The organism is Pseudonocardia sp. DR1-2, from assembly GCF_023717215.1.
Classification (GTDB): Bacteria; Actinomycetota; Actinomycetes; order Mycobacteriales; family Pseudonocardiaceae; genus Pseudonocardia; species Pseudonocardia alni.
The window spans coordinates 1-110,186 of the sequence record NZ_JAMQOF010000005.1 but is presented as its reverse complement, the minus strand read 5'-3'; the positions used below and the strand labels follow the sequence as shown (position 1 = coordinate 110,186).

The window sequence follows — 110,186 nt, the reverse complement described above, 5'->3', positions numbered from 1 at the left end:
CGGAGCCGGGCGCGCCTGCTCCCGCGGCGTCGAGCCCGGAGCCGGGGCCCGCCACGACGGGACCGGCGGGTGGTCCCGCGGCCGACGCCGTGGGGACGGGTGTCGGGGCGACACCGGTCCCCGGCTCGGTGACGGCGGGAGCGGGCAGGGTGAGCGCCCGCCCCGCCACCACCAGCACGACGTCGTCGCACACCCGCGCGACGGCGGCGTTCAGCTCACCCAGCCGGTCCCGGAACAGCCGCCCGGCGCGGGTGTCCGGCACGACCCCCAGCCCGGTCTCGGCGGAAACCAGCACCAGCGGTCCCGGTGCGGCGGCGACCGCGGCGACCAGGCCGTCGACGGCGGCGTCGACCGTGGCGGGCACGACCGGGGCGTCCCAGGCACCGGCGTCGTCGAGGACCCCGGTCAGCCAGGTCGCCAGGTCGTCGACCAGCACCGGGCCGGGCCGGGCGAGGGCGGCGGACAGCTCGGTGCCGCCGACCTCCTCGGTGGTCCAGTGGGCGGGACGCCGGGCGGTGTGCGCGGCGATGCGCGCGTCCCAGTCGGTGTCGCCGGGGATCCGCCGGCCGGTCGCGAGGTAGCGGACCGCCGCGTCGTCGCCGAGCAGTTCCTCGGCGTGCCGCGACTTGCCGGAACGCGTGCCCCCGAGCACGAGCGTCCGCAGTTCGACGGGAGGAGTCACGCCGCACATCGTGTCCTACCGGTCCCCGGTAGCGTCGCGAAGGTGCTCGATCATCTGGTCCTGGCCACCCCCGACGTCGACGACACCGCCGCTGACCTGGCCGGACGTCATCTCCACACGCTCGAGGGCGGGCCGCACGTCGGTGTCGGCACCCGCAACCGGCTGGCCGGGATCGGGCCGGGCCGGTACCTGGAGGTGGTCGGCCCCGACCCCGCGCAGGACGAGCCGGACGCACCGCGCCCGTTCCGGATCGACACCCTGACCGCACCCGCGCTGGTGACCTGGGCGGTGCGTGTCGACGACCTCGACGCCGCGCTCGACGCGGCCCGCGCCGCCGGGCACGACCCGGGACCCGCCCGGGACATGTCCCGCAGGCGCCCGGACGGCACGCTGCTCGCGTGGCGGCTCGCGTTCCCGCCCGACGACGGGGGCGGGGTGCTGCCGTTCCTCATCGACTGGGGCGCCACCCGGCACCCGTCGTCGGACCTGCCGGTCCCGGCGAGCCTGCGCACGCTGCGCCTGACCCACCCCGATCCGGAGCGGGTGACCGCACTGCTCGACGCGGTCGGTGCGGGTGGGGAGGCCGAGGTCGTCGCGGGGGAGTCGCCGTCGCTGCAGGCCGTGCTGGACCTGCCCGGCGGGCCGCTCGTGCTCTGAGAGCAGGGGCCCGCCGGGACGGTGTCAGACCGTGTCGCCGCGCTTGACGCGCGGCTTGGGCACCCGCATGCGGCGCGGCTGGGTGGCGCGGGAGAACGCGTACCACCCGGTGCCGAGGCCCTTGATCTCCTCGTCGGGGAACTTCGCGCGGGCCTTCTTCAGGACCTGCATGCCCAGCAGCGTGCCCTCGACGACCATCACGATCAGCATCAGGAACGTGAACAGCGTGACGTACTGCTGGATCACCGGGTTCTGGATGAGCGCGGCGACCAGCACGAGCGCGGCCAGCGGCAGGAACAGGCCGATGACGTGCGGGCGCGAGTCGACGATGTCGCGCACGTACGCCCGCACCTTGCCGCGGTCGCGGGGGAGCAGCACGCGGTCGTCGCCGGCGTCCATCCGCTTGCGGCGCTCCAGCGCCTTCGCCCGGCGCTCGTCCTTCGACGGCCGGGTGGCGCGGGCCAGCTTCGCGGCCTCCCGCTGGGTACGCGGCGGGGGCGGCGCGGGACCGCGCCGCCTGCCCTCGGCGTCACGGCGCTTCGGTGTCGCCCGGCCCTTGCCGGGGGTGGTGTGGGGACGCGAGCGGGTCGCGCCCTCGTCCTCCGTCTCCGCAGCGTCCGTGCCCGCCGGGGACTCGACGGCCGTCTGACCGGCCTGGTCGGAGCTCTCGGAGCGGCGCAGGAACCTCACAGGTGTCCACAATACGGGCCGCCGCTAGCCTGCCCCGCATGCGCATCGTGGTGGCTCCCGACTCCTTCGGCGGAACCCTCAGCGCACGGGAGGCGGCCGAGGCGATCGCCGCGGGCTGGCGGCGCGGCGTGCCCGGAGCCGACGTCGCGATCGTCCCCCTCGCCGACGGCGGCACCGGCTTCGCGGAGGTGCTGCACACCGCGCTCGGCGGGACCGTGCACGAGCTGGAGGTCACCGGCCCGCTCGGTGACCCGGTGACCGGGTCCTGGCTGCGCGTCGGCGACACGGCCTACCTGGAGTGCGCCTCGGCGTGCGGGCTGCACCACGTCCCGCGCGAGGACCGGGTCCCCGGGGTCGCCCGCACCGCGACGACGTCCGGGGTGGGGGAGCTGCTCGCCGCCGCCCGCGACGCCGGCGTCACCACCGCCGTCGTGGGGCTCGGCGGGTCCGCCACCACCGACGGCGGCGCCGGTCTGCTGGCCGCGCTCGGCGCCGTCCCCGTCGACGACGACGGCCTCCCGCTCCCGCCCGGCGGCGCGGCCCTGGACTGCTGCGCCCGTCTCGACGGGACCCCCGACCTGGGCGGGATGACGCTGGTCGCGGCGAGCGACGTCGACAACCCGCTGCTCGGACCGCACGGCGCCGCCGCCGTGTTCGGCCCGCAGAAGGGCGCCGACGACGCCGCCGTCACCGAGCTGGACGCCGCGCTGACCGTGTTCGCCGGGGTCCTCGCCGACCTGGCCGGGCGTGAGGTGCGCGACCTGCACTCGGCCGGCGCCGCGGGTGGTCTCGGCGCCGCGCTGCTCGCCCTCGGGGCGCGGGTCGAGTCCGGTGCCGGGCTGGTCCGCGGCCTGGTCGGGCTCGACGCCGAGCTGGACGCCGCCGACGTCGCCGTCACCGGGGAGGGCAGCTTCGACTGGCAGTCGCTGCGCGGGAAGCTCGTCACCGCCGTCGCCCGGGGCGCGGCCGACCGCGGGACGCCGTGCGTGGTGCTGGCCGGTCAGGTCAGCGTGGGCCGCCGGGAGGCCGCGGCGGCCGGGGTCGACGCGGCGTTCGGGGTCGCGGAGGAGTTCGGCCTGGAGGCCTCGATGGCGGACCCGGCCGGGAAACTCGCCGACCTGGCGGAACGTGTCGCACCGCGCTGGAGCCGGTGAGCCCCGTCACCCGCCCGTCGGCGATTCGCACGGTCTCCGCACGGATGCGGACCGGCCCGACGTCGTACTATGGATTCCGACGCCCGGTGGGAACAGGGCGGACCACGCACGTTGTTGGGAGAGTCATGACCGTTGACAACACCTTGGACGCGGGCGCGACCACGGAGCAGACGCACGGCGTGGAGCTGACCGACTCCGCTGCCGTCAAGGCGCGCACCCTGCTCGAGCAGGAGGGCCGCGACGACATGCACCTGCGCATCGCCGTGCAGCCCGGTGGCTGTGCCGGCCTGCGCTACCAGCTCTTCTTCGACGACCGGTCGCTCGACGGTGACCTCTTCCGTGACTTCCACGGTCTCAAGGTCGGCGTCGACCGGATGAGCGCCCCGTACCTGCAGGGCGCCACGATCGACTTCGTCGACACCATCGAGAAGCAGGGCTTCACGATCGACAACCCGAACGCGGGCGGCTCCTGCGCCTGTGGCGACAGCTTCAACTGACGTCGCACAGCAGCACCTCCGAAGGGCCCCGCCGGTGATCTCCGGCGGGGCCCTTCGCCGTCGGTGACGTAGGGTCCCCGGTGTGCCTATTGCCGTGACGGGGTCGATCGCCTCCGACAACCTCATGCATTTCCCGGGGAAGTTCTCCGAGCAGATCCTCGCCGACCAGCTGGACCGGATCTCGGTCAGCTTCCTGGTCGACGACCTGACGGTCCGCCGGGGCGGCGTGGCCGGCAACATCGCCTTCGCGCTCGGTGTGCTCGGCCAGAACCCGGTGCTGATCGGCGCCGTCGGTGCCGACTTCGCCGAGTACAAGCAGGTCCTCGACGACCTGGGTGTCGACACCTCCGGGGTGCACACCCACGACGACGTCCACACCGCCCGCTTCGTCTGCACCACCGACGACGACATGCGCCAGATCGCGTCCTTCTACACCGGCGCCATGGCCAAGTCGAAGGAGATCGAGCTCGCCCCGATCGCCGAGCGCGTCGGCGGGTTCGACCTGGTGCTCATCGGTGCCAGCGACCCCGAGGCCATGCTGCGCCACACCGACGAGTGCCGCACCCAGGGCTACCCCTTCCTCGCCGACCCCTCCCAGCAGCTCGCCCGGATGGAGGGCCCCGAGGTCCGCCGCCTCATCGAGGGCGCGACCTACCTGGTCACCAACGACTACGAGTTCGAGCTGCTGCTCAAGAAGACCGGCTGGACCGCCGAGGAGATCGGCGCCAAGGTCGGCACCCGCATCACCACCTTCGGCGAGAAGGGCGCGCTGATCGTCGAGGCCGACGGCACCGAGACCCGGATCGACGTCGTCCCGCCGACCGAGCTGGTCGACCCGACCGGCGTCGGCGACGCCTGGCGCGCCGGATTCCTGACCGCGCTCGGTGCCGGGCTGTCGCTGGAGCGTTCGGCCCAGCTGGGTGCGCTCATCGCGACCTACGTCCTGGAGTCCGACGGCCCGCAGGAGTGGACCTGGGACCGCGACGCCGCGCTGACCCGCCTGGCCGACGCGTTCGGCGAGGCCGCGGCCGACGAGCTGCGCGCCGTCCTGCCCGCCTGACCCCCTCCGGACGCCGACGGGCCGGCACCCCTCAGGGGTGCCGGCCCGTCCGTCGTGCGGGGACCGCTCAGATCTTGACCGGGTAGGTCGGGGTCGGGACCTCCGGCACGATCCGCTTCTCGACGAAGATCCCGTGCCACAGCAGGAAGACCAGCACCGCCCAGATCCGGCGGGAGTGGTCGACCGGGCCCTCGCGGTGCGCGTCGAGCATGCGGTGCACGGCCTGCAGGTCGATCAGGTGCCCGGCACCGGAGTTCTGCAGGATGTCGCGCGCCCAGGCGTACATCTCGTCGCGCAGCCAGTGCCGGATCGGCACCGGGAAGCCGAGCTTCGGCCGGTTGAGCACGTGCGGCGGGATGATGCCCTCGCAGGCCCGGCGCAGCGCGTACTTCGTGGTGCCGTTCGAGCCGTGGGTGATCTTCTGCGACTGCGGCAGCGACGAGGCGATGTCGAAGACCTCGGGGTCGAGGAACGGCACCCGCAGCTCCAGCGAGTGCGCCATCGTCATCTTGTCGGCCTTGACCAGGATGTCGCCGCGCAGCCAGGTGAACAGGTCCACGTGCTGCATCCGGGCGACCGGGTCCCAGTCGTGGCTGGCGAAGTAGTGCGGCGCCGTCACGTCCTGGTGCGACACCCGCGGGTCGTAGCCGCGCAGGACCTCGTGGAGCTGGTCGTCGCGGAAGATGCGGGCGTTGCCGTAGTAGCGCTGCTCCATCGACAGCGACCCGCGGCGCAGCAGGTCCTTGCCCCGCATGCCCTCGGGCATCTTGCGCGACGCCCGGCGCATGAGCGGCTTGAGCGTGCCGGGGACCTTCTCGAACGGCGACAGCGACAGCGGCTCGCGGTAGATCGAGTACCCGCCGAACAGCTCGTCGGCACCCTCGCCGGACAGCACGACCTTGACGTGCTGGCGGGCCTCGCGGGCGATGAACCACAGCGGGACCAGCGCCGGGTCGGCGACCGGGTCGTCGAGGTACCAGATGATGAGCGGCAGGGCCTCCATCATCTCGTCCGGCTTGACGGTGCGGACCACGTGCCGCACGCCGATCGCGGCGGCGGACTCCGCGGCCACGTCGACCTCGGAGTAGCCCTCGCGCTCGAACCCGGTGGTGAAGGTGATCAGGTTCGGGTTGTGCTCCTTGGCGAGCGCCGCGATCGCGGTGGAGTCGATCCCGCCAGACAGGAACGCACCGACGGTGACGTCGGCCCGCATGTGCTTGGCGACCGAGTCGCGCAGCACGTCGGCGATCTCGCCGTGCACGATCGCCTCCGCCTCGGCGCTGGCCGGGGCGTGGCTGGGCAGCGAGATGAACTTCGGCGCGAAGTAGCGCTGGTGCAGCGGCTCCTCGCCGGGGCGCACGGTGACGTGCGTGCCGGACTCGACGCGCGAGATCATCCGGTGCAGCGACATCGGCTCGGGCACGTACTGCAGGGTCAGGTAGTGCTGCAGCGCGGCCGGCTCCAGGTCCAGCCCGATCTCCAGCTCACCGGCCAGCGACAGCAGCGACTTCTTCTCGCTGGCGAACGCGGTGCCGACCGGGGTGGTGGCCAGGAACAGCGGCTTGATGCCGAACGGGTCGCGGGCCAGGAACAGCTCGCGCTCCACGACGTCCCAGATGGCGAAGGCGAACATGCCGCGCAGGCGCTGCACGGCGTCGGGGCCCCAGTAGTGGAACGCCGCGACGATGACCTCGCCGTCGCCGTCGGTGGCGAACGCCGCGTCGTAGGTCTCGATCAGCTCCTCACGGAGCTCGAGGTAGTTGTAGATCTCGCCGTTGAAGACGATGGTGTAGCGGGTGTCCTCGCCCGGCACCGGCCCCCAGTGCAGGGGTTGGTGGGAATGGTCCACGTCGATGATCGACAACCGGTTGAACCCGAGGACGAGGTCGTGGTCGTTCCACGTCTCGCTCTCGTCGGGTCCCCGATGCCGCGCACAGCGCAGCCCGTCGGCGATCGGGTCGACCCGGGTCGCGGCGTCCGCCCCGGCGGTCAGCAATCCCAGCAGTCCGCACACACCGGTCAGTATGCCGAGTCAGCCGGACGGGTCTCGCGCGCCCCGGTGCGAAACGGTCTTCCCGCTGCGAGACTGCCTGTTTCCCCTGCGGCGGTGACGACGTTCACGCCCTGTCCGGGAACCCCCGGGGGGCGCGGCCCGACCGGGGTTCGTCTAGGCTCTACGCGAGGTCGAAGACGGTGCTCCATACGGGTGGCACATGATCCCCTTCGACCGCGGTGTCGTGACGGCGGAGCAAGGAAGAACGTGCTGGCAGTGCGGCGTACGCAGGAGACGACAGGAAGGCGGCGTGCAGTGGCCCGAACCGAAGGCCGCTCCCGGATCGCCCGGGCGGCGAAGGTGGCCGTGGTCGGCCTGCTGGCGGCTCCGGCTCTGGCCGGTTGCTCGGTCCAGGAGGTCATCCGGTTCGGGTGGCCCGAGGGGGTGACCCCCGAGGCCGAGTCGATGCGCAACCTGTGGACCTGGTCCGCGATCGCGGCGCTGGTCGTCGGTGTCATCACCTGGGGCGCCATGTTCTGGGCGATGATCCTGCACCGGAAGCGCAAGGACGACGACGGCTCGCTGCCGCGCCAGACGCAGTACAACCTGCCGGTCGAGCTCGTCTTCACGGCGATCCCCACCGTCATCGTCGCCGTGCTCTTCGGCTTCACGGTGAACGTGCAGAACTACATCGACAAGGAGAACCCGACCGCGGGCGGCCCGGCCGACCTGCGGGTCGACATCGTCGGGTTCCAGTGGAACTGGGAGTTCTCCTACCCCGACGAGGCCGGCCAGGGCGGACGCCCGGTGAGCACGCTGGGGACGAGCGACACGATCCCGATCATGGTCCTCCCGACCGACCGGTCGATCCAGTTCACGCAGCGCTCGCCCGACGTGATCCACTCGTTCTACGTGCCGGAGTTCCTCTTCAAGCGCGACGTCTTCCCGTTCCCGGAGCGGAACGAGCAGGACAACACCTACATCATCGACCGGATCGACCGTGAGGGTGCGTTCGTCGGTCGCTGCGCCGAGCTGTGCGGCACGTACCACTCGCAGATGAACTTCGAGGTGCGTGCCCTGGAGCCCGCGCTGTTCGACCGGTACATCCAGCTCCGCAAGGAGACCAACCCGCAGACCGGGCAGGCCTACTCGACCGGCGAGGCGCTGCAGGCGCTGAACTGCGGCGAGTGGTGCGCGCCGGAGGCGATCAGCACGCAGCCGTTCTCGACCGACCGCGGCCAGCTGGCCGCGCAGGTCACGGGCTGAGGGAGGACGCGCACCCATGAAGATCGAGTCCCGGCTCTTCGAGATCGTCACCGGCTTCTTCATCCTGGCCGCGCTGGCGTACATGTTCATCGCCGGTGAGGTCGTCGGCGTGACCGCGCTGTGGCTGACCGCCGGTCTGTCGCTGATCGTCGGCACGTACTTCCGGTTCGTCTCCCGCCGCCTCGAGGAGCGCCCCGAGGACAACCCCGAGGCCGAGGTCTCCGACGGTGCCGGCGAGGTGGGCTTCTTCTCCGCCGGCAGCTACTGGCCGCTCGGCCTGGCCGCCGCGGCCGCCTTCGCCGCCCTGGGTGTGGCCTTCTGGTACGCCTGGATGATCGTCATCGGCATGACGCTGGTGCTGATCGCCGTCGGCGGCCTGGTGTTCGAGTACCACCGGGGCCCCGCCGCCCACTGATCGACCGCAGCCCACGACGGCCCCGCCCGGGATCCCCGGGCGGGGCCGTTCGTCGTCCCAGCTGCTGCCTCTCACGTCCGCGGCTCCCCCGGCCTGCCCCCAGGGGAACTCTCGTGGCTTAGAGCGCTACGAGAGTTCCCCTGGGGGCACCCCGGGGTCGCCCCTCGGCTCAGGCGGCGTCGTCGAGGTGGACGACGTCGGGACGGGGCTGGGCGAGAGCGCGGGCGTGACATCGGCGTAGCTCGTCGACGATCTCGGCCGGTCGTCGTCGCAGGTCCGAGGGCAGCGTCTGCACCACGACGACACCGTGCCTGCTGAGGGCGGCCCGCCTGCGCACGGTGCGGGCGTAGTCCTCCGGGGAGAGATGGAACTCGATTGAGTCGATCTCCCAGGCGAGACCCGCGTCCGGCCACCAGAAGTCGACGACGGCGATCAGGACGCCACGCCGGTCGGTCAGCCGGACGTTGGACCGCGGCACCGGCAGACCGCTGCGGAGCACCAGCTTCCGCGCCCTGGCCTCGGCCACGGAGCGCACTCCCGCGGTCATCTCGCCGAGGACCGCCCGGGGCAGGGCGACTCCCCGGCTGCTGCAGACAGCCAGCTCCTCCCGGAGCTCGTCGATCGTGCCGTGCCCGTGTTGCAGGAGATCGGCGAACAGGTCCCGGACGAAGTCGCGATCGCGGGAGCACCGAGCCGCGTCGACTGCCGCGCGCACCACCGGTGCGACCGGGTGCCGGCGTGCTCCCGGGACCGGCAGACGCCGCGTCCGTTCCGTCCGCACCACCGACCACCTTCCGCGCCGACGGTCGTGCGGGACGAGCACGTGCACCGGGCCGTGGGGCGACGGCGCGGTGCGCACACCGTGCAGGTGCAAGGCGTCGAGCCCGGTCAGCATCGCGTCCGGCCCGGCGACGATCAGGGCTGCCCGCTGCCGGTCGTCTCGGACCACGGAGCCGTTGGACAGCTTGACGACCCCGGGACAGAGACTGCGCCACGGCCCGCCCGGCCGGCAGCGGCGGGCGATCGTCCTGCGGTCCAGGCCCAGCCTCTCGAGCTCACGGACCGGGACGACGGGTTCGCGGAGCTCGGACAGGACCTCAGCGGGTGAGGGGGCGCTGCGTCGGGGCACCCGACCAGCGTGCCCCCGTCCGGCCCCGCAACCGGGACGACTTCCTCCCCTGTGGACAACCATCCTTCCGCCGCTCCCGCCCGGACTGCCCCGAGTGTCACTTTCGTGGCTTAGAGCGCTACGAGAGTGACCCTGGGAGCTACCCGGAGGGCGGGGCGGGGGCGGTCTGGGGCGCGGGGCGCGGTCAGCTCCGGGCGGCGCGGCCGAGCGCGTCGCGGGCGATGATGACCTGCTGGATCTGGCTGGTGCCCTCGTAGATCCGGAAGAGCCGGGCGTCGCGGTAGAACCGCTCGACGGCGACGCCGCGCATGTAGCCGGCCCCGCCGTGCACCTGCACCGCGCGGTCGGCGACCCGGCCCACCATCTCCGAGCAGAAGTACTTCGCGGCGGCGGGCCCGGAGACCATGTCGGTGCCGTCGTCGAAGCTGCGGGCGGCGTCGAGGACCAGGCCGCGGCCCGCGCGGGCGTCGGTCACCGAGTCCGCGACCAGGCCCTGGACCAGCTGGAACCGGGCGATCGGCTTGCCGCCCTGCTCGCGGGTGCGGGCGAACTCGACGGTCTCGTGGACCAGCCGGTCGGCCATCCCGACGCAGACCGCGCCGATGTGCAGCCGGCCGTGGGCGAGGCACTTCGCGGCGACGAGGAAGCCCTTGTCGATGCCCTCCTCGCCGCCGACGACGTTCTCGAACGGGACGCGGACGTCGTCGAGGTACACGTCGGCGGTCCAGGCGCCGAACTGGCCCATCTTGTGGTCCTTCGGCCCGACCGAGAGGCCGGGGGTGCCCTTCGGGACGAGGAAGGTGGAGATGCCGCGGTTGCCGGGGGCGTCCGGGTCGGTCCGCGCGAACACCATGATCACGTCGGCGACGGGGGAGTTGGTGATGTAGCGCTTGGAGCCGTTGAGGACCCAGCCGTCGCCGTCGCGGACGGCCCGGGTGGTGAGCGAGGAGGGGTCGGAGCCGGCGTCGGCCTCCGTCAGCCCGAACGAGGCGGTGACCTCGCCGGAGGCGAGCCGGGGCAGCCACTGCTTCTTCTGCTCCTCGGTGCCGCCCTCCAGCAGCACGTGCCCGGCGATGCCGTTGTTGGTGCCGAACAGCGAGCGCAGCGCGGGGGTCGTCCAGCCGAGCTCGAACGCGAGGCGGACCTCCTGCGAGGCGGTCAGGCCGAGGCCGCCGTACTGCTCGGGGATGGTGAAGCCGTAGAGGCCCATCTCCTTGCACTGGGCGACGATGCGCTCGGGGACGGCGTCCTCGGCGTCGATCCGCTCCTCCTGCGGCACCACCTCGGTGCGGATGAAGTCACGGACGGAGTCCAGGACGTCGGTGAGGTCGGCGGGGTCCACGGGCACACCTTCTCGCGTCGTCGCGTCTGTTACCGAGGGGTAGCTCACCATGTCGCCCCCGTCCCACGCGACCCCGGCGGGGTGTTCGTCACCGCCTATCCTCGGGGTGCACCCGTGCCGCGCCGAGCAGGAGGACCGCATGTCCGAGGAGCCGGCCGACCGCGACCTCGCCACCCGCCCCCGCCCCGCCCCCGACGAGCCGGGCGGCAGCCACCTGGACCCGCACCTGGTCCGCGCGCTGGAGGGCTGGGGCAACGGCGCGCTGCGCGAGTACCTGCTGCGCGACGGCGGCCTGCACCTGCCGCACCCGCCGGGCTGGCCGTCGTCGTGGCCGGGGCGCACCCGGCTCGGCGCCCAGATGGCCTACCTGCTGACCGGGCTGCCGCTGGCGGTCGTCAGCGGGGTCGTGGTCCTGGTCGGGCTGGTGCTGGGCGCGGGGACGTTCGTGATCTGGATCGGGCTGCCGATCACCGTCGGGCTGCTGGCCGCGGCGCGCGGGTTCGCCGAGCTGGAGCGCCGGGCCACCGAGGCCGCGACCGGCGGCCCGCTCCCGCCGCACCACTACCGGCCCAACCGCGGGCGCTCGCTGATGGGGCGGCTGTTCCGGGCCCTGGCCGACCCGCAGAGCTGGCGCGACGTCGCGCACGCCGTCACCGCGCTGCCGGTGCGGACGGTGACCGCGGCGATCGCGCTGGTGTGGTCGGTCACCGGCCTGGGCGGCCTGTTCTACGTGTTCTGGCAGTGGTCGCTGCCGCGCGGGCCGAACAACTGGACGCTGTTCGGCTCGATCACCGGCATCGACTCCACCCTCGGCGACGTCGCGCTCAACACCGGGCTCGGCGTCCTGCTGCTGATGACCCTGCCGACGGTCGTGCGCTGGCTGACCGACGTGCGCGCGCTGCTCGCCCGCGGTCTGCTCACCAACCAGACCGCCGCGCTGCGGGCCCGCGCGCTGGCGCTGGCCGCCGGTCGGCGGGCGGCCGTCGCGGCCGAGGCGCAGACCCTGCGCCGGCTCGAACGCGACATCCACGACGGGCCGCAGCAGCGCCTGGTGCGGCTCGGCATGGACCTGGAGTCCGCCGTCCGGCGCCTCGACGACGACCCGGAGCGCGCCCGCCCGCTGCTGCACGAGGCCCTGGAGCAGAGCCGCGAGGCGCTCTCGGAGCTGCGCGCGCTGTCCCGGGGCATCGCGCCGCCGATCCTGGCCGACCGCGGGCTCGGACCGGCGCTGCGGGCCGCCGCGGGGCGCTGCCCGGTCCCGGTCGACCTCGACGTGGGCCTCGACGACGGCGCCCGGCTGCCCGCCCTGGTCGAGAACACCGCGTACTTCGTGGTGACCGAGGCGCTCACCAACATCGCCAAGCACGCCGGCGCGACCGCGGTGACGGTCACCGTGACCGTCGACGAGACCCTGCTGCGGGTCAGTGTCCGCGACGACGGCCGCGGCGGCGCCCACCCGGGCAAGGGGCACGGTCTGGCGGGGCTCGCCGACCGGCTGGAGATCGTCGAGGGACGCCTGGAGGTCGACAGCCCGCCCGGTGGCCCGACCGTCCTGACCGCGGAGGTCCCGGTCGCCGGCCTGGGGGACGCGTGACCCAGGATGGGTCCATGACGATGCGGGTGGTCCTCGCCGAGGACTCGGTGCTGCTGCGCGAGGGCCTGGTCCGGCTGCTGGAGGAGGCGGACGCGACGGTGCTCGCCGCCGTCGGGGACGGCACCGCGCTCGTCGCCGCGGTGGAGGAGCACCAGCCCGAGGTGGCCGTCGTCGACGTCCGGATGCCGCCCTCGTTCACCGACGAGGGGCTGCGGGCCGCGCTGGAGATCCGCAGGCGGTTCCCGTCGGTCGGCATCCTGGTGCTGTCGCAGTACGTCGAGGAGTCCTACGCCACCGACCTGCTGGAGGCCGGCGGCGGGGTCGGGTACCTGCTCAAGGACCGTGTGTCCAAGCTCGCCGACCTCTCCGACGCACTCGGCCGGGTCGCCGCGGGCGGCACCGTGCTGGACCCCGAGGTCGTCTCCGCGCTGCTCACCAAGCGCCGCCGGCGCGACCCCCTGGCCGAGCTGTCCCCGCGCGAGCGCGAGGTGCTGGAGCTCATGGCCCAGGGCCGCACCAACATCGCCATCGGGCGGCTCATGGTGATCACCCAGGGCGCGGTGGAGAAGCACATCTCCTCGATCTTCACCAAGCTCGGGCTGCCGCCGTCGTCGGACGACCACCGCCGCGTGATGGCGGTCCTGGCCTGGCTGGGCTAGACCGAGCGCAGGTCCAGCGCCAGCTCGGCGGGCCCGCCGTCGTCGACGGTCACCGGGATGCCCCAGTCCTGCTGGTAGCGGTGGCAGGCGGCGAACCCGTCCGACGGGTCGTCGCAGGCCGCCGCGGTCACCGCGACCTGCAGCACCCCGGCGCCGACGCCCGGGTCCAGGCGCAGCTCGCGGGTCAGCCCGGTCGCGGTGCCCCCGCCGGACAGCAGCAGCGACGGCGGGTCGGCCGCCACGGTCAGCGACGTCGGGTCGCCGTACCGGTCGTCCAGGTGCTGCCCGGTCGGCGGGGCGAACCCGATCCGCAGCGCCACGCCCGGGGCGAGGGCCGTCGGGGTCCGCCGGACGACGTGGGCGTCGCCGGACACCAGCGACCCGGCCGGGACGGGCAGCCGCACCAGCCGGTGCGCCGCGGACTCGACGACGACCAGCGTCTCGCCGTCGACGAGCAGGTCCGACGGTTCGGCGAGCCCCTCGGCCAGCGTCGAGACCAGGTTCGTCGCGGGGTCGAACCGGCGCACCGCGCCGTTGTAGGTGTCGGCGACGGCGACCGAGCCGTCGGGCAGCACGGAGACCCCGAGCGGGTGCTGCAGCAGCGCCTGCGCGGCCGGGCCGTCGCGGTGCCCGAACTCGAACAGCCCCTGCCCGACGGCCGTCGCGACCGCGGCCCCGGGGCCGTCGCCGACCCGGCGCAGCGCGGAGATCTCGGAGTCGGCGACCCACAGCGTCCCGTCGGGGCCGGCGGCCAGCCCGGACGGCTGGGCGAAGAACGCCTCGTCGAACGCGCCGTCGCGCAGTCCCTCGTTGGTGGTCCCGGCCAGGACCCGGGCCTCGCCGGTGCCGGGGTCGAGCGTCCACAGCTGGTGCGGTCCCGCCATCGCGACGACGACCGTCCCGCCCCACCACGCCAGGTCCCACGGCGAGGACAGCAGCGACGACGCGCCACCGACGGCGACCCGCTCGCGCAGCTGCTCACCGGTCCCGGCCAGGGTGGACACGGTGCCGTCGGCCAGGTCGACCCGCCGGACCGCGTGGTTGACGGTGTCGGCGACCAGCACGGCGTCGCCGGAGGGGAGGACCAGCAACCCCTGCGGCTCGGAGAACCGGGCCTCCGCCGTCGCGCCGTCGGTGAGCCCGCGCTCCCCGGACCCGATCCGCCGCACCTCGGTCTCCAGGTCGGGCTCCAGCTCGACGAGCTGGTGGTGGGCGGTGTCGGACACGAGGAACGTGCCGCCGGGCAGCGCGACGACCTTCCCGGGGAACCGCAGCGCGGTGTCCGGCGCGGGCGGCGGGACGTACGGGTCGTCCCCGCGGCGCAGCCGGTCGCCGTGTGTGCCGACCAGCTCCCGGACCAGCGCGGCCAGCCCGGGGCCGTGGCCCTCGCCCGCCATCCGGGCGACGACGAACCCGTCCGGGTCGATGACGGCCAGGGTCGGCCAGGCGCGGGCGGCGTAGGCGTCCCAGGTGGTGAGCTCGGGGTCGTCGAGGACGGGGTGGGTGACGTCGTAGCGCTCCACCGCGGCCTCGACGGCGGCCGGGTCCGCCTCGTGCAGGAACTTCGGCGAGTGCACCCCGATGATCGTCAGGACGTCACCGAACTCGGCCTCCAGGGGCCGCAGCTCGTCGAGTGCGTGCAGGCAGTTGACGCAGCAGAACGTCCAGAAGTCGAGCACCACGATCCGCCCGCGCAGCCCGGCGAGGGTCACGTCCTCGCCGCCGGTGTTGAGCCACCGCCGTCCGCGCAGCTCGGGCGCCCGCACCTTCATCCGTTCACCAGCAGTCACACCGGCCCCAACGACGGACCGGCGCGCGGGTGTTCCCCGACCACGCCACACTGATCGTCATGCCCGAGCTGCCCGAGGTGGAGAACGCACGCACGGTCCTCGCCGAGGCCGTCGGCCGCACGATCACCGCTGTCGACGACCGCGACGACTGGGTCTGCCGCCCGCACCGGCCCGGTGACATCGCCTCGGCGCTGAAGGGCGGGCGGCTCACCCGGGCGAACCGGATCGGCAAGACCATGTGGTGCGACACCGAGACCGCCGACGGTGAGGCCGGGCCCGCGCTCGGCGTGCACCTCGGGATGGGCGGACGGATCGTCGTCACCGACTCCGACGGTGAGCGCATCGGTGGCGGCCCCGCCCGCCCCGACCGGCAGCCGCGCAAGGCCGAGTGGGACCGGTTCACCATGACCTTCGACGACGGCGGGCAGTTCCGGCTGTTCGACAAGCGCCGTCTCGGCCGGGTCCGGCTCGACCCCGACCTGTCCGGTCTCGGCCCCGACGCGGAGGGTATGAAGCCCGCCGAGTTCCGCGACCGGCTGCTGCGCGGCACGTCGGCGGTGAAGGCGCGGCTGCTCGACCAGTCCGTGCTGGCCGGCGTCGGGAACCTGCTGGCCGACGAGACGCTGTGGCAGGCGCGGATCTCGCCGAAGGTCCCGGTGCGCGACCTGACCCGCACCGACCTGGACCGGCTGCACCGCAACCTCGACCGCGCGCTGGAGCGGGCCATCGCGAACGGTGGTGTGCACACCGGTGAGGTCATCGAGCACCGGCACCCGGGCGGGCACTGCCCGCGCTGCGGGGCGGAGATGGTGCACGGGACCGTCGGCGGGCGGTCGACCTGGTGGTGCCCGCAGGAGCAGGTCTGACCGGGGGCCGTGCACAATCGCCCCATGCCGGACACGTCCGACACCGCTCTGCTCTTCCTCGACCGCGGCCTCGTGCGCGCCGACGACACCCCACCCGACCCCGCGGCCCAGCGCCGCGCCCACACCCTGGTGCGGACCGCCCGCGGTGCCCGGTGGGTCGTCCCCGTGCTGCTGCTCGTCGTAGTGGTGCTCGCGCTCACCCCGGTGGCGGGCGCGGCGTTCTGGGTGGCGGCGGTCGTCGTGCTGGTCGGGGTCGTGGCCGTGGTGCTGCTGCTGACCCGCGCGGCCGCCGTCGCGCACGCCACGGCGGGGCTCCCGGTGCCGATCGAGATCACCGGGAAGGTCGCGACCGCGATGCGTGCCGTGCTCGCGATGACCGGCGCGCTGCGCACCCACCGGAGGGCCGGCGGCGCCGCCGAGGGGGTCGCGCTGCTGCGGCAGTGGACGACGGCGACCGAGGCGTTGCGCGCGGCGTGGCTGCGCGACGACATCGGTGCCTGGCACGACCACGCCCGCACCCTCGCCGCGGCGGGGGAGCGGGCCACGCGCATCACCGGCGGCCTGACCGGCGCCGCGACGCCGGACGGGGACGCCGCGGGCTGACCGGCGCCCTGGAGAGGCCGCGCCGGGTCAGGCCGCGGCGGTGTCCGGTCGCCGGGTCCGCCGGGCGAGCACCAGCGACAGCACCGTCACCCCGGTGAACGCCAGTGCCACCCCGAGCGTCCACCCGGCGAGCACGTCGGAGAGCCAGTGCACACCCAGATAGATGCGGGTGAACCCGACGGCCCCCGCCCACAGCACCGCGAACGCGGTGAGCAGCACCCGGCCGCGTGACCGCAGCACCGGCCACAGCACGAGCACCAGCGTCGTCCACGCGGCGGCGACCATCGTCGCGTGCCCGGACGGCAGCGACTCGTTCGCCACGGCCATCACCTGCAGGTCCGCCGGCGGACGGGCCCGGTCGAGGATCCGCTTGACCACCGTGAACACCACGCTGGCGACGAGCGGGACCGCGGCCAGGCAGAGGCCCTCCGCGACCCGGCCGCGCACCGCGAGCACGGCCCCGCCGACGAGCGCGACCGCCGTGCTCCCGACGGTGTTGCCGAGCTCGGTGACGACCAGCGCGGCCACGGTGACGCCGGGGATCCGGTCCGCGGCCAGCCCGACGGCGGTCTCGGTGTCACCGCCCTGCAGCACGCCCGTCCACGCCAGGGCGATGAGCACCCCGGCGAGGACGAGCAGGGCCGCAGCGACCGGACCGGAGACGCGGGCCCGCAGCGGGGCCGACGGTTGATCGTTCACCGGCCGATTCTCTCCCGGTCGATGCTCGTCCGCCGGGAGAGGTGCCTCAACGGCCGCGCCAGGCGCGGTAGCGACCGATCAGCGCGGCGGTGGACGCGTCGAGACCGGCGTCCGTCGGGTTCGGGTCGTGGAGCGCGGGGCCGAACTGCTTGGCCATGACCTTGCCGAGCTCCACGCCCCACTGGTCGAAGGAGTCGATGCCCCAGATCGTGCCCTCGACGAAGGTGACGTGCTCGTAGAAGGCGATGATCTGCCCCAGCACCGACGGGGTCAGCTTCTCGGCCAGGATCGTCGACGACGGCCGGTTGCCCGGCATCACCTTGTGCGGCACGACGTCGGCCGGGGTTCCCTCGGCCTCGATCTCCGCGGCGGTCTTGCCGAACGCCAGCGCCGCGGACTGGGCGAACAGGTTCGCCATGAACAGGTCGTGGGAGTCGGCGGCGTCCTCGCCGGGCAGGTCGTGGTGCGGGCGGGCGAATCCGATGAAGTCGCACGGCACGAGCCGGGTGCCCTGGTGCAGCAGCTGGTAGAACGCGTGCTGGCCGTTGGTGCCCGGCTCGCCCCAGAAGATCTCGCCGGTGGTCGTGGTGACCGGGGTGCCGTCGCCGCGCACGGACTTGCCGTTGGACTCCATGGTCAGCTGCTGCAGATAGGCGGGCAGCCGGTGCAGGTACTGGGAGTACGGCAGCACCGCGCGGGTGTCGGCGCCGAAGAAGTTCGCATACCAGACGCCGAGCAGCCCGGAGATCACCGGCAGGTTCTGCTCGAGCGGGGTGTGCCGGAAGTGCTCGTCCATGGCGTGCATGCCGGCGAGGAACTCCGCGAAGTGCTCGCGGCCGATCGCGCACATCAGCGACAGCCCGATCGCGGAGTCCAGCGAGTAGCGGCCGCCGACCCAGTCCCAGAACCCGAACATGTTGTCGGTGGAGATGCCGAACTCCGACACCTTCTCCGCGTTCGTGGAGACCGCGGCGAAGTGTTTCGCGACGACCCCGGTGTCGTCCGTCCCGAGCCCGGACAGCAGCCAGGACCGCGCGTTGCGGGCGTTGGTCAGCGTCTCCTGCGTGGTGAACGTCTTCGACGAGACGACGAACAGCGTGGTCGCCGGGTCGAGGTCACGGGTCTTCTCGTACAGGTCGGTCGGGTCGATGTTGGACACGAACCGGCACTCGAGGTCGCGCTGGGCGTAGTCGCGCAGCGCCTCGTAGGCCATGACCGGTCCCAGGTCGGAGCCCCCGATGCCGATGTTGACCACCGTGCGGATCCGCTGCCCGGTGGACCCGGTCCACGCCCCGGAGCGCACCGCGTCGGTGAACTCGCCCATCCGGTCCAGGACGGCGTGCACGTCGGCGACGACGTCCTGGCCGTCGACGGTGAGCGACGCGTCACGCGGCAGCCGCAGCGCCGTGTGCAGCACGGCCCGGTCCTCGGAGGTGTTCACGTGCTCACCGGTGAACATCGCCTCGGTGCGGGCGGGCAGCCCGGCCGCCCGCGCCAGGTCCGTCAGCAACCCGACGGTGTCGCGGGTGATGCGGTGCTTGGAGTAGTCGAGCACCAGGTCGGCCCCGGTGGCGGTGAGCGCACCGGCGCGGTCGGGGTCGTCGTCGAACAGCGACCGCAGGTGCCGCGGCTCGACCTCCGCCGCGTGCTCGGTCAGCGCCGTCCATTCCGTGGTCGCCGTGATGTCGTGGCTGTTCGTGTCGGACACGACGGCCATCATGGCGCAGCGCCGGGGCCCGAGCGCGACGGCACGACCCGGCGGCGCGTCACTGGGCCGCTCGGGCGTACCGCCCGGCGCGCGCAGGGTCGTGCGGGACGAGCGGTCTGTCCGGATCGACGGGCTGCACGTGGCTCCGACGGTCGGTGACCCCCGGGTGGGTGAGTCGCCGGTCACTGCGACGTCCGGGTGATCTGCGCTCCGACAGGGACACGCTGCGTGCCCGCGACCTGCGACGACGTCGGATCGGGGCGACCGCTCGACCGGTCGTGCCGTGTGGGCCACCGGCCACAGTGCTCCCCGGTCGGGTGACACGCGGTGGCGTACATCTCGTCGCGTGCTGCGGCCGTCTCGTCGCGCAGGGTGGCTGAACCGGGCGGCGTAGCGCGTTCGTGCCTCTAGGGTCTTGTGCAGTCCGTGGTGACGAGCTCACCCGCGGTGATCATCTCGTACCTGGAGGAACCGTGTACCGCTCCCTGACCGGAACCCCGCGCGACGTCGCGCTGCTCGTCGCCCGCCTGCTGCTGGCCTACATCATGGTCATGCACTCGTGGAAGAAGATCGACGCCGGTCTGTTCGACACCGCCGCCGTGTTCGCGAAGTTCGGCATCCCGCTGGCGATCGGCGCGGCGTCGTTCACGATCGTGGTCGAGCTCGTGTTCTCGGTCTCGGTCGCCCTCGGTGTCCGCATGGTCCTGCCCGGCGCGATGATGACCTTCGTGATGGCCGGCGCGATCTGGTTCGTCCACGGCAAGAACGGCCTGTTCATGGCCGACAACGGCTGGGCGCTCGTCGGCACCATCATCTGCGCCACGCTGATCCTCATGTCCACCGGCCCGGGCCGGTTCAGCGTCGACGAGCTCCTGTCCCGCCAGGCGGCCCGCCGGATGGAGCAGACCCAGGCGATCCCGCGCCAGACCGTCTCGGTCTGACCCGCACCTCCCGGTCCGCCCGCGTGCCCCGGAGCCGGGCGGGCCGGTGACCCTCCTCCCGGACCGCCCGCGAGCGCGACCACGGCCCGCACCCCGACGCCACGGGGTGCGGGCCGCATCCGTGCCGGCGCTAACCTCCGCGGGTGAGCCACGAGCGGACGACCGAGGGGCGGGCGCTGCCCCGGCTGACCGCGATCCGGTACGTGACCCCGCTGCGCGAGGGCGGGTCGCTGCCCGGGCTGATGGAGGCCGACGACCTCGGCACCTACGCGGTCAAGTTCACCGGCGCCGGGCAGGGCCGCGCGGTGCTGGTCAACGAGATCGTGTCCGGGGAGCTCGCCCGCGCGCTGGGTCTGCCCGTCCCGCGGATCGCGACGATCGTCGTCGACGGGACGCTCGGGCGCACCGAGCCGGACGAGGAGGTCCAGGAGCTGCTCCGGAACTCCCACGGGCTCAACCTGGCCGTCGACTTCCTGCCCGGGGCGCTCGACCTGGACCCGGTCGCGTTCGACGTCGGGCCCGGGTTCGCCGGTCGGGTGCTCTGGTTCGACGCGCTCGTCGGCAACGTCGACCGCTCCTGGCGCAACTCGAACATGCTGCTCTGGCACCGCAGGCCCTACCTGATCGACCACGGAGCGACGCTCACCTTCGCCCACGACTGGTCGGCCGCGCCGCGGTTCGCCCACCGCCCGTTCGACGCCGGCGACCACGTGCTGCTCGGTGCCCGTCCCGACCTCGACGCCGCGGACGGCGCACTGGCCCCGCTGGTCACCCCGGACCTGCTCGAGGGGGTGCTGGCGCTGGTGCCCGACGAGTGGATCGCCGACGTCGACGGCGTCGGGGGCCCCGACGCCGTGCGCGCCGCCTACGTCCAGGCGCTCGCGGCCCGGGTCGCGGCGCGCGGGGAGTGGCTGCCGGGCGTCGCCGCGACGGTGGCGGCGGGCAGACCGCGGCCGGTCGACCGTGCCCCACGCCGTCCGCCGTGGCTCCGGATCGGCGGCGTCGGCGGCGGTGAGGGCCGGTGAGCGGCCTCGTCGCCTACGAGTACGCGCTGCTGCGGGTCGTGCCCCGGGTGGAACGCGGCGAGTCGATGAACGCCGGGGTGCTCCTGCACTGCCGGGCCCGCGACGTCCTCGCGGTGCGGGTCCACCTCGACCGCGCCCGGCTGGCCGCGCTCGACCCGACCGCCGACGCCGACGCCGTCGACGAGCTGCTGGCGACCGTGGCCGCGGTGGCCGCGGTGCCCGAGCCACCGCGCTCGGACCGGCACGCCACCGGCGCGCTGGCCGCCCGCGGGCCCGGCGCGGGGGAGGACATCGGACGCCGCTTCCGGCGTCTCACCACCGCACGCAGCACCATCGTGTGCCCCGGCCCGGTCCACACAGGACTCACCGAGGACCCGGCCGCGGAGGCCGAGCGGCTGCTCGCCCGCCTCGTCCTGCCGCTGTCCTAGGGCGACCCCGGCCGGAACGCACGACGGCGCCGCCCGGTGACCGGTGCGGCGCCGTCGGGTGTGGACGGTCTCAGGAGGAGGCGGCCCGTCCGGCCTTCTCGATCGAGTCCGCGAGCTGGTCCTCGCTGAGCATCGGGAAGAAGCCGCGGAAGCCCTGGTCCTGCACGCCGCTCCAGTCGTAGACCTGGGTGACCGTCGTGCCGTCGCCCTCGGGCGCGAGGTGCCAGGTGTAGGTGTGGCCCTCGGCGCGCACGTCGCCGATCGTGTCCTTCTTCGCGTCGATCGGGTGCATCGACGGCGCCCAGCCGATCACGCGGTCCTGCTCGAAGGACGTGACGGTGTTCTTCATCTGGTAGTCGCCGAGGTCGCCGTTGTGCATGTTCATCACGAACTCGTCGCCGACACCGCTGATCTCCGTCGAGCCCTCGACGCCCCGCAGCATCCCGGCGCCGTCGATCTCCTGGTGCCGGGTGGGGGTGGACAGCAGCGCGAACAGCTGCTGCGGGGTGGCGGACACGGTGCGGGTGACGGTGATCTGGTCGCTCACGGGTTCCTCTCCCACCGGTCGTCGTCGACGGCGCCGGGGTGCGCCGGACGCGACCGGTCATGATCAGGGGAGAGGTGCCCGCAATCGTCGCGCCCGAAACGGGGTGGTCGGCGCGGGGGCGATCATGTTGCATCGGGGGATGACCGACGCACACGACGGGGTGGACCCGGTCGCCCTGACCCGCTGGCTGGCCGCCGAGGTGCCGCGGGTCGAGCTCGGCGACGGCCCGGTGGCCGTGGAGCGGATCTCCGGCGGGCACTCCAACCTGACCTTCCGGGTCACCGACGCCCGCGGCACGCCGTACGCGCTGCGTCGCCCGCCGACCGGGGGCGTGCTCGCCACCGCGCACGACATGGGCCGGGAGTGGCGCTTCCTGACCGCGCTGGCCGGTACCGCGGTCCCGGTGCCGGAGCCGGTCGCCCTGTGCTCGGACACCGCGGTGCTGGGCGCCGGCTTCTACCTGATGGGCTGGGTGGACGGCGTGGTCCCGGGGGACCGCGCCGCGGGCGAGGCCGTCCCCGAACCGGAGCGGCGGGCCTGCGGTCTCGACACCGCCGAGGTGCTCGCGGCGCTGCACGCCGTCGACCCGGCCGAGGTGGGGCTCGGCGACCTGGAGCGGCCCGGCCGCTACCTGGAACGGCAGCTGCGCCGCTGGCACCGGCAGGCGCACGCGGGCGCGTTCACCGACCTCGCCGCGCTCGACGCCGCGCACGCCGCGCTGGTCGAGGCGATGCCGCCGGAGCCGGCCGGCGGGCCGCGGATCGCCCACGGCGACTTCCGGCCGGGGAACCTGTCGTTCCGCGGCGGCCGGATCACCGGCGTCTTCGACTGGGAGCTCGCGGCCCTGGGGGAGCCGCTGGCCGACCTGGGGTGGCTGCTGGCGTCCTGGGAGCGTCCGGGCGACACGCTGCCCGCGATCACCAGCGGCCCGACCGCGGCGCCCGGCTGGCCCGACCGCGACCTCGTCGCCACCCGCTACGCCGAGCGCTCCGGGCGCGCGCTGGACCAGCTGCCGTACTGGGTGGCGTTCGCGCACTGGCGCTGTGCCTGCATCGGGACCGGGGTCTGGACGCGCTACGCCCAGGGCAACATGGGCTCGGGCGCCGAGTCCGGGGAGGCCCTGGAGCGCCGTCGCGAGCGCGTGGTCGCCGATGCGGAGGCCGCGCTCGCCGCGTTGCGGCGCGGGCCGACGGGGCGTCCTCGCGGGGCGTAGTCTGCTGCCCACCACAGGTGATCACCCGGGCCCGGGTGGTCCCCGTCGCGCCGCGCCACACCGACGCCGCGCACGGCCCGTCCGCGACCGGGGGAGTACGACGATGTCCGAGGCCGACGACCGCACCCGAGAGATGAGCCGGGAGACCGCCCGGCCGCGTCCCCGCAGCGGGGTGAACCCCGGTCGGTTGTGGGCCGGCGGTGTGGCGACGGCGGTGATCGCCGCGTTGATCGCCCTGGTGGGGCTGCTGATCCTGCAGGTCCTGCTGCAGATCCCGTACCTGGCCCCGGCCGTCTCCGAGCCGCTCGACGGCTGGGCCGCGGCGCAGAGCCTGGCGATCTGGGCCGCGGTCGCCGGGCTGGCGGCGACCGGGCTCGCGCACCTGCTGCTGGTCGCGGTGCCGAGCCCGATGTCCTACTTCGGCTGGATCGCCGGGCTGCTCACCGCGCTGGCCGCGGTGTCCCCGCTGATCCTCACCGAGCAGCCCTGGACCGTCCGCATCGCCACCGCGGTGATTCACCTCGTGATCGGGATGTCGATCATCAGCCTGGTGACGACGACGGTCACCAGCGCCACCGACCGGGCCTGAGCTCAGGCGTCGACGGGGACCCGGGCGTCGCCCAGGCGGACCGGCAGCGTCCGGTAGCCGCGCAGCACCCGGGTCCCGCGCAGCTCGGCCGGGCCGTCGGCGCGCAGGTCGGGGTAGCGGTCGAACAGCGCCCGCAGCCCCACCTCGCCCTCCATCTTCGCCAGCGCCGCGCCCAGGCAGTAGTGGATCCCCTGGCTGAACGCCACGTGCCGGTCCGCGCCCGCGCGCCCGACGTCGAACCGGGCGGGGTCGGGGAACACGTCCGGGTCGCGGTTCGCGCCCCCGAGGTGGGTGAGCACCAGCGCGCCCCGCTTGACCGGGAACCCGCACACCTCGGTGTCGCGGGCGGCGACGCGCCCGGTCCGCTGGACGGGGGAGTCGTAGCGCAGGACCTCGTCGACGGCGTTCGGCCACAGCGCCGGGTCGGCCTGCAGCCGGGCGAGCTCGTCGGGGTGGGTCAGCAGCAGCCGGGTGCCGTTGCCGATGAGGTTGACCGTCGTCTCGAACCCGGCGGCGAGCAGCAGCATCGCCAGCGACAGCAGCTCGTCGTGGGTGAGCCGGCCCTCCTCCTCGTCGTAGGCGGCGACCAGCGAGGACAGGATGGAGTCGTTGGGCTCGCGGCGCAGCCGCTCGAAGTGCCCGGCCATCCAGTCGGTGAGCGCGTCGATGTCGCGCTCGGAGCGGTGGAACGTCGCGTAGTCCAGGCCCATGTCGAGGGAGTAGGCGCCGCCCTCGCCCCACTCCAGGAACTTCTCCCGCATCTCCACCGGGGCACCGAGCATCTCGGTGATGACGGTGGCCGGCAGCAGGGAGGCGTAGCCGGAGATGACGTCGGTGCGCCGGTCGGCGCCGGCCCGGGTCTCCAGGTCCGCGAGCAGCTGCGCCGCGATCTCCTCGGTGCGCCCGCGCAGCGAGGAGATCGCCTTGGCGCTGAACGAGCGGGTGACCAGCTTGCGGATCCGGTTGTGGTCCGGCGGGTCGATCGACAGCAGCGACGGCGGCTCGGCCGGCCCGAGCGGCCAGGTGCCGCCCGCGGCGAGCAGCGCGCGCAGCAGGCCCGGCGCGTTCTCCGGCATGCGCAGCCCGACGCAGAAGTCGGGGCTGCGCAGCACCTCGGTGGTGATCTCGTGGTCGACCGTGGTCCAGGTCAGCGCGGAACGCACCATCCGGCCCTGTCCACGGATCTGCTCGTAGGCCGGGTACGGGTCCCGGACCGCGTCCGGGTTGATGATCATGTGCGCGCCCAGGTCACCCTTGGCCGCCTGACGGGTCACCTCCCGCCGCATCGCCCCGTGCCGCAGCACCCACCGGATCCACCGTCGTACTCCCCGCGATGCCGCCATCCCGGCCTCCCCGCCTCGTCGTCGAGCTCGGTTCCGAAGCTACCAGGAGTAAGTTACCGCGGGTAGGTACGTTTCCGGCCCCGGCGGACGGTGGGCCGGACCCCACCGGGTACCAATGGCGGGTGACCGCCGTCGGGGAGCCGCGCCTGCTCGCGGTCAGTGACCTGCACGTGCGGCACGCGGAGAACGCCGACATCGCCGCGGGGCTGCACCCGGGACACCCGGGGGACTGGCTGATCGTCGCGGGTGACGTCGACGAGCGGATCGAGAGCGTCGTCGCCACGCTCGCCGTGCTGCGGGAGCGTTTCGCGCAGGTGCTGTGGACCCCGGGCAACCACGAGCTCTGGACCCGCGCCAAGAACGCCCGGGCCGACGCGGTCGAGCAGCTCGCCGGCGTCGCCCGCTACGACGAGCTGGTCCGTCGCTGCCGGGACGTCGGGGTGCTGACCCCGGAGGACGCGTGGCCGGTGTGGGACGGCCCGGGTGGACCGGCCGTCGTCGCGTCGCTGTTCGTGCCCTACGACTACTCGTTCCTGCCCGCCGGCACCACGACGTCGGAGGAGGGGCTGGCCGCGGCGTACGCCGCCGGTGTCGTCTGCACCGACGAGTACCTGCTCCATCCGGCCCCGTACGCCACGCGGGCCGAGTGGTCCGCGGCCCGGGTCGCGTCGACGGCGGCCCGCCTGGACGCGCTCGATCCGGACCTGCCGACGGTGCTGGTCAACCACTGGCCGCTGGTCCGCGAGCCCTGCGATGTCCTCTGGTACCCGGAGTTCGCGCTCTGGTGCGGCACGACGGCGACGGCGGACTGGCACCGCCGCTACCGGGCGCGGGTGGTCGTGCACGGCCACCTGCACATCCCGCGGACGGTCACGGTCGACGGCGTCCCGTTCGTCGAGGTGTCGCTGGGCTACCCGCGGGAGTGGCGACGCCACTCCGAGCGGGTCGGCGGCCACTTCCCGGATCTGTTGCCGCGCACGGTGTTGCCTGCGTCATAGTTAGGTAAGGCTTACCTTGCTATAGCCTCGGGGTCCGTCGACACCCGAGGAGAACGATGACTGCGCTGCGCGTCGCCGTGATCGGCGCCGGTCCGGCTGCCGTCTACGCCGCCGACACCCTGCTGAAGTCCGATGCCGCCGTCGCCGTGGACCTGTTCGAGAAGCTGCCCGCCCCGTTCGGGCTGGTCCGCTACGGCGTCGCCCCGGACCACCCGCGGATCAAGCAGATCGTGCACGCCCTGCACCGCGTGCTGGACCGCCCCGGCGTGCGGCTGTTCGGCAACGTCCACTTCGGGACCGACATCACCCTGTCCGACCTGCGCGACCACTACGACGCGGTCATCGCGGCCACCGGCTGCGAGCGGGACCGGGACCTCGACGTCCCCGGCGTCGACCTTCCGGGCAGCCACGGCGCCGCCCGCTTCGTGCAGTGGTACGACGGCCACCCCGACGTGCCCCGCGACTGGACGCTCGACGCGTCGTCGGTCGCGGTGATCGGCGCCGGGAACGTGGCCCTGGACGTCGCCCGGATCCTGGCGAGCACCGCCGAGGGCCTGTCGGGCACCGAGATCCCGGACTCGGTCCACGCCGGGCTCGCGGTCAACCAGGCCACGGACGTGCACGTGTTCGCCCGCCGCGGGATCGCGCACGCCCGGTTCAGCCCGATGGAGCTGCGCGAGCTCGACCACGTGCCGGGCGTCGAGGTGGTCGTCGACCCGGCCGACGTCGAGTTCGACGAGGTCGCCGCCGCCGAGGTCCGCTCGGCCAAGCACGTCGAGATGGTGGTGCGGACACTGCAGGGATGGGCGCTGCGGGACCGGCGCGGCGACCCGCGCCGGGTGCACCTGCACTTCCTCGCGCGCCCCGAGCGGATCCTCGGCACCGACCGCGTCGAGGGCATCCGGATCGAGCGCACCGAGTACACCGGCCACGGCGACGTCCGCGACACCGGTGAGTTCACCGACATCCCGGTCGGTGCGGTCTACCGGGCGATCGGCTACACCGGCTCGCACCTGGCCGGGTTGCCCTTCGACCACGAGCACGGCGTGCTGCCGCACCGCGAGGGGAGGGTGCACGACATCGACGGCCAGGAGCTGCCCGGCGTCTACGCCGTCGGCTGGATCAAGCGCGGCCCGGTCGGGCTGATCGGGCACACCAAGGGCTGCGCCTCGGAGACCGTCGCGAGCCTGCTGGCCGACGCGCCGCAGCTGCCCCGGGCGCCCCGCCGCGACCCGGCCGAGGTCGATGCGCTGCTGGAGCGCCGGGGTGTGGCGTACACGACCTGGACCGGCTGGCTCGCGCTCGACAAGCACGAGCGCGGCCTCGGCGAGGCACGCGGCCGCGAGCGGACGAAGGTCGTGCCGCGCGAGGACATGGTGGAGATCAGCAGGACGGGATGACCCTCCGGCCCACGACGCCGGATGCCGGGGTGGGTGGTCGCGGAACCCCGCGGCCGCCCACCCGATCACTCCCGCGGGTCCCGGGGCCCGGGCAGTGCCCGTGGGGGCCGGCGCCCGACCGGCTCGCGCCGTCCCCGCTTCCGGGGCGGGACGAACAGCCACCACAGGATCCACAGCCCCGGGCCGCTGGTCAGCAGGATCGCGGTGGCCAGCCAGCCGTCGCGCCACAGGGCGCCGGCGACGATCCAGCCCGCGATCCACACCACCATCGCGACGAGCCGGATCCGGATGCGACGACCGTGCTCGACCGTCAGCGGCTCGGTCAGGTCGGTGACGACCTGGACCCGTTCGCGACGGCGGCGGCGCATGCCTCCCGACGCTACGCGGGCCTAGCCGCGCGTGCGCTCCCCGAAGCGGCGGCGGAACTTCTCGACCTGGCCCGCGGCGTCGAGCACCCGGGCGTTGCCCGTCCAGAACGGGTGCGACGCCGAGGTCGTGTCCACCTTGATCAGGGGATAGGTGTTCCCGTCCGACCACTCGACGGTCTCGCGCGAGGTCTCGGTCGACCGGGTCAGGAACTCGTCGCCGGTGGACGTGTCGCGGTAGACGACCGGACCGTACGGGGGGTGGATGCCGGGCTTCACGGTGTTCCTCCTGCGTCGCGGGTGTTACCGTCGACTGTAATCGACAACGATTACTGTTTGCAGGAAGGGGTGCCGGTGGACGGGTTCACGGTGGTCCGGTGCGGGGCCTGCGCCCACGCGCCGTCGGGGTTCGACGAGGACGCGCACGGCACCGTCGCGGCCCTGCCCGGCGTCGACGAGGTGCTGGTCGAGGGCCTGCGCGCGGTGGTGCAGGACAGCACCCAGGGGGTGCTCGTGACCGCGGGGTGCCGGCTCGGGCCGGGGGTCTGCGCGGCGCGGCGGCCCGGGCTGATGGTGCTGGTGCAGGCGTGCGACGCCGCCCGCACGCGTCCCGAGTCGCCGGTGGTCGCGGTCGGCCTGGTCCGCAGCACCGACGACGTCCGTGCGGTGACCCGCTGGCTGCAGGACGGCGGCGCCCCCGACCCGCAGGCACTGCCCGCACGGCTGCGCTGCGCGATCACCCCGGAGACCGCCCGCGGCTGACGCACGCGGAGCGCCTCCCCGGGCCGCCGGCCGGTGACGTCGGCGCGGGGCGACAACTCCCTCGCGCGGGCGCGCCCCGGTCGGGCAGGGTCGGGGGAGTGAGCACGCTGCGCCGGGACCCGATGCCGTTGCGCGGCCGGACCGCGCTCGTGACCGGAGGCGGCCGGCGCGGCGGGATCGGACACGCGACCGCCTGCCGGCTCGCCGCCTACGGCGCGGCCGTCGTCGTGCACCACTTCGCCCCGCACGACGCGACGCAGGAGTGGGGCGCCGACGACGTCGACGCCGCTCTCGCGGAGGTCCGGGGACACGCGACGGCACCGGTCGCCGGGGTGCACGCCGACCTCGCCGACCCGGCCGCGCCGCAGCGTCTGCTCGACGCCGCCCGCGAGCTCACCGGGCCGGTCGACCTGCTCGTCGCCAACCAGGCCCTGTCGGGCTCCGACGGTCCGCTGGGGGAGCTGTCCGAGGAGCTGGACCGGCACTGGGCGGTCGACGCCCGCGCGTCGATCCTGCTGGTCCAGGCGTGGGCGAACGCGCACGACGACACCCGCCCCGGCGGCGCGGCCGTCCTGCTCACCTCGGGGCAGGCACGCGGGCCGATGCCGGGCGAGGTGGCCTACGCCGCGGCGAAGGCGGCCGTCGCGGGCATCACCTCGACGCTGGCCGACCAGCTCGCGGACCGGCGGCTGCGGGTCAACACGGTGAACCCGGGGCCGGTCGACACCGGCTACCTCGGCGCGCAGGCGTTCCGGGCGATGGCCCCGATGTTCCCGTTCGGCCGATTCGGCGAGCCCGACGACCCGGCCCGGCTGATCGCGTGGCTGTGCACCGACGAGGCGGCCTGGATCACCGGACAGGTGATCGACTCGGAGGGTGGGTTCGCCCGGCATCGCAACGGGTGGCGACCGTGGTGACGTGGAGCGGACGACGGGATTCGAACCCGCGACCCTCACCTTGGCAAGGTGATGCGCTACCAGCTGCGCTACGTCCGCAGTCGCACCGTCTCCGGCGCGTGCCGCCCCACGATAACGCACCCGCTCTCGGGAGCTGCGCCGCACCCCGGCGATGATCACTACGTCGCCGGGTCCGCGGGTACACCGCTGTCATGAGCGGACGGTTGGACGGGACGACGGTGATCGTGACGGGCGCGTCGAGCGGTATCGGCGAGGCGACCGCCCGGGCGCTGGCCGCCGAGGGGGCGACGGTGGCGCTGCTGGCCCGGCGCCGGGAGCGCCTCGAGGCGCTGGCGACGGAGCTGCCGAGGGCGTCGGTGCACCCGGTGGACGTCACCGACGACGACGCGCTGCACGCCGCCGTCGCGGCGGTGGTCGAGCAGCACGGCGGGCTGGACGTCCTCGTCAACAACGCCGGCTTCGGGTCCTGGGGCCCGGCGGCCGAGTCCGACGTCGCGGACTGGCGCACGATGATCGACGTCAATCTCACGGGCGTCCTGTCGACGACGCACGCGGCCCTGCCGCACCTGGCGACGGCGGCCGGTGGGCCGCGCGGCGTCGCCGACGTGGTCACGATCAGCTCGGTGGCCGGGCGGCGGGTCCCGTCGCCGGAGAGCAACGTCTACGCGGCCACCAAGCACGGGGTCGGCGCGTTCTGCGAGGCGCTGCGCCAGGAGTACGCCGAGCGCCACGTATGGGTCGGCCTCGTGGAGCCCGGCCTGGTCGCCTCGGAGATGACGACCTCGGGTGCGGAGTACGCACCGGATGCGACCTCGAAGGGCGAGCGCGGGGTGCTGAAGCCCGCCGACATCGCCGACGCCGTCGTCTACATCGTGACCCGCCCGCGGCACGCGGCGGTCAACGAGATGCTTGTGCGCCCGGTGGAACAGGTGCGCTGAACCGCGGCGGGGAGGCCCGGAAAGCAGAATCCCCGGGGCCGGACTTCCGGCCCCGGGGATCCGGGAATGGTGCGCGATACTGGGATTGAACCAGTGACCCCTACCGTGTCAAGGTAGTGCTCTCCCGCTGAGCTAATCGCGCGAGGCGGCGGCGGGAATCGAACCCGCGTACAGGGCTTTGCAGGCCCTTGCCTAAGCCACTCGGCCACGCCGCCGGAAACCGGCCTGCTGTCGGGGCCCGGCAGAGCGGACGACGGGATTCGAACCCGCGACCCTCACCTTGGCAAGGTGATGCGCTACCAGCTGCGCTACGTCCGCATGTCGCACCGTTCCCGAGGTGTTTCCGCAAGTTCCCGGTGCGTTGGGAGAACAGTAGCGCACCGTCCGTGGCCGCTGTCGAGGGGGTACCCGATGATCGTCCGTCCAGGTCAGCGGGGCCACGACCGCCGGATGAGCGCCGGGGAGGGCGCCGTGGGGGTCGGCGGTGCGCGTCGCCGTACCCGGAAATGCGAAATCCCCGGGGCCGATGTGCGGCCCCGGGGATCCGGGAAATGGTGCGCGATACTGGGATTGAACCAGTGACCCCTACCGTGTCAAGGTAGTGCTCTCCCGCTGAGCTAATCGCGCGTGGGAAGAGAAGTCTCCGAGCGGACGACGGGATTCGAACCCGCGACCCTCACCTTGGCAAGGTGATGCGCTACCAGCTGCGCTACGTCCGCACCGTGCACCGCGTCCCGGGCCGTGAGGCCCGTCCGCGGTGCGGTGAGAGAACACTAGCACCCGCCCCGAGGGGGGTCCGACCGCCCCCTCTCTCCACCACCGGATGTCCTCTCACGTGCGGAGACGGGCTCCGCCCGGTGGTGGGGTACGTCGGGTCAGTCCCGGGCGGTGGTGTCGAGCAGGTCGGCGAGGGCGGCGTCGAAGTCGAGCCACGAGTACTCGGCGGCGGCCGGCACGGCGTCGTAGGTCGCCTGCAGGAACTCCGACAGGGTCGCCGCGGAGGTGGTGAACAGGGCGTGGCCCGACGGAGAGGTGAGCTCGAGCTCGATCCGGGTCGGGTCGTCGCTCATCGGCTGCACCCGGACGTCGCCGGTGCCGGCGGAGTCGACCAGCCCGTCGCCGAGCAGGTCGCGGGCGAAGACCCAGTCGACCGTGGTGTCGTGACCGGTCTTGAACGAGGCCTGCACGGCGTAGGGGTCGCGGCTGGTGTAGGACAGCTCGACCTTCACGGGAACGACAGGCGCGTCCGGAGCGATGAGCTCGAACATGGCCGTCGCCCGGATCGTCTTGGACTCGTCGCGCATCGGTGATCCTCTTTCGTGGGGGCGTTGCGTGGGGCGTCAGTGTGGGAACGAGACAGAAGGCCTCGGGGTGACGGGTTCGATGCGCAAGAACGTGGATCACCGTGGGATGACCCCCGATCGAGTCACAACGGTGTAACTCGCTGCGTGTGGCGACAGGGCTGAACGGGCTCCGCGCCGTCCTGGCGTGTGAGCCGTGTGACCGAGAACGACTACTCTCGTCGGAGTTCGAACCGGAACGGGTACGGACACCGAACACAGCAATCGTGAGGACAACGCTGGTGGCAGGCATCGCCGATCCGCCGGACCGCCCCGAGCACGGGCGGGCCGCCGGGCCTGCCGCGCGCCGTGACCCGTCGCGTCGTGACGACGCGGGGGACACGCGACTCGTGCAACGGATCGTGTCGGGCGACTCGACCGCACTGGGTGAGCTGTACGACCGCTTCGGGCGTCAGGCCTACTCCCTCGCGCGACGTATCTGTGCCGACGAGGGGCTGGCCGAGGACGTCGTGCAGGAGGTCTTCCTGGCCTTCTGGCGCGACCCGTCGCGCTTCGACCCGGCCAAGGGCCGCTTCGGTACCTGGCTGCTGACCCTGGTGCACCACAAGTCCGTCGACGCCGTCCGCCGGGAGAGCGCCATCCGGCGCCGCACCGTCCCGGCGTCGGACGACGGCGCGGAGTGGAACGCCCCGCCCGGCCCGGGCGCCGACGAGGGGGCCATCGGCGCACTCGTCGCCGGCCAGGTGCGCGACGCGCTCGGTCAGCTGCCCGCGGACCAGCGGAAGGTCCTCGCGCTGGCGTACTACGGCGGCTACACACAACGCGAGGTGGCCGCGATGACCGGGGTGCCGCTGGGCACCGTGAAGTCCCGCATGTTCACCGGGGTGGCCAAGCTCCGGAACCTGCTGGGCCCGGCGCTCGGGGAGGCCGGGGGAGACCTGGCGGGAGGGCTGTCGTGAACGGCAACGAGGGGAGGCCCTGTCCGATGAACGAACAGACGGTCGGGTGGGCGCTGCACGCCCTCGAGCCCGACGAGGAGATCGAGGTGGTGCAGCACCTCGAGGGTTGCGACGAGTGCCGACGGCTCGCCGCGGACGTCGCCGGGACGACGACCGTGCTCGGTGGTGCGGTGCCGCAGGTCGAGCCGCCGCCGTCGCTGCGTGAGTCGATCCTGGGACAGGCTCGGCAGACCCCGCAGGTCGGACGCGAGTCCGACCGCCCGGTGCCGCGGCACGCCCTCCGTGACGAGACGTCCTCCACCGGCGCCGCGTCCGACGGGGGGTCGCGCGCCCGCCCGTCGCGATCCGAGCGGTCCCCCGGGCCCGCGACACGCCCGTCGGGAGGTGCCGGACGCGGTCCGGCCCGGAACGGGTGGTCGCGCCGCCCCGGACGGGTCCTGGTCGCGGCGGCCCTCGCACTCGCGGTGATCGTCGGCGGGGGAGCGGCGATCGGTCAGGTGCAGTCGCTGCAGGCCGAGCGGGACGCGAGCCTCGCGCAGGCCCAGGAGCTGCGCGACGTGCTCTCCGCCATCGCGCAGCCCGGGACACCGCACGCGTTCCTCTCCGCGGAGCCGGGGGCGCCGATGGTGGCCGCGGTCGTCGTGAAGGACGGACAGCGCCAGGTCATGCCCATGGGGCTGGACCCCAACGAGACCGCGGACCAGACCTACGTCCTGTGGGGACTCGACGGTGACGGAACTCCGCGCGCGGTCGGCACGTTCGACGTGCGAGCGGGGCAGTCGGGACCGGTGTCCGTAGAATCGCCCGACAGCGGGAGCTACGGGACATACGCCGTCTCGCTCGAGCGCGGAAGGGAGGCTCCTCCCGCGCCGACCAAGGTAGTCGCGGCCGGGCAGGTGGAGACCTGAGTACGACGGAGAAGAACGACGTCGGTGTGCCGGCGTCCGGGAGAACCACGTCCGGGCGCCGGTACACCGGTATCCGCAAGAAGTACCGGCGGGCGAAGGTCCGCTACCGGGTGTTCCGGGCCCGCGTGGCCCGCAACCCGGTGCTGGACCTGACCTACCGCATCACCATGGGGGTCCTCGGCACCGCGATCGTGATCATCGGGATCATCGCGCTGCCCGCGCCGGGCCCCGGCTGGGCGATCATCTTCCTCGGCCTGGGCGTGCTCGCCGCCGAGTTCGGCTGGGCGCAGCGGCTCCTGCACTGGGTCCGTGTCCGCTACGACGGCTGGGTGGCCTGGATGGGCCGCCAGAACCGCGTCGTGCAGCTGCTGGTGATGACGCTGATCCTCGGCACGGTCGCGGTGTGCGCGTGGCTGTTCGGGATCTTCGAGACGGCCGGCGGCTGGGTGGGGATCCACTGGGAGTGGCTGCGCTCACCGCTGCTGCCGCTGATCCAGCCGCCGCCCCCGCCGGTGCCCGTGCCGGGATCAGAGCTGGTCACGGGCCCGCAGTGATCCACGGGTGACCCCCCGTGAACGGCGGTGGGACCGGCTGTGTAGAGTCGGTGTCACCGCTGAGGGCGATTAGCTCAGGGGGAGAGCGCTTCGTTCACACCGAAGAGGTCACTGGTTCGATCCCAGTATCGCCCACAGTCAAAACCCCTGGTCACAGGCTCAGAGAGCCGGATGTGACCAGGGGTTTCGTCGTTCCCGGAGCATCTGCCCCGTCACCGCCCTCACCCGCACCGGCTCGTGGAGCAGCCCCTCCGTCCGCCCCGACGGCGCCGCCGAGGCCCCGGGCCGTTCGACCCTGCCGAGGGCTCCACGACGTGCGGATGCTCGTGCACGACGACGACCACACGTGGGGGAGGCGATCGTGCGCGCACGAGACGTCATGAGCAGTCCGGTGATCACCGTCCGGGAGGGCACGCCGGTCCACGTCGCGGCGGCCCTGCTCGTGTCCTACGGGTTCACGGCCGTCCCGGTGGTCGACGGGGACCGTCGCGTCGTCGGCATCGCGACCGAGGCCGACCTGATGCGGGGGCGGATCCGTCCGGAGGGATGGCAGATCGAGGACCTCCCGGAGCCACTGGTCTCCGCCGTCATGACCCGGTCGCCGACGACCATGCGCCCCGACGACGACCTGGCCGACGTCGTGGAGATGATGCTGGTCCAACGCACCCGTTCGGTCCCGATATCGGACGACGGGACGCTCGTCGGCATCGTCAGCCGCCGCGATGTGCTGCGTGCCGTCGCGCGCCGCGCGCTGGACGCCGAACAGGCCCGCCGTCAGCCCGCCGGCGGCGACGCCCGGCCGCGCTGAGCCCGGGGCCGCCGCCGGGGGCCGGACCCGATCAGTTGTCGGGGACGATCAGCAGCGGGCAGGACACCGTCCGTGCCAGCCGGACCAGCGGCGCGGCGGGGGAGCGTCCACCACCCCGGTGCCCGACGACGAGCACGCACGCGCCGGCGGCGAACAGCGCGAGGGACTCCGGGGCGTCGTCGCGCACCACGAGCACCTCGGGGTCCGGGTCGCCCGCCGGCCGCCACGGGGCGAGCGTGCGCAGGGCCGCGTCGCGCAGGCCGGCGTCGTGGACGTCCCAGCGCCGGAGCGTGGCGTCCCCGACGAGCCCCGGGTCGACGGCGGGGTCGGACCAGACCTGCAGCACTCGCAGCCCGGCCCTGCGTGCGCGGGCCTGGCGCACGGCTGCTGCGGCGACCGCACCCCCGGTCCATGGCGCGAGGCCGAGCACGACGGGACCGTCCGTCCCGCCGCCCGGCGGGACGAGGAGCAGCGTGGACCGGCCGTCGTCGACGATCGCCGCCGTGACGTCCGCGGTGTCCAGCACGAGCACGTCGGGCGGCCGGACGCACGCGGGCGGGCAGGCGTTGCCGCGCACCGGCGTGACGCGCAGTCCGGGCGACCGGGTGTGACAACGGCGCAGGGCCCGGGCGAGCAGCGGGACCGGTGTGCCGGGCGGCACGAGCAGGACCAGCCGGGCGTCGCGTCGCGTCGCCTCGTCGACCGCGGCGTCGATCGTGAGCTCCCCCGGGACCGCGGCCACGACGGTCGGCTCGGTGCGGTCGGCGCGCGACGGCGTCACCCGGCCGGGCACCGTCGTACTCATGCCGGGACCTCGTCACCGGTTGCCGCGGAGGGCCTCCCGGCCGGACCGGTCGCTACGACGACCGGGTGTGAGACGGCATGCGCGAGCGTCACAGGGACGACGGGCCCGCCGCGTCCGCCGGGCCGGGCGCGACGGTCCGCCCGGCGCCGGACCTGCTCGGGTCGCGCCACCGTCGTCACGACCTGCCGGGCAGCATCTCGACCTGCCGGTCGAGCGACCGTCGTGGGGTGGGGGCGGGTCCCGGACCGGGGGTCCGTGCGATGCCCACCCGGACGAGGAGCTGCGGGCACAGGCTGCCGCCGAGGACCTCGTCGGCGACCAGGGTGCGGGCCGTGGCGCACTCGAGCGGCTCGGTCAACGGCGCCGTCGACAGCGACCGCCGGGTGGCCTCCAGCAGGACGGCACTCATCGCCTCCCCGGCGCGGATCCGGGACAGCCGGTCGTCGGAGGAGGTCCCCACGGCGAGGAGGGTCGCCGCATCGGGCCGGTCACCGTGCTCGTCGTGCATCGCGGCGTGCGGGAACGGCCGCCGGGGAAGGCCGGCGTGGTCCGGGGCCGTGACCGGGATCGCGCTCGCGGGTACGCCGGCGTCGGCGGTTCGGCCGACGGTCCAGTCGTGGAGCTCGTCGCGGTAGCCGGCATCGGCGAGATGGTCCGAGGCGGCGGCGCGCCCGGCCAGCTCCAGTGTGCGGAGCAGGTCGGGGGCGTCGATGCGGCGCAGCTGCGCACCGTGCGTCGCTGCCTGCCGGGCCAGTGCGGCGACGTGCCGGCCCGGGACCGGGTCGAGTCCGCGCCGGTCGGTGCGCCGGAGCGGGATGCCCGCGGCGTGCCCGCGGGCCACGGCGGCGTCGGCGGGGCCGCCGCGGTGCGGGCGCAGGCCCAGCACGGCCAGCAGGTCCGGGTCGTCGGGGTCGGGCAACCGTCGCACCGAGGCGCCGACGCCCGCGGCCGCCAGCGCGACCCGCAGGTGGTGCAGCGCGGCACCGCAGGAGACGATCAGTCCGAGCCCGTCCGGGTCGGTGGCCGGGAGCCAGCGGTCCAGGTCGGCGTGCAGATGCACCACACCGTCGCCCAGATGCCACCACCACGGCTGGCTGTTGTGCAGCGACGGCGCGAGGCGGGCCAGGTCGAGCGCGGCGAGCACGACGCCGTGGTCGACCGTGTCCGCGTCGGTCACCCGGGCGTCGAGGTCCATCACCCGAGCATCGGCGGCACCCGGGACCGCAGCCAGTGACCACCGGCCCGCACGCGCCCCGGCGTTCGGCCCTGCCCGGGCGACGCGGCGTCGGCGGGAGCCTCGCCCGGCGGTCGACGGGGCCGCGGCGCTCCCACCCCCGGACCGGCGCGAGGGTGACGGTCCGCGGGCGTGCCGGGCCTCGCGACGCCCGCCGTCGAGCCGGTGACCTTCGGCCGTGCCGGGGCGGACCGTATGGCCGCTGCGCGCACTCGGCCCGGAGCCGACGCTGGCCCGCACACCGACGTCCGGGAGGCCACGATGATGTACGGGTTCGGTATGCACGGGGGAGGGCTGCTCGCTGCCCTCGGAGTGCTCCTGCTCCTGGCGGCGGTGATCGCCGGAGGCGTGGTGCTGCTGCGGCGCAGTACGGGCGACCGCGCCGACCGCGCCGACGACGCGCCGGAGGACCTCCTCGCCGAGCGGTTCGCCCGCGGTGCGATCGACGAGCAGGAGTACCGCCGGCGCCTCGAGATCCTCGAGCAGCGCGAGCACCGCCGTCGGGGGGCGTGAGGCCGGATCGAGCGCGCCGCCGAGCACCTCGACGCTGCCCGCGTCACCGCCGAGCGGACCCTGCCGGGGGACCGCGTCGCCGTCGGGATCCGCGGTGGCGCCGGACGACGACCTCGACGTCCGACGTACCCGGACGTCACAACGCCTCCGCCGCTCGTGCCGGACCGCGCCGGCTCCGTGCCGGTCGGGGAGTCCGGTCCGAGCGGCTCGTCGTGATCGGGTCGCGCGGGCACCGGGCCCCGGCCGCCTCCCGTCGGCGGCCGGGCCCCGGACCCGCTCAGCCCGCAGCGACCCCGTGCCTTCCCGGCGTCCGGGACGGGCGTTCGGCAGGCTGCTCCGGTGGCGCGCCCCCGGAGCGCAGGATGAGCGGGGTGAGCCCGCCGAACACCACGACCCCGAAGACGGCGAGTGCGACGGCCGACCACCCCGGCAGCGATCCGCTGGTGAGCAGCACGAACGCCGGGACGGCCGCGGTGACCCAGGCCTGGATCGCGGTGACGGCTCCGGTGTAGCGGGCGATCCGCTCCCGCTTGAGTCCGAGCAGGACGAAGAACAGCCCCCAGAGGAACGCCCAGTACAGCCAGATCACGCCGAACGCGGCGTCGCCGAGGAGGGAGAAGTTCGCCCACGAGTAACCCAGCGCGGAGACGGCGACGAACAGCGAGAACCAGCCGACGCCGGTGCTGTCGAGGCCGGCGAGCTGTCCGATGCCGACATAGAGGTAGGTGAACCCGAACAGGTACAGCCCGGACGCGGCGAGGATCTTGGCCGGGTCCGCGCCGGCGGTGAACAGCAGGTACGTCGGGGTGAGGACCTGCAGCGCGCCGACGAACAGGTTGATCGGTGCCGCGGAGCGGCCCTCGACCAGGCCCAGCAGCATGAGGCCGTTCACGAACAGCACGGCCCCGACGTAGAACAGTCCGACGGTGCCCATGACACTCAGCCCGCCGCGGCCCGGGGGACGCCCATGCCGGGGTCGATCCGCTCGGGACCGGCCTTGTCGGGGCGCACCGGGAAGTCGAAGATCTCGGTCGGGATGTAGACCGTCGAGCACGAGTTCGGGATGTCCACGACACCGGAGAGGCGGCCCTCGATCGGCGCGGCGCCGAGGATCATGTAGGCCTGGATGTCGGAGTAGCCGAACTGCTGCAGGTAGTCGATCGCGTGCAGGCAGGCACGCTGGTACGACAGGTGCGAGTCCAGGTAGCGCTGCTCGCCGTCCAGTGTGACGGAGGTCCCGGAGAACGCGAGCCACTCGCTGTACTGCGGGTCCGTGCGGCCGGGCATGAAGACGGCGTTCTCGCCGACGCCGTAGAGGTCCATCCCACCCTTGATCACGTCCACGGCCAGGTCCATGAACCCGCCCATCTCGATCGCGCCGCAGAAGGTGATCTCGCCGTCACCCTGGGAGAAGTGCAGGTCGCCCATGGACAGCTTGGCGCCCTCGACGAACACCGGGTAGAAGATCCGCGAGCCCTTGGTCAGGTTCTTGATGTCCTGGTTGCCGCCGTTCTCGCGGGGCGGTGCGGTGCGGGCGGCCTCTCCGGCGACGCGGTCGAACTCGCTGCCGAGGAGGTTGGAGAGGATCGCCGAGTCCGGCTGCGGCGGCAGGGCCAGCGGTGGCACCCGCTGCGGGTCGGTGTCGATCAGCCGCTGTTCGCGGGCGTTCCAGCGGGCGAGCAGCTCGGCCGAGGGCGCGGTGCCCATCAAGCCGGGGTGCACGATGCCGGTGAACGACACGTGCGGGACGTGCCGGGACGTCGCGACGCCACCCCGGAAGTCCCAGACGACCTTGTAGGCGTCGGGGAACTGCTCGGTGAGGAAGCCGCCGCCGTTGCGGGTGGCGAACACCCCGGTGTAGCCCCAGCCCTGGCCTGCCAGCGGACCGGAGTCCTCCTGCGGGATCGGGCCGACGTCGAGGATGTCGACGATCAGCAGGTCGCCGGGTTCGGCGCCGAGGACCGAGATCGGCCCGGACAGCACGTGCACCGAGTTCAGCGGCGCGTTGAGGATGTCGTCGGCGGAGTCGTCGTTGTGGATGGCGCCGTCGAACCACTCCCGGCAGTCCACCCGGAACGTGTCGCCGGGACGGACCTGGACCAGGGCCGGGATGTCGGGGTGCCAGCGGTTGTGGCCGACGATGCGCTGCTCGGTGAAGCGCTTCTGGGAGTCCAGCGGGAAGACGACCTCGGGCATGACGGATCAGAGCTCCAGGGTGGCGGGAATGACGGACGGTGCCGGGTCCGCCCGGTCACGGGCGGGGAAGGCGGTGGGCGGCGGCCGACGGAGCGGGCCGCCGCGCGGTGCGCGGTCGCGCGGGGATGCTGGTGACGACCTCGGGCTCGGTGCGCGAGCGCTCGCAGCGGTCGACGAGAGCGACGGCCGGTCCCCGCCCGAGCAGCGCGACACCGGACCACCTGCGGGGTGCCTGGGTGCCGCACACCGGGCATCCCCGGCTGCCGGGAGCGGCGCCCAACGGCAGTCGGGCGTCGAACTCGCCGTGCACGCGACAGCGGTAGGAGTAGGTGGCCATCATCGGCTCCAGTGCTCGGGGACCGGTCGACCGACCGTGCTCGCGACCGGGGCCCGGAGCAACGGCCGGACGGCACGACCTCGGGGGCCGAAAGGCCCCGTCCGCCGAGTCGATCGCCCCCTGTCCGCCGGTGCCTCGCGCACCTGGTCTCCCGAGGAGCGTCGGTGGTCGCATCGACCGGCCGGCCCGGCAGCCGGATTCCCCAGAACTGTCTCGGGAATCCAGCTACTCGGAATCCGCCAATTCCGGGGGATAGCCGTCTCCGCGGATTCTTCGGCCGGACGGTCCTGTTCCGGACGGGGTCGTTTCCGGCATTCTCGTGGTTGTGGGAGACCCCGAGACGCCGGCCATGTCATCGCACGAGCGCATGCGCCTGCGCACCGCCGCACTCAGCGCCGCGGCGCACTACCCGGGACCGGTCGGCGAGCTGCTCGCCCGCGAGATCTGGGCCTGGGAGGAGTTCGGCCACCGGATGGCGGCGGACGGTCTCATGAGCCGCCTCGTCGCACACATCCTCGACCGGAGCTAGTCCGCTCCCCGCTCTCCGCCCCGCGGCCGTGCAGCTACCGGCCGCGGGGCCGGTACCGTTCCCGGCGCGCACGACCGTGCGCACGCACCCGTGACCCCGCCTCGTGGGCGGGGTCACGGGTGTCACCGGATCAGAACGTGGTGCCGATCGCCGGATCCGGGCCGGTGGTCTGGGCCCCGGTGCAGGCCGGGTCGCCCCGTACGTGCCGGAAGCTGCGCGGGGTCTGCAGCAGTGGATACGCGGGGTCGGCGTGCCGGCCGACCAGGCATGCCCGGCCCTTCGGGATCGGGTTCCAGCACCGCTCGCAGAGGCGGATCTCGTGCCCGCTGATCATCATCGCCCTCCTGTCCGACGCCTCCCGATGATCGCCGGAAATCGCGCGCCGATTCGCCGTCCGGGTGGAGCAACAATGGAGGAAGAATGCAGGCGGAGAACTATGTAGCCACGGATGAATCTCGGCATCTTAACGATCTGGCCGGGCCGGGACGGGGGATCGCGGACCTCCCGCCCTCCTTCAGAGGCCGATCGGGGCGGGGTCCTCGGCGCGTGCCCAGGCGATCGCGGCGTCGAGGTTCGCGCGGTGGAACCGCCGGATCTCCGGGTGCAGTACCGGACCGGCCAGCACCGGCGCGAGCTCGGGCAGCAGCCCGTCCACGGCCAGCGCGAGCCGGCGGACCCGCCGGTGGTGCTCGAGCACGAACCCGGCGTGGCGCACCAGTGCGGGCAGGCTCTCCCAGCCGGGCGTCGAGGGCGCCGTGAGCACCAGCCCGCGGAGCTCGGCGTGGTCGGTGAGCCAGCGGTCCAGCTCGCGGCCCAGGACATCGAAGTCGGCGGGGCGGAGGGGGCGCTCGACCCGGACGACGGCGACGCCGCCGGTGCCGTCGAGATCGACGGCGAACCCGGCGCGGGGGAGGCCCGTCAGCCACGCGACGGCCCGCTCCCGGTCGTCGGAGCCGAACACCCGCAGCGAGTACGGCAGCAGGACGGCCAGCACCCGGGCGGCGAGCCGGACGGGCTCCCGGTCGGTCACCATCGCGTAGCCCTCGACCAACGACGTGGCACGCACGCCGACCGCCAGGTCCTCCCACACGGCGTCCGGTGCGATGCCGTCGACACCGTCCTCGACGAGGGCGAGCACACGCAGCCGCGCGTGGTCGGCGGCCGCCCGGTCGAGCATCGGGACCACGACGGTCTCCAGGTCCCGACGGGTGATCATCCCGCTCACGCGGATGCCGTCCACGCCGTCGGGGAGTCCGTCGACGGTGGTGATCATGATGGGTCCTCTCCCTCTCCGTGGCCGGAAGCGCCCGACGATGGCCCGCCGGGCGGGACCGCGCCAGGTCCGGACGTCCCGGCCGGAGGGCCTGGTGGTCCCGCCCGGCTCGTGGGGACCCGGCCCTCGCGGGCCGTTCGGCACTGGCCGCGGTGGCGGCGTTGTGGCGACCCTGTCACCAACGGTGCGGAGCCCGGCGGCCCCGGAGGCGGCCGGCGGCTGGTGGGAGGTGCTCATGTCCGGTGTCGGGCTCGACCCGGGGACGGCGCGGACGGTCGTCCACGACGGCGACGGCGGGTTCGTCTTCGACGAACCGTCGGTGCTCCTGACGACCGGTCACGGCCGGCGCACCCTGCCCGTGCTGATCGGGCTGGAGGCCGAGGCCCTGACGGGACGTCTCCCCACGGGGCGGGAGGTGCAGCGACCGTTCCGCCACGGCGTCGTCGCCGACCTGGACGCCGCGCGCACGTACCTGCGCGCGGTGGTGCGGCGGGCCGTCCCCCGCCCGTGGGCGCGCACGCGGGCCACCGCCGTGATCGGGACCCCGGTCGGGGCGACCCGGCTCGAGCAGCGGGCCCTGCTGGAGGTCGCCGACGAGGTCGGGATCGGCCAGGTGTACGCCCTGGTCGCACCGGTCGCGGCCGGTCTCGGATGCGGGATCGATCCCCTGGACCGGCGCGCACACCTGGTCGTCGACGTCGGTGCCGGGACGGCGGAGATCGCCGCGTTCTGCTTCGGGGACGTTCTGGCCCACCGGTCGCACCGGTCCGCCGGGGACGTGATGACCGGTGCCCTGCTGGGGCACCTGCGCGGGCACCACCGGCTGTCGGTGACCGCGGCCACCGCGGAGGCGCTCAAGTGCGCCGCGACCGGTGAGGACGGCGCCCAGGACGGTGGCCGGGACCTGTCCGTGCAGGGCCGCGACACCGCGAGCGGTCGCCCGCGCACGCTCACGCTGCCCGCCGGTGAGGTGCTGGAGGTGCTCGCGCCGGTGACGGCCTCCGTCGTGGGCGGTCTCGTCGGCTGCCTGGACGACCTGCCCGTCCAGGTGCTCGACGACGTGCTCACCGACGGTCTGCTGCTGGTCGGGGGCGGGTCGTTGTCCGCGGGTATCGCCCGCTCGCTCGAGACGGCGTTCGGCGTCCCGGTCAAGCACGCCGAGAACCCGACGACCTGTGTGGCCGAGGGCGCGGCGCGGGCGACGCTCCGCCCGGAGGTCCTCGCCGCCTATGCGCAGCACTGACCGCCCAGCTCCGGCCCGCGCGCCTTCCCCCGGTACGCGGGCCGAACAGCTACCGGCCGTTGGTCCCGGCCTCGCAGGTCCGGCTGCTCTTCCGGCACCGGCCTCCGTGGTCGGACCCTGCGGTGCGACGGGCGCACCGGGCGCCCGCGGACGGTGAGGAGACACCGCGATGGAGCGTCACGAGGAGGCCGCACCCCGCCCGGTCGGCGAGCCGGGAGCCACGGCCGCGACGGAGGGGAGCCTGCGCGACCGCGCGGTGCGGCGGTTGCGCAAGCAGGCGGAGTTCCGCACCCACCTGCCCGTCTATCTCGCGGTCAACGCCATGCTGATCGCGATCTGGGCCTGGAGCGGGAACGGCTTCTTCTGGCCGATCTTCCCGCTGGTCTTCTGGGGGATCGGGGTGGTCGCCCACGGTGTCGAGGCCTTCGGTCCCGACCCCGTCACCGAGGACCGTATCCAGCGGGAGATGGACCGGATGCGCCGCTGGTGATCGCAGTCGGGCGAGTCGACGTACCTCCCGGCCGGCGCGGGAGGACGACAGTCCCGTCCGGTCGTGCCCCTCGCCTCAGGGACGGGCACGACCGGCGGGTGCACCGCGGGCCGCATCGCCGACGGAGGGGGTTCCCATGACGCGGCCGAGCCGCTCGGGTCGAGGGGCCGTCGTCGCCGTACTCGTGACGGTGGCGATCGCTGCTGCCGGATGCGGGTCGCCCCTGCCGTCGTCCCCGGTGACGGCTACTCCGACGGCGGGGCGACGGGCATCCGGACGGTCACCGCCGGCGTCTGGACACGGTGAGAGTCGGCGCGCCGAGCGGGTGGTCACGTCACGACGTCGCGGCCTCGGCCCGGGCGTGTCGGGGGGTGCCTCCCGGTGCGACCCGCCCGATCCGGATGCCCTCGAAGTCCCGGACGACGAGGTCCGCGCCGAGGGCACCGGCGTGCACTCCCGCGTAGTCGAAGAACCGACCGTCGTCGTCGACGGTTCCGATGTGGATCCCCGCGAAGTCGGTCACGGTCCGTCGTGTGGTCATCGAGTGCTCCTTCGGTTGCGGTCGGTCATCGATCTCCGTCGGGGCCCGCTCCGGTGGGGCTCCCGGCGCGGGCCCCGGGGGAACCGTTCGGCTCCGCCGGCGCGAACCAGCCCGGTTCCGGCCCGTCGACCGGCCGGGAGGGTGACGCCGTCCCCGGGGCCCGTTCCCACGTGACGGACGGTGCCGCCCCGTCGGGGTCGGAGTGCCCGAAGAAGCGGAGCAGCTCCACCGGGAACGGCATGACGAGCGTGCTGTTCTTCTCCACCGCGACATCGGCGACGGTCTGGAGCAGCCGCAGGTGCATCGCGCCGGGGGTGTGCGCCATCGCCGCCGCCGCGGCCGCGAGCTGCTCGGAGGCCTGCCGCTCCCCGTCGGCGGCGATGACCCGCGCCCGCCGCTCGCGCTCGGCCTCGGCCTGCCGGGACATGGAACGCTTCATCGACTCGGGCAGCGAGATGTCCTTGAGCTCCACGAGCTCGATGCGCACCCCCCACGGCTGCTCGGTCGGCGCGTCGATCACCGCCTTCAGCTCGGCGCTGATCCGGTCGCGGTCGGAGAGCAGGGTGTCCAGGTCGGCCCGGCCGATGATCGTGCGCAGGGAGGTCTGGGCGACCTGGGACACGGCGTGCGTGTAGTCCTGGACGTTGACGATCGCCTTGACCGGGTCGACGACCCGGAAGTAGACGGCCGCGTCGACCTCGACCGTCACGTTGTCCCGCGTGATCGCGCCCTGCGGTGCGACGGCGAGCACCACGACCTGGGTGCTGACCTTCACCATGCGGTCGGCGAACGGGACCAGCAGCCGCAGACCGGGCTCCCGGATGTGTCCGAGCACCCGCCCGAACCGGAAGACGACACCGCGCTGGTACTGCTGGACGATCCTCAGGCACAGGGCGAGGACCACCACGAGGACCAGTAGCACGGCGATCCCGAGCGACGACCAGGTGGACATACCCGTACTGTCCGTGCGCCCCGCGCGGCCCGGGCAGGGCCTTCCGGCCCGTCCCGCCGGGACGACGGACCGAGGTCCCCCGCGATCCCGGCCGGAGGGCCCTGGTCCGCGGAGCGGCCGCACGCCACGGTCGGGGCACACACCGGGCTCGGGAGGCGGGATGCACGCACAGGTGGGTGACTGGGTGGTCATCGAGGGGCGCTACCTCGACGACCGGCGCCGGCAGGGGCGCATCATCGAGGTCCCGCACGCGGACGGCACACCGCCGTACCGGGTCCGGTGGGTGGAGGACGACCACGAGACCCTCGTGTTCCCCGGGCCGGAGGCCCACATCGAACCGGTTCCGGTGCAGCCCTAGGAAGGGCCACCTGCCGAGGGCCCGCGGTGGGCGACGCCCGCACGGTCCTCCGAGAGCGAGGGACCATGGTCCGACCCGTCCTCCTGCTCGGCCACACCCACGGACCGACCGGGGACCGCGCGGTGCGGGTCGCCGCCGATCTGGCGTCGCGGCTCGGCGCCGACCTGCACGTCGTCCACGTCGTCGACAGCCGCGACTACCCCGTCGACCCCGACTCCGCCGACTTCGACACCGAGGCCGAACGACGACTCGCCGACCAGCACGCCCGTGTCGAGGCACTGCTGCGCCGGGCGGGGCACGCCGGAGCCGGGTACAGCCAGGAAACGGTCCGCGGCGCTCCGGTCGCGGCGCTGGCCGCTGCAGCGGACGCCGTCGACGCGTTCATGATCGTGGTCGGGACCAGGGGGGAGGGGCCGGGCAGCGCCCTGGCCCGGCTGGTCGAGCCCTCGGTCTCCCATGGCCTGATCGGACACCAGTCCCGTCCGGTGCTCGTCGTCCCCGCCGGCGCAGGATGAGGGACCTCGCCACCGTGGACCCGGCCGTCGCGACGTCGTCGGCACGCTCGGGCAGACGCGGCTACGCGCAGCCCACCGGGCTCGCCGTTGCAGCCGGCCCTCCGGCCGGGCTCGACAGGAGACCGCACTGGCCGAGCCGGAGGTCGGAGGCCGACCGAGTCCGCGCCGTGCTCGGCCTGGGCGGCGGTGACACTCTGCTGCAGACGACGCCACGAGGAGGAAGCACGGGACTCAGCGGGCGCCGGTGACCTCTCCCGAGGGCAGGACGAGTAGGTCCTCGCTCACCGGGGTGCGGCCGCGGAGGCGGTCGTGCAGCCACTCGACCTGCAGCGTCCGCCACCCGGGCCCGAACGCGACCGACGAGGCCTCGGTCATCGAGTGCCGGGCGCCGGTGTAAAGGGCGACCGAGGTCGGGGAGGGGGACCGGCGCGCCATCTCGTGGACCCAGGACGAGGGGGAGAGGTCGTCGGCCGTGCCCCCGACGATCTGCCACGGCACCGGCATCGCCTCGGCGTGCGGCCGCAGGTCGTACCGGGCGGCCATCGCGTCGAAGGCGTCCTCGTCGTCGTAGAGCCCGGCCATCCACATGTGGCGCGCCTTGAACGTCGGCGGGGCCTGCTCGAAGATCGTGTGGGCGCCGGGCTCGAAGCAGGGCAGGGCCACCGAGCAGCCGAGCAGGCCGGGCTGGGTGGAGGCGAGCTGGGACATCCAGAACGACCCGAAGCTGGTGCCGGTGGCCACGACGCGGGTGGCGTCGAGCTCGCGACGGCCGCGGATCCAGTCCATGACGGCGTCGCCGGCCTCCGCCCACGCGGTGGGGGTGACGTGGACGCCGCGGATCGCCGCCTCGCCCTGGCCGGGGCCGTCCAGGGCCAGCACGGCGACGCCGCGGGCGAGCCACGGGCTGCCGGTGCGGGCGACCAGCATCTCGCGGGGCGCGTCCATGCCCCCGACGGCCAGCACCGTGGGCAGCGGACCCTCGACGCCGCGGGGGAGATGGAGCCATCCGGGAAGCGCGGCGTCGCCGAACGGGACGTCGACCCGCTCGACGCGGTGTGCGGCGCTGCGGGCCCACGCCAGGTAGGCGGCGTTCTTGCGGTCGTCGAGCTCGTGGGCCAGCGCGTCGTCCTCCCAGACCGGCCAGCACGCGAGCGACCACATCTGGGCTGCGGCGAAGTGGTGCACCGCGGCACTGTCCGGGTGGCCACGTCGCTCGGCGTCCTCGGCCCGGCGCGTACGGCGCTCGGCGAACGACCGCACCACCGGGACGTAGTCGGCGAGCTTGCTGATCCCCGCCCGGAGGGCGGCCGTCTCGGCCGGCGCGAGCTCGTCGCCGACGGCACCCAGGTGGTAGCCCAGGCGGGGCTGGTCGAACTCGACGTCGCGGACCCGCAGGGCCTCGTCGACCAGCCAGCGCTGCTCCCGGAACCGCCGTGGTCCCCGCCCTCGGGTCATCGTCGTCGTCCTCTCCTCGTGCGGTCGCCGTCGCCGGGCCTGCCCCCGGACGCCCGGTCCACGGCCTCGCGCACCGGCCCGCGGTGCACGGGGCCGTGTCCGGGCAGCAGCAGGTCGGCGTCCAGCCCGGCCAGTACGGACAGCGCCGCCTGCATCTCGGCGTCGGTCCCGTGGTCGAACCACGCCGGGAGCAGCTGGGGCCCGGTGACCGGGGACAGGGCGTGCCCGGTGACGAGGCCGTCACCGGTGATCACGGCGCCCGAGGCCGGGAGGTGGAAGGCGGTGTGGCCGGACGTGTGGCCGCCGGTCGGCACCGGCACCGGCGCACCGGGCAGGTCCAGGGCCTGCCCCGTCGGGAACGGCCGCGCGTGCGGGGCGGCGACGTCCCTGCCCGCCCCGGCCCGGGCGACGCGGACCGCCCAGGGCAGGACGGCAGGCCGCCACAGTGCGGCCACCACCCGGGCGGGCGCCAGCTGTTCCAGGTGCTCGCGGCGGGCGTGGGCGACCTCGACCGGGTGGAGGTGGACCGGGGTGCCGTAGCGGTCGTGGAAGGGGTTGACCGCCCCGAGGTGGTCGACATGGGCGTGGGTCACCAGGATGGCGACGACGTCCCGAGGGTGGAGGCCGAGGGTCGCGACGGAGTGCTCGACGGCCGGCACGTCGGCGGGGTAGCCGCCGTCGACCAGGGTGAGGGCGTCGCCCTCCCGCAGCAGGACCCAGTTGACGTCGGTCCCCGTCACGAGGAAGGTGCCCCGGTCGACCTGCTCCACCACCGGCGGGCCGGCGGGTCCCGACCTCACCGCCGGTCGGGGGCGCGGGTGCCGGGACGCGGTGCGACCAGGGCCGCCACGCCGACGGCGATCCCGACCGCGTTGAGCCCCGCACCGAACCAGTTGCTCCCACTGCGCGGTGCACGCACGGCGGCGGCGAGGTGGTTGAGCCCGAACAGGGTCGACAGCACCGCGAAGCCGCGGACCTGCGCGCGGTCGGCCTCGGGCCCCAGCCCGGCCAGACCGGCCGCGGTGACGAGGGTCCCGACGTTCCAGACGGTGATCTCCCGCTGCCATCCGGCGTTGCGGCCCCAGGTGGTGCCCCGGGCGAACCGCCGCCCGAACACTCCCTGCAGCACCGCGGCGAGCGTGAAGCCGGCGACCCACACGTTCCGCGCGGTGCGGACCGACGGTCTGCGCATCGTCGTCCTCCGCCTGTCGGACCCACTTGTTGAATCGACGTACAACAGGCGGCGACGCTAGTAAGCTGCCCCTCCCATGTCAAACACCCCGTCCGGGCCGGCGTTCCGGCGGCTCGACACCGCGACCCGCCGGCAGCAGCTGCTCGCGACCGGGGCCGCGCTGTTCGCGACGCAGCCCTACGACGAGGTGTGGGTGGACGACGTCGCCCGCACGGCGGGCATCAGTCGCGGGCTGCTCTACCACTACTTCGGGAGCAAGCGCGGCTTCCTGTCCGCCGTGGTCGAGCAGGAGGCCGCGACGCTGCTCGCCGTCACCGAACCCGACGACCGGCTGCCGCCCCCGGAGCGCCTGCGGGCCGTCCTGGACGCCTACCTCGACTACGTCCGGGCCCACCCGCACGGCTACCGCGCCCTGTTCCGGGGAGCGCTCGGTGCCGACACCGCCATCCGGTCCATCGTGGACGGGAACCTGGCCCGCCAGCAGGAACGTGTGCTGCGGGCCGTGGTCGGCCCCGGCGCCGCACCGGAACCGGTGCGGCTGGCCGTGCGCGGCTGGCTGTCGTTCCTCGTCGCCGTCTGTCTGGACTGGCTGGAGAACCCCGTCCTGGACCGGACCGCGGTCCGCGAGCTCTGTGCGGACACGCTGACCGGGGCGCTCGGTGCGAGCGGCCACGGGGCGCCGCCCACTCCCGGGCCCGCGACGGATGCGGGCCACCGTGCCCCACCGCGCGACGAGGGCGGCGGGTAGGGCCGCCTCCCGTTCCGGCCTCCGGCGCCGGGGCCCGGGCCGCCCCCGCGCTCACCCGCCGGTCGCCGCCGGCGAGGTCGCGGGCAGCGACGCCAGCCAGGCCGCGGCGTCGTCGAGCCGGTCGTTGCCGAACACCCGCATCGGGAACGGCAGCAGCGCCCCCGCGAGGTGGGCGAGCTCGCGCACCCATCCGATGTCGCTCACCAGCGCGTAGCCCTCGACCAGGCGCGGCATCGTGGGGTGGTGGAGCCACATCCCGGTCTTCTCCCACGCCGCCCCGGCGGTGAAGCCTCCGTAGTCGGGGCCGAGCTGCAGCAGCAGCCGGAAGGGCCGGTGCAGCCGGATCGCCTCCTCGACGATCGGCTCGATCGTGGACTCGAAGTCCGCGCGGTCCAGCACGCCGACGGCGCGCAGGCCGACGACGCCCTCCGGGACGGTCGAGATCGTCTCCAGGATGGTCACTCCCCGGTCGGTGGTCCGGCCCGTCCGGCCGCTCCACCCAGCGTCGACCCCGACCGCGCCGGGCACGACGGCCGGACCGCCTGGGTCGCGGGGGCCGTCGGTCCCGGTCCGGGCACGCCGGGTGCGGACCGCACCGGCACGCCCGCTCAGCCCGCCGGCAGCAGCGCCTGGCGCAGCCCCTCGGCCGCGACGGTGTCCGGGGCGGTCGCCGCGTGCGGCGGCCCCTGGACGAGCACCGTCACCACCACCGACGGGTCGTCGAACGGTGCGGCGGCGGTGATCCAGTTGTCGTACTCCTCGCCGGGCAGGCTGCCGTCCTGGGCCGTCCCGGTCTTGGCGCCGACCGGGAACGGCAGCCGGGCGAGCGCCGAACCGGTCCCGCCCGCCACCACGGCCCGCATCCCGTCCCGCACCGGACCGAGCGTCGCGGCGAACGGCAGCGGTCGCGGCGGCGGCGCGGGCACGGGGGAGAACCCGGTGGCGGCGCTGCCGGTGGCGACCGCCAGCCGGGGGGTGACGAGACGACCGGTCGCGATCGCGGCCGTCCACCGGGCGTTCTGCAGCGGGGTCACCTCGACCGGGCCCTGCCCGATGCCGAGCTGGACGGTGGTCCCGACGTACCACGGCTCCCCACCCGCCGACGGGGAGCCGAGCAGCCCGCCGGACTCACCGGGCAGGTCGACGCCGGTCGGGGACCCCACGCCCAGCGCCCGCGCGGTCCCGACCAGCCGTTCGGGCCCGAGGGCCAGCGCCAGCTTGTAGAAGTACACGTCGTTCGACCAGGCCAGCGCCTCGATCATGGCCATCGGCCCCATCGGCCGCCAGTTGTGGAAGGTGTGCCCGGCGACGGTCAGCTCGGCCCCGGTCGGGACGACCAGGCCGGGGTCCTGCACCCCGGAGGCGGTGTCGGCGGCGGCCACCACCAGCTTGAACGTCGAGCCGGGCGGGACCGCGGACCGGGTGGCGTGCTGCAGCATCGGCCCGCCGGGCGCGCGTGCCAGCGCCGCCGCCGCGGCCGCGTCGGTCGGGGGTCCGAACACCGCGCCGTCGTAGGCGGGCAGGCTCACCATCGCGCGGACCTGGCCGGTCCGGGGGTCCAGCGCGACCGCGGAGGCGATCGCCCGCGGGTTGCGGGTCGTGTCCAGCGCGCGCAGCAGGCTGCGGGCGAGCCGGGTCTGGAGGGCGGTGTCGACCGCGAGGACGACGTCGGCGCCCCGGACGGGTGCGCGCCGCTCGGCGGGTGCGACGGGGACCCCGGCCGGGGTCACGGAGAAGCACTGCTGCCCGTCGACACCGCGCAGCACCGCGTCGTACTGCGCCTCCAGACCGGCCCGCCCCACGACGTCGTCGGCGGTCAGGGAGGAGTCGGCGCGCAGGTCGGCGGGGCCGGGCCGCCCGACGAAGCCGAGCAGCGGCCCGAACAGCGTGCCCGTCGGGTAGGCCCGCCGGACCGAGGGCCGGACCAGGACGCCGGCCGGTCCGGTGCGGTCGATCCGGTCGCCGAGCCCGGGGGCGACCTCGGCGACCGGCAGCGTCGGTGTCGTCGCGGGCACCGCGGCCAGCCGGGCGCGCAGCGCGGCCTGCGGCGTGCCCAGCAGGGCCGCGAGCCGGGCGAGCTCCGCCGGGTCGGCGAGCAGCATCGCCGGGACGGCGTCGACCCGCGACGGCGCGGTGCGCTCCGTCGCGCCGGCGAGCACCGCACCGCCGCGGTCCAGGATCGCCCCCCGGGTCGCCGGGACCGGCACGCAGCGGGTCGACTGGTCGTGCGCGGTCGCGGCCAGGGCGGCCCCGCCGGCTCCCTGCAGGGTCGCCGCGGTGGCGACGAACCCCAGCAGCACCGCCACGACCCCGGCGGCCAGCACCCGGACCAGGCGCGGCCTGCGGCGCAGCGACGGCGGCGACCAGAGCGCCCGGCGGACGCCGTCGCGGCGCAGGCCGAACACCGACCCGATCGCGACGAGGTGCACCACGAGCGCCGTGCCACCGAAGCTGACCAGCGGGAACGGGACCCCGGCCAGCGGGAGCAGACCCAGGTTGCCGCCGGTCGAGACGACCACCTCGACGCCGAACAGCACCGCCATCCCGGCCGCGACGAGGCCGGCCTGCGGGGTCCGGCACTCCCGGGCGGCCACGGCCAGCCGCCACACCAGGACCCCGGCGGCGAGCGCCAGGACCGCACCGGCGACCGGCCCGAACTGCTGCACCACGCTGGCCGGGGCCAGGTCGGTGTCCCGTTCGGGAAGGTAGGAGGCGAGCAGACCGGCCAGCGGGTCACCGGCGTGGCCCCACAGCGGTGCGGAGCCGACCGCGATCCGGGCCTGCTCGACCGCCCAGCCCGCCCCGCCCGGGTCCTGGCCCGACCCGCCGAGGAATGCGGCCAGCCGCTCGGCCTGGTACGGCCGCAGCAGCCCGACGGCCAGCGGCGCGGCGACGACGGCGGCACCCACCAGGCCCGCGACGGCCCGCACCGACACCCGGCTGGTGACCAGCACGGCGACGGCGGCCAGCGCGAGCAGCGTCGCCGTGCTGAGGTCGGGCTGCAGCGCGGTCAGCGCGACCGGCACCGCGGCGACCACCAGCGCCACCGGCAGGCGCTGCCACTCCGGCCGGCCCGAGCCCAGCACGACCGCGAGCAGGAGCAGCACGCCGGCCTTGGCCAGCTCCGACGGCTGCACGGTGAGCGGCCCGACCGCGATCCAGCGGGTCGCGCCGTTCGCCGACACCCCCGCCACCCGGACGACGACGAGCCCGGCGACCGCGACCGCGTACACCCCGACGGCGACGACGGTCAGCGCCTCCGCGCGCAGCCGCCGCGCGAGGACCATCAGCGCCAGCCCCACGACCGCCACCGCCGCCTGCTTCCCGGCCGGGGCGACGCCGTCGACGGCCAGCAGGTTCGCCAGGCCCAGCAGCACCAGCACCCCCGCGGCGACCGGACCCGCCGCACCGGCGACCCCGCCCCCACCGGTGGGGCGGACGCTCCCCGGCCGGGCGACCGGCCGCGGGGCGGCGGCCCCCGCCGGTCGTCCACGCGGGACGGGTCGCAGCAGCCGGCGCGCCCGGCGCAGGCGGCCCGTCAGCCGGCGCAGGGCCCGTGCCTGCCGCCCGGCCCGGCCGGTCACCGGCCCGCGCCCGCGGTGCACTCCGGCCGGGCCGGGAGCAGCATCGGCGCCCCGACCGCCACGGCCGGGGCCGTGACGAGCGGCGAGACGGCCAGAGCCGCGCCGCGGGGCAGCACCACGTCGGTCACGACGTCGAGGCGGCCGCCGGGGCCCGCCGGCACCGGCAGCCGCCGGTCGGGGGACTCGGTCCGCGCCCCCGTGCACAGGTCCTCGACGCGGACCCGCCAGGTCACCTGGGCCGGTCCCGGCCCGGTCAGCCGCACCTGCAGCCGTACCCGGCAGGTCGCCCCGTCCCGGCAGGTGTCCAGCGGCCGCAGGTCCACACCGGCCACGGTCCCGCTCGCCGCGGGCTCCGCCGGCGGGCTCGGAGCCCGCGCCGCGACGACGGCCTGCGCCGGTGCGTCCGGCGCGCCGCCGGTGATCCGCCGGAGGTCGGCGGCGATGCGGTCGCCCAGCAGCACGGTCTCGAGGACCAGCACCGCGACCACCGCCAGCACACCGAGCGCCATCCGGCCGTAGCGCACCCACGGCCCGTTCCCGGCGGGCGTCCCCCCGTCCATCCGCGCCTCCCGTCCCGGTCCTCCCGCCGATCGTGGACGGTCGCGCGGACGGGCGGCAGGGCCGTTGGTCATCCGGGCACGAGCCGGTGCGCGGTGCCCGCGGCGCCGGGACCTCCGGCCCGTCCCGGCCGGCGCCGGACCGGTCAGCATCGGGCCCACCGGAACGCACCCGGAGGAGGACGGACATGGGGCCGATGTCGACGGTGCGGGCGTCGCTGCCCCGGCTCGGGGAGCTGGTCCGGCGGTTCAACCGCCGGTGGCTGAACCCGGCGATGCTCCGCCGGGCGGGGGACCGGCACTGGTACGCCGGGTTCGTCGAGCACCGCGGCCGCCGGAGCGGGCGGATCCGCCGGACGCCGATCGTCGCCCACCCGGTGGAGGGCGGGTTCGCGGTCGCGTTGCCCTACGGGCCCCGGGTGGACTGGCTGCGCAACCTGCAGGCGTCGGGGTCGGGGCGGCTGCGCAGCCACGACCGGTGGTACCGGGTGGACACACCGAGGGTGGTCCCGATCTCCGAGGTCCCGCCCGGCCTCCCCACGGTCACCCGCCGGATCGCGGAGAGGTCGGCGGCACCGTGGCTGCTGCTGGCCGCACACCCGCTCGACCCGTCCGACGCGACCCGGGGGTGACGCGGGTCAGGGGTGCCGTCCGAGGAAGGCGGCGAGCCGGTCGGGCGCCGTCGCCCCGGTGGTGGTCGCCACCTCCGGCCCGAACATCCCGGGCATCCGCATCTGCGGGGTGATCATCGCGTGCGCGACCCCGTCGGCCACGGCGACGGCCCGCTCGTCGAGGGTCGCGGGCCTGCCCAGCGCACGGGCGAGGTCCCAGCCGTGACCGGCCTGCTCGACGACGAGGAAGCCGACGAGCTGTCCGCCGGTCGTGTCGCCCCAGGGCATCGCGAAGACCTCGTCGAGCCGCCCCGGGACCGACCACGCGGAGACGGCCGCCCGGGCGGCCTCGCGGTAGGTGCCCGCCGCGGCCGGCCGGTCGACGGCCGGTCCGTCGAAGGCCGGGCCGCCCTCGTGGCGGGCGACCCGGGTGAACCCGTCGAGACCGCCGACGAGGTGCCCGACGAGATCCCGGACGGGCAGGTCCGGGCAGGGCGAGGCGGCCTGCCACGTCTCGTCGTCGACGGTGTCGACGAGGGCGGCGACGTCGTCGACGAGCCGGCGGAGCGCGTCCAGGGTGGTGGTGCCGGACAGGAGGTCCTGGTCAGGAGTGGTCATGTCCCGAGCCCACACCCGGTTCCCCGAGGTCACCAGGACCGTTGGTCCCGTCCGGGCCGGCGAGGGCGTCGAGCTCGGCCCGCAGGTCGGCGACCAGCCGGTCCAGCTCGGGGCAGGTGTCCGGGTCGGCGACGACGGAGAGCACGAGGACGCCCGCGTAGGAGAGCGCCGCGACGACGACCGGGACGTCGCCCACCGTCGACACGACGGGCACCATCGCGCTCACCCCGGTCCCCAGGAGCGCGACCGGTGCCGCCGGGCCCCGCAGGTCGGTGACGACCGTGCTGACCAGGTGCTGGTGGTCGAGCAGCCACGGCAGCACCCCGGCGGCCGCGACGAGGCGGAACGCCGGGTCCAGCAGCGCGGCCGACGCCGCGCCCGGCGCCGCCCGCCCCTTCGCGGTCCGGCGGGCCACCGCGGCGAGCCGCTGCTGCGGTGTGCCGGCGGTCGGCACGGCGACCGGGAGCGTCCCGACCGCGTTGCCCAGCCGACCGGGGTCGGTGCTGCGCCGCGCCGAGACCGGGACCGAGACCACGAGGTCACCGACCGTCTCGCCGCGGCGTGCGGTCAGCGCGCCGAGTGCGCCGCCCACGGCGGTGAGGACGACGTCGCCGACCGTGCCGCCGTGCCGGTGCGCGGCCGCACGCACGGTCGCCAGGTCGGTGTGCAGCACCCGCAGCGCGCGCCGCGGCCCCACCGGGCGGTTCAGGGAGGTGCGGGGCGCGCGCGGCGGCCGGGTCGCGCGGAGCGCGGCGACGCCGTCACGCAGCCGGCGCAGCCCGCGCGGCAGGTGCGCGAGGGACCGCAGCCGCTCGTGGAGAGCGTCGAGGAACAGCTCCCGCGTCGACGGTGGCCTGCGGGGGAACCCCGCGTCCGCACCCCGGGGCGCCCCGTCGACCAGCGCACCGAGCGCGGCGAGCCCACCGATGCCGTCGGCGAGCACGTGGTGCATCACGAGCACCACGGCGCCCCCGCCCCCGGCCGGGCCGGACACGACGACCGCCGCCCACGGCGACCGGTCGGACGGCAGGCGGGTCCCGACGACGCCGACCGCGAGGTCGTACAGCGCGTCGTCGTCACCCGGGGCGGGGCACCGGACCGCGCGGACGTGGCGGCCCACGGCGAAGCCGGCGTCGTCGACCCACACCGGGCGTCCGCACAGCGGCGGCGTGCGGACGAGCCTGCGGCGCAGCCGCGGCACCGCCGCGACCCGGTCGGCCAGCGCCCGGGCCAGCCCGTCCGCGTCGAGCTCCCGGACGGTCCGCAGCACCGCGCCGACCTGCCAGGGCACCGGACCGCGGTCGACGGCCAGCTCCATCAGGTCTGACGACCGGGTGCGGTCGATCCGCCCGGTGGCGGTCCGCGGTCCCCGCACGGGCGCCTCCCGGGACGGGGCCGGCGCCGGGGCGCCGGCCGGTCGCACCGACGGTGCCGTCCCCGGCCGGCCCGGACACGGGCCCTCCGACCCGGTCCGGGCGGACCGAGGGCCACTGCCCGGCGGACCGGTCCGGCGGCACGCTGGCTCGGGACCGGGAGGTGGACGTGGGAGTTCCGGAGGGTGCGGTCGTCGTCGGCGTCGACAGCGGCCCCGTGAGCCTGGAGGCCGTGGACTGGGCGGTCCTGGAGGCCGTGCACCGGGCCGCCCCGCTGTACCTGCTGCACGCGACGGGCGCGGACGCCGGCCCGTGGGCCCTGCCGGCGTCGCCGAGCGGGATGCGGGCGCGGGGGCGGACGCTCCTGCGGCGGGCCGTCGGGCGGGTCGGCGCGGCGCGGCGGGAGGTCCCGGTCCCGGTCGACGTCGACGTCGACGACCGGCCGCCGGGCCCGGCGCTGCGGGCGGCGTCGGCGCGGGCCTGCCTGGTCGTCGTCGGGGCCGTCGGGCACGGATGGGTCCACGACATGACGGTCGGTTCGGTGAGCCTCGAGCTGTGCTACCGGGCCGACTCCGACGTCGTCGTCGTGCGCCGGCAGGAGGACCCGGGCGCGCGGCGGGTGGTGGTCGGGGTGGACGGCTCCGACGGCGGTGACCGTGCCCTGGTGTTCGCGGCCGGGATCGCCACGCGGCGGTCGGCGCCGCTGACCGTGCTGCACTGCTGGACCGCGCACCGCCCCTCCGACCTGGCGGTGGCCGCGGCCGACGTCGGTACGGGTGCCGAGTCCCACGAGCGGCTGCTCCGTGCGGTCGTTGACCGGTGCGTGCCGCCGTCGGCGGTGCAGCCCGACCGGCAGCTCGCCGCGGTGCGTCCGGGCTCGGCGCTGGTCGAGGCCTCCCGGCACGCGGCCCTGCTGGTGGTCGGTGCGCGGGGGACCGGCGGTGTCGCCGGGCTGCACCTGGGCTCGGTGGTCCGGTCGGTGCTGCGCGACGCGCGGTGCCCGGTCGCGGTCGTGCGCCGCTGAGGGCCGCGGAGAGCGAGGGCGTGGACCGGCTGCTGCGGATCCGGACGGCCGCGCTCGCCCTCGCGGCGGCGACGGCCGTGGGCACCCGGGCCACTCGCTGCTCGGGTTCGGCCCGGTCGACGCGCTGTAGGAGACGATCACCACGGTCGGCCTCCGCGAGGTCGACCCGCTCGGTGCCGGCGGCACGGTGTCCACGACGGCACTGATCCTCACCGGGGTCGGCACCGCGCTCTCCGCGTCCGGCCCCGCCGGCGCCGGGACCCGGCTGCGCCCCGGGCGCAGCCGGTCGAGGGCCGCCCGTCGTGACGGTCAGCCGACCCGGGGGATCCCCAGGATCCGGCGGCGCAGCGCGTCCCGGTCGCCCTCGGCCGGTGCGGTCCCGTCGACGAAGTCCCGCAGCAGCCCCACGAACCGGTCCGGCTGCTCGGCGTGCGGGAAGTGCCCCGCACCGTCGAAGACCTCCAGCCGGCTGTCGGGCAGCCGGTCGTGCGCGGCGAGGGTGTGGGCGAGCGGGATGACCCGGTCGCGGTTCCCCCCGACCAGGAGCACGGGCACCTCCTCGAGCAGGTGCAGGCGCTGCGCCCCGTCGAGGCGCTGGCCGGACGGCTCCAGCGCACCCCGCGCGGTCTGGACGAACGCGCCGCGGGTGCCGCGGTCGGCGAAGGTCTCCAGCGCGGTGTGCACACCGTCGATGTCCGAGCGCGGTGCGGCGCCGACCCGGTGGGCCAGCCGGTGCGCGGCGCGGCGCATCCACGGCGGGGTCAGCGACGCCGCCGAGCGGAGCACCAGCTCGGTGCCCGGCAGGCTCGCCGCGCGCAGCGCGAGGGTCAGGTCGTGGCCGAGGCCGCCGGAGGACACGAGCACGACCCGCTCGGTGAACTCGGGGAACTGGTGCGCGAACTGCATCGCGATGCCGCCGCCGAACGAGTGCCCCACGATCGTCGCCCGCTCGACGTCGAGCGCGGCCAGCAGGTCCCGCAGCCCGGTCGCGTACCCGCCGAGGGAGTAGTCGCCGCTGCGCGGGGCCTCGCTGGCGCCGTGGCCGAGCAGATCCGGCGCGATCACGTGCAGCCCGCCGCCCAGCGCGTCGAACACCGGGGCCCAGGTGCGTGAGCTCGCGGCGAGACCGTGCACGAGCAGGACCGTCGGGCCCTCGCCGCGGCCGGTCTCGCGGTAGCTCACACGCTGTCCGTGCAGCAGGATCTCGCGCTCCTGGGGGGACTGGTCCGCCACTGGGCACCTCCGTACGTCGACGTCTCCATGATCCCCTCCGGACGGGCCCCCGGCGGTGGGGTCCGCCGGTGTCCTGGAGGCGTCGGCGAGGGGGGCTGTCAGGGGGTGGCCGCGCCGTCGAACGACACCCCGGCCCGCTGCTGGGACAGCTCCCACACCCGGCGGGCGGCGTCGGCGTCGCGCAGTGGACGGTAGAGCTCCTGCTCGGCGGGTGGTCCGCCCACCCGGCCGGGACCCTTCGGCCCGTAGAACACGGCGTGCCCGGCGTCCGGGGCGGTCGCGGCGAGCAGCGCGGGCAGCCCCGCCGAGTCGGCGGTCCCGACCAGCAGACCGGCCCGGGACAGCGCCCCGATCACCCGTCGACCGGCGGACCGCCGGTCCCGGCCGAGATCGGGCCGAGCGTCCAGGAGGTTGGTCGGCGCGACTCCCGGGTGCGACAGGTTCGCGGTGATGCCCCAGCCCGCGGCGCGGCTGCGCCGGTCCAGCTCCAGGCCGAACAGCCCGAACGCGATCTTCGAGTGCCGGTAGGCGGCCATGCCGTCGTAGGACCGCTCGGAGTCCGGGTCGTCCCACAGGACCGTGCCGCGGGCCGCGGCGACGCTGATCTGGCAGACCACCCGGGCTCGGCCCTCGCGCAGCAGCGGCAGCAGGTGTGCGACGAGCGCGACGTGACCGAGGTGGTTGGTGCCGAACTGCAGCTCGAACCCGTCGGCGGTGGTGCGCCGCTCCGGCGGGGTCATCACGCCGGCGTTGTTGATCAGCAGGTGGACGGGGCGTCCCTCCGCGCGCAGGGTCTCCCCGAGCGCGGCGACCGAGGACAGCGAGGACAGGTCGAGCTCGCGCAGCGAGACGGCGGCACCGGGGTGCCGGTCGCGGATCCGGTCGGCGGCGGCGGCGCCCTTCGCGGCGTTGCGGACGGGCAGCACGACCTCGGCACCGGCGGCGGCGAGCCGGTCGGCGATGCCGAGCCCGACGCCGTCGCTGCCGCCGGTGACGACGGCGCGGCGCCCGGTCAGGTCGGGGAGGGTGAGGTCAGGGGTGCGTGGCATGGGTCCAGCCTGGCCGGGTCGTGGCGCGGTAACCACGGATCGTCGATCCGTGGTTGCGGGCGCGGCGCGCACGGTAGGACCGTCGGGGAGCCGCGGTCGCTGTCGGTGGCCGGGGACCCGCGCGACACCGCGCGGCGCCCCCGACCGTTCGCAGCCGCGAACGTCGGCAGATCCCTCCCGGGGCGCCGCGCGGACCCGCGGTACCCCGTCGTCACCTGCGGCAACACCTGTGGCGACAGGAGTCACACGTTAGGTGTGTGATCATGTCCCCCGATCGACGTGATACCGGCAACGACGGTTGCAGAGGGTCCCCGCCTCGGTAGCGTTCGGACCGTGTCCACTCCGATCAGCCCGCGCAGCCGTCGTCGCGTCCTGCACCCCGTCGCGAGGACGGCGACGTCGCTGTTCGTCGTCGGCGCGGTCGCCGCGGCCGGGTGCGTGGGTGCGGTGGGGGCCACGGCCACGCCGGTCGCACCCGCCGCCTACACGTCGGTCCCGGCGGCGGGCCTGTCCGTCGCGGCGACGGTGACCATCGACGGTACGCAGTACCCGAACCCGCTGCGCATGCTCGACGGCACCGGCGTCACCGACGTCGCCCAGTGGGAGGGGACCCGGCGCGCGGAGCTGCTGGCGGCGTTCCGCGAGAACGTCTACGGCCAGCCGCTGCCCAAGCCGACCAAGCAGACCTTCGACGTGCGGACCAGCGACGACGGCGACGTCACCCTCAAGAAGGTCACGATCGGCATCACCGGGCCGGAGGGCACCGGGAAGTTCACGCTGCGGCTGTTCGTCCCGAAGGGCCAGACCCCGCGCGGCACCTTCCTGATGATCGACCACCGGGGCTCGGTCTCCGACGATCCGGGGCAGTCCTCGGACTACGCACCGGTCTCGACGATCACGAAGGCCGGGTACGCCTTCGCCCAGATCGACGCCAACGACATCGCCCCGGACGACAGCGGCAGCTACCGCAGCAAGATGATCAACCTGTTCCACCCGTCCGGGAGCGACCTGCCCGACGACGCCGGCCGGGCCGTCGCCGCCTGGGCCTGGGGCGCGAGCCGGGCGATGGACTATCTCCAGACCGACAAGGACATCGACCCCTCGAAGGTCGCGGTCATCGGGCACTCCCGCAGCGGCAAGGCCGCGCTCTGGGCGGGCGCCCAGGACCCGCGCTTCGCCGCGGTCATCTCCAACAACTCGGGGTCGACCGGCGCGAAGCTCGCCCGCCGCGGCGACGGGGGAGTGGGTGCCGAGACGGTGTCGCGGGTCAACAGCTCCTTCCCGTACTGGTTCCCGAAGACCTACCAGGCCTACGGCAACAAGGTCGACGAGCTGCCCGTCGACCAGCACGAGCTGATGGGGCTGGTCGCGCCGCGCAAGCTGGTGATCGCCAGCGCCAGCGACGACTCCAACGCCGACCCCGAGGGCGAGTTCCTCGCCTACGAGGCGGCGAGCGAGATCTACGACCTCTACGGCCTCGGCGACAACGGACTGGGCACGACGGGCTGGAAGCCCGCCACCGACACGGCCTTCTCCGGGCCGGCGATGAGCTACCACCTGCGTTCCGGTGGGCACGGCCTCAAGGCGGCCGACTGGAACATCTATCTGAAGGGCGATCTGTTCACGCAGGCGTCGCCGCGCTGACCGCCCACGATTGGTACGGCCGTACTCGAATGACCGTTTCAGGCGATCTTCCTGAAATGCACACGTCGAGCGTTTGACGTCCCGGGGAAGTGTGCCGTCGTCCCCGGAGGCGGGGACGGTCGGGCCGCGATCCCGCGGTCCCGCAGGTGGAGCACACGCCGGCGGCGTCCGTGCCCCAATTCCGATGCGGTTCCGGTCCCTTGTCCGGAATTGCCGGACAAGGGGTCGGTGCGGTGCCGGAGTGGGTGTGCCGGGACTTGGGCGGTTACCGTCGTGATCGCGACGGCAATTCTGCGGGAAAGCCTTCGGGAATGGTGTGCGGAGGGCGGTTTCTCGCTCGACGAGTGCTCCCGCGACGTGGGGAGCGGGTTCCACGTCGTGGGACGGCGCGCGTCTCGTCGTCCGGTGTCGGTGCTCCTGTGGCAGGTGCCGTCGCTGCTCACGGGCTCGGACTGACCACTCGATGTGGCACTGGTCACACGACTGACCAGGTAATTGCGATGCGCAATGCAATGTTGCATAGCGGAAGAATGCGCCGGAATGCGTCCGACCTGCGTCGATGTGTTTTCCGTGAGGATCGGGCCGGACGGGACGTCGCGATCCGATCACCGACCGTCGCGCGCAATTCCGTGTTGCTCGGCGCAATGGCGGCGGACGCAATGGATTCGTAACCGGAGAACCGCGATGCTGTGGTTACCGTGCGACCCACCACCGAACCGCACCGGCCGCCTGCACACCACGCGGGGAGCGGCCGTCCCGGACAGACAGGACTCTGATGCGATCACCTCGAGTCGCGGCGCTGCTCGCGCTCTCCCTGACCTCCGCGCTGGTGCTCAGCGCCTGTGGCGGCGGGGGAGGCGGCACCACGGGCGACGCCCAGGGCGCCCCCACGATCTCGGTCTTCGGCACCGAGCCGGAGAACGCGCTGCTGCCGGGCAACACCCGCGAGACCGGCGGCAGCAAGATCCTCGACGCGCTGTGGTCCGGGCTGGTCGACTACAACCAGCAGGGCGAGCCGGAGAACAAGGTCGCCGAGTCCATCGAGTCGACCGACTCGCAGAACTGGACGATCCGCATCAAGGACGGCTGGACCTTCCACGACGGCACGCCGGTCACGGCGAAGAGCTTCGTCGACGCGTGGAACTACGTCGCCCTCAAGACCAACGCGCAGTCCAGCTCGGAGTTCTTCTCCAACGTCGCCGGGTTCGACCAGGTCAACCCGGACGAGGGCGAGCCGACGGCGCAGGCCATGTCCGGCCTGCAGGTCGTCGACGACCGCACCTTCACCGTCGCGCTGACCGCGCCGTCGCCGGTCTTCGTCAACACCCTCGGTGACGTCGCGTTCTACCCGATGCCCGAGTCGTTCTTCGCCGACCCGGCGGCGTTCGAGGCGAACCCGGTCGGCAACGGCCCGTTCCGCTACGAGTCCCGGGTGCCCGACCAGAACGTCACCGTGACCCGCTACGCCGAGTGGGGCGGCGAGCAGCCGGTGGGGGTCGGCGGCGTCGAGTTCCGGTTCTACGCCGACAGCGAGGCCGCCTACCAGGACGTGGTCAGCGGCAACCTGGACTTCCTCGAGACCATCCCCGGCTCGTTCCTGATCGACAACCTGTACCAGCAGGACCTCGCCGACCGGAACGGCAACCAGCCCTACGCCGGCATCAACACGATGACCTTCCCGATCTACGACCAGCGCTACGCCGACCCGCAGCTGCGGCAGGCGATCTCGATGGCCGTGGACCGCGAGTCGATCATCAACAACGTCTACAACGGACTCGTCCAGCCGGCCACCGGGTTCATCCCCGAGGGCGTGCCCGGCAAGGTCGACGACCAGTGCGGCGAGCTGTGCACCTTCTCCCCGGAGCGGGCCAAGCAGCAGTTCGACGCCTCCGGCTTCACCGGCCCGATCGAGCTGATCTCCAACGTCGACTCCGCGATCAACCGTGAGTGGATGCAGGCAGCCTGTGTCAGCATCAGCAACACCCTCGGCGTGCCCTGCAACTTCGTGCCGGTCCCGACCTTCTCGGAGTTCCTGGACCAGCGCCGGGCGGAGAACCTGACCGGGATCTTCCGCTCCGGCTGGGTCGCCTCGACCCCGACCATGGACTACGTCCTGCGCCCGCAGTACACGACGGGTGCGGCGAACAACAACAGCGGCTACACCAACCCGCGCTTCGACGCGCTGGTGAACCAGGGTTCGACCGCGGCCACCGCCGAGGAGGCCTACGCGCTGTGGGCCGAGGCCGAGCGCGTCCTCATCCAGGACATGCCGGCCGTCGCGATCAACGACCAGTCCGCGCAGTTCGGCTGGTCGCCGCGTCTGCAGAACGTCGAGATGACCTACGGCCGTGAGCTGGACCTGGAGACCGTGACCGTCCAGGAGTGACGCCGCCCCACCACCACACGCCGGCGGCCGGGTGACCACCCGGCCGCCGGTGCACGTGCCCGGCGCGAACCGCCGGGCACCCGAACCCGGAGGTGACCCGTGGGGCGCTATGTCCTGCGACGACTCCTGCAACTGGTGCCGGTGTTCCTCGGCACCACGTTCCTCATCTACTTCATGGTCTGGGCGCTGCCCGGCGACCCGCTCGCGGGCAAGTGCGGTGACCAGGCCTGCCCGCCCGCGTTCATCGAGCGCATGCGCGAGGAGTACGGACTCGACCGGTCGATCTTCGTCCAGTACGCCACCTACCTCGGTAACCTGGTGCGGGGCGACTTCGGGGAGAACTTCCGCGGCCAGGAGGTCTCCACGCTGATCGCGAACGCCTACCCGGTCACGATCAAGCTCGCGGTCGTCGCGCTGGTCATCCAGGCGATCATCGGCCTGACCGCGGGCGTGCTCACCGGGCTGCGGCCCGGCGGGTTCCTCGACAACGTCGTGCTCACCGCGACCCTGTTCCTGGTCGCCGTGCCGGTCTTCGTGACCGGCTACGTGCTGCAGTCGGTCCTCGGGCTGCGGCTGGGCCTGATCCCGCCGACCGTCCCGGCGGACCCCGGGTTCCTGGACCTGGTCGTGCCCGGCTACGTGCTCGGCAGCCTGTCGCTGGCCTACGTGGCCCGGCTGACCCGGACGTCGATCGCGGAGAACCTGCGCGCCGACTACGTCCGCACCGCGACCGCGAAGGGCCTGACCCGGCGTCGTGTCGTCGGGGTCCACCTGACCCGCAACTCGGCGATCCCGGTGATCACCTTCCTCGGCGCGGACTTCGGCACGCTCATGGGCGGGGCGATCGTCACCGAGGGCATCTTCAACATCCGCGGGATCGGTGGGCTCATCTTCGGCTCCATCCAACGGCTCGACGGGGTGGTCGTCACCGGCGTCGTCGTCCTGCTGGTGATCGTCTACCTGCTCGCGAACCTCGTCGTGGACGTCACCTACGCGCTGCTCGACCCGAGGATCCGCCTTGACTGACCCCACCACCGCCACCGCCGACAAGCCCGTCGCCGCCGCCGGCCGCGCCGAGGCGACGGCCCGCACCCGCAGCCTCAGCGGCGACGCCTGGCACGACCTGCGTCGTCGCCCGCTGTTCCTCGTCGCGGCGGGCCTCATCACGTTCCTGCTGGTCATGGCCGCGTTCCCGCAGCTGTTCACCTCGGTCGACCCCACCCTCGGCGACCTGTCCCGGGCCCGCGAGGACCCGTCGGCCCAGGCCTGGTTCGGCTACGACCACCTCGGTCGCGACGTCTACGCGCGCACCGTCTACGGCACCCGCGTCTCGATCGTCGTCGGGGTGCTGGCGACGACGGCGGTCGTGGGAGTCGGCGCCGTCATGGGCCTGATCGCCGGGTTCGCCGGCGGCTGGGTCGACTCGCTGCTCGCCCGCGTCGCCGACGTCTTCTTCGGCGTGCCGTTCATCCTCGGCGCGATCGTCGTGCTCTCCACCTTCCGGGCGTCGGTCGGGCAGAGCGTGATCGGCATCAGCGGTCTGGTGATCGGCACGATCGGGCTGCTGTCCTGGCCGATCGTCATGCGGATCATGCGGTCCGCCGCGATCGCCGCCCGCAACCAGGACTACGTCAAGGCCGCCCGCGCGCTCGGTGCGAGCCCGTGGCGGATCATCCGGCGGCACATGCTGCCCAACACCATCGCCCCGGTGATGGTGTACGCGACGATCGCGCTCGGAGCGTTCATCGGGGCCGAGGCCACCCTGTCGTTCCTCGGCGTCGGCCTGCGCGACCCCGTCGTCTCGTGGGGCGTGATGATCAGCGAGGCGCAGAGCTACCTGCGGACCTCGCCGCACCTGCTCCTGTTCCCCGGCGCGTTCCTCGTCGTCACCGTGCTGGCCTTCGTGCTGCTCGGCGACGCCGTGCGCGACGCGTTCGACCCGAAGGGCCGGTCATGACCCCGCTGCTCGAGGTGGAGGACCTGCACGTCGAGTTCCGCACCCGCGACGGCGTCGCCCGGGTGCTGAACGGCGTCGGCTACCAGGTGCACGCGGGGGAGACCCTCGCCGTCCTGGGGGAGTCGGGGTCGGGCAAGTCGGTCACCGCGAACACGGTGATGGGCATCCTGCCGACCCCGCCCGCGACCGTCACCGCGGGCTCGGTCCGCTACCGCGGCGAGGAGCTGCTCACCGCGACCGAGGAACGGCGCCGCGAGCTGCGCGGCGAGAACGTCGCGATGATCTTCCAGGACGCGCTGTCGGCGTTGAACCCGGTGTTCACCGTCGGGTTCCAGATCGGGGAGCAGCTGCGGACGCGGCGTGGGATGAGCAAGCGTGACGCGCGGGCCCGCGCCGTCGAGCTGCTCGACCTCGTCGGGATCCCCGGGGCGGCGCAGCGGGTCACGAACTTCCCGCACGAGTTCTCCGGCGGGATGCGCCAGCGCGTCATGATCGCGATGTCGCTGGCGCTGGACCCGGACGTGCTCATCGCCGACGAGCCGACGACCGCGCTCGACGTCACCGTGCAGGCCCAGATCATGGACCTGCTCGCCGAGATCCAGCGCGAACGGGAGATGGGGCTGGTCCTCATCACCCACGACCTCGGCGTCGTCGCGGAGGTCGCCGACCGGATCGCGGTGATGTACGCGGGCCGCATCGTCGAGCAGGGCGACGTGCACCAGCTCTTCGCGAATCCGGCCCACCCGTACACCGAGGCGCTGCTCGCGTCGATCCCGCGGCTCGACAGCAAGGGCACCGAGCTGCGGGCGATCACCGGGCTCCCGCCGACGCTCACCGCCATCCCCGACGGCTGCCCGTTCCACCCGCGCTGCCCGCGCGCGGTGGAGCGCTGCCTCGGGACCGACCCGCCGCTGATCCCGCTGCCCGGAGCGCGGGCGTCGGCGTGCCTGTTCGCGGAGGACCTCGTATGAGCGAGCCCGTTCTCGAGGTCGACGACCTCGTCAAGCACTTCCCGGTGAAGGTCGGCGCGGTCGTCAAGCGCACCGTCGGCCACGTGCGCGCCGTCGACGGCGTCTCGTTCGCGCTGAACAAGGGCGAGACGCTGGGCATCGTCGGCGAGTCCGGCTGCGGGAAGTCGACCCTGGCCCAGGTGCTGATGCGGCTGGAGCCGCCGACGTCGGGCTCGGTGCGCTTCCACGGCGAGGACATCTTCGCCCGCCGCGGGGCGGAGCTGCGGGCGCTGCGCCGGCAGATGCAGATCGTCCTGCAGGACCCGTACACGTCGCTGAACCCGCGGATGACGGTCGCCGACATCGTCGGGGAGCCGTTCGAGATCCACCCCGAGGTCGCGCCGAAGGGGGAGCGACGGGCGAAGGTGCAGGAGCTGCTCGACGTCGTCGGGCTCAACCCCGACTTCGTCAACCGCTACCCGCACCAGTTCTCCGGCGGGCAGCGGCAGCGCATCGGGATCGCCCGCGCGCTCGCGCTGCGCCCGGAGATCATCGTGTGCGACGAGCCGGTGTCCGCGCTCGACGTGTCCATCCAGGCGCAGGTGATGAACCTGCTCGGGAACCTGCAGCGCGAGTTCGGGCTGTCCTACATCTTCATCGCCCACGACCTGTCCGTCGTGCGGCACCTGTCGGACCGGGTCGGCGTGATGTACCTGGGCAAGATGGTGGAGCTCGGGACCGAGCAGGAGATCTACACCCGGGCGTCGCACCCGTACACCCAGGCGCTGCTCTCCGCGGTGCCGGTGCCCGACCCGTCGGTCCGGGAGGGGCGCAAGCGGATCCGGCTCACCGGTGACGTCCCGAGCCCGGTGGACCCGCCGAGCGGCTGCCGGTTCCGGACGCGCTGCTGGAAGGCCACCGACATCTGCGCGACCGAGGAGCCGCCCCTGGTGACGCGGCCGGGTGGGCACCATCCGAGCGCGTGCCACCACGCCAGCGAGGAGTACCTGCTGCCGACCTGACGCACCGGGCGGAGCGGACCTCGGGCCCGCGGACGGCCCGAGGTCCGCCCGGCCGCTCCTCAGACCCGCGCGCCGTGCCGACGGGCGTCGTCGCGGGACAGGGTCCGTCCCGCCCCGCACACGGGACACCGCATCTCGTAGCGGCTGCGCAGCGGCAGCACCGGCACGAAGAACAGCGTGAACCGGGTCCTCCGGTGCACCGCGGGCTGCGGACCCGCGTGACCGCAGGTCCCGCAGCCCAGCGCGACCAGGCCCAGCGGGCGCTCCTTGCGGGACAGCCCGAAGATGACCAGCACGCCCCCAGGTTAGAGGCGTGCCACCTCCCGCAGCGCGGCGAGCGCCCCGGCCTCGACGAGGTCGGCGTTGATCGCGGCCCCCGCGAACGCCCCCGCGGCCGCCGCGGCCCCCACCTGCGCGCTCAGGTCGGTGATGTTGCCCGCGACCCACACGCCCTCGACCGTGCTGCGGCCCGTCGCGTCGGCGACGAGGTGCTGCCCCATCCCGCTCGGGTGCTCGGCCGGGACCAGGCCCAGCTCGGCGAGGAAGCCGGCGCGGGCCTCCATCCGGGGTGCCACCGCGACGACTTCGCGCGCCAGCACGCCGGTCGGCGTGACCAGCCCGGTGATCGCGCCGCCGGACCGCACGACCTCGCTCACCGGCCCGTCGACGACGGCGATGCCGAGCGCGTCGAAGCGTTCCCGCTGCTCCGTGGTCGGCCCCGTCGAGTGCGACACGTAGACCACGTCCGCGCTGAGCTGCCGGAACAGCAGCGCCTGGTGCGCGGAGCCGGGGGAGGTCCCGAGCACCGCGATCGGGCGGTCGCGCACCTCGTAGCCGTGGCAGTAGGGGCAGTGGACGACGTCGGCGCCCCACCCCTGCGCGAGTCCCGGCACGTCGGGCAGCACGTCGACCAGTCCGGTCGTGACGAGCAGTCGCCGGGCGTCGAGGGTGGTGCCGTCGGCGAGGGTCACGGTGAAGCCGTCGCCGGTGCGGCGGGCGCCGACGACCTCGCCGTCGACGAGCGTGCCGCCGTAGCGGCGGACCTCCTCGCGGCCGGTCGCGAGCAGCTCGGCCGGGGCGACGCCGTCGCGGGCGAACAGGCCGTGCGCGGCGGCGGCCGGGGCGTTGCGGGGCGAGCCGGAGTCGACGACGACCACCGACAGCAGGGAGCGGGCGAGCATCATGGCCCCGTTGAGTCCGGCCGGGCCGCCGCCGATCACGACGACGTCGTGGCGCTGTGCTGTGTCCATGTCCCCAGCCTGGCGAGCGGCCGCACGTGGCGGCAAGTTCCCTTGCCGAACCGGCAAACGTGCAGAATGGGTGCATGTCCCTGTACGTGCACCACGCCGGCGACCCCGCCGGGCCGCCGGTCCTCGCGGTCCACGGCGTGACCGGCCACGGTCTGCGCTGGCGGCCGCTGTTCGCGGCGCTGCCCCGGCTGCGCTGGATCGCCGTCGACGTCCGCGGGCACGGGCGGTCGCCGTGGGCGCCGCCGTGGAACCTGGAACGCCACGTCGCCGACCTGGTGGAGGTGCTGGACGCCGAGGGGGTCGGGCGCGCCGCCGTCGTCGGGCACTCCTTCGGCGGCGCCGTCGCCACGCACCTCGCGCGCACCGCTCCCGACCGCGTCGACCGGCTCGCGCTGCTCGACCCCGCACTCGGGCTGGACCCGCAGGACATGCTCGACGCGGCCGAGGACACCCGCGCCGACGTCACGTTCCCGACCCGCGACGCCGCACGCGCGGCCAAGGCGGGGAGCTGGGCCGACGTCCCCGGCGCGCTCGTCGACGCCGAGGTGGACGAGCATCTCGAACAGCGCGACGGCGCCTGGCGCTGGCGCCTGAGCCAGGCGTCCCTGGTGGCCGCGTGGGCGGAGATGGCGCGCCCGGCGGTCGTCCCACCGGCGGGTCTGCCGACGCTGGTCGTCCCCGCCGGCCGGGCCGACTACGTCTCCGACGACTGGCTCGCCGCCTGCCGCGCCGCGCTCGGCGCGGACCTGACCGTCGCCCCCGTCGACGCGGGCCACATGGTCTACCTGGAACGCCCGGCCGAGGTGGCGGCGCTGCTGCGGGGGTTCCTCGGGTGAGCGACCGCGACGACGGGCACCTGCGCGAGCTCGTCCGGCTCCGCCGGGTCCGGGACCGGATCGACCGCGAGTACGCGCGTCCGCTCGACGTCGCCGAGCTCGCCCGCGCCGAGCACGTGTCGGCCGGGCACCTGTCGCGGGCGTTCCGCAGGGCCTACGGCGAGTCGCCCTACAGCTACCTCATGACCCGGCGGATTGAACGTGCGATGGCGCTGCTGCGACGCGGCGACCTCACCGTCACCGAGGTCTGCTTCGCCGTCGGCTGCTCCTCGCTCGGCACGTTCAGCACCCGCTTCACCGAGCTCGTCGGGATGCCGCCGTCGGCGTACAAGCGCGCCGCCCGGGACGGCACACCGGGGCTCCCGGCGTGCGTCGCCAAACAGGTCACCCGACCGATCAGGAATCGAGAAGCACCGGGACCCGCGACCTCCCTAGCGTGAGCGTCATGACCGAACCCGCCATCACCATCCACGCCGGATTCCTCCCGCACACCGACCCCGAGGCCTCCCTCGCCTTCTACCGCGACGGCCTGGGCTTCGAGGTCCGCCTCGACGTCGGCCAGGGCACCATGCGCTGGCTCACCGTTGGTCCGCCCGGGCAGCCCGACGTCTCGATCGTCCTCGCCCCGCCCGCGGTGGACCCCGGCGTCACCGACGACGAGCGCCGCACCATCACCGAGATGATGGCCAAGGGCACCTACACCGCCGTGCTGCTCGCCAGTAACGACCTCGACGCCGCGTTCGACAGGCTCCAGGCGAGCGGGGCCGAGATCGTCCAGGAACCGGTCGACCAGCCGTACGGGGTGCGCGACTGTGCCTTCCGCGACCCCGCGGGCACGATGGTCCGCATCCAGCAGCGGCCCTGAGACGGGCCGGACGGGGGATCCACCATGCACGCAGCCGACAGCCACGATCTCATCCGCGTGCACGGTGCGCGCGAGAACAACCTGCGCGACATCTCCGTCGAGCTGCCCAAGCGGCGGCTCACGGTGTTCACCGGGGTCTCCGGCTCGGGCAAGAGCTCCCTGGTGTTCTCGACGATCGCCGCCGAGTCCCAGCGGATGATCAACGAGACCTACAGCGCGTTCGTCCAGGGCTTCATGCCGAACCTCGGCCGCCCCGACGTCGACGTCCTCGACGGCCTCACCACCGCGATCATCGTCGACCAGGAGCGCATGGGCGGGGACGTGCGCTCCACCGTCGGCACCGCCACCGACGTCGGGGCGCTGCTGCGGATCCTGTTCAGCCGGCTCGGGAAGCCCTACGCCGGCCCGGCGAAGGCGTTCTCGTTCAACGTCGCGACGATCAGTGGCTCCGGCGCGGTGACCGTCCGCAAGAACGGCCAGCAGGTCAAGGAGCGGCGCGAGTTCGAGATCGTCGGCGGTGCCTGCCCGCGGTGCGAGGGCCGCGGCTCGGTGTCCGACTTCGACCTCACGGCCCTGTACGACGAGTCGAAGTCGATCGTCGAGGGCGCCCTGACGATCCCGAACTACTCCGTCGACGGCTGGTACGGCCGGATCTTCGCCAACTCCGGCTTCTTCCCCGGCGACAAGCCGATCAGCAGCTTCACGAAGCCCCAGCTGAACGCACTGCTCCACAAGGAGCCCACCCGGATCAAGGTCGACGGCATCAACGTCACCTTCGAGGGGCTGATCCCGCGGATCCAGAAGTCGTTCCTGGCCAAGGAGCGCGAGGCGATGCAGCCGCACATCCGGGCGTTCGTCGACCGGGCCATCGTGTTCCAGCGCTGCCCGGACTGCGACGGGACGCGGCTGTCCGAGCTCGCCCGCTCCTCGAAGGTCCGGGGCATCTCCATCGCCGACGCCTGCGCGATGCAGATCTCCGACCTCGCCGACTGGGTCCGGCAGCTCGACGAGCCCTCGGTCGCGCCCTTGCTCGGCTCGCTGCGCCACACACTCGACTCGTTCGTCGAGATCGGGCTCGGCTACCTGTCGCTGGACCGGCCGTCCGGGTCGCTGTCCGGCGGCGAGGCCCAGCGCACCAAGATGATCAAGCATCTGGGGTCGTCGCTGACCGACGTCACCTACGTCTTCGACGAGCCGACCATCGGCCTGCACCCGCACGACATCGCCCGCATGAACGACCTGCTGCTGCGCCTGCGCGACAAGGGCAACACCGTGCTCGTGGTCGAGCACAAGCCGGAGACGATCGCGATCGCCGACCACATCGTCGACCTGGGGCCGCGGGCGGGCGCCGACGGCGGGCACGTCGTCTACACCGGCGACCTCGACGGGCTGCGGGCCTCGGGCACGCTGACCGGCCGGCACCTGGAGTACCGGGCGTCGCTCAAGCCGTCGGTGCGGACCCCGAGCGGGTACCTGGAGATCCGCGGGGCGGACCGGCACAACCTGCGCGGAGTCGACGTCGACGTCCCGCTCGGGGTGCTCACCGTCGTCACCGGGGTCGCCGGGTCGGGCAAGAGCTCACTGATCCACGGCTCGATCGCCGGGCGCGACGGTGTGGTCGTCGTCGACCAGGGGGCGATCAAGGGGTCGCGGCGCAGCAACCCCGCCACCTACACCGGGCTGCTCGAACCGATCCGCAAGGCCTTCGCCAAGGCCAACGGCGTCAAGCCGGCCCTGTTCAGCGCCAACAGCGAGGGCGCCTGCCCGAACTGCAACGGCGCCGGCGTCGTCTACACCGACCTGGCGATGATGGCCGGCGTCGCCACCACCTGCGACGTCTGCGACGGCCGCCGCTTCGACGCCTCGGTGCTCGGCTACACCTTCGGCGGGCGCGACATCAGCGAGGTCCTCGCCATGCCGGTGGCCGAGGCGGAGAAGTTCTTCGGTGCGGGCGAGGCCCGCACCCCGGCGGCGCACAGGATCCTGGAGCGCCTCGCCGACGTCGGGCTGGGCTACCTCACCCTGGGCCAGCCGCTGACCACGCTGTCCGGCGGCGAGCGCCAGCGGCTCAAGCTGGCGGTGCACCTGGGGGAGTCCGGCGGGACGTTCGTCCTCGACGAGCCGACGACCGGGCTGCACCTGGCCGACGTCGAGCAGCTCCTCGCGCTGCTCGACCGGATCGTCGACGGTGGCCGCTCGGTGATCGTCATCGAGCACCACCAGGCCGTGATGGCCCACGCCGACCGGATCATCGACCTGGGCCCCGGTGCCGGGCACGACGGCGGCGCGGTCGTCTTCGAGGGGACGCCCGCCGAGCTCGTCGCGGACCGGTCGACGCTGACGGGCGAGCACCTGGCGGCCTATGTCGGCGCCTGAGGACACCCCGCGGCACGAGGTCGCGGTACTGGTCCGCCCCGGGGTGCGGCCGATGGAGCTCGGCCTGGTGCACCAGATCCTCGGCGGTGCCCGGTCGGCCGACGGGGAGCCGCTCTACCGGGTGCGCACCTGCGCGTTGCACCCCGGGACGGTGCCGACCGACGCGGACTTCCGTGTCGTCGTCGAGCACGGGCCGGAGCTGCTGGCCCGGGCCGACACCGTGGTCGTGCTCGCGACGCAGGACGACCACGAGCCGTCGGTCGTCGCCGACCCCGGTCTCGGCACGGCCCTGGCGTCGCTGCGTCCCGGCACCCGGCTGGCGTCGATCTGCACGGCCGCGTTCCCGCTGGCGGAGGCCGGGCTGCTCGACGGTCGTCGCGCCACCACGCACTGGCTGTCCGCGCAGGCCTTCCGGTGCCGGTTCCCGCGGGTCGACCTGGACCCCGCGGTGCTCTACGTCGACGAGGGCGAGGTGCTCACCGCGGCCGGCGAGGCGTCGGGCATCGACCTGTGCCTCTACCTGGTCCGGCGCGACTTCGGCGCCGCCGTCGCCAACGACGTCGCCCGCCGGACCGTGGTCCCGCCCTACCGGGAGGGCGGCCAGGCGCAGTACATCGCCCGGCCGGTCGCGGACGACGGACCCGGCACCGGCACCGCCGCGGCCCGCGAGCGGATGCTCGCCGACCTGGCCCGGCCCTGGACGCTGGCCGAGCTGGCCGCATCGCTGCACGTCGGCGTGCGGACACTGACCCGCCGGTTCCGGGAGGAGACCGGGCAGAGCCCGCTCGGGTGGCTGCTGCGCCGGCGCGTCGAGCGGGCCCGGGAGCTGCTCGAGACCACCGACCTCCCGGTCGGCCGGATCGCCGACGAGGTCGGGTTCGGCACGGCGACGGCGCTGCGCCGCCACGTGTGCCGCGAGCTCGGCGTGCCCCCGCTGCACTACCGGCGGACCTTCCGCGGCGGCTGAGCCCGCCGGACGAGCAGGGGTGCGGCGAGCAGCGCCGCGGCGACGACCGCGGCGACCAGCGGCACCGCGCCGGGCCCCAGGGCGGCCGCGGCGACGAGCGGGCCGCCGAGGAGCGCGACGGCGACCGCGGCGGCCCGCACCGCGACCGTCCGCGGCGGCACGGTCAGCGCGAGCGGCCCCACGAGCCGGGCCGCCCCGACCGCGACGGCGACGGCCACCGCACCGACGACCAGCGCGGCGGTCGGCGGGACGTTCACGACGACGAGCAGCGCGCCGACCGCGACGACGACGGCGGCACAGGGGAAGGTCGGAGAGGACATGCCCCGATGCTCGGCCGGGCCCGGCCGGACCGGGAGTGGCCCGCGGGCCAGCTCGCGAACGGATCGGGCCGTCCGGGATCAACCCCCGGTGCGTGCCCCGTTCCCCAACGCGTCCCGGATCTCGCGCAGCACCGCGGTCTGCTCCTGCACCGCGGAGATCAGCACCGCCAGCTGGTCGTCGCCGTGGCGCATCTCCTGGTACAGCGCGCTCACCGCGTAGGCGGTGGCGGCGGTGTGGCCGTCGGTCGCCTGGGGGTAGTCCTGCGCCTTGTCGGCCGCCTCGAGGAGGTCGAGCGCGTGCTCGATGACGTGCTGCCCGCTCTCGCGGTGGCTGTGCGGTTCCGGCATGTCCGAATCGTACTCATTCCGGGTGACGCGGCCCGGCGACTTCGGTCGCGGTGCGCACGACCTTCGACGGGTGCGCCACCGTCGCGCCGCCCGGCAGGCTGACGGTCGATCCCGGGGGGTCGGGAGACGGGAGGGGACCGGTGGCCGTCCCGTTCGAGCGGAAACCTGCTGGACGGCGCCGGTCCGCCCCCTATGGTCGACGTGTGCCGGTCCGACCCGCCGTGATCTCCGCCGTGCTGGTGGTCGCGGTGCTTGCCGCCGGGCTCACCGTCGCCGAGACGCAGGCCACCGCCGGGGTGCTGCAGTGGACGCTGCTCGTCGTCGGGCTGGCGATGATCGGCTCGATCGCGGTGCGCTACCGGGCGCCGCGGGTGTTCGCGGTGCTCGCCGTGCTCGGCCCGCTCGTCTCGCCCGTCGCCACCTACCTGCCGCTGGTCGGGGTGTTCGTGATCGCGACCCGGCGCCGCGCGGTGGAGACGCTGCCGGTGCTGGCCCTGGCGGTCGGGACCGCCGCGGCCACGCTGTACCGCAACGTCCCCGACGGGCCGACGGTGCTCGTGCTGCTCGGCGGGGCCGTCGCGTTCCAGGCCATCTCGGTGACCGCGGGCCTGCTGACCGGGATCCGCCGCGCGATGGTCGACGATCTGCGCGAGCGGCTCGCCCGCGCCGAGGCCGAGCGCGTGGTGCGCGAGGAGCAGGCCCGCGCCGACGAGCGGCGCCGGATCGCCGGGGAGATGCACGACCGGCTCGGGCACCGGCTGTCGTTGCTGTCGGTGCACGCCGGGGCGCTGGCGCTGCGCGGGGACCTGCCCGCCCGCACCGTCCGCGAGACCGCGCGGGTGCTGCGCGACACCACCCACCGCGCGATGGAGGACCTGCGCACGATCGTCCAGGTGCTGCACGAGCCCACCGGCGACGTACCCGACGAGGTCGACGACCTCGGTGCGGTCGAGGAGCTCGTCGCCGAGGCCCGCGCGGTCGGCGCGGACGTCCGCCTCCGGTCGACGGCGCTGCTGACGGTGTCCCCGCCGGGGCGCCCGCTGGCCGGCGTCGTGCACCGGGTGGTGCGCGAGGGCCTGACCAACGCCGCCCGGCACGCACCCGGGGCCCGGGTCGAGGTCGCCCTCGACGGGCGTCCCGGCCGGGACCTCACCGTCACCGTCACCTCCGGGCCGTCCGCGGCCGGTCCGACGCCCGAGGGTGCCGGGACCGGCCTGGTCGGGCTGCGCGAGCGGGTCGAGACCCTCGCCGGCGGGACGCTGACCCACGGCCCGACGCCGTCGGGGCACCTGCTGCGCGCGGTGCTGCCGTGGCGGGAGGAGACGGGATGACCGCGACCGCGATCCGGGTGCTGCTCGTCGACGACGACCCGCTCGTCCGCTCCGGGCTGCGGGTGATGCTCGACGGGCACGCGCTGCCCGGCGACGGCACCGGACCGGTACGGCGCATCCAGGTGGTCGGCGACGCCGGTGACGGTGACGAGGTGCCCGCCGCCGTCGCCGCGGGGCGGCCGCACGTGGTGCTGATGGACCTGCGGATGCGCCGCGTCGACGGCGTTGCCGCGACCCGGGAGGTGACCTCGCGGCCCGACGCCCCGACCGTCGTCGTGCTGACCACGTTCGACGCCGACGAGCACGTCGTGCGGGCGCTGCGCGCCGGGGCGAGCGGGTTCCTGCTCAAGGACGCCGCGCCCGAGGGGATCGTCGAGGCCGTCCGCGCCGCCGCCGACGGCGACGCCGTGCTGTCCCCGGCGATCACCCGGCGGCTGATCGGCATCGTCCGCGGCGACGGCGCCGGGCCGGTCGACCGCCGGCGCGCCGCCCGGGCCCGGCTCGACCGGCTCGCCGACCGCGAGCGCGACGTCGCCGAGGCCGTCGCCCGCGGCGGCTCCAACGCCGACATCGCCGCCGAGCTGCACATGTCGGTGGCGACGGTGAAGTCCTACGTGTCCCGGCTGCTGCGCGAGCTGGGCCTGGACAACCGGGTGCAGATCGCGCTGCTCGTCCGCGACGCGGCGGACTGACCCGCCCGGCGGACTAGCGTGGCCGGTGTGACGACGAGCGAGACGGTCGCCGCGGCGATGGCGGACGCGGCCGCGGCCTGGCTGGACACCCTGGACGACGACCGGCTCGCGACCGCCCGCGGCGACGGCCCGTCCGGCGACGCCGGGTCCGACGCCGAGCGTCGTCGCTGGTTCTACACCCCCACCGACCACGGCGGGCTGACGCTGCACGCGCAGACCCCGGTCCAGCAGCAGCGCGCGATGCGGCTGGTCGCCTCGGGGCTGTCCGAGGCCGGCTACGCCACCGTGGCGACGGTCATGGGGCTGGAGAACGTCCTGGACCGGGCGCAGGACTGGCCCACCCGCCCGCACCGGGAGCGGTTCCGGGACCCGGCGCTCTACCACCTGCGGATCTTCGGTGACCCGGGCGCGCGCACCTGGGGCTGGCGCTTCGGCGGGCACCACGTGTCGGTGAACGCACTCGTCGTCGACGGGCGGGTGGCCGCGGCCACGCCGTGCTTCCTCGGCGCGAACCCCGCGACGACGCCGCTGCTCGGCGGGGGTGTCGCGCGCCCGCTCGGACCGACCGAGGACCTGGCCCGCGAGATCGTCCGCGGGCTCCCGCCCGAGCTCGCCGGGGTCGCGGTCCTCTCCGCCGGGGCGCCGCCGGACCTGGTGACGGCGAACCGGCCGCTGGTCGCGCCGGGCGATCGGCCGCTGCCGACCTCGGCGATCCGGCGGGAGAGCCCGCCCGGTCCGGTGGACCCGGTCGAGGGCACCGAGGCCGTCGCGCTCACCGGCGCGCCGCGCGGTGTCCCGGCGAGCGCGCTCGACGACCGCGGCCGCGACCTGCTGCGCCGCCTGCTCTCGGCCTACCTGGACCGGGCACCGGCCGGGGTCTCACCCGCCGGCCGCTACGACGACGACGCCGCCCTCGACGAGGTGCACCTGGCCTGGGCGGGGTCGCCGGAGGCGGGGGAGCCGCACTACCACCGGCTGCAGGGGCCGCGGCTGCTGCTGGAGTGGGACAACACCCAGGACGGCGCGGACCACGCCCACTCGGTGTGGCGTGACCCGGAGAACGACTTCGGCGTGGACCTGCTCGACGACCACCACCGGGCCTTCGCCCACCGGTGAGTCCCCTCACGACGACCTGCGCCGCAGGGGATCGGGCGGCGAGGATCGGGGCATGTACCCGCCCCCGCCCGAGCTCGCCGCGCACGCCAACGTCACCGCTGCGGCCTACGACGAGGCCGCCGCCGACCCGGAGGCGTTCTGGTGCGCGCAGGCCCGGCGCCTGGAGTGGGACCGCGCCCCCGCGCAGGGCTACGACGGCAGCCGCTGGCCGGAGGTCACCTGGTTCGCCGACGGCACGCTGAACGTCGCGCGCAACTGCGTCGACCGGCACGTCGAGGCCGGTGCCGGGGAGAAGGTCGCCCTGCACTGGGAGGGCGAGCCGGGGGACCGGCGCACCGTCACCTACGCCGACCTGCAGCGCGAGGTCGCCCGCTGCGCGCATGCGCTCACCGCGCTCGGGGTGGGGCGCGGCGACGTCGTCGTCGTGTACCTGCCGGTGCTGGTCGAGACCGTCGTCGTGATGCTGGCCTGCGCCCGGATCGGGGCGGTCCACTCGCTGGTCTTCGGCGGGTTCTCCGCCTCGGCACTGCGGTTCCGGCTCACCGACGGGTCGGCGAAGCTGCTGGTCACCACCGACGGCCAGTACCGGCGCGGGAAGGCCGTCCCGGTCAAGGTCAACGCCGACGAGGCCGCGTCCGGTGTGGACTCGCTGGAGCACGTGCTGGTCATCCGGCGGACCGGCTCGGAGGTCGACTGGACGCCCGGCCGCGACGTGTGGTGGCACGACGTCGTCGACACCGCGCCCGAGGTCCACGAGGCGCAGGCGCACCCCGCCGAGAGCCCGCTCATGCTCGTCTACACCTCCGGCACCACCGGGACGCCCAAGGGCCTGCTGCACACCATGGGCGGCTACCTCACCCAGGCGTCGTGGACGGCGTGGGCCTGCTTCGACCACAAGCCCGACGACGTCTACTGGTGCACCGCCGACCTCGCCTGGGTGACCGCGCACACCTACGAGGTCTACGGCCCGCTGTCCAACGGCGTCACGCAGGTGATCTACGAGGGCACCCCGGACACCCCCGAGCCGGGCCGGCACTTCGAGATCATCGCCCGGTACGGCGTCACCGTGTACTACACCGCGCCCACCCTGGTCCGGACCTACATGAAGTGGGGCCCGCAGGTGCCCGCGGCACACGACCTGTCGTCGCTGCGGCTGCTCGGCACGGTCGGTGAGGCGATCAACCCCGAGGCGTGGCGCTGGTTCCACACCGAGATCGGCGGCGGCCGCTGCCCGATCGTCGACACCTGGTGGCAGTCCGAGACCGGCGCGGCGATCTGCGCGCCGCTGCCCGGGGTGACGCCGCTGGTCCCGGGCTCGGCGACCCGGCCGCTACCGGGCCTGTCGGTGCGGGTCGTCGACCGCGACGGGCGGACCTGCGACCCCGGCGAGGGCGGCATCCTCGTGATCGACCGGCCGTGGCCGTCGATGGCACGGACCGTGTGGGGCGACCCGGAGCGGTTCCGCGCGTCGTACTTCGCCGACTACGCCGAGCAGGGCTGGTACAAGGCGGGCGACGGCGCCGTCGTCGACGAGCACGGGTACGTGACGCTGCAGGGCCGGATCGACGACGTCATGAACGTGTCCGGGCACCGGCTCGGCTCGATCGAGCTGGAGTCGGCGCTGGTGTCGCACCCGCGGGTCGCCGAGGCGGGCGTGGTCGGGGCACCGGACGTGACGACCGGGCAGGCCGTCGTCGCGTTCGTGACGGTCACCGACGGCCCGACCGAGGGCCTCGCCGAGCAGCTGCGGGCACACGTGGCGCGCGAGATGGGGCCGGTCGCCCGGCCCCGTGAGGTCGTGCTCGTCGCGGAGCTGCCGAAGACCCGCTCGGGCAAGATCATGCGACGGCTGCTGCTCGACGTGACCGCCGGGCGCGAGCCCGGCGACACGACGTCGCTGGTGGACCCGGCCGCCTTCGCGGAGCTGGCGGCCGGGTACCGGCAAGGCTGAGCTCAGGCGATGCGGCGCAGCTTCTGGATCACGAGCTCGCCGTCGAGCAGGTCGCCCATGATCCCGACGAAGTGCACCAGGTGCGGGGTCTGCAGGTGCGCGTCGAGCTGCGCCTCGGACTCCCAGTTCTCGTAGAAGAAGAACACCGCGGGGTCGTCCCAGCCCTGGTGGAGGTCGTAGTTGACGTAGCCGTCCTCCTGCGACGTCGGCTCGATCAGCTTCTCGAGCTCCGCCTTGAGCTCCTCCTCCTTGCCCGGCTTCGCCCGCATCCGGGCGATCACGGTGAGCAGGTCGCGGTTGTCGTCGGTGGGAGTGGGCATCGTTGCCTCCGGCTCGATTGATTGTGCACAACGAGTATGGCGCATCCCGCCCCGCGAAGTCTGCCCGCAGTCGCTACCGTCGGCAGGATGATCGGTGCGGCGGACACCCGGGAGACGGCGGACGCGATGGCCGGGGCCGCGTCGGCCTGGCTGGACACCCTCGACCCGGCGCAGCGGGAGGTCGCCGTCGGGCACGCCCCGACCGGTGACGGCGACGCCGACGCCGAGCGCCGCCGCTGGTTCTACACCCCCACCGACCACGGCGGGCTCACCTTCCACGACCAGCTCCCGCCGCAGCAGCGCGCCGCGATGAGGCTGGTCGCGTCCGGGCTGTCCCGGGCCGCCTACGTCACCGTCGCGACCGTAATGGGGCTGGAGAACGTCCTCGACCACACCGAGGGCTTCGTGACCCTGTTCGACCGGACCCGCGGCCGGGACCCGCAGATGTACCACCTTCGCGTCTTCGGCGAGCCGGGGGACACCGGCACCTGGGGCTGGCGCTTCGGCGGGCACCACGTATCGGTCAACTTCCTCGTCGTGGACGGTGTCGTGGTCGCCTCGACCCCGTGCTTCCTGGGCGCCGACCCCGCGACCTCCGAGCTGCTCGGCGACGCCGTGCTCCGCCCGCTCGGACGGGTCGAGGACCTCGCCCGTGACCTCGTCCGCTCGCTGCCCGCCGAGCTGCGCGGGCGGGCGGTGCTGCTGGACAAGGCCCCGCCGGACCTCGTCGCCGCGAACCGCACCGAGCCGCAGGAGGGCGACAACTGGATCCCGCTGGCGGGGATCTGGCGCACCGAGTCCTTCGCCGACCCCGAGCAGCAGCGCAAGCTCGACGACATGAGCGAGGCCATCGAGGAGCGGGCCGCGTTCACCGACGCGCAGAAGGAGACCGTCGCGCTGTCGCGCACCCCGGCCGGCGTGCCGGCGTCCGACCTGGACGCCGGGGGCCGCGAGATGCTGCGCGCGTTGCTGGGCACCTACCTGAAGCGGGTCGCCGAGCCGCTGCAGCCGATCTCCCGCTACGACGACGACGCCGAGCTCGACGCCGTGCACCTCGCCTGGGCGGGGCCGCTGGAGGACGGCGCCCCGAACTACTACCGGGTGCAGGGTCCGCGCCTGCTCATCGAGTGGGACAACACCCAGCGCGACGCCAACCACGCGCACTCGGTGTGGCGCGACCCGTCGACGGACTTCGGCCTGGACGTGCTCGGCGCGCACCGGGCGGCGCACCACCTCGGCTGACCCGGTCGTCGCGGGGCGCCGGCACCGTCGAGCCACGGTCCGGTCAGTCCCGGTAGGCGGGCGCCCGGCTCGGGCCCTCGCGGTGGTCGCGCTCCAGCAGCGGCCGCCAGCGCGGCGCGACCAGGGTGGACAGCACCACCACGCTGGTGGAGCGGGCCACCAGCGGTGAGCGGCCGAGCGCGAGCAGGGTGTCCTGCAGGTCCTCGTGCGACGACGCCGCGAGCCGGCACATCACGTCCGACGAGCCGGTCGTCGCGTACGCCTCGGTGACCGCGGGCAGCGCGGCGAGCTCGGCGGCGACGTCGCCCAGCTCGCCCTGCGCGATCTCCAGCGTCACGAACGCCTGCACGCCGTACCCGGCCGCCGGGAGGTCGACGTCCGGCCCGTACCCGGTGACGACCCCGGCACGCTCCAGCCGGTCCAGTCGCGCCTGCACCGTCCCGCGGGCGACCCGCAGGGTCCGCGAGAGCTCCAGCACCCCGGCCCGCGGCCGGTCGCGCAGCGCGGCGAGCAGGTCGACGTCGAGGGCGTCCAGGGACAGCACCCGGCTGAGCCTAGCCGCGGCTCAGCCGGCCGGGACGGGCTCGCGACGGGCGAAGTCCGGGGCCCGCTCCGGCCGGAAGCCCACGCCCACCAGGTAGGCGGGCACGATCTGGGCGGCCGGGACCGCGCGCATCAGCCGCAGCAGCGGAGCCGGGGGACCGTCGAGCCGTCCCGCCAGCGCCGGGCCGGCGATGGTGCGGTGCATGATCCGCTGCAGGCCCTGGACCAGCACCGTCGGGAGCAGCCTGCGGTTGCGGACCCGGCCGAGGTCCCGCTCGGTGAGGGTGCCCCGCTGCAACGGGGCGGCGAGCAGGGTCGCGGCGGCGACCGCGTCCTGGATCGCGAGGTTGATCCCGACGCCCCCGATGGGGGACATCGCGTGCGCGGCGTCGCCGATGCAGAGCAGGCCGTCGACGTGCCAGCGGCGCAGCCGGTTGAGCTTCACGTCGAGGTGCTTCACCTCGTCCATCGACGCGATCCGGTCGACCCGGTCGGCGTACTCCGGCATCAGGTCGGCGATGTCGGCCCGGAACGCCTCGACGCCCGCGGCGCGCAGCCGCGCGTCGGTGCCCTTGGGGGCGAGGTAGCCGATCTGGTAGTAGCCCTCGCGCGGGATCACCACCGCGAAGCGCCCCTTCCCGATCCGCGGGCGCAGGGTGGCCCGCTGCTCCTCGGGGCGCCGCGGCAGCCGGAACCACCACGTGTCGAACGGGACGTCGTACTCGGTCACGGGCAGGCCGGACCCGGCACGCAGGACCGAGTGCCTGCCGTCGCAGGCGACGGTGAGGTCGGCCCGGATCTCGCCGGTCGTCTCCTCGCCGGGCGCGGTCGTCGTCGCGTACCGGACGCCGACGACCCGCCCGTTCTCCCGGACCAGCGACGTGGCCCGGGTGTCGAGCCGCAGGTGGAAGGCGGGCTCGTCGGCGGCGACCTCGGCGAGCAGGTTCAGCAGGTCCCACTGCGGGACGAGCGCGACGTAGGGGTGACGCACCCCGACCCGGCGCAGCAGGGACATGTTCCCGATCCGCTGCGCACCGCCCCGCTCGTCCGGGATCACGACCTCGTCGACCCGGCTCTGCGGCAGCGCGGCGAACCGCTCGCCCAGCCCCAGGTCGTCGAGCAGGTCCAGGGTGGTGGGGTGCACGGTGTCCCCGCGGAAGTCCCGCAGGAAGTCGCCGTGCTTCTCCAGCACGGTCACCTCGACCCCGGCCCGGGCCAGCAGCAGCCCCAGCATCATCCCGGCCGGGCCGCCCCCGACCACGCAGCACGTCGTCCGCTCCGACATCACACCCACCTCATTTCAACTCATGTTGAATTACGACGAGTATGCGCCCCCCGGGTACCGTCACGCAATCGATGTGACCGGGTGTGCTCAGCCGCCGAAGCGGCCCCGTGCCGACTCCGGGATCAGCGGCCGGTCACCGCGGACCCGCAGCTCCTGCACCGCCCAGGTGTTGCCGTCGGGGTCGGCGAAGCCGAAGAAGGTGCCGCCGTCGCGTTCGTCGAGCACCACCACCTCGCTGCACTCCACCCCGCGTCCGACCAGCTCGTCGCGCGCGGCCCGGGCGTCGGCGACGCAGAGCTGCAGCCCGCGCATCGAGCCCGGCGCCATCTCGTTCTGCGCCGGCAGCGAGCCGACGACGATCGAGCAGCCCGAGCCCCGCGGCGTCAGCTGGGCGACGTGCATGTGCTCGGTGCGGGTGTCGTGGTCCAGGTCGAAGCCGACCCGGTCGCGGTAGAAGGCGACCGCGGCGTCGAGATCCGACACCGGCAGCACGACGACCTCGAGCGTCCAGTCCATGGTGGGTCCTCTCAGGAGTGCGCCGCGGCGCGGAAGGAGTGCAGGAGAGCGGGGCCCTCGGGGCCGTCCCACGCGACCTGGGTCAGCAGCAGCGAGATCACGCCGGTCGACGGGTCGGAGCGCCACCCGGTGCCCAGGCCGCCGTCCCAGCCGTAGCGGCCGCCGTCCTCGACGGCCAGGCCCAGGCCCCAGCCGCAGCCGTCGTCGAGGAACGGGGCGGCGCCGGCCCGCTGTGCCGCGCTCAGCCGGTCGGTGGTCAGCTCGGCGACGGCGCCGGGGGACAGGACCGGGCTGCCGCCCCCGCGCAGTGCCCGGGTGAACGCGAGCAGGTCGTCCAGGGTGGAGACCAGGCCGCCGCCCCCGGACGGGAACACCGGCGGGGCCGCCCACGCGCCGTCGACCGGGTCGGTCACGGTGAAGCCCCCGCCGGGTGCGGCGGTCAGCAGCGGGACGAACCGGTCCCGGTCGGCGACGGGTACCGAGAAGCCGGTGTCGCGCATGCCGAGCGGGGTGAACACCCGCTCGGCCAGCACGGTCTGCAGGTCGGTCCCGCAGCGGCGGGCGAGCAGGACGCCGAGCAGGTCGCCGCTGGTCTGGTAGAGCCAGCGCGATCCCGGCTGCGCGACGAGCGGCACCGCGGCGAGCCGTGCGGTCCAGGTGTCGGGGTCGGGCAGCGGGTAGCTGCCGGGCGGCCCGTCGCTGCCGAGCCCGGCGGTGGCGCGCTGCACGGGCAGATCGGCGCCGGACCGGGGGAGCATCCCGATCCCGCAGCGGTAGGTCAGCAGGTCGTAGAGGGTGATCGGCCGGCGCGCGGGGACGGTGTCGTCGAGCTCGGCCGCCTCGTGACGCAGCACCCGCGGCGCGGCCAGCTCCGGGAGCCACGCCGCGACCGGCCCGTCGAGGTCCAGCATCCCGTCCTCGACGAGTGCGAGCGCGGCGACCGCGACGACCGGCTTGGTGATCGAGGCGATCCGCACGACCGTGTCGCGGCGCAGCGGGTGTCCGGCGCCGTCGTCGCCGAGGACGTGCACCGCGGTGCCGTGCCGGGGGTCGTCGACGGCGGCGACCAGCCCCGGGACGCGCCCGGCGTCGACGGCGTCGTGCAGGAGCGCGGCGGTGCGGTCCAGGGTGACGGGCACGGGGGCCTCCCGGGGTCGGTGGGTCTCACCCGTTCCGACCGCGGCGGCCCCGCGAACTCATCGCTTGATGCCGACCCCGCCGACGATGCAGCGCTGCACCGGGTCCTCGGTGCGCAGCTGCGGGCCGTCGGGCCACCACCGGTAGCACGGGACGATGCCCGGGTCGACCAGTTCGAGCCCGGGGAACAGGCCGCTGATCTCGGCGTGCGTGCGGAACCGGCCGCTGCCCATCGGGCTGTGGACGAAGACCTGCTCCATCCGGCGGGCCAGCTCGCTGTCGGCGTTCTCCGGGTCGAAGAAGTGCGCGATCGCGACGACGCTGCCGGGGGCGAGCCGCTCGATGTAGCGCGCCATGATGGCCTGCGGGTCCACGGCGTCGTCGAAGTGGTGGATGGTGCCGATCTGGAACAGCGCGAGCGGCTGGTCCAGGTCGAGGAAGCCCTGGACCGTCGGGTCGGCCAGCACCGTCTCCGGCTCGCGGATGTCCGCGGCGGAGAAGCGGGTGAACTCGTTGTCCTCCAGCAGCGCCTGGCCGTGCGCGATGACGGTCGGGTCGTTGTCGACGTAGGCGACCCGGGCCTCGGGCTGCAGCCGCTGCACCACCTGGTGGGTGTTCTCCGCGGTCGGCAGGCCGGAGCCGCAGTCCAGGTACTGGGTGATGGAGGTCTGGGTGGCGATGAAGCGCGCCGCCCGGATGAGGAACGCCCGGTTGTCGATCGCGAGCATGTTGACCTCGGGGGCCACCTGCCGGACCCGTTCGATGGTCTCCCGGTCGACCTCGTAGTTGTCCTTCCCACCGAGCGCGTAGTCGTAGACCCGGGCGATGCTGGCCTTGGTCGTGTCGATGTACGCGGGAGCGCGACCCTCGGTCGGCTGGGCCATCGGCGGAGTCCTCACTGCGTCGTCGGCGCCGTCGCGCCGGGTCGTCGGTCGGTGCCCGGGCGACGCCCGTCGTGGCGCCGATCACCGGTGCGGCCACCGTAGCGGACCGGCCCGACGGGCACGCACCGTCACCGTCCGGAAGTGCCCGGTGATCGAGACCGCTGACGACCTGCGGAACCGTTGTGTAGGCTGGGTCACCCGATCGGCAGTCCCCGCAACCCGCAGGAGCCCGTCCCGGTGGTCCCCAGCCCGAACAGCCCCACCCCGCCCGGTGCCGACCGCGGCCCGACCGCGCGGCGCATCGTCCTCGGTTCCCACCTGCGCCGGCTGCGGGAGCGCGCGGGCATCTCCCGGGCCGACGCGGCGTACGCGATCCGCGGCTCGGACTCGAAGATGAGCAGGCTGGAGTCCGGCAAGGTCGGGTTCAAGCAGCGCGACGTGGCCGACCTGCTGACGATGTACGGCGTCGCCGAGGGCCCCGAGCGCGACCAGGTGCTGTCGATGGCCGAGGAGAGCAACTCCAGCGGCTGGTGGGCCCGGTACAACGACGTCGTCCCCGGCTGGTTCGAGGACTTCGTGGGTCTGGAGGCCTCGGCGTCGCGGATCTCGTCCTACGAGCTGCTGTTCGTCCCCGGCCTGCTGCAGACCGAGGACTACGCCCGCGCGGTCGTCAGCGGCGGCCACGCCGATCTGCCGCCCGCCGAGCGGGCCGACGTCGAGAAGCGCCTGGAGGTGCGGCTGCGGCGTCAGCGCGTGCTGCACCGCAAGGACGCCCCGACCTTCTGGACCGTGCTCGACGAGGCCGTGCTGCACCGGCCGGTCGGCGGGGAGGCGGTCTTCCGCGCCCAGCTCGACCACCTGGTCGAGCTGTCGTCGCTGCCCAACGTCATCGTCCAGCTGCTGCCCTGGGACCTGTCCGGCTACGGCGCCGAGCACGCCTTCACCATGCTGCGCTTCGCCGAGCCCGAGCTGCCCGACCTGGTCTACCTCGAGGAGATGACCGGGTCCTCCTATCTGGACAAGCGGGCCGACGTCGAGCGCTACGGCCGGTCGATGGACCGGCTCACCGTCGACGCGCTCAGCCCGGAGCAGACCAAGCAGGCCCTGAGCAAACTGCGCGCCGAGCGCTGACCTGCACCGACGTCGCTTCCGGGCGACGAACGGCACCACTGTCCCCGGTAGCGGGGGACACCGTCCGATGCCGACCGCCCGCGGCCGGTGCGGCGCACTCGGGCGCGGCCGGACGACCGCCGGGCGCGTCCGTCCTGTTTTGCACGACCGAACCGCTTGCCCCCTGCTAGCTTCTCCGCAACGGAGAATGCACGTGCAGATGAGGTGAGCATTCGCATGGAACAGATGCACCTGAGCGACCCCGCGGCGATCGATTCGCTGGCGTGGCGCAAGAGCGTGCGCAGCGGCTACCAGGGCAACTGCGTCGAGCTCGCCGTCGTGACCGGGGGGACCGTGGCCGTCCGCAACTCGCGGGACCCGCACGGCACCGTGCTCGCCTTCCCGGCGACCGAGATGGCCGCCTTCCTGGCCTCGATCAGGAACGGCGAGCTGGACGACCTCGCCTGAGTCGTCCCCGCTGACCTCCCGCGGGCGGCCGGCCCGACCCCGGCCGCCCGCGGTGAGCCGAGAATGATCTTCTCGGTGTAGGAAGGAACGGTGAGCCGTTCCGAGCAGGCCCCGTCCTACCGCGGCGCGAGCGCCCACTACCTGTCCCCGTCGCGACGGGACCCCGTCAAGGTCGGCTCCGAGGAGCCGGTCACCCGGCGGGTCATCGCGGGTGCGCTGGCCGCGCTGCACCTGCGGCCCGGGTCCCCGGTCGCCGTGCTCGACGTCGGGTCCGGCACCGCCGACGGGTTCGCCCTCCTCACCCGTCCGGCACCGGACGCCGCGCCGATCGTCGCGGAGGACCGGCTGCGCTACGTCGGTCTCGACGTCGATCCGGAGATGGTCGCCACCGCGCGGGACACCGTCGGTTCGCCGTCGGCGTCGTTCGTGCTCGGCGACGTGCGCGACGCGCTGCCCGACGGCGCGTTCGACCTCTACCTGTCCTGCGGGGTGCCGTACTCCCACCTCACCCGCGACGAGCTCGTCGCCGCACTGGGATCGGTGCTGACGGCCGTCGCGGCCCGGGGGCGGCGCGCCGCGGTCGTCGTCGACGTCCTCGGCCGGTACTCGGTGGAGTGGCAGCCCCGCTGGGGCACCGAGCGCTGGGACTACGCGATGAGCTTCTTCGCCGGCGGCGGCGGGGCGATCTCCGAGCCGATGACCTTCTACGGCCGCGCCGAACTCGACGCCACCGTCGACGCCGCGCTGGCCGGCAGCGGTGCGCGGCTGGTGTCGCGCACCGCCGTCGACCGGTCGGTCCTGGTCGGACGGCACACCGCCACCGGCACCTTCCACCCGGCGGTGCCGCGCTTCCGGACCCTGGTGAACGACCTGGTCCGCGACCCGTCCCGGGTCGACCCCGACGACCTCCGGTTCACCCCCGCGACCGGAGGCGCCCCGGAGGAGGTGCTGTCCTGGCTGCGCGGGTTCGCCGACCGCTGGAACGGCGCCCTGGAGCCGTACCGGGGGGCGGGACCGCTCGCCGACGCCGACGCCGACCGGCTCGCCGGGACCCTGCTCGGACTCGAACGGGCCGCGGGACCCGGCCTGGGCCTCGGCCACTCGCTGACCATGACGCTGGTGGCCGAGCCCGCCTGAGCGTCGCCCCCGCGGGTCAGTGGTGCTTGTCGGTCAGCGGCGGGAAGCGGTTCGGGCCCTCGTCCTGCTCGAACATCTCCGCGGCGGGCCCGACGATGAGCCGGTCCGGCGGGGACGCCACCCCGGTGTCCTTGCCGGGGTAGTCGAACAGGCCCAGGACGTGGCGCATCGCCTCGAGCCGTGCGCGCTTCTTGTCGTTGCTCTTGATCACCGTCCAGGGAGCGTCCTTGGTGTCGGTGTAGAAGAACATCGCCTCCTTGGCCTCGGTGTAGGCCTCCCACTTGTCCAGTGAGGCGAGGTCCATCGGGGACAGCTTCCACTGGCGCACCGGGTCGACCTGACGGATCAGGAAGCGGGTGCGCTGCTCGTCGCGTGACACCGAGAACCACAGCTTCACCAGGTGGACCCCGGACCGCACGAGCATCCGCTCCAGCTCCGGGGTGGCCCGCAGGAACTCCATGTAGGAGCGGGGGTCGGTGAAGCCCATGACCCGCTCGACGCCGGCCCGGTTGTACCAGGACCGGTCGAACAGCACGATCTCCCCGGCCGAGGGCAGATGCTGCACGTAGCGCTGGAAGTACCACTGGCCGGCCTCGCGCTCGGTCGGCTTCTCCAGCGCCACCACCCGGCAGCCGCGGGGGTTGAGGTGCTCGGTGAACCGCTTGATCGTCCCGCCCTTGCCCGCGGCGTCGCGGCCCTCGAACAGCACGACGATCCGGTTGCCGGTGTCCTTGACCCAGTTCTGCAGCTTCAGCAGCTCGATCTGCAGCAGCCGCTTCTGGCGCTCGTACTCCAGGCGGGACAGACGGTCGTCGTAGGGGTAGCCCTGGCGCCAGGTGTCGACCGGGCTGCCCTCGGGACCGACGAGAGTCGGGTCGTCGTCGTCGGAGTCGTCGACCCGGAAGTGCCCGGGGCCGGCCGCGGCGGGGTGCGGGATCAGGGTGTCGGGGGCGTCGGCCTGAGGCTCGACCGGGGTCTCGTCCACGTGTGGCAACGCTGCGCGCCGGTCATGGCCGCAGGGCCACACCCGGATGACGGCCGGGTGATCAGCGGGCAGCGGGACGGGGCCGGTCGTGCCAGTAGCCCTGCGCGTGGACCCGGTCCGGGGCGACGCCCGCCTCGTGCAGCAGCGCCCGCACCCGCGCCACCCGCGTGCTCTCGGTGGCGTTCCAGGCGTAGAAGTGCTCGCCGAGGCGGGCGGCCGCGGCACCGTGGGCGTCGGCCCAGTCGGCGACGGCGTCGAGCAGCGGGCGCCCGGGCCGCCGGCAGACCTCCACCGTCACCCCCGGATGGGCGTCGGTGAGCCCGACGGCGTCGGCCGGGTCGCCGACCTCGACGAGCACCCGGCCCCGGTGGTGCGGCGGGAGTGCGGCGAGGATGCCGCGCACGGCGGGCAGCGCGGTCTCGTCGCCGGTGATCAGTACCTCGGTGGCGGGGCCCGGGTCCCACTGCACGCCGTGACCGGGGTTGCCGCGCCGCACGTCCGGCCCCGAGAGCAGGACGGCGTCGCCGGGGAGGGCGACCGCGGCCCACGCGCTCGCCGGGCCCGGCCGGGAGTGGCGGAACACGTCGAGGTCGACCTCACCGCGCCCCGGCCGTACCGCGGCCGGGGTGTAGCTGCGCAGCACCGGCCGCGTGTCGGCGGGCAGCTCCCGCAGCCGGGCCCGCCACTCGCGTTCCGGCAGGCCGGAGGTGAGCGAGGCGGGGTAGCCGTCGTCCGGCGGGACCAGCAGCTTGACCCGCTGGTCCCGGCCGTGCGGGGCGAACCGCGACAGCTCCGGACCGCCCAGGACGATCCGCCGGAACCCGGGTGAGGGCACGCCGACGGCGAGCACCCGGGCGGCGAACAGGACGTTCGGCGACCCCGACAGGGGGCTCACCGGCCCAGCGTCCGCTCGATGTCGTCGAGCACCCTCTGCCCGCCGAGCGGCCCGACCCCGGTGATCCAGACCGACTGGTCGACCGGGTGCAGCCGGGGGAAGACCTGCGCGCGCACCGCCTGGACGGCCGGTGGCACCGCCGACGGCGACGCCGGGTCGGTCGCGGTCAGGAACACCTCGTCGGCGCGGGCCTGCTGGACCAGCTCGGGGGACAGGTCCACCGAGATCGAGTCCTCCCAGTCCCGGGGCGGGATGGTGAACCCGGCGCACTCCAGGGTGCTGCCCGCGAACGACGTCGGCCCGTACAGGGTGAGCAGACCGTCGCGGGGGCGGATCATCTGCGCGGTCCGCCCGGCCGTGTCGTGGGTGCGCGCCACCTCGGCGCAGCGGTCCCGGTAGCGGGCGAGCAGCTGCTCGGTGTCGGCCTCGCGGCCGAGCGCCCGGCCGACGAAGCGGACGTTGTCCTGCCACGGGTCGGCCTGCGAGGCCATGAACGCCGTCGGCGCGATCGCGGTCAGCCGGTCGTACAGCGCGGCGTGCCGGGACTCGGTGCCCAGGATCAGGTCGGGTCGCTGGGCCGCGATCCGTTCCAGGTCGGGCTCGGCGACGGTCCCGACGACCGCCACCTGCGCACCGGCGTCGCCGAGGTAGGCGGGCACCCCGGTGCCCTCGGACAGGACCCCGGCCCCGACCGGCGGTGCGTCGAGGGCGACGGTGGTGTCGAGCTGCACCGGCTCCAGCACGACGACCCGCCGCGGCGCGGCCGGGACCGCGACCTCGCCGCGCGCGGTGGCGACCGTGCGGGTCTCCCCGCCGTCGGTGGGGCCCGAGCCGGGCGCGGAGCACGCGGCGAGGAACAGGGTGAGCAGGGCGGCGAGGGCCACCGCGGCCCGGGGCGGCGTCACGGACGGTCTCCTTCGGTCAGGTGAGGTGACCCTAACCCGGGACCGGTTCGGGATGGAGTGTCCGGTTCGACGGGAAACCGGTCGCCGCGACCGCGTCACCGGGGCACCCTGTGGCGCGATGATCGAGCAGTTCGTCCGTGAGGGCTGGGTGCACGTCCCGGGCGCGTTCACGACGGCGGCGGCCGCCCGCTGTCGTGCACCCGGCGACGACGGATGGCACGTCGAGTCTTCCTTCACCGGGCCCGACGGCGGACCGCGGCTGTCGGTGGACTCGCGGGGCCGGTCCCTGCTGATGCTGTTCCTCTACTCCGACGTCGGCCCGGACGACGCCCCGACGCTGCTGCGCCCCGGATCCCACCGCGACGTCGCGCCACTGCTCGCGCCCCACGGTGCGGCCGGTGCGGACTGGCTGCCGTTCTGCGGCGAGGCCGTTCCCGCGACGGCGCGACGCCCGGAGGTCGCGGCCTGCGGCCGGGCCGGCGACGTCTACCTGGTGCACCCGTTCGTCGTGCACCGCGCCCAGGCGATGTCCCCGGCGGCCCGGCGGCCCCGGGTGATCGCCCAGCCACCGCTGGAGCCCGCGAGCGAGCCGGCGTTCGACCTGCCGGCCGGGACCGCGCCCGCCGAGCGCGTGGTGCGCGAGGCGCTGGGGTGAGGGGTCAGAGCTGCACCCCGCGGGTCAGCGCCCCGTCGACCACCAGGTTGGTGCCGCTGATCCGGCTCGCCCGCGGGCTGACCAGCGAGACCACCGCGTAGGCGGTCTCCTCCGGGGTGCCCATCCGGCCGGTCGGGTTGAGTCCCATCGCGTGCGCGTACAGCGCGGGGTCGTGCTGCTCGACGTTCGCCCACACCCCGCCGGGGAAGTAGACGTTGCCGGGGGAGACCGCGTTGGCCCGGATGCCCTTCGGCGCGAGGTCGAACGCCAGGCCGGAGACGTAGTGCACGAGCGCGGCCTTCATGACGCCGTAGGAGCCGTCGGCGAAGTCGATCTCGCGGCCGGACACGCTGGACACCGCGGTGACCGAGGCGGCGTCGCTGCGCTCCAGGTGCGGCAGCGCGGCCTCCACCAGGCGCACGGTGTGCAGCAGGTCGACCTCGAAGCTCGAGCGCCAGTTCTGCTCGCCCGGGCCGATCGCCAGCGCGCTCACGTTCGCGACGACCGCGTCCACCGCCCCGAACCGCTCGGCGCTGTCGGCGACCCAGCGGCCGAGGGCCTCGCCGTCGGCGACGTCGACGGCGGTCCCGGCCACCTCGCCGGCACCCGCGGCGCGCAGCTCCTGCTCGGCGGCGGCGACCCCGTCGGCGTCGCGGGCGCAGAACGCGACCCGCGCGCCCTCCGCCGCCAGCCCGGCGACGACCGCGCGCCCGATCCCGCGCGACCCTCCGGTCACGAGCACGACACGTCCGTTCAGCAGCATGTCCATGGAATGGGCCTCTCTCACAGGGAGCGGGCCTGCTCGCGCAGGTGACGGTGGACGCCGCCGTAGGCCGCGGCGGCCGGGAGCAGCGCCTTCGCGATCTTGGTGACGGCGCTGTAGTTGGTGTCGACGACGTTGGCCAGCGGCGACTCCGCGGCCTGGGTGAGCAGCTGGTAGGCGTCCAGCCGGTCCAGCCCGTACAGCTCGCCCAGCCAGGCGATCATCCCGACCTGGCTGGCCCGCCACGCGTCCTCCAGCGGACGGGAGGACCCGACGACGACGTAGTGGGTGTCGGTCTCGATCCGCGGCCACGCCGGGACCGGGGCGTTCTTGATCAGCTCGACGATCAGCACGACGTCCATCGCGCCCTCGACGGCCGTACCGCAGCTCTCGCCCTCGCCCTGTCGGTAGTGGCCGTCGCCGACCGAGAACAGCGCACCGGGCACGTTGACCTGCAGGTAGCAGGTGGCCCCGGCGCGCATCTCCGGGGTGTCCATGTTCCCGCCGAACACGTCGGGCACCAGCGAGCTGCGCACCTCCCGCCCGGGCGGGGCGACGCCGACGGTGCCGAGCATCGGGTTGCACGGCAGCTCCAGGCGCAGGTCCGCGCTCGTCGCCTCGAACAGCACCGTCCCCGCGGCCCGGTCGAGCTGGTAGATCCAGGTCCGCTCGGGGAGCGGCTCGTGCAGCAGCGCCGTGCGGTCGGTCGTCGACAGCGCCCCGAACAGCGGGATCAGGGTGGAGGCACCCCAGTCCCGGGCCGGGGTCAGCTCCACGAGGTGGATGGCCAGGGTGTCGCCCGGCTCGGCGCCCTCGACGTGGAACGGCCCGGTCTGCGGGTTCACCTCGCTCATGTCGAGCACCGCGCTCGGACGGTCCGAGGTGGACGTGAGCCGCCCGGAGAACGCGTCCTCGGTCCACAGCCGCAGGCAGGTCCCGGGCGCGACCCGGCGCACCGGTGGCACGCCACCGAAGGTCCAGGCGAACTCGTGCCGTTCCGGCCGGTATTCCACGACGTGCATGGATCGCATCCTGGCCCCCTCCGCGCATCGCGGGCAACGGTTTCCCGCCGCACCGCGACCGCCCGGTCGTCGAACTCCCCGGGTGGGCCGCCGAGCCGGTACGTTGCCGCGATGGCCCGGTACTTCGACGTGCACCCGCAGAACCCGCAGCCGCGCAGCATCGGACAGGTCGTGGACCTCGTGCGGTCCGGCGGCCTGATCGCCTACCCGACCGACTCGTGCTTCGCGCTGGGCTGCTCGTTGGGCAACCGCGACGGCCTGGAGCGGATCCGGCAGATCCGCAAGCTCGACGACCGGCACCACTTCACCCTCGTGTGCGCGGAGTTCGCGCAGCTCGGGCAGTTCGTGCAGATCTCCAACTCCGTGTTCCGCGCGGTGAAGGCGTCCACCCCGGGCAGCTACACCTTCATCCTCCCGGCCACCAAGGAGGTGCCCAAGCAGCTGCTGCACCCGAAGAAGAAGACCGTCGGCGTGCGTATCCCCGACCACGCCACCACCCAGGCGCTGCTGGCCGAGCTGGGGGAGCCGCTGCTGTCCTCGACGCTGCTGCTGCCCGGCCACGACGAGCCGATGACGCAGGGCTGGGAGATCAAGGAGGAGCTGGAGAACCAGGTCGACGCGGTCATCGACTCCGGGGACTGCGGCACCGAGCCGACCACCGTCGTCGACCTGTCCGGCGACGAGCCGGAGATCGTGCGGCACGGCGCGGGGGACCCGTCGCGGTTCGAGTGAGCACCCCTCCGGCGCGGCCGCCCGGCCGCCCGTCGTGCCCGTCCGGGCACCCCGGTGACCCGCCCGCGGGGGGCGCGCCGCCCGCCCGTCCACGATCCACCGCCCACCGCATCAGAGCGAGCGCTGGGCGGACCGACGAGTAGGCTTCGCAACCGTCCCGCCCGCTACCCGAGCGGGTACTGACGTGGCGTCCGACCCCGGGCGCCGTCCGAACGGTTCGGAGGACGATCGCGTGGCGCGAGACGACCCGCCGCCCAACCCGTCCGGCCCGGCGGGTGCCTCGGCCGGGGACGCGGTGCTGGCCGCGATCGCGCACCGGTTGCGGGCCCGTTCGGAGCGCCAGCAGCTGCTGACCGAACGGCTGCGTGCCGGCGAGCTGCGCCCGGGTGCGCTGGCCGACCTCGCCGAGCTGGCCGCGGCCGCCCGCCGCGGGGCCCGCGACGGCGACCACATCCTCGTCCTCGCCGGCGCCCCCCGCGGGCCCCGGCTCGCGGCCCCGTCGACCCCGCTCGGCCAGGCGCTCAACGCCGTCGTCTCCGCGAGTGAGGCGGCCTCGCGCACGATCGTCCCGCCGACCCCGAGCGTCTCGGTCGACGCGACCGCCGAGCCCGTCCTGGGCCAGATCCTGGCCGAGCTGCTCGCCCACGCCGCGAGCGCCACCCCGGCCGGGGAGCGCATCGAGCTGCTGACCCGCTGGGGTCCCGACGGCGGGATCGTCGTCGAGCTCCAGGGGACCCAGTCGCCGCGGCACCGCACCCCGGTCGAGGAACTGGACCGCGCGCTGGGCTCGGCGACCCCCGGTGGCCCGGTCGCCCCGCAGGAGATCGGCCTGCACGTGGCCGCGCGGCTGGCCCGCGCCATCGGCGCCCGGCTCGGCGTCCGCGCCCCCGCCGGGAACTCCGCGATCGCCCCGATCGCCGTGCTCCACCTGCCGTCCTCGGTCCTCGGCGGTGGCCGCTCCGAGTCCGCCGCGCCCGCCGCGCCCGCCGCGGAGCCGCAGCCGGCCGAGTCCGCCGAGCAGGCCGGGACCGGGACGACGGCGTCGCTGCGCCGCCCGGCACCCGCCCCCGCACCCGCACCGGCCGCGGCGGCGGACGTGCCGTGGCCGCCCCGGGAGACCCCGGTGGCGGAACCCGAGCGCAGCTGGCCGCCGGTCGCCCCCGAACGGGACGAGCCCGCGGCGCCCGCCGGGCTGCCCCGCCGTGCCCCCCGCCCGGCCGGCGGGATCGCGGCCGCGGCCCCCTTCGCCGGATCCGGTGCCCCGGCTGCCCGTCCGCAGGCCCCCGGCCCGGCCGGTCCCGGACCGAACGGGTCCGGCCCCGGTACGCCCGGCCCCGGCCCGGGCCCGCGCCCGCCGTACGGACCGCCGTCGCCGGGCACCGGCCCGGCGCGCAACGGCGCCCCGCCACCGCCGCCCGCGCCGGAGGACCCCCCGGCCACCGAGGCACTTCCCGTCACCGGCGCGGCGGAGGCGACCCCGCCGGTGGAGCTGTTCGGACCGTTCGACTCGGAGGTGCCGGTGCCCGTGGACGACGCGGACGACACGCCGATCTTCGCGGCGGTCGCCTCGGCCTGGTTCCGTGAGCCGGGATCGACCGAGACGACGGCGCTCCCGGTCACGCAGAACGACAACTGGCGCACCGCGGGCGACGCCGAGTTCGACGCCGCCCGGATCCGGGCCGACCGGGTCGTCGACCTGCCGACCACCGCACAGGGCCTGCCGCAGCGTCTGCCCGGGCAGGCGATGGTGCCGCCGTCGTGGCGGGACACCCCGAACGGTCTCGCGCCGACCGGGTCGCGGGAGCGCCAGCCCGACCGGGTGCGCAACCGGCTGGCCAGCTACCAGCGGGGTCTGCGCGAGGGCCGCCACCGCGCCGCGGAGGACCACGGCCCGCACGGACCGGCCGGTGGTGCGCGCAACGGCGCCGTCAACGGCGCGCCGGTGCCCGGCGGGCACCGCAACGGCCACCACCTCGACGACGGCGACGACCGCAGCGTCGGCTGATCACCACTCGTGCGGCGTCCCGGCGGCCCAGCCGTCCGGGTCGTCCCACGCCTGCAGGGTGCGGCCGCTGACGAAGCGCCGCCGCGCCCCGGTCACCGGGTCGTCGAACTCCAGGGCACGCGAGAGCAGCTGCAGCGGGCGGGTGAAGTCCTCCGGCGCCCGCCGGTGCAGCTCGGGGTAGACGTCGTCGCCGAGGATCGGCACGCCCAGCCCGTTCAGGTGCACCCGCAGCTGATGGGTCCGCCCGGTGCGCGGGGTCAGCCGGTACAGGGCCCGCTCGCCCCGCAGCCCGGCGAGTTCGACGCGGGTCTCGGCGTTCGGCTCGCCGTCCTCGGTGACGGCGGCGAACACCCCGGGCCGCTTCACGATCCGCGACACCTCGGTGCGCGGCAGCTCCAGGTCCGGGTCGAACCGGGCGAGCGCCTCGTAGGTCTTCGTGACCCGGCCGCGGGCGAACAACGTCTGGTAGGCGCCGCGTAGCTCGGGGCGCACCACCAGCAGCAGGACCCCCGCGGTGGCGCGGTCGAGCCGGTGCGCCGGGCTGAGCGCGGGCAGCCCCAGCTCGTGGCGCAGCCGCACCAGCACGGTCTGGCGGACGTGGCTGCCCCGCGGGATCGTCGCGAGCAGGTGCGGCTTGTCGACCACGACCACGTCGTCGTCGGCGTGCAGCACCGGCAGCCCGAACGGCACCGGTACCTCGTCGGGCTCGTCGCGGTAGAGCCACAGCGTCGTCGACGGCGTGTACGGCGTGGCCGGGGTGACCGGGCCGTCCGCGGTCACGATCTCCCCGGCCGCCAGCCGTGCGTCGATCCGCTCCGCGACGTGCGGGAACCGGTCGACGAGGTGGTCGCGCATCGTCGCCCACCCGCCGGTCGCCGGGGTGCGGACGCGGGCCGGCGCGAGGCCGTCGACCGTCGGGAGCGGGGACGCCTCCCGGGACGTGCGGCGCCGGCGGGATCTCACGGGGCAGCAGCCTACGATGGCCCGTCGTGAGCTGGACGTCCTACGGTGCCTACCTGTTGATCGTCGTCGGGCTGGTGCTGATGCCCGGCCCGGACACCTTCGTGATGCTGCGGGCCTCGCTGGTCGGCGGGCGCGCGGGCGGACTCTCGACGCTGGCCGGGGTGTTCACCGGCAACGCCCTGCAGGGCGGCGCCGCGGCGTTCGGGCTCGGGGTGCTCGTCGCGAGCTCGCACACCGCGTTCACCGTGATCCGCTGGGCCGGGGTGGTCTACCTCTGCGTGCTCGGGGTGCAGGCGCTGCGGGCCGCGCGCCGCGGGGACTACCCCGTGGTCCCCGACGGCGGTCCGCGGCTGCCGGCGCGGCGGTCGTTCCTGGTCGGCTTCGGCTCGAACATCACCAACCCGAAGGTGCTGGTCATGTACCTGTCGGTGCTGCCGCAGTTCCTCGTGCCGGGGGTGACGACCACCGCCGACGCGCTGCTGCTGGCGCTGTCGGTGGCGGTGCTCGGCGGCGTCTACGGGGTCGGCCTGGTCCTCGCCGTGCACCGGGCGCGGGCCTTCTTCACCCGGCGCCGCGTGCGCCGCGCCGGTGACGTCGTCGCCGGGGTCGCGCTGATCGGGTTCGGTGGGGCGCTGGCCGCCGCCTGACCTGCGGGGTTGCCCGCATGGTGGGTCTGAGTTCATGATGTGGGTGCGACATCGTCGTCGATGCCAGGGGGATCATCGTGTCGGACACCGTCATCGTGGTGAACACGGCCGTCGCCGTGCTCGCCGTCGTCGTGCTGATCGTGAGGTTCCGGCTCAACCCGGTGATCTCCCTCGTCATCGGCGCCGTCTACCTGGGCCTGACCGCCGGCCTGGGGGTGACGGGGACGGTCGACGCGGTCACCGGCGGGTTCGGCGACATCCTGGCCGACGTCGGGCTGCTCATCGCCTTCGGTGTCCTGACCGGCGCGATGCTGCACCACGCGGGCGCCATCGAACGGCTGGTCTCCGCGCTGCTGACGGCCTGCGGCCCGCGCGGGATGCCCTACGCCACCGCCGTCACCGTCTCCACCGCACTCCAGTCGATCTTCGTCGACGTGCTGCTGGTCATCTCCGCACCGCTGGCCCGGCGGATCGCTCCGCGCATCGGGGACAAGGGGCTGCCGCGGATGGCGACCGCGCTCGCGATCGGCCTGGAGTGCGGGATCGTGTTCATGGTCCCCGGTGTCGGTGCGGTCGCACTCGCCGGTGTGCTCGGGGTGCCGCTGGGCCAGATGCTGATCCTGGGCCTGGTCGTCGTGGTGCCGACCGTGCTCATCGCGACCGGGATCATGTCCGTGCTGCTGCGCCGCGGCTGGTGGGACCCGGCCCGCGACGAGCAGGAGCCGGTCGCCGCGGGCGTGCCCGCCGGTGCGGAGGCCGACTCGCCGGACACCGCCGCACCCGACGCCGGGAGCGCCGGGGGACGGCCCACCGGTACCGGCTCCCCGGACGGCGGGGGCACGGACGGGGGACACGGAGCCGGGCCCGGCGGGGGCGCGGTCCCGGCCGCCGTCGGCACCGCGGTGTCCGGCACCGCGCGTCGCGAGCTGCCGCTGGCCCTGCTGTTCGGGCCGCTGCTGGTGGGTCTGCTGCTCATCGCCGCGGGCGCCGTCCTCGACGCGGCCGGGATCACCCACCCCGTCATCGCGTTCCTGGGCGAGCCGGTGATCGCGCTGCTGCTCGCGCTGATCGGGACCACCGCCGTCGTCGGGGTCGCCCACGGGCGCGGCATGGTCGAGGCCGCGGTCTCCGACGGGTTCCGCGAGAGCGGGCAGATCCTGATCCTCACCGGCGTCGGCGGCTCGCTCGCCACGACGATCTCCGAGGCGGGCCTCGGCGAGATCCTCGGCCGCTTCTTCTCGGCGAGTACCGCCGCCCCCCTGCTCATGGTGTGGCTGATCGCCGCCGTGCTGCACGTCGCGATCGGGTCGGTGACGATCTCGGCGATCACCGCGGCCGGGGTGCTCGCCCCGGTCGCCCCGGTGATCGGCCTGGCCCCGGTCCTGATCGCGCTGGCCGCCGGTGCCGGGGCGCTGTTCGCCGTCCACGTCACCTCGAACACGTTCTGGCTGCTGCAGTCGCTGCTCGGGCAGTCCGTGCGCGGGACGCTCAAGACCTGCTCGGTCGGGGTCTCCATCGCCTCCGTCGTCGCGATCCTGGTGATCCTGCCGCTGTCGCTCGTCGTCTAGGGAGAGTCGTGTCGCAACTTCCGCTGTCCGGGGTCCGGGTGCTCGAGCTCGGCAACTACATCGCCGCCCCCACCGCCGGACGCCTGCTCGCCGACTTCGGCGCCGAGGTGATCAAGGTCGAGCGCCCCGGTACCGGCGACGAGATCCGCAACTGGCGGCTCTACGCCGGGGACACCTCGATGCTGTACCGGACGCTGAACCGCAACAAGCGCTCCATCACCCTCGACATGCGCTCGGCCGCGGGGAAGCAGGCCGTGCTGGACCTGGCCGCCCGCTCCGACGTGGTGCTGGAGAACTTCCGGCCCGGCACGCTGGAGAAGTGGGGGCTGGGCCCGGCCGAGCTCGACGCCGTCAACCCCGACGTCGTGCTCGTGCGGATCTCGGCGTTCGGGCAGACCGGGCCGCTGTCGTCGCGGCCGGGGTTCGCCGCCGTCGCCGAGGCGATGGGCGGGCTGCGCGCCCTCGTCGGGGAGGCCGACCGGCCGCCGTCGCGGACCGGGGTGTCGATCGGGGACTCGATCGCCGGGCTCTACGGCGCGTTCTCCGCGATGATGGGTCTCTACCAGCGCGAGAGCCGCACGGACCGGCCCGCGCTGGACCGGCGCTGCATGGACGTCGCGCTCAACGAGGCCGTGTTCTCGATGATGGAGTCCCTCGTCCCCGACCACCTCGCCTACGGCGTCGAGCGGCGCCGCGTCGGCGGGCGGATGGAGGGCATCGCCCCGTCCAACGCCTACGTCTGCGCGGACGGGGGCAGCGTCGTGATCGCCGGCAACGGCGACTCCATCTACGGCCGGTTCATGACCGTCATCGGCCGCGCGGACCTGGGCGCCGACCCGGAGCTGGCCTCCAACGCGGGCCGCTGGGCGCGCCGCGACGAGCTCGACGGCGCCATCGAGACCTGGACCCGCTCGCTGCCTCGCGACGAGGTCCTCGCGAAGCTGGAGGAGGCCGGCGTCCCGGCCGGGCCGATCCACTCCGCCGCCGACATCGTCGCCGACGAGCAGTTCCGCGCCCGCGACATGGTCCAGTACTTCGACGTCGACACCGGCGGCGCCGAACCCGCACGGGTCGGGTTCCCCGGCATCGTGCCGGTGCTCGACGGCCGGTCGGTCCCGGTCCGCTCGGTCGGGCCGGACCTGGGCGCCGACACCGCCGACGTCCTCGGCGGGCTGCTCGGGTACACCCCGGACACGATCCGGGCCGCATCGGGGGAGGACGCATGAGCACCGACGGGGTCGTCCTGCGGGACGTCACGCTGCGCGACGGGCTCCAGCTCACCGGCAAGCCGCTGCCCACCGACCGCAAGGTCGGGCTGGTCCGCGCGCTGCTCGGCGCGGGCGTGCCGGAGCTGGAGATCGGGTCGCTGGCCCGCGGCGACCTGGTGCCGCCGCTGGCGGACACCCTCGACGTCGTCGCCGCGCTGACACCGGAGGAGCTGGAGCGCTGCTGGGTGTGGGTGGCGACGCCGCGGCACGTGCAGAAGGCGGTGGCCGCCGGGGCCCGCAACGTCCAGTACTGCTTCTCGGTGTCCGACGCGCACAACAACGCCAACATCGGCCGTGACACCTCCGTCTCCCTCGACGCGATGCCGCAGGCCGTCGAGCACGCGCGTGCCGCGGGCGGACGCATCCAGCTGTGCCTCGCGACGGCGTTCACCTGCCCGTTCGACGGACCGGTCGATCCGGACCGGGTGGCCGGGATCGTCGCCGACCCGCGCACCGCGGGCTCCTGCGACGTCGTCGTCTGCGACACCCTCGGTCAGGCGAACCCGGCCGAGGTCGGGTCGCTGGTCGGGCGCGTCGCCGCGGTCGCCGACGGCCGTCGCATCGCCTTCCACGGCCACGACACCTGGGGCCAGGGCGTCGCGAACGCACTCGCCGCGGTGCAGAACGGTGCGACCGTCCTCGACGGCGCGCTGGGCGGGCTGGGCGGCTGCCCGTTCGCGCCCGGTGCCAGCGGCAACACCGCCAGCGAGGACCTGCTGTTCGCGCTGCGCCCGGACTGGCTGACCCCCGCGGTGCTGGCCGACCTCGTGACGTGGTCGGAGGACCTGCTCGCCGAGCTGGGGGAGCCGATGCGCTCGGCGACCGCCCGCGGGGTCCGCTCGAACGCCCAGGCCTTCCCGTGGACGGCGGGACCGCGCCGGGACCGCACGGACGACGGTCAGTAGCGCCGCGCGTAGGACGTCGGGGGCTCGCCGAACATCCTGGTGAAATCCCGGCTGAGGTGGGCCTGGTCGGCGTAGCCGAGGTCGGCGGCGACCTCGGCCCACCGTACCGGCACGCCCGCCGCCATCAGCTCGGTCACCTCGTGCAGCCGGTAGCGACGGATGACCCACTTCGGACCGACCCCGACGTGGTCGTGGAACAGCCGTTGCAGCGAACGGACGCTGGTCGCGCTGTCGCGGGCCAGATCGTCGACCCGGACCAGCGATCGGTCCCCGGCCACGGTGGCCACGAGGTCCCGTGCCTGTGCCGCGGCCCGGTCCGGCCCGTCGGCGGGCAACCTCGCGCGCAGGTGGTCGGTCAGCCCGTTCACGTCCGCGGCGACGACTCCGGCGACCGGGCATCGGCGGTCGGTGACGGTCGAGACGGGTGCGCCGACCAGCGCCCGGGCCGTGCCCGCCCGCAACGCCGCCCCGACCACCCGGCCGGTCCCGGTCAGCTCGCGGTGGACGTACCGGGTCGCCGGCCCGGCCAGCATCGCGGCGGCCCCCGGCTGAACGGTCAGGTGCACCTGCGGGTAGGGGACGACCTTCTGCCGGTAGGGCCGGTCGTAGTGCCAGTCGACGATCCAGAACCGCTCGACGAAGCCCGCCAGGTCGGCCGGTGGGAGCACGGTGCGCACCCGCTGGTGACGGGCCCGGGCCGGCGGGAGGCGGCGGGGGTCTTCGTCCACGGTGGGCGAGTATGCCGGGATCCGGCGGAACCGTCGCGTTCGTCCAAGACCCCGGGCGCGCCCGGGCCCTAGCGTCGCCGTCATGCACCGTCACATCGCCGCCGCGGCGGCCGCACACGTCCCGCTCGTCGCGGCCGCGGCCCGGCTCCCGCTGACCCGTCCCACGCCGTGCTCGGAATGGGACCTGCAGGACCTGCTTGGCCACCTCCTGTACTGGACCCCTGTGCTCGCCGAGGTGGGGCGGCGCTCCGGGCACGGACCGGCCGACGGACCCGAACCGACCGCTCCGGTCACCGGGGACTAGCCCGTCCGGCTCCACGCCGCCCGGGAGGACCTGGTGGTCGTGTGGTCGGAACCGGCGGCCTGGGACGGCACGGTGACCATGGGCGAGCAGGTCCCGGCCGCCGTCATCGGCGGGATGGTGCTGGGTGAGCTCGTGGTGCACGGATGGGACCTCGGCCGTGCGGTGGGAGTCGATCCGCAGTGGCCCGCGGAGGTCCTCGACGCCACGCTCACCGCGGTGTCGGCCATGGCGGAGCAGGGGCGGGGCATGGGTGTGTTCGCGCCCGCCGTCGAACCGGGCCCCGGGGCGACGCCGATCGAGCGCATCGTGGCGCTGACCGGCCGGGACCCCGGCTGCGATCGCTGAGCCGGCCGCCGGGTCAGCCCGGCGGGCGCCCGCCGAGGGTGCGGGTCAGCCGCTCCGCGGCCCCGACCAGCAGGTCCACGCACTTCTCGCACTCCGAGCGGCCGAACCGGATGGTCGGTCCGCTGACGGTGAGCGCCGCGGTCACCTCCCCGGCGTGGTCGAACACCGGCACGGACAGCCCGGAGCCGCCGTCGTCGCGCTCGGCGACGGTGATCGCGAACCCGTCGCGGCGGGTGTCGTCCAGCAGCGCGCGCAGCGTCTCCGGGTCGGTCACGGTGTACTCGGTCAGCGACGGCAGCGGGCCGGCCAGCACCTGCGCGGCCAGCTCGGGGGCCCAGGCGAGCAGGACCCGGCCCGCCGAGCCGGTGTGCAGCGGGATGACCTTGCCGACGTGCATCTCCCGGCGCAGTGCGTGCCGCGTCTCGGCGACGGCGACGCACACCCGGTGCCTGCCCTCGGCCCGGAACAGCGACGCGGTCTCCCCGGTGGTGTCGCGCAGCTCGCGCAGCAGCGGCCCGGCCAGCTCCAGCAGGTCCACCCCGCGGGCCGCGGCCCCGGCCCAGTAGGCCATCCGGATCCCGATCCGCACCCGGTCCCCGACCCGGTCCAGCAGCCCCTCGGCGACCATGTTGGACACCAGCCGCTGCACCGTCGAGGTCGGGATGCCGGTCGCCTGCTGGATCTCGCCCAGCCCGAGCACGGGGCGCTGCAGGGTGAAGGCGTCCAGGATGTCGGTGATCTTGCCGAGGACCAGGAGCCGCTTCGGGCCCTCGCTGGTCATCCCGCGACCCGGTCCAGGAAGGCCCTCGCCGCCTCGCGGTAGCGCTCCCAGGCCGCCGGTGCCGGGTCGGCCTCGTAGCGTGCCGGTTCGGCACCGGCGCTCCACGACGGCGGCGTCGCGCCGCCGTGCAGCGCCCACGCGGCCTGGCGGGCGGCGCCGTCGGCCACGTACTCGCCGGGCTCGGGCACCCGCACCGGCACCTCGAAGACCTGCGCGGCGATCCGGCAGACCGCCTCGGAGCGGGCCGCCCCGCCGACCAGGGTCACCCCGGACACGGTGACACCCTGCTCGCGCAGCGCCTCCAGCCCGACCCGCTGTGCGGACAGCATGCCCTCGACCGCGGCCCGGGCCAGGTTCTCCCGGGTCCCCGACGCCAGCGTCCAGCCGTGCAGTGCGCCGGTGGCGTCGGGCAGGTTCGGGGTCCGCTCGCCCTCCAGGTAGGGCACCACGACCAGGCCGCCCGCGCCCGGCTCGGCGGCCAGCGCGAGGCGGCCCAGCTCGTCGTGGTCCACGCCGAGCAGCCGCCGGGTCGCATCCAGCACCCGGGAGGCGTTGAGCGTGCACACCAGCGGCAGGTAGGCACCGGTGGCGTCGGAGAACCCGGCGACGATCCCGGAGGGGTCCTGGGCGCGACGCTCCGATCGGGCGAACACCGTGCCGGAGGTGCCCAGCGAGACGACGACGTCGTCGCCGGCGTCGACACCCAGCCCGGCGGCCGCGTTGTCGCCCGCCCCGGCGCCGACCCGGATCCCGCCCGGCCCGTCGACGGACTCGGCCGGGCCGAGCAGCCGCGGCAGCGCCGGCGTCGACCCGAAGAAGCGTTCCAGCAGCTCGGGGCGGTAGTCGACGCCGTCGAACCAGCCGGTGCCCGAGGCGTCGGACCGATCGGTGACCAGCTCGTCGAGCCCCGCGCCGCCGGGGACCCCGCCACCGCGGAGCTTCCAGGTCAGCCAGTCGTGCGGCAGGCACACCGCCGCGGTGCGGGCGGCGTGGTCGGGCTCGTGCGCGGCGAGCCAGCGCAGCTTGGCCAGGGTGATCGAGGCCACCGGGACGACGCCGGTCGTCTCCGCCCACTGCTGCGCGCCGAACTCCTCGACGAGCTCGCCGGCGGCGGCGGCCGAGCGGGTGTCGTTCCACAGCAGCGCGTCGCGGACGACCTCGCCGCGCTCGTCGAGGCAGACCATGCCGTGCTGCTGGCCCGCGACCGACAGCGCCGCGACGCCGTCGAGGCCGCCCGCGTCGTCGATCGCGGCCTCCAACGCCTCCCACCAGAGCCGGGGCGCGATCTCCGTGCCGTCCGGGTGTGCGGCGCGCCCGGAACGGACGAGCTCGCCGGTGTCGGCGTCGCGGACGACGACCTTGCAGGACTGGGTGGAGGAGTCCACCCCGAGCACCAGTGCCATGCCCCCAGCCTGCCATCGCCGGACCGGCGCGGCGGGAGACAGGCGGGGTGGATCGGTGCCAGGGTGGTCCCATGAGCGACGAGCAATGGTTCTACTGCCTCAAGCACGGCACCGTGGAGACCGCCGAGGGCTGCCGATCGGCCGACCGGCTCGGCCCGTACCCGGACAAGGCCACCGCGGCCCGCGCGCTGGAGATCGCCAAGGAGCGCACCGAGTCCGAGGACCGCAAGGACCGTGAGTGGAACGCCGGGGGCTCCGGGGCGTCCTGAGATGAGCGCGTCGAGCGACGGAGGCCGGGTCGTCGTCGTCACCGGCGGGAGCCGGGGGATCGGTCGGGCGGCGTGCGCGGCGTACGCGGCCCGCGGCGACACGGTCGTCGTCGCCAGCCGCAGGGCCGAGGCGTGCACCGCGCTGGCCGCGGAGCTGACCGCGGAGCACGGCACGCCGGCACTGGGCGTCGGCTGCCACGTGGGCCGCTGGGCGGACTGCGACGCCCTGGTGGACCGGGTGCTCGCCGAGTACGGCCGGATCGACGTGCTGGTCAACAACGCCGGCATGTCCCCGCTCTACGGGTCGCTCACCGAGGTCACCGAGGAACTGTTCGACAAGGTCCTCGCCGTGAACCTGCGCGGCGCCTACCGGCTCGGGGCCCGCTGCGGGGAGCTCATGGCCGCGGCGGGCGGCGGCGCGATCGTGAACGTCTCCTCGGTCGCGGCGGTGATGCCCGGCCCCGGCGAGCTGCCCTACGCGCTGGCCAAGGCCGGGCTCAACGCCCTGACCGTCGGGCTCGCCCGCGCCTACGCGCCGTCGGTGCGGGTCAACACGGTGATGCCCGGTCCGGTCCGGACCGACATCGCCGAGCACTGGACCGAGGAGTTCCGCACGCGGATCGCCGGCACCGTCCCCGCCGGACGGGTGGGGGAGGCCGCCGAGGTCGTCGGTGCCATCCTCTACCTGACCGGCCCGGACGCCGGCTACACCACCGGCGCGACGATCAAGGTCGACGGCGGGATGGCGTGGTCGACGTGAGGTCCCCGGCCGACGTCGTCGACCGTGCCGCGCTCGGGGCCTGGCTGCGCGACCAGGGCCTCGGCGACTGGTCCGGCGAGCTGGAACCGGTCGGCGGCGGCACCCAGAACGTGGTGCTGCGCACCGTCGTCGACGGCAGGCCGCTGGTCCTGCGCTCCCCGCCGGTGCACCCGCGGCCGGGGTCGGCCCGCACCATCGCCCGCGAGATCACCGTGCTCGGCGCGCTGCGCGGCACCGACGTGCCGCACCCGGAGCTCGTCGCCGCGTGCACCGACGCCGGGGTGCTCGGCAGGCCGTTCTACCTGATGTCCGACGTGGACGGCGTCAACCCCGGCGAGCGGGTCTCGCCCGAGCAGGCCGCGACCCCGGCGCTGCGGCACGGCGCGGTGCTCGACGTGGCCCGGGCCGCGGCCCGGCTGGGACGTCTCGACCCGGCCGCCGTCGGGCTCGACGGGCTGCGCCGCCCCGGCCCGTTCCTGGAACGGCAGGTGCCACGCTGGACCGGGCAGCTGGCGTCCTACTCCGAGGTGCCCGGCTACGACCCGGGCGACCTGCCCGACGTGGCCGTCGCCGCGGACTGGCTGACCCGGCACCGGCCGCCCGAGCCGGAACCGGGCGTCGCGCACGGGGACCTGCACCTGAACAACGTGCTGCTGGAGCGGACCCGGCCGCGGGTGGCCGCGCTGGTCGACTGGGAGATGTGCACCGTCGGCGACCCGCTGCTCGACCTCGGCTGGCTGCTGGTCACCTGGCCGGTCGACCCCGTCGGGTTCGGCGCCGGGACCGAGCTCGCCGGGCACGGCGGGCTCCCCACCCGGGCCGAGCTCGTCGCCGCCTACGCCGACGCCGGCGGCCGCGACACCACCGGCATCACCTGGTACGCGGGGCTGGCCGCGTTCAAGCTCGGCGTCGTGCTGGAGGGCACCTGGGCGCGGGTCGCCGCGGGCGAGGCGGACCGCGCGGTGGGGGAGCGGCTGCACGGCGCGGCCGTCGCGCTGCTGGAGCTGGCCGTGCGGATCGCCCGCGACGAGTGGGCCGTCAGCGCGGGGTGAGCCGCACCGGGATGCCGCCCACCGGCACCGGCAGCGAGGTGTTGTCCCAGCGCAGCCGGTAGGAGGGCTCGACGCTCCACCGGTAGCGGCGCAGCATCTCGTGCAGGATCGCGGTGACCTCCAGGGTCCCGAAGTGCAGCCCGATGCACTTGTGCACACCACCGCCGAACGGGATCCACGCGTCGCGGTCGGAGCGGTCCTCCCGCCGGTCGGGGGAGAACCGCTCGGGGTCGAAGCGCTCCGGGTCGGTCCAGCAGGACCGGTCGTAGTGGTTCACCGCCTGCGCGACGACGACCCGCGTCGCCGCAGGCACGTGGTGCCCGGCGACCGCGGTGTCCTTCACCGCCGTCCGCATGACCAGCGGTACCGGCGCGTCGAGCCGCAGGGCCTCCCGGATCACCAGGTCCAGCGAGGTCAGCTCGCGCAGCTCGGCCACGGTCGGGGCGCGGTCGGAGATCCGCTCGGCGAGCGCGTCGGACTCGGCGCGGCAGCGCTCCTGCCAGACCGGGTTGCGCGCGAGGTGGTGCGCCGCCGACGCCGTCGTGGTGGTCGACGTGTCGTGTGCGGCCATCATCAGGAAGATCATGTGGTTGACGACGTCGTCGTCGGAGAACGTCTCGCCGTCGTCGGTGCGGGCGTGGCACAGCGCGGAGAACAGGTCGGTGCCCTCGCCCGCACGCTTGGCCGCCAGGTTCTCCCGGAACCAGTTCTCCAGCACCACCCGCCCGCGCAGCCCGCGCCGCCACCGGGTACCGGGCAGGTCCTTGCGGACGAAGGAGTTCGCGGCCCGGACGCAGTCGACGAACGCCCGGTTCACCGCCTCGGCCTCCGGCCCGGAGCGGGCGTCCATGAACACCGCCTGCGCGACGTCCAGGGTGAGCCGCTTGAGCGCCGGGTAGAGCCGCAGCCGCTCCGGCCAGGTCGGCAGCACCTCGCGCACGACGGGGGTGGTCGCGGCGACGTAGCTGGAGATCCGGTCGGCGGTGAAGGCCTCCTGCATGATCCGCCGGTGCGCGCGGTGCTCGTCGAAGTCGAGCAGCATCAGGCCGCGGTGGAAGAACGCGTCGACCGTCGCGCGCCACCCCTCCTGGGAGAACGCCTTGTCCCGGTTGGTGAGCACCTCCCGGGTCGCGGCCGGGCCGGTCACGACGATCGCCCGGCCGACCGGGGACCGCATCCACCACACCGGGCCGAGTGCCTCGGTGCGGGCGCGGGTGAAGCGGTGCCCGAACCGGATGTAGGCCAGCGCGTGGCCGAGCAGCGGCATCCCCTCGTCACCGGGGACCTCGGCCAGCCCGTGCGGTGCCGGGCCGAACGGCACGGGGCGGTGGCTCCGGGCGCCGGTGGCGAGCAGCGCGTCGTCGAGCCGGTCGGGTGCGGGCAGGGTGAGGACGGACGACCAGCGCTCACGCGCCTGCTGCACCAGCTTCACGGCATTGCTCCTCGGGCCTCGACGTCGGTGTCCCCGCCGAAGTTAGACACATACGACAGAACTGTCCAGATGGTGGACGGGTCGTGTCATGATGTCTTCCATGAGCGAGCGGCGGACGATGGCGCGGCGGGCCCGCGACGAGCTGCGCGGTGAGGTCCTCGACGTCGCCGAACGCCTCGCGGTCGCGGGGGAACGCCCGTCGATGCCCGAGCTCGCCCGCCGGGTCGGAGTCAGCAGGCAGACCCTCTACAGCGAGTTCGGCGACCGTGACGGCCTCGCCGCGGCCCTGATGCTGCGCGCCACCGACCGGTTCCTCGACCGGATCGAGGCGGCCCTCGACGGCGAGCCCGACCTGTACGCGGCGTGGGTCGCCGCGGTCGACGCCGCCCTCACCGAGGCGGGGGAGAACCCGCTGATCAAGGCCCTGCTCAGCGGCGACGCGGCGGTCCCGTCCGCGTTCGGCGCCGACTCCGGTCCGATCATCGCGGCCGCGGCCGAGCGGTCCGCGGGCTACCTGCGCCGGGTCCGGCCCGGGGCCCGCGAGCACGACGTCCGGCTCGCCGCCGAGACCGCCGCCCGGCTCACCGTCAGCCACATGGTGCTGCCCACGGGCCCGGCCGCGCGCTCGGCGGAGGACATCGCGACGGTGGTGGTGCGGACGCTCGGCGACGCCGGGCTCCGGACGGCGTCGCCCGCCCCGCGGGGCAGCCGCAGCACGTCCGGCGGCACCACCGGCGCCGGCCCCGCCGGAACCGTCAGCTGACGATCACCACGTGCAGTGTCCGCGGCCCGTGCACACCCTCCACCCGGTCCAGCTCGATGTCGCTGGTCGCGCTCGGCCCGCTGATCCAGGTGTGCGGCCGCGCCGGGTCCAGCGCCGCCACCGCCTCCGGCACCCCGGCCACGACCTGGTCGGCGCGGATCACGCAGACGTGCAGGTCGGGGACCAGCGTCGCGGCGCGCCGGCCCTGGCCCGGACCGTGGTCGAGGATGATCGTGCCGGTCTCGGCGATGCCGATCGCGGCCGTCGACAGCACGCCGTCGCAGCGGTCCAGCTCCGCCACCGCGACGTCCGGCCCGTCCGGGACGACCTCGACGTCGTCGGGCACCAGGCCGGCCGGGAAGCCCGGCGGCACCAGGATCCGCAGCGGGCCGGAGCCCGCGAGCGGGGGCCGGCCGGCCAGGGCACCGGCGACCCGCGCCGCCGCGGTGTCCGGGTCCGCCCGCTCGACGACGGCGCGGTAGTCCGCGACCCGCTCGTCGAACAGGTCGACGACCTGCGCGTGCGGCAGCGACCGGTCGGGGACCGGCCGGACCACCTCGACGTCGAGCACCGGCTCGACGTCGGGCACGTCGGTCAGGGCCCGCCGGGCCTTCGCCAGGATCGCCTCGCGCGCGCTCATGCCCCGTCCCCGTTCCTGCGCCCGCCGTCGGTGTCGTCGCTCCGGCTCCGTCCGCCGTCGGTGTCGTCGCTCCGGCTCCGTCCGCCGTCGGTGTCGTCGCTCCGGCTCCGTCCGCCGTCGGTGTCGTCGCTCCGGCTCCGCCCGCCGTCGGTGTCGTCGCTCCGGCTCCGCCCGCCGTCGGTCCTGGTCCACCACTCCCGGAAGGACTCGGCAGCCGGTACCGGCACGTCGCGCGAGTCCGACCAGGCGCTCGCCGGGCCGGGCACCGCGCCGAGGATGCTGCGCCCGCCGGGCGCGGTGCGGCCCAGCCGTCCGGCCAGCCTCCCGCCGATCCCGGCGACACGTTCCGCGGCGCCGGTGCGCGTGGCCGAGGACAGCGTCCACGACGCCGCCCGCATCGCGACGTCCTGCACCGACGGCACCCGGCTCGCCCTCCGGTGGGCGTCGACGACCTCGGCGCGCAGGTGCACCAGCACCTCGGGGATGTCGATGCGGACCGGGCAGACCTCGAAA

General features: G+C 74.6%; 117 protein-coding genes, 7 tRNA genes and 2 pseudogenes (1 of these 126 running past the window's edge). 66 read left to right on the top strand and 60 right to left on the bottom strand.

Going from position 1 to position 110,186, the window contains the following annotated elements; genetic code table 11:
• Positions 1-682 carry the beginning of a bifunctional adenosylcobinamide kinase/adenosylcobinamide-phosphate guanylyltransferase gene (locus ND486_RS16280; RefSeq protein ID WP_308215851.1) on the bottom strand. The gene continues 1,274 nt to the left of window position 1, outside the view, so the window shows 682 of its 1,956 coding nt (coding positions 1-682); its start codon is at positions 680-682; its stop codon lies beyond the left edge, outside the window.
• Between the two features lie 42 nt (positions 683-724).
• On the opposite strand from ND486_RS16280, the gene ND486_RS16270 reads away from it, so the two are divergent.
• Positions 725-1,339 (top strand): VOC family protein, encoded by a 615-nt coding sequence (locus ND486_RS16270; protein WP_251785010.1) that lies wholly within the window; start codon positions 725-727, stop codon positions 1,337-1,339.
• Positions 1,340-1,363: 24 nt separating this feature from the next.
• Here the strand turns inward: ND486_RS16270 and ND486_RS16265 are convergent, their stop codons facing one another.
• On the bottom strand, positions 1,364-2,029 hold the full coding sequence (locus tag ND486_RS16265) for a DUF3043 domain-containing protein (RefSeq protein ID WP_073574146.1): 666 nt from the start codon (positions 2,027-2,029) through the stop codon (positions 1,364-1,366).
• 38 nt (positions 2,030-2,067) lie between these two features.
• On the opposite strand from ND486_RS16265, the gene ND486_RS16260 reads away from it, so the two are divergent.
• The 3 genes from ND486_RS16260 to ND486_RS16250 all read left to right on the top strand — a co-directional run bounded on the left by ND486_RS16260 (position 2,068) and on the right by ND486_RS16250 (position 4,740).
• Positions 2,068-3,183: a glycerate kinase gene (locus tag ND486_RS16260; protein WP_251785009.1), complete on the top strand. Its 1,116-nt coding sequence runs from the start codon at positions 2,068-2,070 to the stop codon at positions 3,181-3,183.
• Between the two features lie 125 nt (positions 3,184-3,308).
• A complete protein-coding gene (locus ND486_RS16255; protein WP_062395963.1) occupies positions 3,309-3,680 on the top strand; it encodes an iron-sulfur cluster assembly accessory protein in 372 nt (123 codons plus the stop codon).
• 124 nt (positions 3,681-3,804) lie between these two features.
• Complete coding sequence (locus ND486_RS16250; RefSeq protein ID WP_251785340.1) at positions 3,805-4,740, top strand: carbohydrate kinase family protein; 936 nt, start codon at positions 3,805-3,807, stop codon at positions 4,738-4,740.
• A gap of 67 nt (positions 4,741-4,807) precedes the next feature.
• Here the strand turns inward: ND486_RS16250 and asnB are convergent, their stop codons facing one another.
• Positions 4,808-6,754, bottom strand: coding sequence for an asparagine synthase (glutamine-hydrolyzing) (gene asnB, locus ND486_RS16245; protein WP_043282739.1), 1,947 nt, complete (start codon positions 6,752-6,754; stop codon positions 4,808-4,810).
• Between the two features lie 294 nt (positions 6,755-7,048).
• Between asnB and ND486_RS16240 the strand changes: the two genes are divergently transcribed.
• Entirely contained in the window at positions 7,049-7,999 is a 951-nt protein-coding gene (locus tag ND486_RS16240; protein WP_226357677.1) for a cytochrome c oxidase subunit II, read from the top strand.
• 16 nt (positions 8,000-8,015) lie between these two features.
• Positions 8,016-8,414: a cytochrome c oxidase subunit 4 gene (locus ND486_RS16235; RefSeq protein WP_062395961.1), complete on the top strand. Its 399-nt coding sequence runs from the start codon at positions 8,016-8,018 to the stop codon at positions 8,412-8,414.
• Positions 8,415-8,583: 169 nt separating this feature from the next.
• Here ND486_RS16235 and ND486_RS16230 read toward each other — a convergent pair whose 3' ends face one another.
• Positions 8,584-9,543 (bottom strand): hypothetical protein, encoded by a 960-nt coding sequence (locus tag ND486_RS16230; protein WP_251785008.1) that lies wholly within the window; start codon positions 9,541-9,543, stop codon positions 8,584-8,586.
• A gap of 184 nt (positions 9,544-9,727) precedes the next feature.
• Positions 9,728-10,885 (bottom strand): acyl-CoA dehydrogenase family protein, encoded by a 1,158-nt coding sequence (locus tag ND486_RS16225; RefSeq protein WP_251785007.1) that lies wholly within the window; start codon positions 10,883-10,885, stop codon positions 9,728-9,730.
• Positions 10,886-11,024: 139 nt separating this feature from the next.
• Between ND486_RS16225 and ND486_RS16220 the strand changes: the two genes are divergently transcribed.
• Positions 11,025-12,479, top strand: a complete 1,455-nt coding sequence (locus ND486_RS16220; protein ID WP_251785006.1) for a sensor histidine kinase — start codon at positions 11,025-11,027, stop codon at positions 12,477-12,479.
• Positions 12,480-12,499: 20 nt separating this feature from the next.
• Positions 12,500-13,138 (top strand): response regulator transcription factor, encoded by a 639-nt coding sequence (locus ND486_RS16215; protein WP_226358027.1) that lies wholly within the window; start codon positions 12,500-12,502, stop codon positions 13,136-13,138.
• On the opposite strand, the gene ND486_RS16210 is transcribed toward ND486_RS16215, so the two are convergent.
• The gene (locus ND486_RS16210; RefSeq protein WP_251785005.1) at positions 13,135-14,910 is read right to left on the bottom strand and encodes an NHL domain-containing thioredoxin family protein; all 1,776 of its coding nucleotides are present in this window, start codon (positions 14,908-14,910) and stop codon (positions 13,135-13,137) included. The two genes, ND486_RS16215 and ND486_RS16210, sit on opposite strands and share 4 nt — an antisense overlap.
• 77 nt (positions 14,911-14,987) lie before the next feature.
• Here ND486_RS16210 and ND486_RS16205 point away from each other — a divergent pair, with 77 nt between their 5' ends.
• Together ND486_RS16205 and ND486_RS16200 are read left to right on the top strand one after the other, a co-directional pair.
• Positions 14,988-15,794, top strand: a complete 807-nt coding sequence (locus ND486_RS16205) for an Fpg/Nei family DNA glycosylase (RefSeq protein ID WP_251785004.1) — start codon at positions 14,988-14,990, stop codon at positions 15,792-15,794.
• A gap of 24 nt (positions 15,795-15,818) precedes the next feature.
• Positions 15,819-16,397, top strand: a complete 579-nt coding sequence (locus ND486_RS16200; RefSeq protein WP_251785003.1) for a hypothetical protein — start codon at positions 15,819-15,821, stop codon at positions 16,395-16,397.
• A 27-nt stretch (positions 16,398-16,424) separates the two neighbouring features.
• On the opposite strand, the gene ND486_RS29805 is transcribed toward ND486_RS16200, so the two are convergent.
• Positions 16,425-17,096: a phosphatase PAP2 family protein gene (locus ND486_RS29805; RefSeq protein WP_251785002.1), complete on the bottom strand. Its 672-nt coding sequence runs from the start codon at positions 17,094-17,096 to the stop codon at positions 16,425-16,427.
• A gap of 46 nt (positions 17,097-17,142) precedes the next feature.
• Positions 17,143-18,804 (bottom strand): glucose-6-phosphate isomerase, encoded by a 1,662-nt coding sequence (gene pgi, locus ND486_RS16190; protein WP_374231420.1) that lies wholly within the window; start codon positions 18,802-18,804, stop codon positions 17,143-17,145.
• A 473-nt stretch (positions 18,805-19,277) separates the two neighbouring features.
• Between pgi and ND486_RS16185 the strand changes: the two genes are divergently transcribed.
• The 3 genes from ND486_RS16185 (at position 19,278) to ND486_RS16175 (ending at position 21,198) form a co-directional block, all read left to right on the top strand.
• Positions 19,278-19,745, top strand: coding sequence for a DoxX family protein (locus ND486_RS16185; RefSeq protein WP_100878037.1), 468 nt, complete (start codon positions 19,278-19,280; stop codon positions 19,743-19,745).
• 143 nt (positions 19,746-19,888) lie between these two features.
• Positions 19,889-20,770: a HipA family kinase gene (locus ND486_RS16180; RefSeq protein WP_251785000.1), complete on the top strand. Its 882-nt coding sequence runs from the start codon at positions 19,889-19,891 to the stop codon at positions 20,768-20,770.
• On the top strand, positions 20,767-21,198 hold the full coding sequence (locus ND486_RS16175) for a DUF3037 domain-containing protein (RefSeq protein ID WP_251784999.1): 432 nt from the start codon (positions 20,767-20,769) through the stop codon (positions 21,196-21,198). The genes ND486_RS16180 and ND486_RS16175 overlap by 4 nt, the downstream gene beginning before the upstream one ends.
• Positions 21,199-21,268: 70 nt before the next feature.
• On the opposite strand, the gene ND486_RS16170 is transcribed toward ND486_RS16175, so the two are convergent.
• A complete protein-coding gene (locus ND486_RS16170) occupies positions 21,269-21,745 on the bottom strand; it encodes an SRPBCC family protein (RefSeq protein WP_224402138.1) in 477 nt (158 codons plus the stop codon).
• Positions 21,746-21,884: 139 nt separating this feature from the next.
• On the opposite strand from ND486_RS16170, the gene ND486_RS16165 reads away from it, so the two are divergent.
• On the top strand, positions 21,885-22,958 hold the full coding sequence (locus tag ND486_RS16165) for a phosphotransferase family protein (protein ID WP_251784998.1): 1,074 nt from the start codon (positions 21,885-21,887) through the stop codon (positions 22,956-22,958).
• 103 nt (positions 22,959-23,061) lie between these two features.
• Positions 23,062-23,547, top strand: coding sequence for a DUF6069 family protein (locus tag ND486_RS16160; protein ID WP_208819984.1), 486 nt, complete (start codon positions 23,062-23,064; stop codon positions 23,545-23,547).
• A gap of 2 nt (positions 23,548-23,549) precedes the next feature.
• On the opposite strand, the gene ND486_RS16155 is transcribed toward ND486_RS16160, so the two are convergent.
• Positions 23,550-24,851, bottom strand: a complete 1,302-nt coding sequence (locus ND486_RS16155; RefSeq protein ID WP_251784997.1) for a cytochrome P450 — start codon at positions 24,849-24,851, stop codon at positions 23,550-23,552.
• 161 nt (positions 24,852-25,012) lie between these two features.
• Between ND486_RS16155 and ND486_RS16150 the strand changes: the two genes are divergently transcribed.
• Together ND486_RS16150 and ND486_RS16145 are read left to right on the top strand one after the other, a co-directional pair.
• Complete coding sequence (locus ND486_RS16150; RefSeq protein WP_251784996.1) at positions 25,013-25,888, top strand: metallophosphoesterase; 876 nt, start codon at positions 25,013-25,015, stop codon at positions 25,886-25,888.
• Positions 25,889-25,944: 56 nt separating this feature from the next.
• Complete coding sequence (locus tag ND486_RS16145) at positions 25,945-27,288, top strand: FAD-dependent oxidoreductase (RefSeq protein WP_251784995.1); 1,344 nt, start codon at positions 25,945-25,947, stop codon at positions 27,286-27,288.
• A 65-nt stretch (positions 27,289-27,353) separates the two neighbouring features.
• Here ND486_RS16145 and ND486_RS16140 read toward each other — a convergent pair whose 3' ends face one another.
• Both ND486_RS16140 and ND486_RS16135 read right to left on the bottom strand, forming a co-directional pair.
• Positions 27,354-27,656 carry a hypothetical protein gene (locus tag ND486_RS16140; protein ID WP_251784994.1) on the bottom strand — a complete coding sequence of 101 codons (303 nt, stop codon included), beginning with the start codon at positions 27,654-27,656 and terminating at the stop codon, positions 27,354-27,356.
• Positions 27,657-27,677: 21 nt separating this feature from the next.
• Entirely contained in the window at positions 27,678-27,932 is a 255-nt protein-coding gene (locus ND486_RS16135; protein WP_020624102.1) for a type B 50S ribosomal protein L31, read from the bottom strand.
• 75 nt (positions 27,933-28,007) lie between these two features.
• Between ND486_RS16135 and ND486_RS16130 the strand changes: the two genes are divergently transcribed.
• Together ND486_RS16130 and ND486_RS16125 are read left to right on the top strand one after the other, a co-directional pair.
• On the top strand, positions 28,008-28,415 hold the full coding sequence (locus ND486_RS16130) for a hypothetical protein (protein WP_251784993.1): 408 nt from the start codon (positions 28,008-28,010) through the stop codon (positions 28,413-28,415).
• 98 nt (positions 28,416-28,513) lie between these two features.
• Entirely contained in the window at positions 28,514-29,332 is an 819-nt protein-coding gene (locus tag ND486_RS16125; protein ID WP_251784992.1) for an SDR family oxidoreductase, read from the top strand.
• A 2-nt stretch (positions 29,333-29,334) separates the two neighbouring features.
• Here the strand turns inward: ND486_RS16125 and ND486_RS16120 are convergent.
• A tRNA-Gly gene (locus ND486_RS16120) sits at positions 29,335-29,410 on the bottom strand.
• 113 nt (positions 29,411-29,523) lie between these two features.
• On the opposite strand from ND486_RS16120, the gene ND486_RS16115 reads away from it, so the two are divergent.
• On the top strand, positions 29,524-30,270 hold the full coding sequence (locus ND486_RS16115; protein ID WP_251784991.1) for an SDR family oxidoreductase: 747 nt from the start codon (positions 29,524-29,526) through the stop codon (positions 30,268-30,270).
• 67 nt (positions 30,271-30,337) lie between these two features.
• Here ND486_RS16115 and ND486_RS16110 read toward each other — a convergent pair.
• The 6 genes from ND486_RS16110 to ND486_RS16085 form a co-directional block, all read right to left on the bottom strand.
• Positions 30,338-30,412 (bottom strand) — tRNA-Val (locus ND486_RS16110).
• Between the two features lies 1 nt (position 30,413).
• Positions 30,414-30,485 (bottom strand) — tRNA-Cys (locus ND486_RS16105).
• 30 nt (positions 30,486-30,515) lie between these two features.
• Positions 30,516-30,588, bottom strand: a tRNA-Gly gene (locus ND486_RS16100).
• 234 nt (positions 30,589-30,822) lie between these two features.
• Positions 30,823-30,897: transfer RNA gene (locus tag ND486_RS16095), tRNA-Val, on the bottom strand.
• Positions 30,898-30,916: 19 nt separating this feature from the next.
• Positions 30,917-30,989 (bottom strand) — tRNA-Gly (locus ND486_RS16090).
• 156 nt (positions 30,990-31,145) lie between these two features.
• Positions 31,146-31,574, bottom strand: a complete 429-nt coding sequence (locus ND486_RS16085; RefSeq protein WP_020624097.1) for an SsgA family sporulation/cell division regulator — start codon at positions 31,572-31,574, stop codon at positions 31,146-31,148.
• A 278-nt stretch (positions 31,575-31,852) separates the two neighbouring features.
• Between ND486_RS16085 and ND486_RS16080 the strand changes: the two genes are divergently transcribed.
• From ND486_RS16080 to ND486_RS16060, 5 genes are all read left to right on the top strand, one after another.
• Positions 31,853-32,530 (top strand): RNA polymerase sigma factor, encoded by a 678-nt coding sequence (locus tag ND486_RS16080; RefSeq protein ID WP_251784990.1) that lies wholly within the window; start codon positions 31,853-31,855, stop codon positions 32,528-32,530.
• A 26-nt stretch (positions 32,531-32,556) separates the two neighbouring features.
• Positions 32,557-33,438, top strand: a complete 882-nt coding sequence (locus ND486_RS16075) for an anti-sigma factor (protein WP_251784989.1) — start codon at positions 32,557-32,559, stop codon at positions 33,436-33,438.
• A gap of 26 nt (positions 33,439-33,464) precedes the next feature.
• Positions 33,465-33,992, top strand: a complete 528-nt coding sequence (locus ND486_RS16070) for a TIGR02611 family protein (RefSeq protein WP_251784988.1) — start codon at positions 33,465-33,467, stop codon at positions 33,990-33,992.
• Positions 33,993-34,055: 63 nt separating this feature from the next.
• A tRNA-Val gene (locus ND486_RS16065) sits at positions 34,056-34,127 on the top strand.
• 244 nt (positions 34,128-34,371) lie between these two features.
• Positions 34,372-34,800, top strand: coding sequence for an HPP family protein (locus ND486_RS16060; protein WP_251784987.1), 429 nt, complete (start codon positions 34,372-34,374; stop codon positions 34,798-34,800).
• A 31-nt stretch (positions 34,801-34,831) separates the two neighbouring features.
• On the opposite strand, the gene ND486_RS16055 is transcribed toward ND486_RS16060, so the two are convergent.
• Both ND486_RS16055 and ND486_RS16050 read right to left on the bottom strand, forming a co-directional pair.
• On the bottom strand, positions 34,832-35,605 hold the full coding sequence (locus tag ND486_RS16055) for a universal stress protein (protein ID WP_251784986.1): 774 nt from the start codon (positions 35,603-35,605) through the stop codon (positions 34,832-34,834).
• 175 nt (positions 35,606-35,780) lie between these two features.
• Positions 35,781-36,800 (bottom strand): NAD(P)H nitroreductase, encoded by a 1,020-nt coding sequence (locus tag ND486_RS16050; RefSeq protein ID WP_251784985.1) that lies wholly within the window; start codon positions 36,798-36,800, stop codon positions 35,781-35,783.
• 300 nt (positions 36,801-37,100) lie between these two features.
• On the opposite strand from ND486_RS16050, the gene ND486_RS16045 reads away from it, so the two are divergent.
• Positions 37,101-37,352 (top strand): SHOCT domain-containing protein, encoded by a 252-nt coding sequence (locus ND486_RS16045; RefSeq protein ID WP_251784984.1) that lies wholly within the window; start codon positions 37,101-37,103, stop codon positions 37,350-37,352.
• 277 nt (positions 37,353-37,629) lie between these two features.
• Here ND486_RS16045 and ND486_RS16040 read toward each other — a convergent pair whose 3' ends face one another.
• Genes ND486_RS16040 through ND486_RS16030 form a run of 3 tightly spaced genes read right to left on the bottom strand, consistent with a single transcriptional unit; the run spans position 37,630 to position 39,885 of the window.
• Entirely contained in the window at positions 37,630-38,286 is a 657-nt protein-coding gene (locus ND486_RS16040) for an AmiS/UreI family transporter (RefSeq protein WP_251784983.1), read from the bottom strand.
• Between the two features lie 5 nt (positions 38,287-38,291).
• Positions 38,292-39,548, bottom strand: coding sequence for a formamidase (gene fmdA / locus ND486_RS16035; protein ID WP_251784982.1), 1,257 nt, complete (start codon positions 39,546-39,548; stop codon positions 38,292-38,294).
• Positions 39,549-39,603: 55 nt separating this feature from the next.
• Entirely contained in the window at positions 39,604-39,885 is a 282-nt protein-coding gene (locus ND486_RS16030; protein ID WP_251784981.1) for an FmdB family zinc ribbon protein, read from the bottom strand.
• Between the two features lie 349 nt (positions 39,886-40,234).
• Here ND486_RS16030 and ND486_RS16025 point away from each other — a divergent pair, with 349 nt between their 5' ends.
• Entirely contained in the window at positions 40,235-40,414 is a 180-nt protein-coding gene (locus ND486_RS16025) for a hypothetical protein (protein WP_251784980.1), read from the top strand.
• Positions 40,415-40,544: 130 nt separating this feature from the next.
• Here the strand turns inward: ND486_RS16025 and ND486_RS16020 are convergent, their stop codons facing one another.
• Both ND486_RS16020 and ND486_RS16015 read right to left on the bottom strand, forming a co-directional pair.
• Positions 40,545-40,748, bottom strand: coding sequence for a hypothetical protein (locus tag ND486_RS16020; protein ID WP_251784979.1), 204 nt, complete (start codon positions 40,746-40,748; stop codon positions 40,545-40,547).
• A 180-nt stretch (positions 40,749-40,928) separates the two neighbouring features.
• Complete coding sequence (locus ND486_RS16015) at positions 40,929-41,687, bottom strand: STAS/SEC14 domain-containing protein (protein WP_251784978.1); 759 nt, start codon at positions 41,685-41,687, stop codon at positions 40,929-40,931.
• A 184-nt stretch (positions 41,688-41,871) separates the two neighbouring features.
• Here ND486_RS16015 and ND486_RS16010 point away from each other — a divergent pair, with 184 nt between their 5' ends.
• Complete coding sequence (locus ND486_RS16010; RefSeq protein WP_251784977.1) at positions 41,872-42,930, top strand: rod shape-determining protein; 1,059 nt, start codon at positions 41,872-41,874, stop codon at positions 42,928-42,930.
• Positions 42,931-43,099: 169 nt separating this feature from the next.
• Positions 43,100-43,420: a 2TM domain-containing protein gene (locus ND486_RS16005; protein WP_251784976.1), complete on the top strand. Its 321-nt coding sequence runs from the start codon at positions 43,100-43,102 to the stop codon at positions 43,418-43,420.
• 334 nt (positions 43,421-43,754) lie between these two features.
• On the opposite strand, the gene ND486_RS16000 is transcribed toward ND486_RS16005, so the two are convergent.
• Together ND486_RS16000 and ND486_RS15995 are read right to left on the bottom strand one after the other, a co-directional pair.
• Entirely contained in the window at positions 43,755-43,961 is a 207-nt protein-coding gene (locus ND486_RS16000; RefSeq protein ID WP_251784975.1) for a hypothetical protein, read from the bottom strand.
• 25 nt (positions 43,962-43,986) lie between these two features.
• On the bottom strand, positions 43,987-44,913 hold the full coding sequence (locus ND486_RS15995) for an SPFH domain-containing protein (protein ID WP_251784974.1): 927 nt from the start codon (positions 44,911-44,913) through the stop codon (positions 43,987-43,989).
• A gap of 160 nt (positions 44,914-45,073) precedes the next feature.
• On the opposite strand from ND486_RS15995, the gene ND486_RS15990 reads away from it, so the two are divergent.
• Positions 45,074-45,271 carry a DUF1918 domain-containing protein gene (locus ND486_RS15990; protein WP_251784973.1) on the top strand — a complete coding sequence of 66 codons (198 nt, stop codon included), beginning with the start codon at positions 45,074-45,076 and terminating at the stop codon, positions 45,269-45,271.
• A 65-nt stretch (positions 45,272-45,336) separates the two neighbouring features.
• Entirely contained in the window at positions 45,337-45,786 is a 450-nt protein-coding gene (locus ND486_RS15985) for a universal stress protein (protein ID WP_251784972.1), read from the top strand.
• A gap of 231 nt (positions 45,787-46,017) precedes the next feature.
• On the opposite strand, the gene ND486_RS15980 is transcribed toward ND486_RS15985, so the two are convergent.
• From ND486_RS15980 to ND486_RS15970, 3 genes are read right to left on the bottom strand one after another with little or no spacing between them, the layout of a single operon-like run.
• Positions 46,018-47,241: a S9 family peptidase gene (locus ND486_RS15980; RefSeq protein WP_251784971.1), complete on the bottom strand. Its 1,224-nt coding sequence runs from the start codon at positions 47,239-47,241 to the stop codon at positions 46,018-46,020.
• Positions 47,238-48,041: an MBL fold metallo-hydrolase gene (locus ND486_RS15975; protein WP_251784970.1), complete on the bottom strand. Its 804-nt coding sequence runs from the start codon at positions 48,039-48,041 to the stop codon at positions 47,238-47,240. The genes ND486_RS15980 and ND486_RS15975 overlap by 4 nt, the downstream gene beginning before the upstream one ends.
• Positions 48,038-48,433 carry a hypothetical protein gene (locus ND486_RS15970; protein ID WP_251784969.1) on the bottom strand — a complete coding sequence of 132 codons (396 nt, stop codon included), beginning with the start codon at positions 48,431-48,433 and terminating at the stop codon, positions 48,038-48,040. Before ND486_RS15970 ends, ND486_RS15975 begins: the two co-directional genes overlap by 4 nt.
• A gap of 76 nt (positions 48,434-48,509) precedes the next feature.
• On the opposite strand from ND486_RS15970, the gene ND486_RS15965 reads away from it, so the two are divergent.
• On the top strand, positions 48,510-49,181 hold the full coding sequence (locus ND486_RS15965) for a TetR/AcrR family transcriptional regulator (protein ID WP_251784968.1): 672 nt from the start codon (positions 48,510-48,512) through the stop codon (positions 49,179-49,181).
• A gap of 51 nt (positions 49,182-49,232) precedes the next feature.
• Here the strand turns inward: ND486_RS15965 and ND486_RS15960 are convergent, their stop codons facing one another.
• The 3 genes from ND486_RS15960 to ND486_RS15950 form a co-directional block, all read right to left on the bottom strand.
• Positions 49,233-49,643, bottom strand: a complete 411-nt coding sequence (locus ND486_RS15960) for an STAS/SEC14 domain-containing protein (protein ID WP_251784967.1) — start codon at positions 49,641-49,643, stop codon at positions 49,233-49,235.
• A 146-nt stretch (positions 49,644-49,789) separates the two neighbouring features.
• Entirely contained in the window at positions 49,790-52,765 is a 2,976-nt protein-coding gene (locus tag ND486_RS15955; RefSeq protein ID WP_251784966.1) for an FtsW/RodA/SpoVE family cell cycle protein, read from the bottom strand.
• Positions 52,762-53,325, bottom strand: a complete 564-nt coding sequence (locus tag ND486_RS15950; protein WP_251784965.1) for a hypothetical protein — start codon at positions 53,323-53,325, stop codon at positions 52,762-52,764. The genes ND486_RS15955 and ND486_RS15950 overlap by 4 nt, the downstream gene beginning before the upstream one ends.
• A gap of 185 nt (positions 53,326-53,510) precedes the next feature.
• On the opposite strand from ND486_RS15950, the gene ND486_RS15945 reads away from it, so the two are divergent.
• Positions 53,511-53,954, top strand: a complete 444-nt coding sequence (locus ND486_RS15945; protein ID WP_251784964.1) for a nitroreductase family deazaflavin-dependent oxidoreductase — start codon at positions 53,511-53,513, stop codon at positions 53,952-53,954.
• 6 nt (positions 53,955-53,960) lie between these two features.
• Here ND486_RS15945 and ND486_RS15940 read toward each other — a convergent pair whose 3' ends face one another.
• Positions 53,961-54,551, bottom strand: a complete 591-nt coding sequence (locus ND486_RS15940; protein WP_251784963.1) for a TIGR03086 family metal-binding protein — start codon at positions 54,549-54,551, stop codon at positions 53,961-53,963.
• Entirely contained in the window at positions 54,538-55,926 is a 1,389-nt protein-coding gene (locus ND486_RS15935; protein WP_251784962.1) for a wax ester/triacylglycerol synthase domain-containing protein, read from the bottom strand. The genes ND486_RS15940 and ND486_RS15935 overlap by 14 nt, the downstream gene beginning before the upstream one ends.
• A 167-nt stretch (positions 55,927-56,093) precedes the next feature.
• Here ND486_RS15935 and ND486_RS15930 point away from each other — a divergent pair, with 167 nt between their 5' ends.
• Positions 56,094-56,948 (top strand): universal stress protein, encoded by an 855-nt coding sequence (locus ND486_RS15930; protein ID WP_251784961.1) that lies wholly within the window; start codon positions 56,094-56,096, stop codon positions 56,946-56,948.
• A 309-nt stretch (positions 56,949-57,257) separates the two neighbouring features.
• On the opposite strand, the gene ND486_RS15925 is transcribed toward ND486_RS15930, so the two are convergent.
• Together ND486_RS15925 and ND486_RS15920 are read right to left on the bottom strand one after the other, a co-directional pair.
• A complete protein-coding gene (locus ND486_RS15925; RefSeq protein ID WP_251784960.1) occupies positions 57,258-58,181 on the bottom strand; it encodes an alpha/beta fold hydrolase in 924 nt (307 codons plus the stop codon).
• A gap of 98 nt (positions 58,182-58,279) precedes the next feature.
• Positions 58,280-59,230: an SDR family oxidoreductase gene (locus ND486_RS15920; protein WP_251784959.1), complete on the bottom strand. Its 951-nt coding sequence runs from the start codon at positions 59,228-59,230 to the stop codon at positions 58,280-58,282.
• A gap of 333 nt (positions 59,231-59,563) precedes the next feature.
• Here ND486_RS15920 and ND486_RS15915 point away from each other — a divergent pair, with 333 nt between their 5' ends.
• The 6 genes from ND486_RS15915 to ND486_RS15890 all read left to right on the top strand — a co-directional run bounded on the left by ND486_RS15915 (position 59,564) and on the right by ND486_RS15890 (position 67,189).
• On the top strand, positions 59,564-60,874 hold the full coding sequence (locus ND486_RS15915) for an acetylxylan esterase (protein ID WP_251784958.1): 1,311 nt from the start codon (positions 59,564-59,566) through the stop codon (positions 60,872-60,874).
• 775 nt (positions 60,875-61,649) lie between these two features.
• Entirely contained in the window at positions 61,650-63,260 is a 1,611-nt protein-coding gene (locus ND486_RS15910) for an ABC transporter substrate-binding protein (RefSeq protein ID WP_251784957.1), read from the top strand.
• Positions 63,261-63,359: 99 nt separating this feature from the next.
• Positions 63,360-64,286 (top strand): ABC transporter permease, encoded by a 927-nt coding sequence (locus tag ND486_RS15905; RefSeq protein ID WP_251784956.1) that lies wholly within the window; start codon positions 63,360-63,362, stop codon positions 64,284-64,286.
• Positions 64,279-65,217: an ABC transporter permease gene (locus tag ND486_RS15900; RefSeq protein WP_073574470.1), complete on the top strand. Its 939-nt coding sequence runs from the start codon at positions 64,279-64,281 to the stop codon at positions 65,215-65,217. The genes ND486_RS15905 and ND486_RS15900 overlap by 8 nt, the downstream gene beginning before the upstream one ends.
• Entirely contained in the window at positions 65,214-66,188 is a 975-nt protein-coding gene (locus ND486_RS15895; RefSeq protein ID WP_062395892.1) for an ABC transporter ATP-binding protein, read from the top strand. Before ND486_RS15900 ends, ND486_RS15895 begins: the two co-directional genes overlap by 4 nt.
• Positions 66,185-67,189 (top strand): ABC transporter ATP-binding protein, encoded by a 1,005-nt coding sequence (locus ND486_RS15890; protein ID WP_062395891.1) that lies wholly within the window; start codon positions 66,185-66,187, stop codon positions 67,187-67,189. Before ND486_RS15895 ends, ND486_RS15890 begins: the two co-directional genes overlap by 4 nt.
• A gap of 59 nt (positions 67,190-67,248) precedes the next feature.
• Here ND486_RS15890 and ND486_RS15885 read toward each other — a convergent pair whose 3' ends face one another.
• Positions 67,249-67,485, bottom strand: a complete 237-nt coding sequence (locus ND486_RS15885) for a zinc-ribbon domain-containing protein (RefSeq protein ID WP_178373496.1) — start codon at positions 67,483-67,485, stop codon at positions 67,249-67,251.
• 9 nt (positions 67,486-67,494) lie between these two features.
• Positions 67,495-68,439 (bottom strand): NAD(P)/FAD-dependent oxidoreductase, encoded by a 945-nt coding sequence (locus ND486_RS15880; RefSeq protein ID WP_251784955.1) that lies wholly within the window; start codon positions 68,437-68,439, stop codon positions 67,495-67,497.
• Positions 68,440-68,513: 74 nt separating this feature from the next.
• On the opposite strand from ND486_RS15880, the gene ND486_RS15875 reads away from it, so the two are divergent.
• Genes ND486_RS15875 through ND486_RS15855 form a run of 5 tightly spaced genes read left to right on the top strand, consistent with a single transcriptional unit; the run spans position 68,514 to position 73,483 of the window.
• Positions 68,514-69,275, top strand: coding sequence for an alpha/beta hydrolase (locus ND486_RS15875; RefSeq protein ID WP_251784954.1), 762 nt, complete (start codon positions 68,514-68,516; stop codon positions 69,273-69,275).
• The gene (locus ND486_RS15870) at positions 69,272-69,715 is read left to right on the top strand and encodes a helix-turn-helix transcriptional regulator (RefSeq protein WP_251784953.1); all 444 of its coding nucleotides are present in this window, start codon (positions 69,272-69,274) and stop codon (positions 69,713-69,715) included. Before ND486_RS15875 ends, ND486_RS15870 begins: the two co-directional genes overlap by 4 nt.
• A gap of 5 nt (positions 69,716-69,720) precedes the next feature.
• The gene (locus ND486_RS15865; protein WP_251784952.1) at positions 69,721-70,140 is read left to right on the top strand and encodes a VOC family protein; all 420 of its coding nucleotides are present in this window, start codon (positions 69,721-69,723) and stop codon (positions 70,138-70,140) included.
• A 24-nt stretch (positions 70,141-70,164) separates the two neighbouring features.
• Complete coding sequence (locus ND486_RS15860) at positions 70,165-72,516, top strand: excinuclease ABC subunit UvrA (RefSeq protein ID WP_251784951.1); 2,352 nt, start codon at positions 70,165-70,167, stop codon at positions 72,514-72,516.
• On the top strand, positions 72,503-73,483 hold the full coding sequence (locus ND486_RS15855; protein WP_251784950.1) for a GlxA family transcriptional regulator: 981 nt from the start codon (positions 72,503-72,505) through the stop codon (positions 73,481-73,483). Before ND486_RS15860 ends, ND486_RS15855 begins: the two co-directional genes overlap by 14 nt.
• Here ND486_RS15855 and ND486_RS15850 read toward each other — a convergent pair.
• The gene (locus tag ND486_RS15850; protein ID WP_100877452.1) at positions 73,456-73,803 is read right to left on the bottom strand and encodes a hypothetical protein; all 348 of its coding nucleotides are present in this window, start codon (positions 73,801-73,803) and stop codon (positions 73,456-73,458) included. The genes ND486_RS15855 and ND486_RS15850 overlap by 28 nt on opposite strands.
• A gap of 78 nt (positions 73,804-73,881) precedes the next feature.
• Entirely contained in the window at positions 73,882-74,151 is a 270-nt protein-coding gene (locus ND486_RS15845) for a hypothetical protein (RefSeq protein ID WP_073574478.1), read from the bottom strand.
• A gap of 203 nt (positions 74,152-74,354) precedes the next feature.
• On the opposite strand from ND486_RS15845, the gene ND486_RS29800 reads away from it, so the two are divergent.
• From ND486_RS29800 to acs, 4 genes are read left to right on the top strand one after another with little or no spacing between them, the layout of a single operon-like run.
• Positions 74,355-75,482 (top strand): histidine kinase, encoded by a 1,128-nt coding sequence (locus tag ND486_RS29800; protein WP_251784949.1) that lies wholly within the window; start codon positions 74,355-74,357, stop codon positions 75,480-75,482.
• On the top strand, positions 75,479-76,174 hold the full coding sequence (locus ND486_RS15835; RefSeq protein ID WP_062395884.1) for a response regulator transcription factor: 696 nt from the start codon (positions 75,479-75,481) through the stop codon (positions 76,172-76,174). The genes ND486_RS29800 and ND486_RS15835 overlap by 4 nt, the downstream gene beginning before the upstream one ends.
• Positions 76,175-76,201: 27 nt before the next feature.
• Positions 76,202-77,290 carry a DUF3500 domain-containing protein gene (locus tag ND486_RS15830; protein WP_251784948.1) on the top strand — a complete coding sequence of 363 codons (1,089 nt, stop codon included), beginning with the start codon at positions 76,202-76,204 and terminating at the stop codon, positions 77,288-77,290.
• Positions 77,291-77,342: 52 nt separating this feature from the next.
• Positions 77,343-79,241: an acetate--CoA ligase gene (gene acs / locus ND486_RS15825; protein ID WP_251784947.1), complete on the top strand. Its 1,899-nt coding sequence runs from the start codon at positions 77,343-77,345 to the stop codon at positions 79,239-79,241.
• Positions 79,242-79,243: 2 nt separating this feature from the next.
• On the opposite strand, the gene ND486_RS15820 is transcribed toward acs, so the two are convergent.
• Entirely contained in the window at positions 79,244-79,561 is a 318-nt protein-coding gene (locus ND486_RS15820) for a putative quinol monooxygenase (RefSeq protein ID WP_251784946.1), read from the bottom strand.
• Between the two features lie 87 nt (positions 79,562-79,648).
• On the opposite strand from ND486_RS15820, the gene ND486_RS15815 reads away from it, so the two are divergent.
• A complete protein-coding gene (locus ND486_RS15815) occupies positions 79,649-80,803 on the top strand; it encodes a DUF3500 domain-containing protein (RefSeq protein WP_251784945.1) in 1,155 nt (384 codons plus the stop codon).
• 43 nt (positions 80,804-80,846) lie between these two features.
• Here the strand turns inward: ND486_RS15815 and ND486_RS15810 are convergent, their stop codons facing one another.
• The 5 genes from ND486_RS15810 to ND486_RS15790 form a co-directional block, all read right to left on the bottom strand.
• A complete protein-coding gene (locus ND486_RS15810; RefSeq protein ID WP_174525508.1) occupies positions 80,847-81,347 on the bottom strand; it encodes an Lrp/AsnC family transcriptional regulator in 501 nt (166 codons plus the stop codon).
• 21 nt (positions 81,348-81,368) lie between these two features.
• A complete protein-coding gene (locus tag ND486_RS15805; protein WP_251784944.1) occupies positions 81,369-82,631 on the bottom strand; it encodes an FAD-dependent oxidoreductase in 1,263 nt (420 codons plus the stop codon).
• Positions 82,632-82,718: 87 nt separating this feature from the next.
• Positions 82,719-83,147 carry a VOC family protein gene (locus ND486_RS15800; RefSeq protein ID WP_251784943.1) on the bottom strand — a complete coding sequence of 143 codons (429 nt, stop codon included), beginning with the start codon at positions 83,145-83,147 and terminating at the stop codon, positions 82,719-82,721.
• A gap of 11 nt (positions 83,148-83,158) precedes the next feature.
• Positions 83,159-84,286 carry a serine hydrolase domain-containing protein gene (locus tag ND486_RS15795; protein ID WP_251784942.1) on the bottom strand — a complete coding sequence of 376 codons (1,128 nt, stop codon included), beginning with the start codon at positions 84,284-84,286 and terminating at the stop codon, positions 83,159-83,161.
• A gap of 57 nt (positions 84,287-84,343) precedes the next feature.
• Positions 84,344-85,168, bottom strand: coding sequence for an SAM-dependent methyltransferase (locus ND486_RS15790; protein ID WP_251784941.1), 825 nt, complete (start codon positions 85,166-85,168; stop codon positions 84,344-84,346).
• Positions 85,169-85,405: 237 nt separating this feature from the next.
• Between ND486_RS15790 and ND486_RS15785 the strand changes: the two genes are divergently transcribed.
• From ND486_RS15785 to ND486_RS15775, 3 genes are all read left to right on the top strand, one after another.
• The gene (locus tag ND486_RS15785; RefSeq protein ID WP_251784940.1) at positions 85,406-86,299 is read left to right on the top strand and encodes a helix-turn-helix transcriptional regulator; all 894 of its coding nucleotides are present in this window, start codon (positions 85,406-85,408) and stop codon (positions 86,297-86,299) included.
• A 216-nt stretch (positions 86,300-86,515) separates the two neighbouring features.
• Entirely contained in the window at positions 86,516-86,746 is a 231-nt protein-coding gene (locus tag ND486_RS15780; protein ID WP_251784939.1) for a DUF397 domain-containing protein, read from the top strand.
• A 90-nt stretch (positions 86,747-86,836) separates the two neighbouring features.
• Positions 86,837-87,883, top strand: a complete 1,047-nt coding sequence (locus ND486_RS15775) for a class I SAM-dependent methyltransferase (RefSeq protein ID WP_178373505.1) — start codon at positions 86,837-86,839, stop codon at positions 87,881-87,883.
• Between the two features lie 16 nt (positions 87,884-87,899).
• On the opposite strand, the gene ppk2 is transcribed toward ND486_RS15775, so the two are convergent.
• The 3 genes from ppk2 to ND486_RS15760 form a co-directional block, all read right to left on the bottom strand.
• Positions 87,900-88,868 carry a polyphosphate kinase 2 gene (ppk2, locus tag ND486_RS15770; protein ID WP_251784938.1) on the bottom strand — a complete coding sequence of 323 codons (969 nt, stop codon included), beginning with the start codon at positions 88,866-88,868 and terminating at the stop codon, positions 87,900-87,902.
• Between the two features lie 61 nt (positions 88,869-88,929).
• Entirely contained in the window at positions 88,930-89,763 is an 834-nt protein-coding gene (locus tag ND486_RS15765; RefSeq protein WP_251784937.1) for a siderophore-interacting protein, read from the bottom strand.
• Positions 89,760-90,668: an iron-siderophore ABC transporter substrate-binding protein gene (locus ND486_RS15760; protein ID WP_251784936.1), complete on the bottom strand. Its 909-nt coding sequence runs from the start codon at positions 90,666-90,668 to the stop codon at positions 89,760-89,762. Before ND486_RS15760 ends, ND486_RS15765 begins: the two co-directional genes overlap by 4 nt.
• A gap of 118 nt (positions 90,669-90,786) precedes the next feature.
• Here ND486_RS15760 and ND486_RS15755 point away from each other — a divergent pair, with 118 nt between their 5' ends.
• Positions 90,787-91,323 (top strand): phytanoyl-CoA dioxygenase family protein, encoded by a 537-nt coding sequence (locus tag ND486_RS15755; protein WP_251784935.1) that lies wholly within the window; start codon positions 90,787-90,789, stop codon positions 91,321-91,323.
• Positions 91,324-91,327: 4 nt separating this feature from the next.
• Here ND486_RS15755 and ND486_RS15750 read toward each other — a convergent pair whose 3' ends face one another.
• On the bottom strand, positions 91,328-92,092 hold the full coding sequence (locus tag ND486_RS15750; RefSeq protein ID WP_073574493.1) for an SDR family NAD(P)-dependent oxidoreductase: 765 nt from the start codon (positions 92,090-92,092) through the stop codon (positions 91,328-91,330).
• 14 nt (positions 92,093-92,106) lie between these two features.
• Positions 92,107-93,108, bottom strand: coding sequence for an acetamidase/formamidase family protein (locus ND486_RS15745; RefSeq protein ID WP_062395873.1), 1,002 nt, complete (start codon positions 93,106-93,108; stop codon positions 92,107-92,109).
• 111 nt (positions 93,109-93,219) lie between these two features.
• Between ND486_RS15745 and ND486_RS15740 the strand changes: the two genes are divergently transcribed.
• Together ND486_RS15740 and ND486_RS29180 are read left to right on the top strand one after the other, a co-directional pair.
• Complete coding sequence (locus ND486_RS15740; RefSeq protein ID WP_062395872.1) at positions 93,220-93,840, top strand: L-threonylcarbamoyladenylate synthase; 621 nt, start codon at positions 93,220-93,222, stop codon at positions 93,838-93,840.
• 232 nt (positions 93,841-94,072) lie between these two features.
• The gene (locus ND486_RS29180; RefSeq protein ID WP_285898828.1) at positions 94,073-95,845 is read left to right on the top strand and encodes a hypothetical protein; all 1,773 of its coding nucleotides are present in this window, start codon (positions 94,073-94,075) and stop codon (positions 95,843-95,845) included.
• Here the strand turns inward: ND486_RS29180 and ND486_RS15730 are convergent, their stop codons facing one another.
• Entirely contained in the window at positions 95,846-96,808 is a 963-nt protein-coding gene (locus ND486_RS15730; protein ID WP_251784934.1) for a pseudouridine synthase, read from the bottom strand.
• A gap of 26 nt (positions 96,809-96,834) precedes the next feature.
• Here ND486_RS15730 and ND486_RS15725 point away from each other — a divergent pair, with 26 nt between their 5' ends.
• The 4 genes from ND486_RS15725 (at position 96,835) to ND486_RS15710 (ending at position 101,196) form a co-directional block, all read left to right on the top strand.
• A complete protein-coding gene (locus ND486_RS15725; RefSeq protein WP_179762490.1) occupies positions 96,835-97,455 on the top strand; it encodes a LysE family translocator in 621 nt (206 codons plus the stop codon).
• A gap of 77 nt (positions 97,456-97,532) precedes the next feature.
• The gene (locus ND486_RS29795; protein ID WP_251784933.1) at positions 97,533-99,023 is read left to right on the top strand and encodes a GntP family permease; all 1,491 of its coding nucleotides are present in this window, start codon (positions 97,533-97,535) and stop codon (positions 99,021-99,023) included.
• Between the two features lie 8 nt (positions 99,024-99,031).
• Positions 99,032-100,249, top strand: a complete 1,218-nt coding sequence (locus ND486_RS15715) for a CaiB/BaiF CoA-transferase family protein (RefSeq protein ID WP_208820074.1) — start codon at positions 99,032-99,034, stop codon at positions 100,247-100,249.
• A complete protein-coding gene (locus ND486_RS15710) occupies positions 100,246-101,196 on the top strand; it encodes a hydroxymethylglutaryl-CoA lyase (RefSeq protein ID WP_251784932.1) in 951 nt (316 codons plus the stop codon). The genes ND486_RS15715 and ND486_RS15710 overlap by 4 nt, the downstream gene beginning before the upstream one ends.
• Here ND486_RS15710 and ND486_RS15705 read toward each other — a convergent pair.
• Complete coding sequence (locus ND486_RS15705; RefSeq protein WP_251784931.1) at positions 101,190-101,924, bottom strand: helix-turn-helix domain-containing protein; 735 nt, start codon at positions 101,922-101,924, stop codon at positions 101,190-101,192. The two genes, ND486_RS15710 and ND486_RS15705, sit on opposite strands and share 7 nt — an antisense overlap.
• A gap of 82 nt (positions 101,925-102,006) precedes the next feature.
• Between ND486_RS15705 and ND486_RS15700 the strand changes: the two genes are divergently transcribed.
• Both ND486_RS15700 and ND486_RS15695 read left to right on the top strand, forming a co-directional pair.
• Positions 102,007-102,228 (top strand): maleylpyruvate isomerase N-terminal domain-containing protein, encoded by a 222-nt coding sequence (locus ND486_RS15700; RefSeq protein WP_251784930.1) that lies wholly within the window; start codon positions 102,007-102,009, stop codon positions 102,226-102,228.
• Between the two features lie 18 nt (positions 102,229-102,246).
• Positions 102,247-102,573: pseudogene (locus tag ND486_RS15695) on the top strand (TIGR03086 family metal-binding protein); the annotation flags it as partial.
• Between the two features lie 13 nt (positions 102,574-102,586).
• On the opposite strand, the gene ND486_RS15690 reads toward ND486_RS15695, so the two are convergent.
• Together ND486_RS15690 and ND486_RS15685 are read right to left on the bottom strand one after the other, a co-directional pair.
• Complete coding sequence (locus ND486_RS15690) at positions 102,587-103,354, bottom strand: IclR family transcriptional regulator (protein ID WP_251784928.1); 768 nt, start codon at positions 103,352-103,354, stop codon at positions 102,587-102,589.
• Positions 103,351-104,757: a xylulokinase gene (locus tag ND486_RS15685; protein WP_251784927.1), complete on the bottom strand. Its 1,407-nt coding sequence runs from the start codon at positions 104,755-104,757 to the stop codon at positions 103,351-103,353. The genes ND486_RS15690 and ND486_RS15685 overlap by 4 nt, the downstream gene beginning before the upstream one ends.
• 71 nt (positions 104,758-104,828) lie before the next feature.
• On the opposite strand from ND486_RS15685, the gene ND486_RS15680 reads away from it, so the two are divergent.
• The 3 genes from ND486_RS15680 to ND486_RS15670 are packed head-to-tail and all read left to right on the top strand — an operon-like array spanning position 104,829 to position 106,838.
• On the top strand, positions 104,829-105,026 hold the full coding sequence (locus ND486_RS15680; RefSeq protein WP_062395865.1) for a hypothetical protein: 198 nt from the start codon (positions 104,829-104,831) through the stop codon (positions 105,024-105,026).
• 1 nt (position 105,027) lies between these two features.
• Positions 105,028-105,786 (top strand): SDR family NAD(P)-dependent oxidoreductase, encoded by a 759-nt coding sequence (locus tag ND486_RS15675; protein ID WP_251784926.1) that lies wholly within the window; start codon positions 105,028-105,030, stop codon positions 105,784-105,786.
• A complete protein-coding gene (locus tag ND486_RS15670; RefSeq protein ID WP_251784925.1) occupies positions 105,783-106,838 on the top strand; it encodes a phosphotransferase family protein in 1,056 nt (351 codons plus the stop codon). The genes ND486_RS15675 and ND486_RS15670 overlap by 4 nt, the downstream gene beginning before the upstream one ends.
• On the opposite strand, the gene ND486_RS15665 is transcribed toward ND486_RS15670, so the two are convergent.
• Positions 106,825-108,270 (bottom strand): cytochrome P450, encoded by a 1,446-nt coding sequence (locus ND486_RS15665; protein ID WP_251784924.1) that lies wholly within the window; start codon positions 108,268-108,270, stop codon positions 106,825-106,827. The two genes, ND486_RS15670 and ND486_RS15665, sit on opposite strands and share 14 nt — an antisense overlap.
• A 100-nt stretch (positions 108,271-108,370) precedes the next feature.
• Between ND486_RS15665 and ND486_RS15660 the strand changes: the two genes are divergently transcribed.
• Positions 108,371-109,033 carry a TetR family transcriptional regulator gene (locus ND486_RS15660; protein WP_251784923.1) on the top strand — a complete coding sequence of 221 codons (663 nt, stop codon included), beginning with the start codon at positions 108,371-108,373 and terminating at the stop codon, positions 109,031-109,033.
• On the opposite strand, the gene ND486_RS15655 is transcribed toward ND486_RS15660, so the two are convergent.
• Positions 109,026-109,673, bottom strand: a complete 648-nt coding sequence (locus tag ND486_RS15655) for an LUD domain-containing protein (protein WP_251784922.1) — start codon at positions 109,671-109,673, stop codon at positions 109,026-109,028. The two genes, ND486_RS15660 and ND486_RS15655, sit on opposite strands and share 8 nt — an antisense overlap.
• Positions 109,670-110,186 (bottom strand): annotated as a pseudogene (locus tag ND486_RS15650) (lactate utilisation protein LutB domain-containing protein); the annotation flags it as partial. The pseudogene ND486_RS15650 and the gene ND486_RS15655, both read right to left, overlap by 4 nt.

Bases quoted from the DNA above. Each gene is read 5' to 3' on its own strand.
- ND486_RS15895 (WP_062395892.1), top strand. From the start codon at position 65,214: ATGACCCCGCTGCTCGAGGTGGAGGACCTGCACGTCGAGTTCCGCACC.
- ND486_RS15805 (WP_251784944.1), bottom strand. From the start codon at position 82,631: ATGTCGGAGCGGACGACGTGCTGCGTGGTCGGGGGCGGCCCGGCCGGG.
- ND486_RS15855 (WP_251784950.1), top strand. From the start codon at position 72,503: ATGTCGGCGCCTGAGGACACCCCGCGGCACGAGGTCGCGGTACTGGTC.
- ND486_RS15675 (WP_251784926.1), top strand. From the start codon at position 105,028: ATGAGCGCGTCGAGCGACGGAGGCCGGGTCGTCGTCGTCACCGGCGGG.
- ND486_RS16040 (WP_251784983.1), bottom strand. From the start codon at position 38,286: ATGGGCACCGTCGGACTGTTCTACGTCGGGGCCGTGCTGTTCGTGAAC.
- ND486_RS15860 (WP_251784951.1), top strand. From the start codon at position 70,165: ATGCACGCAGCCGACAGCCACGATCTCATCCGCGTGCACGGTGCGCGC.
- ND486_RS15940 (WP_251784963.1), bottom strand. From the start codon at position 54,551: ATGACCACTCCTGACCAGGACCTCCTGTCCGGCACCACCACCCTGGAC.
- ND486_RS15690 (WP_251784928.1), bottom strand. From the start codon at position 103,354: ATGACCAGCGAGGGCCCGAAGCGGCTCCTGGTCCTCGGCAAGATCACC.
- ND486_RS16235 (WP_062395961.1), top strand. From the start codon at position 8,016: ATGAAGATCGAGTCCCGGCTCTTCGAGATCGTCACCGGCTTCTTCATC.
- acs (WP_251784947.1), top strand. From the start codon at position 77,343: ATGTACCCGCCCCCGCCCGAGCTCGCCGCGCACGCCAACGTCACCGCT.
- ND486_RS15910 (WP_251784957.1), top strand. From the start codon at position 61,650: ATGCGATCACCTCGAGTCGCGGCGCTGCTCGCGCTCTCCCTGACCTCC.
- ND486_RS16005 (WP_251784976.1), top strand. From the start codon at position 43,100: ATGGAGCGTCACGAGGAGGCCGCACCCCGCCCGGTCGGCGAGCCGGGA.
- ND486_RS15685 (WP_251784927.1), bottom strand. From the start codon at position 104,757: ATGGCACTGGTGCTCGGGGTGGACTCCTCCACCCAGTCCTGCAAGGTC.
- ND486_RS16205 (WP_251785004.1), top strand. From the start codon at position 14,988: ATGCCCGAGCTGCCCGAGGTGGAGAACGCACGCACGGTCCTCGCCGAG.
- ND486_RS16025 (WP_251784980.1), top strand. From the start codon at position 40,235: ATGTCATCGCACGAGCGCATGCGCCTGCGCACCGCCGCACTCAGCGCC.
- ND486_RS15815 (WP_251784945.1), top strand. From the start codon at position 79,649: ATGATCGGTGCGGCGGACACCCGGGAGACGGCGGACGCGATGGCCGGG.
- ND486_RS16260 (WP_251785009.1), top strand. From the start codon at position 2,068: ATGCGCATCGTGGTGGCTCCCGACTCCTTCGGCGGAACCCTCAGCGCA.
- ND486_RS16220 (WP_251785006.1), top strand. From the start codon at position 11,025: ATGTCCGAGGAGCCGGCCGACCGCGACCTCGCCACCCGCCCCCGCCCC.
- ND486_RS16020 (WP_251784979.1), bottom strand. From the start codon at position 40,748: ATGATCAGCGGGCACGAGATCCGCCTCTGCGAGCGGTGCTGGAACCCG.
- ND486_RS16215 (WP_226358027.1), top strand. From the start codon at position 12,500: ATGCGGGTGGTCCTCGCCGAGGACTCGGTGCTGCTGCGCGAGGGCCTG.
- ND486_RS16055 (WP_251784986.1), bottom strand. From the start codon at position 35,605: ATGAGTACGACGGTGCCCGGCCGGGTGACGCCGTCGCGCGCCGACCGC.
- ND486_RS16030 (WP_251784981.1), bottom strand. From the start codon at position 39,885: ATGGCCACCTACTCCTACCGCTGTCGCGTGCACGGCGAGTTCGACGCC.
- ND486_RS16060 (WP_251784987.1), top strand. From the start codon at position 34,372: ATGAGCAGTCCGGTGATCACCGTCCGGGAGGGCACGCCGGTCCACGTC.
- ND486_RS15990 (WP_251784973.1), top strand. From the start codon at position 45,074: ATGCACGCACAGGTGGGTGACTGGGTGGTCATCGAGGGGCGCTACCTC.
- ND486_RS16140 (WP_251784994.1), bottom strand. From the start codon at position 27,656: ATGCGCCGCCGCCGTCGCGAACGGGTCCAGGTCGTCACCGACCTGACC.
- ND486_RS15680 (WP_062395865.1), top strand. From the start codon at position 104,829: ATGAGCGACGAGCAATGGTTCTACTGCCTCAAGCACGGCACCGTGGAG.
- ND486_RS15980 (WP_251784971.1), bottom strand. From the start codon at position 47,241: ATGACCCGAGGGCGGGGACCACGGCGGTTCCGGGAGCAGCGCTGGCTG.
- ND486_RS15710 (WP_251784932.1), top strand. From the start codon at position 100,246: ATGAGCACCGACGGGGTCGTCCTGCGGGACGTCACGCTGCGCGACGGG.
- ND486_RS16145 (WP_251784995.1), top strand. From the start codon at position 25,945: ATGACTGCGCTGCGCGTCGCCGTGATCGGCGCCGGTCCGGCTGCCGTC.
- ND486_RS16160 (WP_208819984.1), top strand. From the start codon at position 23,062: ATGTCCGAGGCCGACGACCGCACCCGAGAGATGAGCCGGGAGACCGCC.
- ND486_RS16250 (WP_251785340.1), top strand. From the start codon at position 3,805: ATGCATTTCCCGGGGAAGTTCTCCGAGCAGATCCTCGCCGACCAGCTG.
- ND486_RS15970 (WP_251784969.1), bottom strand. From the start codon at position 48,433: ATGCGCAGACCGTCGGTCCGCACCGCGCGGAACGTGTGGGTCGCCGGC.
- ND486_RS16115 (WP_251784991.1), top strand. From the start codon at position 29,524: ATGAGCGGACGGTTGGACGGGACGACGGTGATCGTGACGGGCGCGTCG.
- ND486_RS15845 (WP_073574478.1), bottom strand. From the start codon at position 74,151: ATGCCGGAACCGCACAGCCACCGCGAGAGCGGGCAGCACGTCATCGAG.
- ND486_RS16255 (WP_062395963.1), top strand. From the start codon at position 3,309: ATGACCGTTGACAACACCTTGGACGCGGGCGCGACCACGGAGCAGACG.
- ND486_RS15890 (WP_062395891.1), top strand. From the start codon at position 66,185: ATGAGCGAGCCCGTTCTCGAGGTCGACGACCTCGTCAAGCACTTCCCG.
- ND486_RS15835 (WP_062395884.1), top strand. From the start codon at position 75,479: ATGACCGCGACCGCGATCCGGGTGCTGCTCGTCGACGACGACCCGCTC.
- ND486_RS15880 (WP_251784955.1), bottom strand. From the start codon at position 68,439: ATGGACACAGCACAGCGCCACGACGTCGTCGTGATCGGCGGCGGCCCG.
- ND486_RS15750 (WP_073574493.1), bottom strand. From the start codon at position 92,092: ATGGACATGCTGCTGAACGGACGTGTCGTGCTCGTGACCGGAGGGTCG.
- ND486_RS16045 (WP_251784984.1), top strand. From the start codon at position 37,101: ATGATGTACGGGTTCGGTATGCACGGGGGAGGGCTGCTCGCTGCCCTC.
- ND486_RS15875 (WP_251784954.1), top strand. From the start codon at position 68,514: ATGTCCCTGTACGTGCACCACGCCGGCGACCCCGCCGGGCCGCCGGTC.
- ND486_RS16000 (WP_251784975.1), bottom strand. From the start codon at position 43,961: ATGACCACACGACGGACCGTGACCGACTTCGCGGGGATCCACATCGGA.
- ND486_RS15660 (WP_251784923.1), top strand. From the start codon at position 108,371: ATGAGCGAGCGGCGGACGATGGCGCGGCGGGCCCGCGACGAGCTGCGC.
- ND486_RS15965 (WP_251784968.1), top strand. From the start codon at position 48,510: ATGTCAAACACCCCGTCCGGGCCGGCGTTCCGGCGGCTCGACACCGCG.
- ND486_RS16210 (WP_251785005.1), bottom strand. From the start codon at position 14,910: ATGAAGGTGCGGGCGCCCGAGCTGCGCGGACGGCGGTGGCTCAACACC.
- ND486_RS15945 (WP_251784964.1), top strand. From the start codon at position 53,511: ATGGGGCCGATGTCGACGGTGCGGGCGTCGCTGCCCCGGCTCGGGGAG.
- ND486_RS16050 (WP_251784985.1), bottom strand. From the start codon at position 36,800: ATGGACCTCGACGCCCGGGTGACCGACGCGGACACGGTCGACCACGGC.
- ND486_RS15790 (WP_251784941.1), bottom strand. From the start codon at position 85,168: ATGGCCCAGCCGACCGAGGGTCGCGCTCCCGCGTACATCGACACGACC.
- ND486_RS16015 (WP_251784978.1), bottom strand. From the start codon at position 41,687: ATGATCACCACCGTCGACGGACTCCCCGACGGCGTGGACGGCATCCGC.
- ND486_RS16165 (WP_251784998.1), top strand. From the start codon at position 21,885: ATGACCGACGCACACGACGGGGTGGACCCGGTCGCCCTGACCCGCTGG.
- ND486_RS15780 (WP_251784939.1), top strand. From the start codon at position 86,516: ATGGAACAGATGCACCTGAGCGACCCCGCGGCGATCGATTCGCTGGCG.
- ND486_RS15920 (WP_251784959.1), bottom strand. From the start codon at position 59,230: ATGCCACGCACCCCTGACCTCACCCTCCCCGACCTGACCGGGCGCCGC.
- ND486_RS15995 (WP_251784974.1), bottom strand. From the start codon at position 44,913: ATGTCCACCTGGTCGTCGCTCGGGATCGCCGTGCTACTGGTCCTCGTG.
- ND486_RS15950 (WP_251784965.1), bottom strand. From the start codon at position 53,325: ATGGACGGGGGGACGCCCGCCGGGAACGGGCCGTGGGTGCGCTACGGC.
- ND486_RS15755 (WP_251784935.1), top strand. From the start codon at position 90,787: ATGATCGAGCAGTTCGTCCGTGAGGGCTGGGTGCACGTCCCGGGCGCG.
- ND486_RS16075 (WP_251784989.1), top strand. From the start codon at position 32,557: ATGAACGAACAGACGGTCGGGTGGGCGCTGCACGCCCTCGAGCCCGAC.
- ND486_RS15800 (WP_251784943.1), bottom strand. From the start codon at position 83,147: ATGGACTGGACGCTCGAGGTCGTCGTGCTGCCGGTGTCGGATCTCGAC.
- ND486_RS15700 (WP_251784930.1), top strand. From the start codon at position 102,007: ATGCACCGTCACATCGCCGCCGCGGCGGCCGCACACGTCCCGCTCGTC.
- ND486_RS15850 (WP_100877452.1), bottom strand. From the start codon at position 73,803: ATGTCCTCTCCGACCTTCCCCTGTGCCGCCGTCGTCGTCGCGGTCGGC.
- ND486_RS15740 (WP_062395872.1), top strand. From the start codon at position 93,220: ATGGCCCGGTACTTCGACGTGCACCCGCAGAACCCGCAGCCGCGCAGC.
- ND486_RS15985 (WP_251784972.1), top strand. From the start codon at position 45,337: ATGGTCCGACCCGTCCTCCTGCTCGGCCACACCCACGGACCGACCGGG.
- ND486_RS16200 (WP_251785003.1), top strand. From the start codon at position 15,819: ATGCCGGACACGTCCGACACCGCTCTGCTCTTCCTCGACCGCGGCCTC.
- ND486_RS15745 (WP_062395873.1), bottom strand. From the start codon at position 93,108: ATGCACGTCGTGGAATACCGGCCGGAACGGCACGAGTTCGCCTGGACC.
- fmdA (WP_251784982.1), bottom strand. From the start codon at position 39,548: ATGCCCGAGGTCGTCTTCCCGCTGGACTCCCAGAAGCGCTTCACCGAG.
- ND486_RS15820 (WP_251784946.1), bottom strand. From the start codon at position 79,561: ATGCCCACTCCCACCGACGACAACCGCGACCTGCTCACCGTGATCGCC.
- ND486_RS15865 (WP_251784952.1), top strand. From the start codon at position 69,721: ATGACCGAACCCGCCATCACCATCCACGCCGGATTCCTCCCGCACACC.
- ND486_RS15655 (WP_251784922.1), bottom strand. From the start codon at position 109,673: ATGAGCGCGCGCGAGGCGATCCTGGCGAAGGCCCGGCGGGCCCTGACC.
- ND486_RS16085 (WP_020624097.1), bottom strand. From the start codon at position 31,574: ATGCGCGACGAGTCCAAGACGATCCGGGCGACGGCCATGTTCGAGCTC.